General features: G+C 68.3%; 110 protein-coding genes, 1 tRNA gene and 1 pseudogene (2 of these 112 running past the window's edge). 66 read left to right on the forward strand and 46 right to left on the reverse strand.

Translation table 11 applies throughout. The features are described 5' to 3' along the window. From ASG60_RS12790 to ASG60_RS12805, 4 genes are all read right to left on the reverse strand, one after another. A protein-coding gene (locus ASG60_RS12790) for a F0F1 ATP synthase subunit A (RefSeq protein WP_056173877.1) crosses the window boundary here: on the reverse strand, positions 1-262 show its beginning. Its footprint begins 494 nt before the window's first position; the window shows 262 of its 756 coding nt (coding positions 1-262); the start codon lies at positions 260-262; its stop codon lies off the left edge, out of view. 85 nt (positions 263-347) lie between these two features. Continuing rightward, complete coding sequence (locus ASG60_RS12795; RefSeq protein ID WP_056173881.1) at positions 348-722, reverse strand: AtpZ/AtpI family protein; 375 nt, start codon at positions 720-722, stop codon at positions 348-350. Positions 723-894: 172 nt separating this feature from the next. After that, complete coding sequence (locus ASG60_RS12800) at positions 895-1,551, reverse strand: thioredoxin domain-containing protein (protein ID WP_056261939.1); 657 nt, start codon at positions 1,549-1,551, stop codon at positions 895-897. Between the two features lie 93 nt (positions 1,552-1,644). Next, positions 1,645-2,142, reverse strand: coding sequence for a DUF721 domain-containing protein (locus ASG60_RS12805; protein ID WP_056173886.1), 498 nt, complete (start codon positions 2,140-2,142; stop codon positions 1,645-1,647). A gap of 171 nt (positions 2,143-2,313) precedes the next feature. Between ASG60_RS12805 and mutY the strand changes: the two genes are divergently transcribed. Then, complete coding sequence (mutY, locus tag ASG60_RS12810; protein WP_244476661.1) at positions 2,314-3,636, forward strand: A/G-specific adenine glycosylase; 1,323 nt, start codon at positions 2,314-2,316, stop codon at positions 3,634-3,636. 63 nt (positions 3,637-3,699) lie between these two features. Here the strand turns inward: mutY and ASG60_RS12815 are convergent, their stop codons facing one another. Then, positions 3,700-4,893 (reverse strand): site-specific DNA-methyltransferase, encoded by a 1,194-nt coding sequence (locus ASG60_RS12815; RefSeq protein ID WP_274533799.1) that lies wholly within the window; start codon positions 4,891-4,893, stop codon positions 3,700-3,702. A 609-nt stretch (positions 4,894-5,502) separates the two neighbouring features. Between ASG60_RS12815 and ASG60_RS12820 the strand changes: the two genes are divergently transcribed. The 6 genes from ASG60_RS12820 (at position 5,503) to ASG60_RS12845 (ending at position 10,825) form a co-directional block, all read left to right on the forward strand. After that, positions 5,503-5,850, forward strand: a complete 348-nt coding sequence (locus ASG60_RS12820; RefSeq protein ID WP_056173892.1) for a septal ring lytic transglycosylase RlpA family protein — start codon at positions 5,503-5,505, stop codon at positions 5,848-5,850. A gap of 144 nt (positions 5,851-5,994) precedes the next feature. Beyond that, positions 5,995-6,309, forward strand: a complete 315-nt coding sequence (locus ASG60_RS12825) for a polyhydroxyalkanoic acid system family protein (protein ID WP_056092422.1) — start codon at positions 5,995-5,997, stop codon at positions 6,307-6,309. A 75-nt stretch (positions 6,310-6,384) separates the two neighbouring features. Then, positions 6,385-6,594, forward strand: coding sequence for a hypothetical protein (locus ASG60_RS12830; protein WP_056173895.1), 210 nt, complete (start codon positions 6,385-6,387; stop codon positions 6,592-6,594). 64 nt (positions 6,595-6,658) lie between these two features. After that, the gene (locus tag ASG60_RS12835; protein ID WP_056262219.1) at positions 6,659-8,485 is read left to right on the forward strand and encodes an ATP-binding cassette domain-containing protein; all 1,827 of its coding nucleotides are present in this window, start codon (positions 6,659-6,661) and stop codon (positions 8,483-8,485) included. Between the two features lie 104 nt (positions 8,486-8,589). Further along, entirely contained in the window at positions 8,590-10,539 is a 1,950-nt protein-coding gene (locus tag ASG60_RS12840) for a hypothetical protein (RefSeq protein WP_156398890.1), read from the forward strand. A 10-nt stretch (positions 10,540-10,549) separates the two neighbouring features. Further along, complete coding sequence (locus ASG60_RS12845) at positions 10,550-10,825, forward strand: hypothetical protein (protein ID WP_056303267.1); 276 nt, start codon at positions 10,550-10,552, stop codon at positions 10,823-10,825. Between the two features lie 8 nt (positions 10,826-10,833). Here ASG60_RS12845 and ASG60_RS12850 read toward each other — a convergent pair whose 3' ends face one another. Continuing rightward, on the reverse strand, positions 10,834-13,161 hold the full coding sequence (locus ASG60_RS12850; protein WP_056385883.1) for a lytic transglycosylase domain-containing protein: 2,328 nt from the start codon (positions 13,159-13,161) through the stop codon (positions 10,834-10,836). 183 nt (positions 13,162-13,344) lie between these two features. On the opposite strand from ASG60_RS12850, the gene dapA reads away from it, so the two are divergent. The 3 genes from dapA (at position 13,345) to ASG60_RS12865 (ending at position 15,458) form a co-directional block, all read left to right on the forward strand. Further along, complete coding sequence (gene dapA, locus ASG60_RS12855; protein ID WP_056385886.1) at positions 13,345-14,244, forward strand: 4-hydroxy-tetrahydrodipicolinate synthase; 900 nt, start codon at positions 13,345-13,347, stop codon at positions 14,242-14,244. Positions 14,245-14,325: 81 nt separating this feature from the next. Further along, positions 14,326-14,799: an SsrA-binding protein SmpB gene (smpB, locus tag ASG60_RS12860; RefSeq protein ID WP_056092401.1), complete on the forward strand. Its 474-nt coding sequence runs from the start codon at positions 14,326-14,328 to the stop codon at positions 14,797-14,799. Between the two features lie 71 nt (positions 14,800-14,870). Continuing rightward, positions 14,871-15,458: a peroxiredoxin gene (locus tag ASG60_RS12865; RefSeq protein ID WP_056261925.1), complete on the forward strand. Its 588-nt coding sequence runs from the start codon at positions 14,871-14,873 to the stop codon at positions 15,456-15,458. Here ASG60_RS12865 and ASG60_RS12870 read toward each other — a convergent pair. From ASG60_RS12870 to rpoZ, 4 genes are all read right to left on the reverse strand, one after another. Beyond that, entirely contained in the window at positions 15,455-16,132 is a 678-nt protein-coding gene (locus ASG60_RS12870; protein WP_056362220.1) for an NYN domain-containing protein, read from the reverse strand. The two genes, ASG60_RS12865 and ASG60_RS12870, sit on opposite strands and share 4 nt — an antisense overlap. Positions 16,133-16,521: 389 nt before the next feature. Next, the gene (gene pyrE, locus ASG60_RS12875; RefSeq protein ID WP_056303258.1) at positions 16,522-17,112 is read right to left on the reverse strand and encodes an orotate phosphoribosyltransferase; all 591 of its coding nucleotides are present in this window, start codon (positions 17,110-17,112) and stop codon (positions 16,522-16,524) included. A gap of 43 nt (positions 17,113-17,155) precedes the next feature. Then, positions 17,156-19,393 (reverse strand): bifunctional (p)ppGpp synthetase/guanosine-3',5'-bis(diphosphate) 3'-pyrophosphohydrolase, encoded by a 2,238-nt coding sequence (locus ASG60_RS12880; RefSeq protein WP_056385888.1) that lies wholly within the window; start codon positions 19,391-19,393, stop codon positions 17,156-17,158. A gap of 250 nt (positions 19,394-19,643) precedes the next feature. Beyond that, positions 19,644-20,048 carry a DNA-directed RNA polymerase subunit omega gene (gene rpoZ / locus ASG60_RS12885; protein WP_056092390.1) on the reverse strand — a complete coding sequence of 135 codons (405 nt, stop codon included), beginning with the start codon at positions 20,046-20,048 and terminating at the stop codon, positions 19,644-19,646. 486 nt (positions 20,049-20,534) lie between these two features. Between rpoZ and ASG60_RS12890 the strand changes: the two genes are divergently transcribed. The 7 genes from ASG60_RS12890 (at position 20,535) to fabF (ending at position 28,012) form a co-directional block, all read left to right on the forward strand. Then, positions 20,535-22,151: an EAL domain-containing protein gene (locus ASG60_RS12890; RefSeq protein WP_244476652.1), complete on the forward strand. Its 1,617-nt coding sequence runs from the start codon at positions 20,535-20,537 to the stop codon at positions 22,149-22,151. A 36-nt stretch (positions 22,152-22,187) separates the two neighbouring features. Continuing rightward, positions 22,188-23,303 carry a BLUF domain-containing protein gene (locus tag ASG60_RS22070; RefSeq protein ID WP_200947670.1) on the forward strand — a complete coding sequence of 372 codons (1,116 nt, stop codon included), beginning with the start codon at positions 22,188-22,190 and terminating at the stop codon, positions 23,301-23,303. Positions 23,304-23,602: 299 nt separating this feature from the next. Further along, positions 23,603-24,319: a carbonic anhydrase gene (locus ASG60_RS12900; RefSeq protein WP_056173922.1), complete on the forward strand. Its 717-nt coding sequence runs from the start codon at positions 23,603-23,605 to the stop codon at positions 24,317-24,319. A gap of 91 nt (positions 24,320-24,410) precedes the next feature. Then, a complete protein-coding gene (gene fabD / locus ASG60_RS12905; RefSeq protein WP_056173925.1) occupies positions 24,411-25,349 on the forward strand; it encodes an ACP S-malonyltransferase in 939 nt (312 codons plus the stop codon). Positions 25,350-25,363: 14 nt separating this feature from the next. Continuing rightward, positions 25,364-26,104 (forward strand): 3-oxoacyl-[acyl-carrier-protein] reductase, encoded by a 741-nt coding sequence (gene fabG / locus ASG60_RS12910; RefSeq protein WP_056261911.1) that lies wholly within the window; start codon positions 25,364-25,366, stop codon positions 26,102-26,104. Between the two features lie 309 nt (positions 26,105-26,413). Then, on the forward strand, positions 26,414-26,650 hold the full coding sequence (locus ASG60_RS12915) for an acyl carrier protein (RefSeq protein ID WP_018044468.1): 237 nt from the start codon (positions 26,414-26,416) through the stop codon (positions 26,648-26,650). 99 nt (positions 26,651-26,749) lie between these two features. Beyond that, a complete protein-coding gene (fabF, locus tag ASG60_RS12920; protein WP_056385893.1) occupies positions 26,750-28,012 on the forward strand; it encodes a beta-ketoacyl-ACP synthase II in 1,263 nt (420 codons plus the stop codon). Between the two features lie 90 nt (positions 28,013-28,102). On the opposite strand, the gene ASG60_RS22075 is transcribed toward fabF, so the two are convergent. After that, positions 28,103-29,857, reverse strand: coding sequence for a reverse transcriptase family protein (locus tag ASG60_RS22075; protein WP_082531755.1), 1,755 nt, complete (start codon positions 29,855-29,857; stop codon positions 28,103-28,105). Positions 29,858-30,205: 348 nt separating this feature from the next. Here ASG60_RS22075 and mltG point away from each other — a divergent pair, with 348 nt between their 5' ends. From mltG to gmk, 3 genes are all read left to right on the forward strand, one after another. Then, positions 30,206-31,567 carry an endolytic transglycosylase MltG gene (mltG, locus tag ASG60_RS12925; RefSeq protein ID WP_056174169.1) on the forward strand — a complete coding sequence of 454 codons (1,362 nt, stop codon included), beginning with the start codon at positions 30,206-30,208 and terminating at the stop codon, positions 31,565-31,567. A gap of 268 nt (positions 31,568-31,835) precedes the next feature. Continuing rightward, positions 31,836-32,714: a YicC/YloC family endoribonuclease gene (locus ASG60_RS12930; protein WP_056385895.1), complete on the forward strand. Its 879-nt coding sequence runs from the start codon at positions 31,836-31,838 to the stop codon at positions 32,712-32,714. A gap of 11 nt (positions 32,715-32,725) precedes the next feature. Continuing rightward, positions 32,726-33,370 (forward strand): guanylate kinase, encoded by a 645-nt coding sequence (gene gmk, locus ASG60_RS12935; RefSeq protein WP_056173937.1) that lies wholly within the window; start codon positions 32,726-32,728, stop codon positions 33,368-33,370. A 1-nt stretch (position 33,371) separates the two neighbouring features. Here the strand turns inward: gmk and ASG60_RS12940 are convergent, their stop codons facing one another. Together ASG60_RS12940 and ASG60_RS12945 are read right to left on the reverse strand one after the other, a co-directional pair. Continuing rightward, positions 33,372-34,418: a lysylphosphatidylglycerol synthase domain-containing protein gene (locus ASG60_RS12940; RefSeq protein ID WP_056385897.1), complete on the reverse strand. Its 1,047-nt coding sequence runs from the start codon at positions 34,416-34,418 to the stop codon at positions 33,372-33,374. Positions 34,419-34,488: 70 nt separating this feature from the next. Further along, positions 34,489-34,893 carry a hypothetical protein gene (locus tag ASG60_RS12945; RefSeq protein WP_200918879.1) on the reverse strand — a complete coding sequence of 135 codons (405 nt, stop codon included), beginning with the start codon at positions 34,891-34,893 and terminating at the stop codon, positions 34,489-34,491. A gap of 242 nt (positions 34,894-35,135) precedes the next feature. Between ASG60_RS12945 and ASG60_RS12950 the strand changes: the two genes are divergently transcribed. Continuing rightward, on the forward strand, positions 35,136-36,449 hold the full coding sequence (locus ASG60_RS12950) for a hypothetical protein (RefSeq protein WP_056174171.1): 1,314 nt from the start codon (positions 35,136-35,138) through the stop codon (positions 36,447-36,449). Between the two features lie 109 nt (positions 36,450-36,558). Next, positions 36,559-36,834 carry a hypothetical protein gene (locus tag ASG60_RS12955; protein ID WP_056174174.1) on the forward strand — a complete coding sequence of 92 codons (276 nt, stop codon included), beginning with the start codon at positions 36,559-36,561 and terminating at the stop codon, positions 36,832-36,834. Positions 36,835-36,940: 106 nt separating this feature from the next. On the opposite strand, the gene ASG60_RS12960 is transcribed toward ASG60_RS12955, so the two are convergent. The 8 genes from ASG60_RS12960 to ASG60_RS23165 all read right to left on the reverse strand — a co-directional run bounded on the left by ASG60_RS12960 (position 36,941) and on the right by ASG60_RS23165 (position 44,882). After that, entirely contained in the window at positions 36,941-38,308 is a 1,368-nt protein-coding gene (locus tag ASG60_RS12960; RefSeq protein ID WP_056173943.1) for a sigma-54 dependent transcriptional regulator, read from the reverse strand. A 55-nt stretch (positions 38,309-38,363) separates the two neighbouring features. Continuing rightward, positions 38,364-38,708, reverse strand: coding sequence for a flagellar motor switch protein FliN (gene fliN, locus ASG60_RS12965; RefSeq protein ID WP_056173945.1), 345 nt, complete (start codon positions 38,706-38,708; stop codon positions 38,364-38,366). Between the two features lie 18 nt (positions 38,709-38,726). Continuing rightward, positions 38,727-39,314 (reverse strand): FliH/SctL family protein, encoded by a 588-nt coding sequence (locus ASG60_RS12970; RefSeq protein ID WP_056385899.1) that lies wholly within the window; start codon positions 39,312-39,314, stop codon positions 38,727-38,729. Continuing rightward, a complete protein-coding gene (gene fliG, locus ASG60_RS12975; RefSeq protein ID WP_056173951.1) occupies positions 39,311-40,363 on the reverse strand; it encodes a flagellar motor switch protein FliG in 1,053 nt (350 codons plus the stop codon). Before fliG ends, ASG60_RS12970 begins: the two co-directional genes overlap by 4 nt. 44 nt (positions 40,364-40,407) lie before the next feature. Then, on the reverse strand, positions 40,408-42,021 hold the full coding sequence (fliF, locus tag ASG60_RS12980; RefSeq protein ID WP_056386105.1) for a flagellar basal-body MS-ring/collar protein FliF: 1,614 nt from the start codon (positions 42,019-42,021) through the stop codon (positions 40,408-40,410). A gap of 230 nt (positions 42,022-42,251) precedes the next feature. Continuing rightward, positions 42,252-42,527: a DUF1153 domain-containing protein gene (locus tag ASG60_RS12985; protein WP_018044452.1), complete on the reverse strand. Its 276-nt coding sequence runs from the start codon at positions 42,525-42,527 to the stop codon at positions 42,252-42,254. A 101-nt stretch (positions 42,528-42,628) separates the two neighbouring features. Beyond that, on the reverse strand, positions 42,629-43,306 hold the full coding sequence (locus ASG60_RS12990) for a flagellar hook capping FlgD N-terminal domain-containing protein (RefSeq protein WP_056173954.1): 678 nt from the start codon (positions 43,304-43,306) through the stop codon (positions 42,629-42,631). Between the two features lie 13 nt (positions 43,307-43,319). Then, a complete protein-coding gene (locus tag ASG60_RS23165) occupies positions 43,320-44,882 on the reverse strand; it encodes a flagellar hook-length control protein FliK (RefSeq protein WP_244476653.1) in 1,563 nt (520 codons plus the stop codon). 334 nt (positions 44,883-45,216) lie between these two features. Between ASG60_RS23165 and mnmA the strand changes: the two genes are divergently transcribed. From mnmA to ASG60_RS13015, 4 genes are all read left to right on the forward strand, one after another. After that, positions 45,217-46,365: a tRNA 2-thiouridine(34) synthase MnmA gene (mnmA, locus tag ASG60_RS13000; protein WP_056264206.1), complete on the forward strand. Its 1,149-nt coding sequence runs from the start codon at positions 45,217-45,219 to the stop codon at positions 46,363-46,365. A 37-nt stretch (positions 46,366-46,402) separates the two neighbouring features. Beyond that, a complete protein-coding gene (locus tag ASG60_RS13005; RefSeq protein ID WP_056385902.1) occupies positions 46,403-47,056 on the forward strand; it encodes a class I SAM-dependent methyltransferase in 654 nt (217 codons plus the stop codon). A 391-nt stretch (positions 47,057-47,447) separates the two neighbouring features. After that, on the forward strand, positions 47,448-49,178 hold the full coding sequence (ilvD, locus tag ASG60_RS13010) for a dihydroxy-acid dehydratase (RefSeq protein WP_056173966.1): 1,731 nt from the start codon (positions 47,448-47,450) through the stop codon (positions 49,176-49,178). Then, positions 49,165-50,061: a tetratricopeptide repeat protein gene (locus tag ASG60_RS13015; RefSeq protein ID WP_056173969.1), complete on the forward strand. Its 897-nt coding sequence runs from the start codon at positions 49,165-49,167 to the stop codon at positions 50,059-50,061. The genes ilvD and ASG60_RS13015 overlap by 14 nt, the downstream gene beginning before the upstream one ends. A 30-nt stretch (positions 50,062-50,091) precedes the next feature. Here the strand turns inward: ASG60_RS13015 and ASG60_RS13020 are convergent, their stop codons facing one another. Together ASG60_RS13020 and xth are read right to left on the reverse strand one after the other, a co-directional pair. Then, complete coding sequence (locus ASG60_RS13020; RefSeq protein WP_056264214.1) at positions 50,092-50,718, reverse strand: glutathione S-transferase family protein; 627 nt, start codon at positions 50,716-50,718, stop codon at positions 50,092-50,094. Between the two features lie 90 nt (positions 50,719-50,808). Further along, positions 50,809-51,597, reverse strand: coding sequence for an exodeoxyribonuclease III (gene xth, locus ASG60_RS13025; protein WP_056173974.1), 789 nt, complete (start codon positions 51,595-51,597; stop codon positions 50,809-50,811). A gap of 108 nt (positions 51,598-51,705) precedes the next feature. Between xth and ASG60_RS13030 the strand changes: the two genes are divergently transcribed. The 3 genes from ASG60_RS13030 (at position 51,706) to glpX (ending at position 54,990) form a co-directional block, all read left to right on the forward strand. Next, complete coding sequence (locus ASG60_RS13030; protein ID WP_056385904.1) at positions 51,706-52,410, forward strand: ceramidase domain-containing protein; 705 nt, start codon at positions 51,706-51,708, stop codon at positions 52,408-52,410. A 151-nt stretch (positions 52,411-52,561) separates the two neighbouring features. Then, the gene (locus ASG60_RS13035) at positions 52,562-53,884 is read left to right on the forward strand and encodes a homoserine dehydrogenase (protein ID WP_056173980.1); all 1,323 of its coding nucleotides are present in this window, start codon (positions 52,562-52,564) and stop codon (positions 53,882-53,884) included. Positions 53,885-53,997: 113 nt separating this feature from the next. Further along, positions 53,998-54,990 carry a class II fructose-bisphosphatase gene (gene glpX / locus ASG60_RS13040; RefSeq protein ID WP_056173982.1) on the forward strand — a complete coding sequence of 331 codons (993 nt, stop codon included), beginning with the start codon at positions 53,998-54,000 and terminating at the stop codon, positions 54,988-54,990. 18 nt (positions 54,991-55,008) lie between these two features. Here glpX and ASG60_RS13045 read toward each other — a convergent pair whose 3' ends face one another. The 3 genes from ASG60_RS13045 to ASG60_RS13055 all read right to left on the reverse strand — a co-directional run bounded on the left by ASG60_RS13045 (position 55,009) and on the right by ASG60_RS13055 (position 58,474). Then, entirely contained in the window at positions 55,009-55,257 is a 249-nt protein-coding gene (locus ASG60_RS13045; protein ID WP_200947671.1) for a YARHG domain-containing protein, read from the reverse strand. Positions 55,258-55,464: 207 nt separating this feature from the next. Next, the gene (locus tag ASG60_RS13050) at positions 55,465-56,334 is read right to left on the reverse strand and encodes a tetratricopeptide repeat protein (protein WP_056173988.1); all 870 of its coding nucleotides are present in this window, start codon (positions 56,332-56,334) and stop codon (positions 55,465-55,467) included. A 265-nt stretch (positions 56,335-56,599) separates the two neighbouring features. Then, entirely contained in the window at positions 56,600-58,474 is a 1,875-nt protein-coding gene (locus ASG60_RS13055) for an ABC-F family ATP-binding cassette domain-containing protein (RefSeq protein ID WP_056385906.1), read from the reverse strand. 294 nt (positions 58,475-58,768) lie between these two features. On the opposite strand from ASG60_RS13055, the gene ASG60_RS13060 reads away from it, so the two are divergent. Genes ASG60_RS13060 through ASG60_RS13075 form a run of 4 tightly spaced genes read left to right on the forward strand, consistent with a single transcriptional unit; the run spans position 58,769 to position 62,242 of the window. Continuing rightward, a complete protein-coding gene (locus ASG60_RS13060; protein WP_056092281.1) occupies positions 58,769-59,455 on the forward strand; it encodes a Crp/Fnr family transcriptional regulator in 687 nt (228 codons plus the stop codon). A gap of 3 nt (positions 59,456-59,458) precedes the next feature. After that, positions 59,459-60,547 (forward strand): ABC transporter ATP-binding protein, encoded by a 1,089-nt coding sequence (locus ASG60_RS13065; protein ID WP_056385908.1) that lies wholly within the window; start codon positions 59,459-59,461, stop codon positions 60,545-60,547. A gap of 13 nt (positions 60,548-60,560) precedes the next feature. Beyond that, the gene (locus ASG60_RS13070; protein WP_056385910.1) at positions 60,561-61,457 is read left to right on the forward strand and encodes an ABC transporter permease subunit; all 897 of its coding nucleotides are present in this window, start codon (positions 60,561-60,563) and stop codon (positions 61,455-61,457) included. Continuing rightward, positions 61,454-62,242 (forward strand): ABC transporter permease subunit, encoded by a 789-nt coding sequence (locus ASG60_RS13075; RefSeq protein ID WP_056174000.1) that lies wholly within the window; start codon positions 61,454-61,456, stop codon positions 62,240-62,242. Before ASG60_RS13070 ends, ASG60_RS13075 begins: the two co-directional genes overlap by 4 nt. Positions 62,243-62,302: 60 nt before the next feature. On the opposite strand, the gene ASG60_RS13080 is transcribed toward ASG60_RS13075, so the two are convergent. Then, positions 62,303-64,252 (reverse strand): AsmA family protein, encoded by a 1,950-nt coding sequence (locus tag ASG60_RS13080; protein ID WP_244476654.1) that lies wholly within the window; start codon positions 64,250-64,252, stop codon positions 62,303-62,305. A 249-nt stretch (positions 64,253-64,501) separates the two neighbouring features. Between ASG60_RS13080 and ASG60_RS13085 the strand changes: the two genes are divergently transcribed. The 3 genes from ASG60_RS13085 (at position 64,502) to ASG60_RS13095 (ending at position 66,449) form a co-directional block, all read left to right on the forward strand. Further along, complete coding sequence (locus ASG60_RS13085) at positions 64,502-65,230, forward strand: CoA transferase subunit A (protein ID WP_056385912.1); 729 nt, start codon at positions 64,502-64,504, stop codon at positions 65,228-65,230. A gap of 22 nt (positions 65,231-65,252) precedes the next feature. Continuing rightward, positions 65,253-65,912: a 3-oxoacid CoA-transferase subunit B gene (locus tag ASG60_RS13090; protein WP_056174007.1), complete on the forward strand. Its 660-nt coding sequence runs from the start codon at positions 65,253-65,255 to the stop codon at positions 65,910-65,912. A 141-nt stretch (positions 65,913-66,053) separates the two neighbouring features. Further along, positions 66,054-66,449, forward strand: a complete 396-nt coding sequence (locus tag ASG60_RS13095; protein WP_056174012.1) for a hypothetical protein — start codon at positions 66,054-66,056, stop codon at positions 66,447-66,449. A gap of 64 nt (positions 66,450-66,513) precedes the next feature. Here the strand turns inward: ASG60_RS13095 and ASG60_RS13100 are convergent, their stop codons facing one another. Together ASG60_RS13100 and ASG60_RS13105 are read right to left on the reverse strand one after the other, a co-directional pair. Then, the gene (locus ASG60_RS13100; protein WP_056385914.1) at positions 66,514-67,071 is read right to left on the reverse strand and encodes a metallophosphoesterase; all 558 of its coding nucleotides are present in this window, start codon (positions 67,069-67,071) and stop codon (positions 66,514-66,516) included. A 146-nt stretch (positions 67,072-67,217) separates the two neighbouring features. Then, a complete protein-coding gene (locus ASG60_RS13105) occupies positions 67,218-67,586 on the reverse strand; it encodes a hypothetical protein (protein ID WP_056174180.1) in 369 nt (122 codons plus the stop codon). 284 nt (positions 67,587-67,870) lie between these two features. Between ASG60_RS13105 and gntA the strand changes: the two genes are divergently transcribed. From gntA to ASG60_RS13125, 4 genes are all read left to right on the forward strand, one after another. Continuing rightward, positions 67,871-68,572, forward strand: a complete 702-nt coding sequence (gene gntA, locus ASG60_RS13110; protein ID WP_056174018.1) for a guanitoxin biosynthesis heme-dependent pre-guanitoxin N-hydroxylase GntA — start codon at positions 67,871-67,873, stop codon at positions 68,570-68,572. Then, entirely contained in the window at positions 68,565-69,176 is a 612-nt protein-coding gene (locus tag ASG60_RS13115) for an urea carboxylase-associated family protein (protein ID WP_056362117.1), read from the forward strand. Before gntA ends, ASG60_RS13115 begins: the two co-directional genes overlap by 8 nt. A gap of 131 nt (positions 69,177-69,307) precedes the next feature. Next, a complete protein-coding gene (locus tag ASG60_RS13120; protein ID WP_056385916.1) occupies positions 69,308-70,321 on the forward strand; it encodes an SDR family oxidoreductase in 1,014 nt (337 codons plus the stop codon). A 67-nt stretch (positions 70,322-70,388) separates the two neighbouring features. Beyond that, positions 70,389-71,279, forward strand: a complete 891-nt coding sequence (locus ASG60_RS13125; protein WP_244476655.1) for an alpha/beta hydrolase — start codon at positions 70,389-70,391, stop codon at positions 71,277-71,279. Positions 71,280-71,586: 307 nt separating this feature from the next. Here ASG60_RS13125 and ASG60_RS13130 read toward each other — a convergent pair whose 3' ends face one another. Next, positions 71,587-72,096, reverse strand: coding sequence for a ferritin-like domain-containing protein (locus tag ASG60_RS13130; protein ID WP_056385918.1), 510 nt, complete (start codon positions 72,094-72,096; stop codon positions 71,587-71,589). Positions 72,097-72,444: 348 nt separating this feature from the next. On the opposite strand from ASG60_RS13130, the gene ASG60_RS13135 reads away from it, so the two are divergent. From ASG60_RS13135 to ASG60_RS13155, 5 genes are all read left to right on the forward strand, one after another. Further along, positions 72,445-73,206, forward strand: coding sequence for a histidine phosphatase family protein (locus ASG60_RS13135; protein ID WP_056174028.1), 762 nt, complete (start codon positions 72,445-72,447; stop codon positions 73,204-73,206). Between the two features lie 29 nt (positions 73,207-73,235). Beyond that, a complete protein-coding gene (locus ASG60_RS13140) occupies positions 73,236-74,120 on the forward strand; it encodes an NAD(P)H-hydrate dehydratase (protein WP_056385920.1) in 885 nt (294 codons plus the stop codon). 160 nt (positions 74,121-74,280) lie between these two features. Next, positions 74,281-74,356 (forward strand) — tRNA-Ile (locus ASG60_RS13145). A 374-nt stretch (positions 74,357-74,730) separates the two neighbouring features. Continuing rightward, the gene (locus ASG60_RS13150) at positions 74,731-75,195 is read left to right on the forward strand and encodes a hypothetical protein (RefSeq protein WP_056385921.1); all 465 of its coding nucleotides are present in this window, start codon (positions 74,731-74,733) and stop codon (positions 75,193-75,195) included. Positions 75,196-75,258: 63 nt separating this feature from the next. Continuing rightward, on the forward strand, positions 75,259-75,561 hold the full coding sequence (locus tag ASG60_RS13155) for a hypothetical protein (protein ID WP_056385923.1): 303 nt from the start codon (positions 75,259-75,261) through the stop codon (positions 75,559-75,561). Here the strand turns inward: ASG60_RS13155 and ASG60_RS13160 are convergent. The 5 genes from ASG60_RS13160 to ASG60_RS13175 form a co-directional block, all read right to left on the reverse strand. Beyond that, complete coding sequence (locus ASG60_RS13160; protein ID WP_244476656.1) at positions 75,558-75,761, reverse strand: hypothetical protein; 204 nt, start codon at positions 75,759-75,761, stop codon at positions 75,558-75,560. The genes ASG60_RS13155 and ASG60_RS13160 overlap by 4 nt on opposite strands. A gap of 283 nt (positions 75,762-76,044) precedes the next feature. Continuing rightward, the gene (locus tag ASG60_RS13165) at positions 76,045-76,239 is read right to left on the reverse strand and encodes a hypothetical protein (protein WP_056385927.1); all 195 of its coding nucleotides are present in this window, start codon (positions 76,237-76,239) and stop codon (positions 76,045-76,047) included. 1 nt (position 76,240) lies between these two features. Continuing rightward, a complete protein-coding gene (locus tag ASG60_RS13170) occupies positions 76,241-77,308 on the reverse strand; it encodes a hypothetical protein (protein ID WP_056385929.1) in 1,068 nt (355 codons plus the stop codon). 4 nt (positions 77,309-77,312) lie between these two features. Then, positions 77,313-77,471 (reverse strand): hypothetical protein, encoded by a 159-nt coding sequence (locus ASG60_RS22760; protein ID WP_156398891.1) that lies wholly within the window; start codon positions 77,469-77,471, stop codon positions 77,313-77,315. Beyond that, entirely contained in the window at positions 77,471-77,752 is a 282-nt protein-coding gene (locus ASG60_RS13175; RefSeq protein ID WP_056385931.1) for a hypothetical protein, read from the reverse strand. Before ASG60_RS13175 ends, ASG60_RS22760 begins: the two co-directional genes overlap by 1 nt. A 303-nt stretch (positions 77,753-78,055) precedes the next feature. On the opposite strand from ASG60_RS13175, the gene ASG60_RS13180 reads away from it, so the two are divergent. The 5 genes from ASG60_RS13180 to ASG60_RS13205 all read left to right on the forward strand — a co-directional run bounded on the left by ASG60_RS13180 (position 78,056) and on the right by ASG60_RS13205 (position 82,059). Further along, positions 78,056-79,648, forward strand: a complete 1,593-nt coding sequence (locus ASG60_RS13180) for an AAA family ATPase (RefSeq protein ID WP_056385933.1) — start codon at positions 78,056-78,058, stop codon at positions 79,646-79,648. 11 nt (positions 79,649-79,659) lie between these two features. Beyond that, positions 79,660-79,899, forward strand: coding sequence for a hypothetical protein (locus ASG60_RS13185; protein ID WP_056385935.1), 240 nt, complete (start codon positions 79,660-79,662; stop codon positions 79,897-79,899). Beyond that, complete coding sequence (locus ASG60_RS13190) at positions 79,884-80,564, forward strand: hypothetical protein (RefSeq protein ID WP_210168495.1); 681 nt, start codon at positions 79,884-79,886, stop codon at positions 80,562-80,564. Before ASG60_RS13185 ends, ASG60_RS13190 begins: the two co-directional genes overlap by 16 nt. A 347-nt stretch (positions 80,565-80,911) precedes the next feature. After that, positions 80,912-81,688, forward strand: a complete 777-nt coding sequence (locus ASG60_RS13200) for a metallophosphoesterase (RefSeq protein ID WP_056385939.1) — start codon at positions 80,912-80,914, stop codon at positions 81,686-81,688. Continuing rightward, complete coding sequence (locus tag ASG60_RS13205; protein WP_056385941.1) at positions 81,685-82,059, forward strand: hypothetical protein; 375 nt, start codon at positions 81,685-81,687, stop codon at positions 82,057-82,059. Before ASG60_RS13200 ends, ASG60_RS13205 begins: the two co-directional genes overlap by 4 nt. Here the strand turns inward: ASG60_RS13205 and ASG60_RS23170 are convergent. Beyond that, positions 82,056-82,286 (reverse strand): hypothetical protein, encoded by a 231-nt coding sequence (locus ASG60_RS23170; RefSeq protein WP_056385943.1) that lies wholly within the window; start codon positions 82,284-82,286, stop codon positions 82,056-82,058. The genes ASG60_RS13205 and ASG60_RS23170 overlap by 4 nt on opposite strands. Positions 82,287-83,379: 1,093 nt before the next feature. On the opposite strand from ASG60_RS23170, the gene ASG60_RS13215 reads away from it, so the two are divergent. Together ASG60_RS13215 and ASG60_RS13220 are read left to right on the forward strand one after the other, a co-directional pair. Then, positions 83,380-85,659 (forward strand): hypothetical protein, encoded by a 2,280-nt coding sequence (locus tag ASG60_RS13215; RefSeq protein ID WP_162244795.1) that lies wholly within the window; start codon positions 83,380-83,382, stop codon positions 85,657-85,659. 802 nt (positions 85,660-86,461) lie between these two features. Further along, positions 86,462-87,832, forward strand: coding sequence for a hypothetical protein (locus tag ASG60_RS13220; RefSeq protein ID WP_056386113.1), 1,371 nt, complete (start codon positions 86,462-86,464; stop codon positions 87,830-87,832). A gap of 133 nt (positions 87,833-87,965) precedes the next feature. Here the strand turns inward: ASG60_RS13220 and ASG60_RS13225 are convergent, their stop codons facing one another. Next, positions 87,966-88,682, reverse strand: coding sequence for a hypothetical protein (locus tag ASG60_RS13225; RefSeq protein ID WP_056385947.1), 717 nt, complete (start codon positions 88,680-88,682; stop codon positions 87,966-87,968). Beyond that, the gene (locus ASG60_RS13230; RefSeq protein ID WP_056386116.1) at positions 88,682-90,280 is read right to left on the reverse strand and encodes an adenylosuccinate synthetase; all 1,599 of its coding nucleotides are present in this window, start codon (positions 90,278-90,280) and stop codon (positions 88,682-88,684) included. The genes ASG60_RS13225 and ASG60_RS13230 overlap by 1 nt, the downstream gene beginning before the upstream one ends. Before the next feature lie 248 nt (positions 90,281-90,528). On the opposite strand from ASG60_RS13230, the gene ASG60_RS13235 reads away from it, so the two are divergent. The 3 genes from ASG60_RS13235 to ASG60_RS22770 all read left to right on the forward strand — a co-directional run bounded on the left by ASG60_RS13235 (position 90,529) and on the right by ASG60_RS22770 (position 94,228). Continuing rightward, on the forward strand, positions 90,529-91,086 hold the full coding sequence (locus tag ASG60_RS13235; protein WP_244476657.1) for a hypothetical protein: 558 nt from the start codon (positions 90,529-90,531) through the stop codon (positions 91,084-91,086). Between the two features lie 818 nt (positions 91,087-91,904). Further along, complete coding sequence (locus tag ASG60_RS13240) at positions 91,905-93,761, forward strand: hypothetical protein (RefSeq protein ID WP_056385951.1); 1,857 nt, start codon at positions 91,905-91,907, stop codon at positions 93,759-93,761. Positions 93,762-93,922: 161 nt separating this feature from the next. After that, positions 93,923-94,228, forward strand: coding sequence for a hypothetical protein (locus tag ASG60_RS22770; RefSeq protein ID WP_156398893.1), 306 nt, complete (start codon positions 93,923-93,925; stop codon positions 94,226-94,228). On the opposite strand, the gene ASG60_RS22775 is transcribed toward ASG60_RS22770, so the two are convergent. Genes ASG60_RS22775 through ASG60_RS13270 form a run of 5 tightly spaced genes read right to left on the reverse strand, consistent with a single transcriptional unit; the run spans position 94,207 to position 97,500 of the window. Next, entirely contained in the window at positions 94,207-94,800 is a 594-nt protein-coding gene (locus ASG60_RS22775; RefSeq protein WP_056385953.1) for a hypothetical protein, read from the reverse strand. The two genes, ASG60_RS22770 and ASG60_RS22775, sit on opposite strands and share 22 nt — an antisense overlap. Continuing rightward, complete coding sequence (locus tag ASG60_RS13255) at positions 94,787-95,422, reverse strand: hypothetical protein (RefSeq protein WP_056385955.1); 636 nt, start codon at positions 95,420-95,422, stop codon at positions 94,787-94,789. The genes ASG60_RS22775 and ASG60_RS13255 overlap by 14 nt, the downstream gene beginning before the upstream one ends. A 9-nt stretch (positions 95,423-95,431) precedes the next feature. Beyond that, positions 95,432-95,857 carry a hypothetical protein gene (locus ASG60_RS13260; protein WP_056385957.1) on the reverse strand — a complete coding sequence of 142 codons (426 nt, stop codon included), beginning with the start codon at positions 95,855-95,857 and terminating at the stop codon, positions 95,432-95,434. After that, positions 95,854-96,387 (reverse strand): hypothetical protein, encoded by a 534-nt coding sequence (locus tag ASG60_RS13265; protein WP_056385959.1) that lies wholly within the window; start codon positions 96,385-96,387, stop codon positions 95,854-95,856. Before ASG60_RS13265 ends, ASG60_RS13260 begins: the two co-directional genes overlap by 4 nt. Before the next feature lie 9 nt (positions 96,388-96,396). Continuing rightward, entirely contained in the window at positions 96,397-97,500 is a 1,104-nt protein-coding gene (locus ASG60_RS13270; RefSeq protein WP_210168496.1) for an XRE family transcriptional regulator, read from the reverse strand. A 233-nt stretch (positions 97,501-97,733) separates the two neighbouring features. On the opposite strand from ASG60_RS13270, the gene ASG60_RS23175 reads away from it, so the two are divergent. The 4 genes from ASG60_RS23175 to ASG60_RS13285 all read left to right on the forward strand — a co-directional run bounded on the left by ASG60_RS23175 (position 97,734) and on the right by ASG60_RS13285 (position 102,215). After that, positions 97,734-97,907, forward strand: coding sequence for a hypothetical protein (locus tag ASG60_RS23175; protein WP_156398894.1), 174 nt, complete (start codon positions 97,734-97,736; stop codon positions 97,905-97,907). A 69-nt stretch (positions 97,908-97,976) separates the two neighbouring features. Beyond that, on the forward strand, positions 97,977-99,107 hold the full coding sequence (locus ASG60_RS13275; RefSeq protein ID WP_056385963.1) for a hypothetical protein: 1,131 nt from the start codon (positions 97,977-97,979) through the stop codon (positions 99,105-99,107). A 127-nt stretch (positions 99,108-99,234) separates the two neighbouring features. Next, on the forward strand, positions 99,235-101,427 hold the full coding sequence (locus ASG60_RS13280; RefSeq protein WP_244476662.1) for a ThiF family adenylyltransferase: 2,193 nt from the start codon (positions 99,235-99,237) through the stop codon (positions 101,425-101,427). Further along, positions 101,427-102,215, forward strand: coding sequence for a hypothetical protein (locus tag ASG60_RS13285; protein WP_156398895.1), 789 nt, complete (start codon positions 101,427-101,429; stop codon positions 102,213-102,215). Before ASG60_RS13280 ends, ASG60_RS13285 begins: the two co-directional genes overlap by 1 nt. Positions 102,216-102,309: 94 nt before the next feature. Here the strand turns inward: ASG60_RS13285 and ASG60_RS13290 are convergent, their stop codons facing one another. Next, on the reverse strand, positions 102,310-103,224 hold the full coding sequence (locus ASG60_RS13290; protein WP_156398896.1) for a hypothetical protein: 915 nt from the start codon (positions 103,222-103,224) through the stop codon (positions 102,310-102,312). 439 nt (positions 103,225-103,663) lie between these two features. Between ASG60_RS13290 and ASG60_RS13295 the strand changes: the two genes are divergently transcribed. The 7 genes and pseudogenes from ASG60_RS13295 (at position 103,664) to ASG60_RS13325 (ending at position 110,856) form a co-directional block, all read left to right on the forward strand. Further along, complete coding sequence (locus ASG60_RS13295; RefSeq protein ID WP_056385967.1) at positions 103,664-104,320, forward strand: 2,3-bisphosphoglycerate-dependent phosphoglycerate mutase; 657 nt, start codon at positions 103,664-103,666, stop codon at positions 104,318-104,320. 147 nt (positions 104,321-104,467) lie between these two features. Next, positions 104,468-105,565 (forward strand): putative sulfate exporter family transporter, encoded by a 1,098-nt coding sequence (locus ASG60_RS13300; RefSeq protein ID WP_200913232.1) that lies wholly within the window; start codon positions 104,468-104,470, stop codon positions 105,563-105,565. A 101-nt stretch (positions 105,566-105,666) separates the two neighbouring features. Continuing rightward, positions 105,667-106,806 (forward strand): adenylate/guanylate cyclase domain-containing protein, encoded by a 1,140-nt coding sequence (locus ASG60_RS13305; RefSeq protein WP_056217688.1) that lies wholly within the window; start codon positions 105,667-105,669, stop codon positions 106,804-106,806. Between the two features lie 196 nt (positions 106,807-107,002). Further along, complete coding sequence (locus tag ASG60_RS13310; RefSeq protein ID WP_056217685.1) at positions 107,003-108,226, forward strand: molybdopterin-dependent oxidoreductase; 1,224 nt, start codon at positions 107,003-107,005, stop codon at positions 108,224-108,226. Between the two features lie 11 nt (positions 108,227-108,237). Next, positions 108,238-108,524, forward strand: a pseudogene (locus ASG60_RS13315) (cytochrome c). A 184-nt stretch (positions 108,525-108,708) separates the two neighbouring features. Beyond that, positions 108,709-109,692: a beta-propeller fold lactonase family protein gene (locus ASG60_RS13320; RefSeq protein WP_056160267.1), complete on the forward strand. Its 984-nt coding sequence runs from the start codon at positions 108,709-108,711 to the stop codon at positions 109,690-109,692. A gap of 78 nt (positions 109,693-109,770) precedes the next feature. Continuing rightward, positions 109,771-110,856 carry a sulfite oxidase gene (locus ASG60_RS13325; RefSeq protein ID WP_056160270.1) on the forward strand — a complete coding sequence of 362 codons (1,086 nt, stop codon included), beginning with the start codon at positions 109,771-109,773 and terminating at the stop codon, positions 110,854-110,856. 3 nt (positions 110,857-110,859) lie between these two features. On the opposite strand, the gene ASG60_RS13330 is transcribed toward ASG60_RS13325, so the two are convergent. Then, positions 110,860-111,231, reverse strand: a complete 372-nt coding sequence (locus ASG60_RS13330; RefSeq protein ID WP_056160273.1) for a DUF202 domain-containing protein — start codon at positions 111,229-111,231, stop codon at positions 110,860-110,862. Further along, positions 111,228-111,376: the final stretch of a LysR family transcriptional regulator gene (locus ASG60_RS13335; RefSeq protein ID WP_056385969.1), read on the reverse strand. The gene runs 742 nt beyond the window's last position; only the last 149 of its 891 coding nucleotides appear in the window; the start codon falls outside the window, past its right edge; its stop codon occupies positions 111,228-111,230. The genes ASG60_RS13330 and ASG60_RS13335 overlap by 4 nt, the downstream gene beginning before the upstream one ends.

Genomic DNA, 111,376 nt, shown 5'->3' on the forward strand with positions numbered 1-111,376 from the left:
TGAACCGCTCGGAGCCGTGGCCGGCGGACTGGCGCAGGGTCGAGCCGATGAACTCGTAGAACACCTCGGCCATGGACTGCATGCGACCCGGCACCACCGAGCGCTGCGCGGTGGCCACGATGGTGATCAGCGCGATGATCCCCACGGCGGCGAACATGTACAGGGCCGACTGCGTGAACGCGATCTCCTGGTTACCGATATGTCCGAACGAGACGAGCGGCTTGAGCTCGAACTGGTGGATCGGATCCATCTTTACGGCCATTGCCGCTCCCGTCCTTTTCGAAACCGAACGGGCCGGAGGCCCGCCACCACCAATCGCCGCGCGAGCGGCGTTCTCACGAAATCGCCTAGCGATCCCGTTCCTTCGTCGGCGCCTTCGAGAGCGATCCCGAGACACGCATGACGTTATAGACGCCGGTCAGGAAGCCCAGCATCAGCAAGACGATCAGGCCCCAGGGTTTCGTCCCCAGGAAATGATCGCACATCCAGCCGAGTATGCCCCCCGCCAGGACGCCGGCGATGAACTCCGTGGAGAGTCGCATCGCCTGGCCGAGAGGAGAGGGCCCGGTCGAAGAACCGGAACGCGACGAAGGACCGGGAGGGGCGCTGGGCCGCTTCCGCTCGATCTGCGTCTCGAGACGTTTGAGCCTCTGGGAGAGGTCCTCGTCCCGCGCTTGCTCCCGTTCGGCTCCGCGCCCATCCCCAGCGTCGTTGCCGCTCATACGCGAAAACTCACATTGGCGAGAGCGGAGAGAACCGGCCGGGACGCCTCCTTCAAGCGGGCGGCAACATAGTTTCGCCCACCTTGGGTGTCAAGGCGACCTCGACACGACTTAACATATTGCGCCCATTCGGGAATTCGCTGTTTTGCCCGTGCATCGCAAAAGCGATGCGTCAGGCGCCGAGAATCGGCTTGATCACCTTCTCCATGCCCTCGATGGACATCTCGCCGGTGTAACGCTCGCCGTTGATGAAGAAGGTCGGGGTGGAATCCACCTTGAAGGTGTCCATGCCACGCTGCTTGACCGTGTTGATGGCCCCGTAGAGCTTCTGGTCCTTGAGGCAGGCCTCGAACTTGTCCTTCGAGAAACCGGCCTGGCGCAGCATCTGCTCCAGGGCGTCCACGGGCGATTGCGGCTTCTGCACGTAGGCCCAGCCCTGCTGCTGGTCGAACAGCAGGTCGGTGATGGGGTAGTACTTCGCGTCGCCGTCGCAGCGCGCCAGCATGAAGGCCGCGGTGGCGAGCGGATCGAGGGGGAATTCCCGCAGGGTGAAGCGCACCTTGCCGGTGTCGATGTAGCGCTCCTTGAGGACCGGGTACGTCGTCCGGTGGAAGGCGGCGCAATGGGAACAGGTCATCGAGGCGTACTCGATGATCGTCACCTTCGCGTCCTTCGGGCCGAGCCAGACGTCGCCCAAGGGCCCGGGCTCCATCAGGGTCGAGAGATTCGCCCCGCCTTGCGCGAACGCATCCAGGGTGAACCGGGGCAGGAGGGCCGCCGCGCCGATGGCGAGGCCGGTGGCTTTGAGGGCGTCGCGCCGGGTGATCATGGTCGTGACAGGCTCCGCTTGCGGACAAACGCATCGTCTCCCGCCTGCGGTAGAATCTGCCGGCCGTCCTGACAAGGCGCGCGGGCGCCCGACTCAGCGCCGGGGCACGGCTTTCGGGGCCGTCGCGACCACCGCCATGCCGAGGCGGTCGAGGGCATCGCGCAGGGCGTCGTCGTCGATGGTGCGGACCGCGAGTGCCACTTCGCCGCGGCGGACGGGGTCGACGACGGGCGGTGGCACCTTTCGGCCGATACGGTCGACCCGGCCCTGGCGCATGACGATCTTGGCGACGCAGGCCCAGCCGTAATGGGCGTTGACCCGCTGGATCACGATCGGGGCGAGGTGCTGGAGTTCGAGGGCGAACACGCCCTCCACCCGCACCACCAGGGTGCCGGGATCGGGGCGACCCTCCTCCTCGCGCCGGCGCCGGCGCGGCCATTCGAGCTTGGAGGGCTGGCAGTAGCGCGCCAAGCGCTCGCCGACGATCTCGGGCCAGGCGGCGAGGATGTCCGTGGAGGCGAAGCCCTGCGCGGCGAAGGCCGGGCCGATGCAGGCATCGAGGAGTTCGGCGAGTGGCTTGACCCGCGCCATGCGCAACCGCTTCCGTTTCCCGCCGCCGATCCACACCGTATCGCGCCCGAATGGTTAGCACGGCGTTGCGTGCCGCCGAAGGCCCGGTTGGAGGCGTCGAGCGGCCGGGGTAAGGACGGGTGCCCCATGCCAGTGCCGAGCCCCGTGACCGACGCATCTCTGCCAAGCCCCCTGGCGGGCGATCTACCAAGCCCCCTGGCGGCCAATCTACCAAGCCCCCGGGCGGACGATCTGCTGACCTGGTACGACCGGCACCGCCGCGTCCTGCCCTGGCGCGCCCTGCCGGGGCAGGCGCCGGACCCGTACCGGATCTGGCTTTCCGAGGTGATGCTGCAGCAGACCACCATCGCGGCGGTGAAACCCTACTTCCACAAGTTCCTGGAACGCTTCCCCAGCGTGGATGCCCTGGCGGCCGCCCCCGAGGAGGCGGTGATGTCGGCCTGGGCCGGGCTCGGCTACTATTCCCGGGCGCGCAACCTCCACGCCTGCGCCAAGGCTGTGGCAGAGGCCGGCGCGTTTCCCGACACCCTCGCGGGCCTGAGAAAGCTTCCCGGCGTCGGCGCCTACACGGCCGGCGCCATCGCGGCCATCGCCTTCGACCGCCCGGAGGCCGCCGTCGACGGCAACGTCGAACGGGTGATGACCCGCCTCTACGCCATCGAGACGATGATGCCGGCCGCCCGCACGGAGGTTCGCGCCGTGACACAAGCCCTGGTGCCGCACGACCGGCCGGGCGATTTCGCGCAGGCGGTGATGGATCTCGGCGCCACGATCTGCACACCCAAGCGCCCGGCCTGCGCCCTGTGTCCGTGGATGGCGCCGTGCCGCGCCCGGGCCGCCGGCACGCAGGAGACGTTTCCGCGAAAGCTGAAGGCGGTGAAGGGGACCCTGCGCAAGGGCGCGGCCTTCGTGGCGGTCCGGGCCGGCGATGAGGCGATCCTCCTGCGCACCCGCCCGCCGGAGGGCCTGCTCGGCGCCATGGCCGAGCCGCCCATGAGCCCGTGGGAGCCGGATTACGATCCGGCCCAGGCCCTCCTCGACGCGCCGTTCGACGCCCGCTGGAAGCGTCTGCCGGGCCTCGTGCGCCACGGCTTCACGCATTTCCCCCTCGAGCTGACGGTCTTCCTCGCCCGCGTCGCCTTGAGCACCCAGGCCCCCGCCGGCATGCGCTTCACGCCGCGGCGGGATCTCGACGACGAACCGCTGCCCGGCGTGATGAAGAAGGTGCTGGCCCACGCCTTCGATCCGAAGCCCGAGCCGGTGAAGCGCGGGCGCCCGAAGGCCCTGCGGGCGGTCGCCGACACGCCGCTCTTCGCCGAGCCGGAAGAGGAGGCTCCGCCGCCACCGCCGAGTTTTCGCCCGGTGCCGAAGCCGGCGCCGCGTGCTGTGGTGGCACCGCCCGTCGAGGACGGGGAGGGGTTTTTCGGGGAGCCGGAGGAGGCGCCGCCTGCCCCGCCGCGAAAACGCGGCCGGCCGAGGACGCGCGGGCAGTAGGGCGCGACCCTTCCCTACTCTGCGGGAGAGGGCATTCCGCGGAAGGCGGGCTGCATCAGAAACTCAGGCGGCCGAACCCATGGCCGCCCGCATCCGGGCCCGGAACACGTCGATCACCACGGGCTTGCCGTCGCGGGTGGCGTGCCAGAAATCCCAGCCGTTGCAGGCCGGCAGGCCTTGCACGAGGGCGCCGATCTTGTGGATCGAGCCCGAGGCCGGGCCGGCCATCACGGTGCCGTCGGGGCGCACGATGGCCGAATGCCGCCCGCGCGCGTCCGTGAGGGTCTCGCCGGCACGAATGTGACCGGCCTCGAGAACGCTGAGGAAGGCGACGCGGGGCTCGGCGCGCTTCGTCGGCGCCACCATGAGGGCGGCCTGCGACAGGGGCTCGACGGCGTCGATGCGGGCGCGGGCCGCGTCGGCATAGACGGTCTCGCGCTCGATGCCGATGAAGCGGCGGCCGAGGCGCTTGGCCACGGCGCCGGTGGTGCCGGTGCCGAAGAACGGGTCGAGGATCACGTCACCCGGATTCGTGGCCGACAGGATGGTGCGGGCGAGCAGGGCCTCCGGCTTCTGGGTCGGGTGGACCTTCAGGCCGTCGGCGCCCTTCAGGCGCTCGTCGCCGGTGCAGAGGGGGATGAACCAGTCCGAACGCATCTGAACGTCGTCGTTGCCGCCCTTCAGCGCCTCGTAATGGAAGGTGTAGCCCTTCGATTCGGCCGAGCGCGACGCCCAGATCAGGGTCTCGTGGGCGTTGGTGAAGCGCTTGCCGCGGAAGTTCGGCATCGGGTTGGCCTTGCGCCAGACGATGTCGTTGAGGATCCAGAACCCGAGGTCCTGGAGCGCGCCGCCGACGCGAAAAATGTTGTGGTAGGAGCCGATGACCCACAGGGTCGCGTTCGGCTTCATCACCCGGCGGGCGGCGGTGAGCCAGGCGCGGGTGAAGGCGTCGTAGGCGGCAAAGCTCGAGAACTGGTCCCAGGCGTCGTCGACGGCGTCGACGCGGCTCTGATCGGGCCGCAGGAGCGAGCCTTCGCCGAGCTGGAGGTTGTAGGGTGGATCGGCGAACACGCAGTCGACGCTGCCCGCCGGCAGGGCGTTCATGGCGCCGATACAATCCCCAACGAGAATCTCATCGAGGGGAAGGCGCTGAACGGGGGGTACGAGACCCATCCGCGGCGCCGACACGAGTCGCCCGGTACGCGAGACACTTTTCCGGGCGACGGTATCGGCAACCGCGGTACGCAGGGGAGCCATGGCAAACACCGGTTACGCGACTGACAAGGCGGACCATGCGGCCGTTAACGTAAAGGGCGGGTTGCCGGGTTGAGGCGAATGCGTCTCGATTTGGGGCTGCAGTTTTTGCCGGGTGCGTTGCCGGACCGTCCCGCAGGCTAATTGCGAGCACCGATCGGTCCTGCATCAGTGTTGCCCTGGGTGTCGGAGGGCATAACCCGAGATGTCGCCAACATTTTCACCGATCCGGAACACGGGTAGGGCGGGGTCTGCTGAACCCTTGGACGTCAGGCAACCGGCCCCCAAGCCGCGATCTTGAAAATAATCTTTCTCCTTCGGCCCCGGGAGGGCGGCGCATGGCTGGGTTTCGTCGCGCGCAGGGCAGTTTTTTGCTGCTCGGTGCGGGGGCAGGCAGAGCCCGCGGCCGGATCGGCCCACGGCAGCATTCACTTGGAATGAAACGTCTTTTCGGCTTTCACACATCGATCCACACTACATTGTTGTACAACTACAGATGATGCCTCGGATCTAGCCTCATATGTGACCGCAAATGCCTCATTTCACCCGGTCTCATTTTGGCCCCGTTCGAATTCATTTTGCCGGCCATCCGAAACAACCGAGCAAGACCGAATGAACATCAATTCCGTTCGTGTGGCCGCCACCCTCATCGGCACCGTCATGACCTTCGCCAGCCTGCCGGCCGCCGCCCAGAGCGGTGGCGCGTCCTGGTACGGAAGCGGTCGCCAGACGGCCAACGGCGAGCGCTTCAACCCGAACGGCATGACGGCCGCCCATCGCAGCCTGCCCTTCGGCACACGGGTGCTGGTGCAGAACAAGCGCAACGGCCGCTCCGTGGTGGTGCGGATCAACGACCGGGGGCCGTTCGTGCGCGGCCGGATCATCGACCTCGCCAAGGGACCGGCCCGCGCCATCGGCATGGGCGGCGTGACCCATGTGGCGCTGAGCGTGGTTCACTGAGGCGCGCATCGCAGCGCGCCTCGTGAAAACCGAGGCCCGCATCGCGTCGCCTCCCTCGAAAACGTCACCTTCCGCGGCCGCCGGCGTTGTCTCGCCGGCGGCCGTCCCCATGTCGGGGGTCGGAGCCAACCGCGCAGGACCCCCATGGCCAAGCCCCTGATCGTCGAAATCCCGCATGAGCTCGGCCTGGCCGAAGCCCGCCGGCGCATCGCCGACGGGATGGGTCAGGTCCAGGGGCTGCTCGACAAGACCGGCGTCGCCGTCGACAAGTTGGCCTGGACCGACGACCGCCTCGACTTCGCCATGGCGGCCATGGGCCAGAAGGTCGACGGGCAGGTGGATGTCGGCCCCCAGACCGTTCGGGTCGAAGTGCGCCTGCCGCTGCTGCTCGCCCTGTTCGCCGAACGCATCCAGAAGAAGCTCGGCCAGGAGGGCAACCTCCTCCTGACGAAGAAGTAGGCGGGACCGGAAACGAGGCGGAACCGGCACGCCGGGCGCCCGTTCCTCACGCCCGACCTTTTCGCGAGGCCTGCCATGTCGAATCCCGGTGCTCCCGTTCCCGAGACGCCCTACGAGGCTCCGCAGACGCCGCCGCCCGGGCCCGATCTGCCCGCGCCCGAGTTTCCCGGCCATACGCCGACGGAAGCGCCCGACGTGACGCCGGACGAGATTCCCGTGAACGATCCGGGCGTCGGCCCCGATGTCGGCCCTGCGCCCACGGGTCCCGCCAACCCGGTCATGTAGGGTTTCCGCGTCCGGCGCCCCGAACCATTTGTTCACGGGCGCCGGCACTGCCATAAGCCCGGCCATGGCCGCTCCCCCGCTTCTCACCCTCCAAGACGTCGCCCTCACCTTCGGCGGCACGCCCCTCATCGAACGGGCCGAGCTCGCGATCTCGCCGGGCGAGCGTACCTGCCTCGTCGGCCGCAACGGCTCGGGCAAGTCGACCCTGATGAAGATCGCCGCCGGATTGGTGGAGCCCGACAAGGGGTTACGCTTCGTCCAGCCCGGCACCACCATCCGGTATCTGGCCCAGGAGCCGGACTTCTCAGGGTTCACCACCACCCTCGACTTCGTAGAAGCCGGGCTCACCCACGGCGACGAGGCCTACCGCGCCCGCTATCTGCTGGAGAGCCTCGGCATGACCGGGGAGGAGGACCCGTCGCGCCTGTCCGGCGGCGAGGGCCGGCGCGTGGCCCTCGCCCAGGCCCTGGCGCCCGAGCCCGACATTCTGCTCCTCGACGAGCCGACCAACCACCTCGACCTGCCGGCCATCGAGTGGCTGGAAGCCGAACTGAAGAGCGTGCGCGGCGCGCTCATCCTCATCAGCCACGACCGGCGCTTCCTCTCGGCCCTGTCGAAGACCACGGTCTGGCTCGATCGCGGCACCACCCGGCGGATCGAGCAGGGATTCACCACCTTCGAGGCGTGGCGCGACGCGTTCTTCGAGGAGGAGGAGCGCGACCGGCACAAGCTCGAGCGCAAGATCGCCGACGAAGAGCATTGGCTGCGCTACGGCGTCACGGCCCGGCGCAAGCGCAACGTCCGGCGCCTCGGCAACCTCCATCAGCTCCGCAAGGACCGGCGCGAGGACCGCCGCCCCGTCGGCACCGCCACCATGAGCTCGACGGAGGCCGACCCGTCGGGCGCCCTCGTGGTGGAGGCCAAGGGCGCGGCGAAAGCCTACGGGGAGCGCACCATCGTCGCCGACCTGTCGATCCGGGTGATGCGCGGCGACCGCCTCGGCATCGTCGGCCCCAACGGCGCCGGCAAGACCACGCTGATCAACCTGCTCACCGGCCAGCAACCGCCGGATTCCGGTACCATCGCGCTCGGTACCAACCTCAAGATGATGCTCCTCGACCAGACCCGCGCGGTCCTGGAACCGTCGATGACCGTGACCGAGGTGCTCACCGGCGGCAGCGGCGATTCGGTCACCGTCGGCGGGGTCAGCCGCCACGTCATCGGCTACATGAAGGACTTCCTGTTCGCACCCGAGCAGGCCCGCACCCCCGTGAGTGTACTGTCGGGCGGCGAGCGCAACCGCCTCCTCATCGCCCGGGCACTCGCACAGCCCGCCAACCTGCTGGTCCTCGACGAGCCGACCAACGACCTCGATCTCGAGACCCTCGACCTCCTGCAGGAGATGCTCACCGACTATTCCGGCACCCTGATCCTGGTCAGCCACGACCGCGACTTCCTCGACCGGGTCGTGGGCAGCGTCCTCGTCAGCGAGGGCGAGGGCGCCTGGATCGAGTATGCGGGCGGCTACACCGACATGATCGCCCAGCGCGGCGAGGGCGTGCAGGCCCGCACCGTCGCCTCGACCACGCGGGCGGGCCGGGCCGAGCAGCGCGAGCGCGGCAAGGCGCAGGAGGCCGCCAAGGCGGAGGCCGCCCCCCCCAAGGGCAAGCTCAACTTCAAGGACCAGCACGAGCTGAAGACCCTGCCGGAGCGGATTAAGAAGCTCGAATCCGACATCGGCAAGCTGAGGGCGGTGCTGGCCGACCCGCATCTCTACGCCCGCGATCCGGCGCGCTTCGCCAAGGCCTCGGGTCTGCTGAGCGAGGCCGAGACCCAGCTCGGCCAGGCCGAGGACCGCTGGCTCGAACTGGAGATGCTGCGCGACGCGTGACGGCCTTCATGATGCCGTGAAAACCGTGTGATTGGGTTGGCTTCGCCAAGCGCCGCTTCGCCAAGCGCCGCTTCGCGAAACGCCGCCTTCCACCGGGATCGAACGTGTCCGCCTCTCTTTCCGCCCTGATCCGTCGCACGGGCTGGCTCGTCGGCCTGCCCGGCGTCGCCGTGATCCTCGGCGTCGCCGTGCCCCTGGTGACGCCGCCCCTGGAGGCGCGCCTCGACGCGGAGGCCGCCGCGATCGTGCGCGAGACGGCGCAGGCGGGCACCGAGCCGTGGCTGCGTGCCACGGCGCGGGGCCGCGACCTCGTGGTGTTCGGCGAAGCGCCCGACGCGGTGTCCCGCGACACCACCCTGGCCCGCCTCGCCGCCCTGCCGGGCCTGCGCCGGATCGAGGGCAGTCTCGGGCTCGTCGAGACCGCCGCTCCCTTCGTGTGGACGGCCACGCGCACGGGGCCGGACCGCATCGCGCTCACGGGCAACCGCCCGGCCGAGATCGGCCCCCTTGCCCTGGCCGACCGTCTGACCCCGTCCCTCGCGCCGGGCACGCGCCTCGACGACGACGCCCGTGCGGCCTACGGCGCGCCGGCCGAGTTCGCGCAGGCCGCCGCGGAAGCGATCTCGGCACTCAAGGCCCTGCAGCCCGGCGCCCGGGTCGAACTGTCCGACACGCGCCTGTCGGTTCGGGGGGAGGCGATCTCGACGGAGGACGAGGCGCGCCTGCGCGCGTCCCTCGCGACGCCGCCCACGGGGTTTACCCTCGGCACCATCGAGATCCTGCCGGCCAACGTTCCGGACTTCGCCTTCGGCCTCGCCCGCGCGCCGGGCGGCGCCATCACCCTCACGGGCCACGTGGTCTCCGAGGCCGCCCGCCCCAGCCTGCGGGCCCGCGCCACGGAGATCGCCGAGGGCGCCGGCATCCTCGACGAGACCCGCACGGCACGCGGCCTCGATCCCGCCATCGATCCCGCCGGCCTCGCCGCCTTCGCCCTGCGCCTCGTCGCCTTGCTGCAGGAGGGCGGCGTCGCCTTCGCGCGCGGCGCGGTGTCGGTCACGGGCGTCGCCCTCGACGGGCAGGCGGTGGACGAGATCGCGGCCCTGCTGCGCGACGGGCGCCCTTCCGGCGTCGCGGCCGGGCCGGTGCGCCTGGAGACCCGGCCGCTCAAGCCCTACCGCGTCCAGCTCCGGCGCGAGGCCGACAGCGTGACCCTGGGCGGCCACCTGCCGGACGCGGCAACCCGCGAGCGCATCCTCGCGGCCCTGCGTCCAAAGTTCTTCCGCGAGCGGATCGTCGACCGGAGCCGCCTCGCCGACGGCGCCCCCGAGGGCCTGACGGGCGCCCTCGATCAGGGCATCGCCACCCTGGCGGTGCTGGCGCGCGGCGAGATCCGCATCGCCGACCGCGCCCTCACGCTCACGGGCGACAGCCTCTACGCCGAGAGCGCGCGCCGCATCGAATCGGATCTGCCCCGCGCGCTGCCCGCCGGGTGGCAGGGCAGTGCGGCCATCGCGGTGCCGGGCGTGGGTACCGCCCCCGACGCGAAGGCCTGTGCGACGCGGTTCACCGACCTCGATCCGGGCCGGGCCCTGACGTTCGTGCCCGGCAGCGCCATCCTGACGGCGGCGTTCTATCCCCTCCTCGATTCGGTGGCGGCCTGGGCCAAGGCCTGCCCCACGGGCCGCATCGCGGTCACCGGCCACACGGACCCGGCGGGCGCCCCGCCGGCCCCGAAGCCGGCCGTCGAGACCGCCGTGGACAGCACGGCCTCCGTCGAGCCCCCGAAGGACGCCAAGGCGCCCGCGAAGGCCGACACCAAGGCGAAGCCCGCCACCGGCGCGAGCGCCAAGGCCGCCACCAAGACGCCTCCCGAGAAGCCGCCCGCCAAAGCGGACATCCCGTCCGAGCCCGAGCCGGACCTGCCGCGGCAGCGCGCCCTCGCCCTCGTCGAGTATCTGCTCCAGGCCGGCCTCCCGCCGGACCGGGTCGCCGCCGATCCCGCCGCGCAAAGCCGCCCGCCCGCCGAGGGCATCGGCCTGGCCCTGCGTCCATGAGGAGTCTCGCGTGATCCCCCTGCTGACGCTGATCGGCCCGGCCCTGGTGCTCGGCTTCCTCCTCGGCGCGGTGGTGGGCCGCTTCGCCGGCCTGCCACGCACGGGGTCTACCCTGGCGGGGACCCTCGCCCTGGTGCTCGCGGCGGCCGTCGCGGGCGGGCTCAGCCTCGCCGGGCTCGTTCCGGGCCGCGCCGGCCTCTGGGTCGAGGTCGGTGCTCTGATCCTCGCGGCCTACCTCGCGGGTGCGGCCGTGGGCGCCGTCTCGCTCGGGCGACAGGCGGCCTGACCTGTCCCTCAGCGCGCGCCGCGCTGCAGATCCCCGTCGATGAGGAGCGCGCTCTTGGTGTCGAGGCGGGTGCGGTAGATCTGTAGGTTCTCCATCACCCGCTGGACGTAGTTGCGCGTCTCCGTGAAGGGGATGCGCTCGACCCAGTCGATGGGGTCCACGCCCGCCTTGCGCGGATCGCCGTAGGCGTCGATCCACTTCTTCACGTTGCCGCCGCCGGCATTGTAGGAGGCGAAGGCGAGGATGTAGGAGCCGCGCCAATCGTCCATGAGCTCGCCGAGATGGGCGTGGCCGAGGCGGGCGTTGTAGGCCGGATCGCTGGTGAGCCGGTCCTGGTCGAAGGCGGCGCTGACCCGGCGGGCCGTGCGCTGGGCCGTGGCCGGCATCATCTGCATCAGGCCGCGCGCGCCGACGCTCGACTGGGCCAGGGGGTCGAACTGGCTCTCCTGCCGGGCGATGGCGAAGACCATGGCCTTCTCGACCAGGGGCACGGCGGCAGACGCCTCGTAGGCCGGGATGCCGATGGTCGGGTAGGCGTGGGCGTCCAGCGGCAAACCGCGCTGCACGGCGATCTTGCCGATGGCCACGAGCGCCCGGGCGTTGCGGACATCCGCCGCGATGTTGCCGAGGGCATCGAGTTCGGCCGGATCGGAGAGCTTCGTCGCCGCGTCGATGTAGAGCGGCAGGGCCAGATCCTTCAGGGAGGCCGCCTCCAGCATGCGCAGGGCCCGGACGTAGAGCCGGTCCGAGAAGGCCGCCTGCGCGGGTGCGTCGAGCTCGGGAATCGAGCGGAGCGACAGGTTGGCGCGGCCGAGCTTCGCCCGGGCGAGCTGGCCGTAATAGGCGATGGGCTGAAGGGCGGCGCGCTCGTAGGCGGCCTTCGCCATGTCGGTCCGCCCCTCGGCCTCGGCGGCGCGGCCCTGCCAGTAGGCGGCGCGGGCCTGCGAGATCGGCGTCTCGGCGATGGCGGCGGCGGCGTCGAAATGACGGGCGGCGGTTCCCGCGTCGTCGAGGAAGCGCAGGGCGATCCAGCCGGCATGGAACTCGGCCTCGATGCGCTTCTCCACCGTGCGGGCGCTGTGGCGACCGGCGACGATGTAGGCGGTGCGGGCGTCGCCGAGATCGACGAGCTTGCGGGCGACGATCCGGCGCTCCACCCACCACTCGTCGCCGTCGACGAGGACGTCCGGGTTCGTCGGCGCGACGGAGAGCAGGGCGGCTGCCTCGGCATACTTGTCGGTGCGGCGCAGGTGCTGCGCCCGCGACAGGATGTAGGACGAGTCGTTGCGCAGGGACGGCGGCACCGCGTTGAGGGCACCGGGCGCGCCCGAACTCTTGTCCTCCACGGCGCGGCGGGCCCGCACCAGGCTGGCATAGCTCCCGCCCGCGAGCGCGGCGGCGCGGCCGGCGGTCTCGTAATCCTCCTTGAGGAGGGCGCGCTCCATGCGGAAGCGGTGGTCGATGCGGGTGAGCACGCCCGGAAAGGCGTCCATCACCTTGGCTTCGAGGCTGCGCCCGAAGGTGTCCGAGCGCCACAGCTCGCGCACCAGGGCGGCGGCGTCGGCATCGAGGTTCTCGGCCCGGAACGCCAGGGCCAGGGCGAACCGGCCCGGCGCGCTCGCGGGCTTGGAGGCCGCGAAATAGGCACGCACGATGGCCGGTCCCTTGCGCTCGATGAGCAGGGCCTCCTCGGCGCGCCGACGCAGCAGCGGCCCCGCCGGCCAGTCCGGGTTGGCGCGGGTGAACGCGATGGTGCGCTCGAACCCGATCCCGGCGCCGGCCCGGATCGCGACCCATTCGAGGAGCGCGCGGGCGGCCGGGTCCTTGAACCCGTCGCGCAGGCGGTCGCCGTCCCCGACGCGCCCCTTGCGGTAGGCGTCGATGGCCTGGCGCAGGGCCGGCACGTCGATGTCGGGGGCGATGCGGGCGGCGCGGACCGGATCGGGCAGCTCGGGCACCGGAGCCGCGGGCGAGACGGCGGCGTCGGGCAAGGGGAAGGCGATGCCGGCCTCGGGGTCGGCCGAGGCGTAGGCCTTCACCGTGGCGGGCAGACCCGTCCGGGCCCCGGGCGGGGCGGTGTCGGCCGGTGGGGTCTCGGCGGTCCGCGCCTCGACCTTCAGGGCATCGGCCGCCACGGGATCGAGGGTCTTGGTATCGGTCAGGGCGCTCGACGGGGCGGCGGCGTCACTCGCCGGCAGCGCGTCCGATCCCGCCGCGAGCACGCCGGAGCCGAGGGGGCGGGGCAGGGTCGAACCGACGAAGGCCGTCCCGGCCAGGGCGGTGCCGCCCAGGAAGAGGGCCAGGGCGGCGCGATGCGAACACGTCCGGAACACCATGGATCTTACGAATCCCTGCGGGAGCGGGCCTCCTTCAAGCTCATCCAAAGGGCGTTAAGAAGGCATTAACCCCGTCAAAGCAGCGTTTGCGCCCGTGCGGCCGAGGCCTTATGTCTCCCCGCCTGATACGGGGCCGGTCCTGGCCCCGGCGCATGACGAGCCCCAAGGGCCGGGAACGCCAGGATGACCAGCACGACCACCCGGCGCCTGAAGGGCGCGATGACCGCCCTCGTGACGCCGTTCCGGGACGGCGCCTTCGACGAGGCCGCGTTCCGTGACTTCGTGAACTGGCAGATCGCGCAGGGCATCCACGGCCTCGTGCCCGTCGGCACCACGGGGGAGACCCCGACGGTGACTCCGGCCGAACACGACCGCGTGGTCGAGATCTGCATCGCCGAGGCCGCCGGGCGCGTGCCCGTGATCGCGGGCGCCGGCTCGAACTCCACCGCCGAGGCGGTCGAGCGCGCGCGCCATGCCGAGAAGGCCGGCGCCGATGCGGTTCTGGTGGTGACGCCCTACTACAACAAGCCGTCCCAGGCCGGGCTCTACGCCCACTTCAAGGCCGTCAACGACGCCATCGGCATCCCGATCATCCTCTACAACATTCCCGGCCGCTCCATCGTCGACATGAGCGTCGAGACGATGGCACGCCTCGCCGAGCTGACAAACATCGTCGGGGTGAAGGACGCGACGGCCAGGCTCGACCGGGTCAGCCTCCAGCGCCAAGCCATCGGGCCGGACTTCGTCCAGCTCTCCGGCGAGGACGCGACGGCCCTGGGCTTCAACGCCCAGGGCGGCTGCGGCTGCATCTCGGTGGTGTCGAACGTCGCCCCACGCCTGTGTGCCGACCTGCAGGAAGCCACGCTTTCCGGCGACTACGCCAAGGCGCTCCAGCTGCAGGACATCCTGATGCCCCTGCACACGGCCATGTTCATCGAGCCGAACCCGGCGCCGGCGAAGTACGCCCTGTCCCGCCTCGGGCACATGCGCGAGGATCTGCGCCTGCCGCTCCTGCCCGTGAGCGAGGAGAGCAAGGCGGCGATCGATGCCGCCCTGCGCCATGCCGGTCTTCTGGACGGCTGAAACCGCTGGCGAAACCGCACGCGACAGACCATATCCCTCGGCCCGGCCGTATTCCGGCGGCCGGCCTGAACCGACGATGTGATGGCACCCAAACCCGATCCCGACCGCCGCGTCGTCGCCGACAACCGCGCCGCCCGCTATCATTACGAGATCACCGACACCATCGAGGCCGGGCTCGCGCTGACGGGCACCGAGGTCAAATCCCTGCGCAAGGGCAAGGCGACCATCGGCGAGGCCTATGCCGGGCCGTCGGGCTCCGACCTGATGCTGTTCAACGCCTACATCCCGGAATACGTCGAGGCGAACCGCTTCAACCACGAGACCAAGCGCCCGCGCCGGCTGCTGCTGCACCGCAAGCAGATCAACAAGCTCATCGGCGCCACGCAGCGCGACGGCTTCACCGTGGTGCCGCTGAAGATCTACTTCAACGAGCGCGGCCGGGCGAAGATCGAGCTCGGCCTCGGGCGCGGCAAGAAGCTCCACGACAAGCGCGAGGCGACGAAGCAGCGCGATTGGGAGCGCGACCGCGCCCGGATCATGCGCGACCGCGGCTGATTTTTTGAAACCTTGTCCGCCGGGGTGGAGCGGGGATAGCCTGACGCCGCCCCAACCGCCGGATCGCCGTCATGACCCCCGACTACGCGTCCCTGCCCGCCGACCTGCCCGTGCCGGAGGATGACGGCGCCGCGCGCCACCTCGAAGGTACGATCGCGCCCGACGTGTCCCTGGAGGCGACCGACGGCACGCGGGTGTCCCTTGCCCGGCTGACGGGCCGTGCGGTGATCTATGCCTATCCGCGCACGGGGGAGCCCGGCCAACCCAACCTCGTGCCCGAGTGGGACGTGATTCCGGGCGCGCGCGGCTGCACGCCTCAGGCCTGCGACTTTCGCGATCACCACGCCGAGCTGATCCGGCGCGGGGTTTCCCAGGTGCACGGGCTCTCGACGCAGACGAGCGCCTACCAGCGCGAGGTTGCGGCGCGCCTGCACCTGCCGTTCAGCCTGCTCGCCGATCCGCATGGGGCACTCACGCAGGCGATGCGGCTGCCGACCTTCACGGCCGGCGGCCTCACCCTCCTGCGCCGCCTCACCCTGGTGCTCGACGACGGGCGGGTGAGACAGGTGTTCTACCCGGTCTTCCCGCCCGACCGCAGCGCGGCGCAGGTGATCGCCTGGCTCGACGCGGGGGCATCGTCGCCCGAGCGGGCGGACTAACCCTCCGGATTGTCCTCGCCCTGGCGGATGCCGTAGCGGGTCTCGAGACCGAGGCTCGGGCGGGCCGAGCGCTCGGGGGTCTCGCCGCGCGAGCGGGTCGCGGTGTCGGCGGGGCCGCGGGCGTCCGGGGCGGACCGCATGGTGCGCTCGCCCGGATCGCGCCCGACCCGGGGGATGAGCTGGACGAGGTCGAGGAACTCGTCGGCCTGCCGGCGCAGGTCGTCGGCCACCATGGCGGGCTGGGTCTGGATCGTGGAGACGACGGTCACGCGCACGCCCTTGCGCTGCATCGCCTCGACGAGGGAGCGGAAATCGCCGTCGCCGGAGAACAGCACCATGTGGTCGATGCGGGGGGCGAGTTCGAGGGCATCGATGGCGAGCTCGATGTCCATGTTGCCCTTGATCTTGCGCCGCCCGGCGGAATCCGTGAACTCCTTGGCGGGTTTGGTCACGACGCGGTAGCCGTTGTAGTCGAGCCAATCGATCAGCGGGCGGATCGAAGAATACTCCTGATCCTCGACCATGGCGGTGTAGTAGAACGCCCGAATGAGATTGTCGCGCGCCTGGAATTCCTTCAACAGACGCCGGTAATCGATATCGAACCCAAGCGCTTTGGTAGCGGCATAGAGGTTGGCCCCGTCAATGAAGAGGGCGCTGCGCTGCTGTGCGCTCATGTAATGATCCATTTTCTGATAAGCATTTAGGTCGTAGCAGCCTTGAGCGCTCCGATACCTAAAAGATCTGGTAGTTTAATTGTACGCATCGGCCTCGGAAGACCTGACTTCAAATCGGCGAACTCGACAAACGACCGTGCTTCAAAAACGAGCGCCGAAACAATCTAGATCACTAATGCAGGTTAATAAGAATTTTGTCAAGCTCAAGCATAATGGCACTGGCTTTTTATGAAATTACCCGGCCTGGTTTCAATGCGTTTCCAGAAGATGTAATTGTCGATCGCTTGGCGCGCCTGCTTGGGTGATGTCGACGACCCAGATTTGGGGCCGATACGCGGACAAGTGGCCGGCCCCGACGCAAGTTCCGGAGGCGCGGCGCCGCATGCCTCTCACGGTTTCGGTGAGACCCGGCTGCCGGGCTTGACCGCAGGCAGGGCGGCGAGTTCGGGCGGCAGGGCATCCGCCGGATAGGCCGGGATGTCGAGGGTGACGAGGGTGACCAGCGGCAGGCCGATCTCGCCGCGCCCGCCCGAGCGGTCGATGAGGCAGGCCGCGCCCACGATCTCGCCGGCCTCGCCGCCAAGGGAGGCGAGGCACTCGCGCGCCGAGAGCCCGGTGGTGACGATGTCCTCGACGATGACGGCCCGCATCCCCGCCGGGATGCTGAAGCCGCGCCGCAGGGTGAAGGGCCCGCCGGGGTCGCGCTCCACGAAGATCGCGCGGGCGCCGAGGTGCCGGGCGGTCTCGTAGCCCGGCACGATGCCGCCGATGGCGGGCGAGACCACGATGTCGACGGGGCCGAACCGCTCGGTGATCTTCGCCGCCAGTGCCTTGCACAGGCGCGCGGTGCGGACCGGATCGGAGAAGATCGCCATCTTCTGCAGGAACACCCCGGAATGCAGGCCGGAACTGAGGACGAAATGCCCGTCGAGGAGGGCGTTCGCGTCTCGGAATTCGGCGAGCACCTGCTCAGGGGTCATGATCTCGGCTCCGGTCGGTTCGGGATTGCGGGCGTATGTAGGCTCAGCCGTTCACCCGGTCCACCCGTGCCACCGTGCGCTTGCCGCGCAGCTCCGCCACGATGGCGTTGAGGTGCTTCAGGTCCCAAACCGCCAGATCGATGACGATCTCGGTGAAGTCCTGGGTTTTGCGCTTCATCGAGAGGTTGTCGATGTTGCCGTCGTGGTCGGCGATGACCTGGGCAATGGAGGCGAGCACGCCCGGCTCGTTGATGGATTGGAGGGCGAGGCGCGCCGGGAAACGTTCGCTGGCGCCGGCCTCCACGTCCCAGCGCACGTCGAGCCAACGGTCGGGCTCGTTGTCGAAGGCGGCCAGGGCCGCCGACTGGATCGGGTAGATGGTCACCCCGATCCCGGGGGTGAGGATGCCGACGATGCGGTCGCCCGGCACGGCGCCGCCATTGGGCGCGAAGCTCACGGGCAGGTCGGTGTCGAGGCCCCGGATGGGGATCGCGTCGGGGCGCCCGGCCTCGGACGGTCCCTCCGGGAAGGTCAGACGCATGGTCTGGTCCTTCGAGAGGCTGAGGCGTCCGGCCCCGCCGGCGACGGGCTGCTGCAGGGGGGAGGGCGCGGTGCGGCGCTCGTCCTTGTGGTCGGGATAGACCGCCCGCACCACGTCGCCCGAGAACATCTCGCCCCGGCCCACGGCCGCGAACACGTCCTCCGTCGAGAGGCGGGCGAGGCGCGGCAGGGCGCCGCGCAACTTGTCCTCGGAGAAGCTCTTCGCCGCCCGCTCGAAGGCCCGGTCGAGGATCTGGCGGCCGAGGCCGGCATATTGACGCCGCACGGCCGAGCGCGTCGCCCGGCGGATGGCCGCACGAGCCTTGCCGGTCACCACAAGGGATTCCCAGGCGGCCGGGGGCGATTGCCCGTCGGCCCGGGCGATCTCGACCTCGTCGCCGTTGACGAGTTCGTGCAGGAGCGGCGCCATGCGGCCGTTGATCTTGGCGCCCACCGCCGAGTTGCCCACGTCCGTATGCACGGCGTAGGCGAAGTCGATGGGCGTCGCCCCGCGCGGCAGGGCGATGAGCCGGCCCTTCGGGGTGAAGCAGAACACCTGGTCCTGGAACAGCTCGAGCTTGGTGTGCTCCAAAAACTCCTCCGGGCTGTCGCCCTCGGCCAGGAGTTCGATGGTGCGGCGCAGCCACTGGTAGGCGCCGCTCTCGGTGGCGAGCCGCGGATGGACGCCGCCCGCGTCGTCCCGGGCCGCCCCCTCCTTGTAGAGGGCGTGGGCGGCGATGCCGTACTCGGCGATCTCGTCCATGGCGGCGGTGCGGATCTGCAGCTCGACGCGCTGGCTCTTCGGACCGATCACCGTGGTGTGGATCGAGCGGTAATCGTTCTGCTTCGGGGTCGAAATGTAGTCCTTGTAGCGCCCCGGCACCATCGGCCAGGTGGTGTGGACGACGCCGAGGGCCCCGTAGCAATCGGCCAGGGACTCGACGATGACGCGAAATCCGAAGATGTCCGACAATTGCTCGAAGGCGACGGATTTGCGCTCCATCTTGGCCGAGATCGAGTAGGGGCGCTTCTGCCGTCCCGTCACGGCGGCGGTGATGCCCTGGGCGGCCAGCCGCGCGGTGAGGTCCTGCTCGATGCTCTCGACCAGGCGCTCGGACTTCGCCGTGAGGTCGGAGAGGCGCTGCGCGATGGTGGCGTAGATCTCCGGCTTGAGGTTGCGAAGCGCCAGATCCTCCAGTTCCTCGCGCAGCTCCTGCATGCCCATGCGACCCGCGAGGGGCGCGTAGATGTCGAGGGTCTCCTCGGCGATGCGCTCGCGCTTGTCGACGCGCATGTGGTGGAGGGTGCGCATGTTGTGCAGGCGGTCGGCGAGCTTCACCAGCAGTACGCGGACATCGGCCGCCACCGCCAGGAGGAGCTTGCGGAAGTTCTCGCCCTGGGCCGCGCGCTTCGAGACGAGGTCGAGGCGCTTCAGCTTGGTCAGGCCGTCCACGAGGGCGCCGATCTCGGGGCTGAAGATCGCGCGGATCTCTTCCAGGGTGGCGGCGGTGTCCTCCACGGTGTCGTGCAGCACGGCGGCCACGATGGTGGCGTCGTCGAGGCGCAGATCCGTGAGGATCGCGGCGACTTCGAGGGGATGGGCGAAGAACGGGTCGCCGGACGCCCGCTTCTGGGTGCCGTGGGCGCGCATGGCGTAGACGTAGGCGCGGTTGAGCAGGGCTTCGTCCGTGGCGGGGTTGTAGCGCTTGACCCGCTCGACAAGCTCGTATTGGCGCATCATCCGCGAGACAGACCCTTTTCGGCTTCGAAGTCCCGCACCGCGCGGGCGCCCCCCCTGGATTTGTCCCGCATCGCACGCGCCCACGCCAGCCCCCAAGGCGCGCGGGCGGACATTAATGCGGCCCCCCGTTGGTTTTAGAACGTCGCAGGCCGCAGCGAAGGCGCGACGAGCAGGGTTTCGGGCGCGGACATCCAACAAAAAACCCGGCCGCGAGGCCGGGTTGTTCGAAACGTCCCGTCGGGTGGACCGATTACTCGGCCTCTTCGTCCGTCTCGGTCGGGGGCGCCAGGTTCTCGAGGCCGCGCAGAAGATCTTCCTCGCTCATGCGGTCGAACTGCACGTCGTCGCTGGTGGATTGCGGGGCGACGGCGGCGGCGGCGGGCGAGCTCGACAGCAGCGGCACGGTCTCGGCCTCGGGCTCGTCGACCTCGACGTATTTCTGCATCGAGTGAATGAGCTGTTCCTTGAGGTCGTCGGCCGTGATGGTCGCGTCGCCGATCTCGCGCAGGGCGCAGACGGGGTTCTTGTCGCGGTCGCGGTCGATGGTCAGGGGTGCGCCGGCGGCGAGCAGGCGGGCGCGGTGGCTCGCGAGCAGCACGAGCTCGAACCGGTTCTCGACCTTGTCGATGCAGTCTTCAACGGTGACGCGAGCCATGTGGACGGCTCCTTCCTCGAACAGGGTGTGGGGAATTGAACCGGCCTCTTACACCCCTTGACGTTTGGCAACAAGGCAGGGGTGGGGATGGAGCGACGCCCCTGGGCAGGGGCGTGCGGTCTCGCCCATGGCTCGGCCCCGACGCAACGAACGGCCGTCGATCCCGGAAACTTCGGAAACGCGGGATCCCGGACTTGCAAAGCACCGGCGAGGGCGCTCCCCCGAGACGACGCGGTGCGACGTTGTGCGGCCGAGTTCAGACGCGATCATGGTAGCCACGGCTTAGTAGAAATTTAGCTGTTCCCAGGCAGACCGTTCGATAACACGCCCATGGCGATTTCAGCGCCGGCATCGGATTGCTTTGATATGGCCGCTCCACTGCGCAATCAGATCGACACAACCATCCGAGGCATAACAAATATCAATTCCGGCTCCCCGACGGAGGTCCCATCCTTCGTCGCTAGTTTGCTGCCGTACCTGAATGCCATGCGCCACGGCCTCCTGCTGATCGACGAGACCGGACGCATCGTCCTCGCGTCGGGCCAGACCTTGCACCTGCTCGGGAGCGAGGAGGCCTTGATCTCCGTGGGATCGTCCCTTCGACAGGTGCTGTACCTCGTCCGGGACCATGCGGGGGATACCTGGAGCCAGGTTCGAGCCCAGCTTCCGCGCTCTTTCGTGCAGCCGGACTCGTCCCGGTTCGAAGTGACCCTTCGCGGGCATCTGCTGGAGGTGCACCTGCACCCCGTCGCGGGCGGGCGCTGGGCCGTCGCGTTCGAGGATGTCACGGCGCGGCGCGCCGCCGAAGCGCAAGCCGAGGAGATGGCCCGTCACGATCTGCTCACGGGCCTGCCGAACCGCCTGCTCCTGCGCGAGCGCCTGAATGAAGCCCTGGGACGGTTGCAGCGGACCGGGGAGGCCTGCGCAGTCCTGCTGATCGATCTCGACCGGTTCAAGCCCATCAACGATACCCTCGGCCACCCCATGGGAGATGCCCTCCTGAAGAAGGTCGCCGATCGCCTGCGCTCGACCGTGCGGGTCACGGACACCGTGGCACGGATCGGCGGCGACGAGTTCGTGATCCTACAAACCGGGATTCGCGGAGCATCCGATACCCAGATCCTCGCACGGCGCATCGTCGATCTGGTCGGCCGGACCTACATGGTCGAAGGGCAGCTCCTCACCATCGGCGCCAGTGTCGGCGTCGCCCTCGCGCCGAACGACGGCGAGGATGCCGACCGGCTCCTGAAGAACGCCGACCTGGCCCTCTATCGATCCAAGCTCGACGGGCGGGGCACCTATCGCTTCTTCGAACCGGAGATGGATGCGCGCATGCAGGCGCGCCGTCAGCTCGAACTCGACATGCGTCAGGCCCTGGCACGCCGCGAGTTCTACCTGCACTACCAGCCGCAGCTCCAGCTGGAAGGCAACCGTCTCGTGGGGTGCGAGGCCCTGATCCGCTGGCAGCACCCCGTGCGGGGCATGGTCTCGCCCCTCGACTTCATTCCCTTGGCGGAAGAGATCGGCCTCATCGTTCCCATCGGCGAATGGGTCATGCGTCAGGCCTGCCGCGACGCGGCGACCTGGCCCGCCCCGCTCTCCGTCGCGGTGAACGTCTCGCCGGCGCAGTTCAAGAGCGAGCGTCTGGTCGAGATGGTCATGTCGGCCCTGTCGGCCTCGGGCCTCCCTGCGACGCGCCTGGAAGTGGAGATCACCGAAGGCGTCCTCCTGAACGAGAGCGAGAAGACCCTGCAGACCCTGCATCGCCTGCGCGAACTCGGCGTCCGCGTGTCGATGGACGATTTCGGGACCGGGTACTCGTCCCTGAGCTACCTCCGCTCGTTCCCGTTCGACAAGATCAAGATCGATCGGTCCTTCGTCAGCGACCTTTCGGGCAAGCGCGACGGCGAAGCGATCATCCGGGCCATCGCGGGCCTGGGGCGAAGCCTCGGGATGACCACCGTCGCCGAGGGCGTCGAGACCGCCGACCAGTTGGAGCGTATCCGGGCGGAGGGGTGCACCGATGTGCAGGGCTACCTCATCAGCAAGCCCATTTCCGCTTCCGAAGTCTTCAAGTTCCTCACACTCGACAACCCCAGATAAAAGATTGCGGTTATTTTCGATTTCGGAGTTTTCATGATGAGCGACCTTTACCGACTGGTCTATGCCAGCAAGAATCTTCTTCAAGGCACGGACGCCGAGATCGCGCAGGCGGTCTCCCAGATTCTTGCGGCCTCGCAGCGCAACAACACCGGCGTCGACGTCACGGGCGCGCTGATGTTCAATGCCGGGGCGTTCGCGCAGGTGTTGGAAGGCCCGCAGCGCGGCGTCGAAACCACCTTCGAGCGCATCCAGTGCGATCCGCGCCACGGCGACGTGACGGTTCTGCAATGCGGCCCGGCCGAGAATCGCAGCTTCACCAATTGGTCCATGGCCTTCGTCGGGCAATCCGCACTCGGCAAAACCCGTTGGGAGGGAATCGCGTCCGCGAGCGGATTCGATCTGACCCGCCTCGACGGCGACGCGGTGTTCGCCATGCTGCACGAACTGGTGCTGGACGAGGAAGGCCTGCCACCGGCGAGCCTCGCCGCTTCCGGGACGCCCGCGGGGGCCGACAAGCCGGTGGAAGCCGAGAAATCGGCGGCCACCGGCAGATTTCCCACTCCCGGATCCGGGGCGACGCTGGACGTCGCGCGCGTCCGAGCCGAGTTGCCGCAACCCGGCCAAGCCTTGCAGGCCAGGCACGGATCTTCGATCGAGCAAGACGCTTCCGTCGGGGAAGACGCTCCCGTGCGGGAAGACGCTTCCAACAGGGACGGCGCCCGCACCGAGCGAGGTGCTTCCATCGCGCAGGATGCGGGACGCAGACAGGACGGCGGGACGGCGCAAGCCGCTGAAACGAAGGCCGGCGAGGCGAAAGCCGCCCGCGCAGCATCGGACGACGGGGATCGTTTTGCGGCCAAGCCCGATGCCGTCCTCACGGTGCTGCGCACGGCCCTAGCGCAGGAGCGTCAGTTGACGACGGACCTGCGCAACGAACTCGACGGCCTGCGCATCGCAATCGCACTCCAGCAGGAACAGTCGGACCGGCTCTCGCGGGAGCGCGACCTCTGGGCCGAGCGTGCGCAGCTGCTCGCGAGCGCCATGAGCCAAGAAGCGGGTGCGGTCCCGGGGCGTTCCGGAAACGGGGATCGCGGCACCGCGCCTGCGCACCGGGAGGATCGCTCGGGCTCGTCGATCAAGGCCGTCGCCTGAGAGGGCCGGGCCACGTCGATGACCGGACACGCCGTCGGAGTCCCCGGCGGTGGGACGACGAGGGGTCGCGTCCCTCGAGTTCCGCCCCGGAATACACTTGATTCGAGCCGGACGCCGTAGGGAAGGATCCGGCGTCGTGGGGCCAAGCCCCCCGGGCGGCTTCGGCCCGTACGTCCGAACGGGCCGCCTCATCCCGGCACCGCCTTGCGCGAATGGCCCGGGCGACACCGTGCCGAATACTCCTTATCCTCGCGCGTCCGGGGCTCGCCCGAGACCGGAACGAGGGGAGCTCCAAACCGATGACCACCCTGCTCAGCCGCCGCGGCCTGCTCGCCTGCGGCTGCGGCCTTGGCGCCGCGTGCTTTGCCGCCACCAGCCTGCCGGCCCTTGCGGCAAGCCCGTCCGCGAAGAAGACGACGCTCGGCGCCGACGAGGCCCTGGAGACCCTGAAGCAGGGCAACCGCGCCTACCAGACCGACAGCCCCGTGCGCGCCGTGCAGGGCCGCGAGCGCCGCATCGAGATCGCGCTCGGCCAGACCCCGTTCGTGGTGCTGGTGAGCTGCTCGGATTCCCGCGTCTCGCCCGAGATCCTGTTCGGCCGGGGCCTCGGCGAACTCTTCATCGTGCGCAACGCCGGCAATTGCGTCGACACCGCCGCCCTCGGCTCCATCGAGTACGGCGTCTCGCAGCTCGGCGTGCCCCTGGTTCTGGTGATGGGCCACAGCCGCTGCGGCGCCGTCGAGGCCGCCATCGATGTGGTGAAGAACAACACCGTCTATCCCGGCTCCATCGGCCGGATGATCGAGCCCATCGTCCCCGCAATCCTGTCGCAGCGCGACAAGCCCGGCGATTACGTCGAGAACTGCGTCCGGGCCAATGTGAGCCGTGTGGTGAACCGTCTTCGCTCCGCCTCGGAGCCGTCCCTGCTCGATCCCCTGAAGGCCGGCAAGCTACGGATCGTCGGCGCCTCCTACAGCCTCGACACCGGCACGGTGGATTTCTTCGACGAGGCCTGACCGGCGCCGTCCGTCGCGTTCGACGGGAAAAGTTGACACGGGGGGCGGGCGGTGCGACTGCGCCGCCCTCTTCGCGAACGAGGACAGCTCAATGGCGCGCGCACTCATCTTCCCCGGCCAGGGCAGCCAGGCCGTCGGCATGGGACGCGCGCTGGCCGAGGCCTTTCCGCAGGCCCGCGCGGTGTTCGAGGAGGTCGATGCGGCCCTCGGGCAGCACCTCTCCCGCCTCATGTTCGAGGGGCCGGTGGACGAGCTCACCCTCACGGCCAATGCCCAGCCGGCCCTCATGGCGGCGTCGCTCGCCACCCTGCGGGTGCTGGAGGCCGAGCGCGGCCTCGATCTCAAACGCGACGTGGCCTGCGTCGCCGGCCACTCCCTCGGCGAATACACGGCGCTCGCCGCCGCCGGCACCTTCTCCATCGCGGACGCGGCGCGGTTGCTGCGGATTCGCGGAGAGGCCATGCAGGCGGCGGTCGCCCCGGGGGCGGGCGCCATGGCGGCCCTGATCGGTGCCGAGATCGCCGCGGCGCAGGCCATCGCCGAAGAGGCGGCGCAGGGCGGCGTGTGCGACGTCGCCAACGACAACGGCGGCGGCCAGGTGGTGCTGTCGGGCGATCGCGCCGCCGTGGAGCGCGCGGTCGCCCTGGCGCAGGCCCGCGGGATCAAGCGCGCGGTGATGCTCAACGTCTCGGCGCCGTTCCACTGCCGCCTCATGGCCCCGGCCGCCGAGGCCATGCGGGCGGCCCTCGGGCAGGTCGCCATGCACACCCCCGTGGTGCCGATCTACGCCAACGTCCTGGCCGCCCCGATCACCGACCGCGACGCCATCCGGGACGCGCTCGTCGCCCAGGTGACCGGCACCGTGCGCTGGCGCGAGAGCGTCGCCGCCATGGCGGCGGAGGGCATCGACTGCTTCAACGAGATCGGCGCCGGCAAGGTGCTCACCGGCCTCGTCAAGCGCATCGCCGCCGGGGCCGCGGCCAGCGCCGTCGGCACGCCCGACGACGTCGCGGCGTTCCCCACCTTCTGAGCACAGGACGAGCCATGTTCGATCTCTCCGGCCGCAAGGCTCTCGTCACCGGCGCCACGGGCGGCCTCGGCGGCGCCATCGCCAAGACCCTGCACGCGCAGGGCGCCACCGTGACGGTGTCGGGCACCCGGCGCCCGGCCCTCGAAGCCCTGGTGGCGGAACTCGGGGGCGAGCGCCTGCACATCGCCGAGTGCGACCTCTCCGACAAGGCGGCGGTGGAGGCCCTGGTGCCGGCGGCCGAGAGCGCCATGGGCGGCCTCGACGTGCTGGTGAACAACGCCGGCATCACCCGCGACAACCTCCTCCTGCGGATGAAGGACGACGAGTGGGACGCGGTGATCGCCGTCAACCTCAGCGCCGCCTTCCGCCTGTCGCGCGCCGCCGTGCGGGGCATGATGAAGCGCCGTCACGGCCGCATCATCAACATCGGCTCCGTCGTCGGCACCACGGGCAATCCGGGCCAGGTGAACTACGCCGCCGCGAAGGCCGGCTTGGTCGGCATGACCAAGGCCATGGCGGCCGAGGTCGCCACCCGCAACCTCACGGTCAACTGCATCGCGCCGGGCTTCATCGCCTCGCCGATGACGGACGCCCTTAACGAGAAGCAGCGCGAGGGCATCCTCACCCGCGTGCCCATGAACCGCCTCGGCACCGGCGCGGAGATCGCGGCCGCTGCCCTCTACCTCGCCTCCGACGAGGCCGGCTACGTCACGGGCCAGACGCTCCACGTCAACGGCGGCATGGCGATGGTGTGAGCGAAAGCTTTGCTGCACCGCACACCCGGAATAGCCCCGGGCGGCTCGAAAAAGCCACAGCGATGAACGGCTTGTGAACCGGGCCTCGCCAGCACCGGAACCCTGTGTTAACACCCCGCCTGCCGTGCGAGGGGGGTTGACGGTTCGGCGTGTTGCGGAGATTTCCATAACGACGCGGACCTTGTTAAGGACCGCCCGAGACGCGCGCGATCGAGCACACCGGCCGTATCCCAGACCAGTCCATTTCGGTCACGGGCCGGCGGCCACGGCGACACCATCACGACCTTGAAGAGCTAAGGACCAAGAACGATGAGCGATATCGCTGAGCGCGTGAAGAAGATCGTTGTCGAGCACCTCGGTGTCGAGCCGGAGAAGGTGGTCGAGGGCGCGAACTTCATCGATGATCTCGGCGCCGACAGCCTCGACACCGTCGAGCTCGTGATGGCGTTCGAGGAAGAATTCAACGTCGAGATCCCCGACGATGCGGCCGAGACCATCCAGACGGTCGGCGATGCGGTGAAGTTCCTCGAGAAGAACTCCGCCTGAGGCACGACGAGGCGCCGATTGACTCGCGAGTCATGAGCGGGGTCGTGTCCGACCCCGCGCGCCATTCGTTTCATGATGGGACCGGTTCGGGATAGCGCGATGCGTCGGGTTGTGGTGACGGGTTTGGGCATGGTGACGCCGCTGGCCAGCGGGGTCGAGGCCACCTGGAGCCGGTTGATCGCGGGTGAGTCGGCGGCCAAAGTGGTCACGGCTTTCCCCGTCGACGATCTCGCCTGCCGCATCGCCTGTTCCGTGCCGTTCGGCGACGGCTCCGACGACACCTTCGATCCGGATGCCTGGATGGAGGCGAAGGAGCAGCGCAAGGTCGATCCGTTCATCGTCTACGCCATGGCGGCCGCCGGCCAGGCGCTGGACGACGCCGACTGGCATCCGAAGAGCCACGAGGATCAGTGCGCCACGGGCGTGATGATCGGCTCCGGCATCGGCGGCATCGGCGGCATCTACGACGCGTCCGTGACCCTGCACGACAAGGGTCCGCGCCGGATCTCGCCGTTCTTCATCCCCGGGCGGATCATCAACCTGGCTTCCGGTCAGGTCTCCATCGCCCACGGCCTCAAGGGCCCGAATCACTCCGTCGTCACCGCCTGCTCCACCGGCGCCCACGCCATCGGCGACGCGGCCCGGCTGATCCAGTTCGGCGATGCCGACGTCATGGTGGCGGGCGGCGCCGAATCCCCGGTGAACCGCCTCGCGCTCGCGGGCTTCGCCGCCTGCCGCGCCCTCTCCACGGGCTTCAACGACAACCCGACCGCCGCCTCGCGCCCCTACGACAAGGCCCGCGACGGCTTCGTCATGGGCGAGGGCGCCGGGGTGGTCGTGCTGGAGGAGTACGAGCACGCCAAGGCGCGCGGCGCCAAGATCTACGCCGAGGTGGTGGGCTACGGCCTCACGGGCGACGCCTACCACATCACCTCGCCGGCCCCGGACGGCGACGGCGCCTACCGCTGCATGAGCGCCGCCGTGAAGCGCGCCGGCATCCAGGCCTCCGACATCGACTACATCAACGCCCACGGCACCTCGACGCCCATGGGCGACGAGCTGGAGCTGAAGGCCGTGGAGCGTCTGCTCGGCGACGCCGCGCCCCGCGCCGCCATGTCGTCCACCAAATCCGCCATCGGCCACCTGCTCGGCGCGGCCGGCGCCGTGGAAGCCATCTTCTCGGTGCTGACCATTCGCGACGGCATCCTCCCGCCGACCCTCAACCTCGACAACCCCTCCGTCGAAACCGCCATCGACCTCGTACCGCGCGAGGCCAAGCGCAAGCGCGTGGACGTGGTGCTGTCGAATTCTTTTGGATTTGGCGGGACGAATGCGAGCTTGGTGATGCGGCGGGTGGATTGAGCCTCCAGCTTTCAGAGCCTTCGTAAAGATAATCCCTATCTGCATGCTACTGTCGGGCCATTGAGCCCGAAATCGCTAATATCGATTGATCTAGATCCATGGCTGGATCTCACGGCGTCGAGAAAACTCGAACCCTGTATCTGCGTCTAGAATTAACCGGTACTTGTCCCTTAAACGCTCGAACAACAATCTATCGCGCGGGATCGGAGTACCTAGTTTTTGATCCCTGGAACGCAGGTATTTTCCAAGAACACCTAATAAAAAATCTGGAAAACTAATACTTAAGTCAGGCTTTGACCTAAATTGCACAATGATTGCCCTAGGCCTCCGATTATTGCTCGATTTTAGCTCATCGTACGCACGATCAATAGCGGCTCGCACGCTCTGATTAGAAACTTTACTGTTTTCTTCAATAACAAATAGCGCCAACTGACTTTCTGCTGCCATTAAACGCCGCCTGATGATTGATTCAATAAGCCGCAGGTAGGTCTCCTCGTAGTAAGCCGGACTTAGAAGCCGTCCGAATGAAATGTAGCCCTCAAACGGCAAAGCCTGCATTCGGGTAACAAACTGGAGCCTAAGATCTTCGCTGGCATCAACGAAATGCAGGCCCCTTTTTTCTATTACTCGCTGGTTACCCGCGGCCCAAAAATCAGACAGCCATTTATCCAGAACCTCTGCTGCAGCCATATCAAGCTCGTCCTGATGCTGGCTAACCGACATGCCAAGCGCCAAGACTACACCTTGGCTGAATTGAAATTCTGCTTCATCTATGCAAATACAAAATGGAACTCTTTTCTGCCGCCTAGGCTCGTAACTTGGACGAGAGCCCGACGATATAAGAATTTGTGACCACTGAGATTTCAATCGGGCAGAGTGCTTAGGCTCGTGATAAGAAACGAATTTTACTAATCCATCCAGGCGATTGACGTTATGCTGCTGCGCTTTCGCATCGGTCACTTCCTGATGCTTAAAATGATCATTTAGACCAAATTTTTTCGCATAGTATAGTTCTTGCCGCAACCGCCGCTTCTTATCACGGGGAACGTGTGGCCCATTCGGATCGGTGATGCTTAAACCCGTCACATAGTGGGCTTGACCAAGCCTGGAAATTTTCGTTTTCTCTTCTGCAATTTTGAATCCGTTATCTTGAAGAGATTTACCGATTTGCTCTAAAATTAGCAGTTTTCTGTCACTTGAAAAACTTAAATCGTCGGAATAGCGGGTGTATGTTGCCCCCGCTTGACTAGCCAAATACTGCAGCTCAATGTCTACTGGCAGAAAAATGGCGTTGGACAGAATCGGACTAGTCGGCAAGCCGAGCGGAAGTGCTCCACTAATCGTCATAAAACGACTTAGAGCGATTGCCACATCTGGAACTAACTCCAAATCTATAAATAGATTCTTAATTCTTTCACATGTTATAGAAGGGAAGAAATCAACAATATCAGCTGAAATTAGAAACTTATGGCCGCAGTGGGCGGCTGCATTCTGCTTAATATTCCTTCCGCCAAGGTACCCATAGGCCGCAGGATGGGGATAATTGGACAAAAAATTTACAAGAAAATTGTTTAGTCGGCGGCCAAGCGTTTTGTATGTTGTTTTAAAAAGTAGAGGTTCCCAAACAACGCGACAACCGCGATTTTTATTTTTCTTGGGAATTTTATGCCGAAGAAATGGAGGAATGGACAATTCCTCAATACCGCCCGCATAAACCGGAGGCGGTGGTGGATCCGTAGGAACTTCAAAGCTCACGACGAGTTCAAAAAACGCTTCCGTGATTCCTAGAAAATCTAATAGTTGCTGTTTGTCACGCAGGCGCCGAAAGTCATAATGAAATTTCACGGCTAATCCTAAGGGTGGAGAGCAACCAAGTACACGAAAGCAAATGGTGCTGGTGCAGCAGGCGCGACTCGCGCCTTGAACCTTGTACCGCGGCTGCTCTCCGATTCGATTTATAGCAAAGTACGCTTTCTTCTCCAAGCGCTGACGTCGAGCGGGAGACTACCGGCCGAAGGGCTGTTAGGCTCCCCATTCGACAGCCGCTGCCTACGCGATCCCCCATTTCGCCACAAAACCGACTAAGCTCGCACGCCTAACGGTCAGCCCCTCGCGCTCGCCCGGCGTAGCGCGAGCATGCCCCATGCCCTGCAAAGGACGGGGGAGGGGGCCCGAGGCCCGAACAGGATGTCCATGTTCTTCCGCAAGCGCCCGAATCCCGAGCCCGTGCCGGCCGCCTCCGAGGAGCGGGCCTTGCCGCAGCGCCTGTCGCCGCGCAGCCCGAGCGAGGCCATCAAGCCCACCGCCGCACCGCCGCCGCCCGATCTGCCGGAGCGCCGCCGGGGCGGGTTGCTCGCCACCATCTCGGGCCTGCTCACCCTGTCGGTGGTGCTGGCCATCGGGGTGATGATCGGCATGACGCTGTTCGAGCGGCAGGTGAAGGAGCCGGGCCCCCTGCCCGCCGACAAGGTGGTGGTCATCTCGCCCCGCAGCGGCACCTCGGAGATCGCCGAGGCCCTGTCCCGCGAGGGCGTCATCGCCCACACCGCCCTGTTCGAATGGGCCGCCCGCCTGAGCGGCAAGGCGCTCAAGGCCGGCGAGTACACGTTCAAGGCCCATGCCAGCATCAACGAGGCCATCGAGACCCTGTCGTCGGGCCGCCAGGTCCAGCACGCCGTCACCTTCCCGGAGGGACTGACGAGCGAGCAGATCGTGGCGCGGCTCAACGACAACGACATCCTGTCGGGCGACATCAACGAGATCCCGGCCGAGGGCGCGCTCCTGCCCGACACCTACAAGTTCGAGCGCGGCGCCACCCGCCAGCAGATCGTCAACCTCATGCGCGCCAAGCAGCGCGAGGTTCTGGCCGACATCTGGAAGCGCCGCTCCGCCGAGATCCCGGTGAAGACTCCGGCCGAGATGGTGACGCTGGCCTCCATCGTCGAGAAGGAGACCGGCCGGGCCGATGAGCGGCCCCGCGTGGCGGGCGTGTTCGTCAACCGCCTCAACAAGCGCATGAAGCTGCAATCGGACCCGACCATCGTGTACGGGCTGGTGGGCGGGCGCGGCACCCTCGGGCGCGGCATCCAGCGTTCCGAGATCGAGCGCGCGACGCCCTACAACACCTACGTGATCGAGGGCCTGCCGCCCGGCCCCATCGCCAATCCGGGCCGCGCCGCCCTCGAGGCCGTCGCCAACCCGTCACGCACCAAGGACCTGTTCTTCGTGGCCGACGGCACCGGCGGCCACGCCTTCGCCGAGACCCTGGAGGGCCACTCGCGCAACGTCGCCCGCTGGCGCCAGGTCGAGCGCGCCCGCCAGGCCCCGACCCCGGACGCGGCCGTCGACAAGGTCGAGCCCAACCCGACGCCCGATCCGGGCCGCGCCTCGGCCTACGCACCGGCCGACGGCACCAACTTCGCCGGCGGCGCCGACCCCTCGGCCCCGCGTCCGAAGGCCTTCGACGCCTCCGAGGGCACACGCCTCGATCCCCTACGCAACAAGACCTTCGACCTGAATTCGCCCAAAAGCGTCCCGGTGCTGAAGCAGCCGTGAGACGCGGGGTAGCCGCGCGCGTCCCCGCGCCCCGCTTGTGGGGAGAGGGCCGCGACGCCCCCGTCGTCGGCGCGGCGAGGCGGCAGCCGAGGGTGAGGGGGCGGCCCCGAACGAGCCTCCTGCTGATGAGAGGCCCCCTCATCTTCGCTTCGGCTCCGCCTGCGCTCCCCGCCTGCACGCCGAGGTGCAGGCAGGCCTCTCCCCGCCCGGCGGGGAGAGGGGAGCGGCAACCGGTGTGGCTCTCCTTCGAATACGGTCCCGTCCAACAATGATCCTCTCCAGCATGACAGGGTTCGCCCGGGCCGCCGGCACCACCGGGGCGGTGCAATGGGCCTGGGAGGTCCGCGCCGTGAACGGGCGCGGGCTGGAGGTCCGCCTGCGCGTGCCCAACGGCTACGACGCGGCCGGGGAGGTCGCCCGCACCGCCCTGCAGAAGACCCTGGCGCGCGGGCAGTGCCAGCTCTCCCTCAACCTCTCCCGACCCGACGCGGCCCCGCGCATCAAGATCAACGAGGGGCTGCTGGCCGAACTCGCGGCGGCGGTGGCGCGGGTGCCCCGGCCCGAGGGCGTCGCCCCGGCGACCCTCGACGGGCTCCTGGCCCTGCGCGGCGTCATCGAGGCCGAGGACGAGGCGTCGACGGATACGGAGGCCCTCCACCGCGATCTCGCCGAGGGGGTGGTGCGCCTCGTCACCGACCTCGTGGAGGCCCGCCGCGCCGAGGGGCGGCAACTGCGCGCCGTCATCGAGGCGCAGCTCGCCGAGATCGGCCGCCTGACCCGAGCGGCGGAGGACTGCCCGGCGCGCAAGCCCGAGGCCGTGCGCGCCCGCCTCGCCGCCACGGTCTCGACCCTGATCGCGGTCGGCAACCTCGACCCCGACCGCCTGCACCAGGAGGCGGTGCTGCTCGCCGCCAAGGCCGATGTCCGCGAGGAACTCGATCGCCTGGCCGCCCACCTCGCCAGCGCCGCCGACCTGCTGGCGGCCGGTGGTCCCGTCGGCCGCAAGCTGGATTTCCTTGCCCAGGAACTCGGCCGCGAGGCCAATACCCTGTGCGCGAAGGCGAACGACATCGCCCTGTCGCGGATCGGACTCGACTTGAAGGCCGTGGTGGAGCAATTCCGCGAGCAGGTTCAGAACGTCGAGTAGGTTTTTTTGCGATGCAGGCGACGGCGATCGAGCGGCGCGGGTTCATCCTCATCCTGTCCTCGCCCTCGGGCGCGGGCAAGACCACCCTGACGCGGGCCGTGGCCGGCGACCCGAAATGGGGCCTCGACCTCTCCATCTCGGTAACCACCCGCGCGCGCCGCCCCTCGGAGATCGACGGCAAGCACTACAACTTCATCGACCGCGAGGCCTTCGACGCCCTGCGCAGCGCCGACAACCTCCTCGAATGGGCCGAGGTGCACGGCAATTTCTACGGCACCCCGCGCCGCCCCGTGGAGAAGGTACTGGGGGCCGGCCGGGACATGATCTTCGACATCGACTATCAGGGCACCCGGCAGGTGCGGTCCAAGCTCACCCAGGACGTGGTGACGGTGTTCATCCTGCCGCCCTCGCTCGCCGAGCTGCGCCACCGCCTGGAGCGCCGGGCCGAGGATTCGCCCGACACCATCGAGAAGCGCCTCGCCAACGCCCGGATGGAGATCCAGCGCTGGAGCGAGTACGACTACGTCATCGTCAACGACGACCTCGACGACGCCTTCCGCTCGCTCGAAGGCATCCTCATCGCCGAGCGGCTGAAGCGCGACCGTCGCACCGGCCTGACGCCGTTCGTTGAGGGACTGCTCGCCGAGCCGGACTGAGCTACACCCGGGGCGAGACCACCGTGGCGCGGCGCGCCTCCAGCATCTGCCACGCGATGAGGGCCGGCACGCCCAGCACCACGTCGGGCACGCGCTTGGCCAGCGACAGCGCCAGCGCCGTCCCGGGATCGAGGCCGAACAGGCCGCCGAGGAGCACGAACCCGCCCTCCTGCACCCCAAGGCCGCTCGGCACCGGGAACGCCGCGGACTTGATCGCCTGACTCAGCGCCTCGATCACCACGATCTCGGTCCACGGCACCCCCTCGACGCCGATGCAGGCGAGCGCGATCCAGATCTCGACGGCGCCCATGCCCCAGGCGAGGAGGTGGAGGCCGAATCCAGCCGCGAGCGCACCGCGCCGATCCGGGGCCCAGACCGCGTCGAGGGCGTCGTAGACCCCGCCCGGCGCGCCGTTCCGCGGCGTCACGGCCGCGCCAGCCCAGCGGCGCATCCGGTCGGTGGAACGGCGCACGAGGTCACGGGCCGCGCCGCTGCGCTGGACCGCGAAGAAAGCCGCGACGATCACCGCCGTCACGGCGAGCGCCCCCGCCGTCCAGGTCGCCAAGGCCTCGGCGGTGCCGCCGCCCACCTGCGCAAGCAGCACCACGCCGAGGAGCGCGAACAGCCCCTGGGTCGCCACCTGCATCAGCATGTCGACGAGGATCGAGGCCGCCGCCAGGGACCCCGCCACGCCCCAGAACGTCAGCAGCCGCCCGCCGACCACATCGCCGCCGACGGACGCCACCGGCAGCAGCACGTTGATGCCCTCGCGCACGAAGCGCAGGATGAGGAACGCCCCCGCTTCAACCTGAGCGAGCCCCGCAAGGAGCCGCGCCCAGGCGAAACCACAGGTTGCCACGATGGCCGCCCGCACCAAGACGATGCCGATGAGGCCGAGGGCGCCGATCCGCCCGAACGCCTCCCCGACCGCATGCAGATCGTGCGTCACCACGAGCCAGATCCCGAGGCCCAATCCCAGAATCGTCCCGATCAAGGGCAGCCGGCGCAGGAGCGCCCGGCCGATGGCGCCGGTCGAAGACGGCTTCATGATGGGCGATCCTGGCGGATCGAAACGCTTCGGATCTGCATCATCGCGGGGGGCGGATAGCCTCGGAAATTCAGGGCGCACGCGGCCCGGAACACGGATCTTCCGGAGTGCCGGGCGGCGTTAGCTTAGCTTTGGGGCCGAAATCGGGGAGGAGGGCGGCGAGGATCGCCCGGCGGTCCCCCGCCGGGTCGATGAGGACGATGCGCCCCTCGGCGAGGCTCGCGGTCGTCGCCACCGCCACGGTGCGTTTCGGGCATGGTCCGAGGCAGCCGACCTCGACGAGGCGGGGCTTGAGGAGGCCGCCCTTCGACGACCCGCCGCACTCCTTCAGGGCGCGTTTGAGGATCGTGCGCACGGCGCCCTTGGGCAGTCCCTGACGCTTGGCGCATTTGGTGCAAACGAGAACGACATCACCGAATTTGGCCCGGGCGTACCGGATCTTATCGGGCGTCACATCGGTCAGGTCTCGTGTCATCGTGTTCCTTGGCGGGGCGGTCTGCCCGGCGTTCATTCGTTCCTGCGCTCGACCCAGCCGCTCGGGTCTAGCCACCCGGGCTCGACCGCTGAAGCCACGCCTTAAAAAGGGCCGAAAAACACGGGACTTCCCAGGGTAACGGCATGGGGTCGAAAGGGCTCCGCGCCGCCTCCGGTGCCATGGGTGCCGGAAGCGCGGTGTGGGGTCGCGTTCGCGCGCCGAGCCTTCAGGAATCCGATGCGATGAATGTCGACGAGGTCAAGCAGTCGGAGCGCCTGCGCGGGGTCATCGACCTCGCGCTGCGGGCGGTCCCCGATCTGCGGCGCAACGCCGAGACCGTAGAACCGATCCCCACCGGCCGGGCGCCGACCCTTCTGCGCAGGGCGAGCGAACGCCTCGACTGGCGGCGCCTTCCCGGCCTGCGGCCGGCATCCTCCAAGCCGCCGAACCTCACCATCGACCTGATCCGCAACTTCAGCGTCTTCGTGCTGCTACCGACGCTGATGCTGGCGATCTATCTCTACGGTTTCGCCGCCAACCAGTACGTCGCCGAAGCACAATTCACCGTCCGGGGCAATGTCGAGCCCATGGAGGAGGCTTCGGTCGGCCAGTTCGCCGACCTGATCCAGAAGCATAACAGTCAGGACAGTTTCATCGTCAAGGACTATATCCAGAGCCAGACGCTGGTGTCCAAGATGGAAGAAACGTTGAAGGTCTCGGCGATGTTCGCCCGTGACGAGGCCGATTTCTGGACCCGCTATCGGCCGCCCCAGCCCATCGAGGACCTGGCTCGATACTGGCGTAAGCATGTCATCGCCCGTATCGATGTGATCTCGGGCGTGATCACCCTGACGGTTCGCGCCTTCACGCCGCAGGATGCGCTCGCGATCTCCAAGGAGGTGATCGCGCGCACTGAGGTGCTGATCAACCAGATCTCGCGCGCGGCCCAGGCCGATCTCGTCGCCCATGCCGAAGCCGATGCCGTGCGGGCGCAAACACGCCTGCGCGAAGCCCACCTCGCCCTTCAGAAATTCCGCAACCGCTGGGGCATCATCGATCCGATCAAAGCGGCGGAAGCGACGCTGACGACCCTCGGCAGCCTGCGCAAGGATCAGCTCAAGGCCGAAACCGATCTCCAGGTTCTGCGTGGATCGAACCTCGACGAGAAGTCCCGCAGCATCCAGACCCTCGTCGCCAACCTCGCGGCGATCCAGCAGCAGACCAAACGGCTTCAGGATCAGCTGACGACGGAAGGTCTCTCGGGTTCCGACCCGTCGAACAACATGACCCGGGCGCTGCTCGAATACGAAGGGCTGCAGGTCGAGAAGACCATCGCGGGCAAGCTCAACGAATCCGCCAATCTCATGGTCGATCGGGCCCGCGTCGCGGCCACGAAGCAGCAGATCTTTCTGGCGACCTTCGTGCCGCCGGATCTGCCCATCGCCTCGCTTTATCCGCAACGCGGATATGCCCTCGTCGTCGGGTTCTTCTGCTTCCTGGTGGTGTGGAGTTCCATCGCCCTGATTGTCGCCGGTCTGAAGGATCAGCGTCTCTGAGGCTGCGACCGATCCGGCCGGATCGGATCGCGGCTCTCGGTCACCGGTTCGTCGTGGTATTTCGCCGAGCCGGCATTCCCGCCCGCCCATGCGTCACAGCCGGAACGACATGTCCGAATTCTCCGACCTCATCGCTCGCGCCGTAAACCCGTCCATGACGCGCGAGGCACGGGAATCCGTCTACGGCGTGGTCAAGGAAGCGGTGCAGCGTCTCCAGACCCGCGATGGGCTGGCGGCGGACGATCCACGCATCGCGCTGCAGCAGCACCTCGTCGAGGAGACGATCCGCGACGTCGAAGCCGATATCGCCCGCTTCGTGTCCCTGGAGAAGCTCGAGCGGGCGCACGCGGCCCAGGTCGCCGACGAGGCCGCGCGGAACCGCTGAGGGCCATTGGGGGGTGAGCTGAACCCAATCCCCCGTAAAGCGGTCTCCCTGGAGAGCCAGCGGCGAGCCCCGGAATGCTCGTCGGAGCGCCTCCTGCGCCCGGGCGTCAGCCGTAGGCGGCAGCCGCCCGCGCGCTGCCGGGTTCGGCCACGCTCAGACCGGCATCGACATACTCGTTGAGCTTGTTCCGCAGGGTCCGGATCGAGATGCCGAGGATCTTGGCGGCATGCGTCCGGTTGCCGAGGCAATGGTCGAGGGTGTCGAGGATCAGGTCGCACTCCACCTGCGCCACCGTCTGGCCGACGAGGCCGCGGGTGGCGGCTTCGGCGACGCGCGCGGCACGCTCGGCCGGACCGGCGGCGGGACCACCGATGCTTTCGCCCTCGGGCGTCAGGATCGCGTCGGGGCCGATCTCCGGACCGGAAGCCAGCAGAACCGCCCGGTGAAGGGTGTTCTCGAGTTCCCGCACGTTGCCGCGCCAGGGATTGGCACGGACGAGCCCCTGCGCCTCGCGGCTCAGGGGTCGCACGGGCACGCCGTTCACCTCGGCGTATTTCCGGGCGAAGTGGCCGGCGAGTTCGAGAATATCGGCGGGGCGCTCACGCAGAGGCGGCAACTTCAGGTGAACGACGTTGAGGCGGTAGTATAGATCCTCGCGGAACGTGCCCTTTCGAACCTCGTCGAGGAGATTGCGGTTCGAGGTCGCGAGCACCCGGATATCGACCTTGACCGGCGCCGAGCCGCCGACCCGGTCGATCACCCGCTCCTGGAGGGCACGCAGCAGCTTCGATTGCAGCCGTACGTCCATCTCCGAGATCTCGTCGAGGAGGAGGGTGCCGCCACTGGCTTCCTCAAAGCGGCCGATGCGGCGGGCGACCGCGCCGGTGAAGGCACCCTTCTCATGGCCGAACAGCTCGGATTCGAGGAGCGCCTCGGGGATCGCCGCGCAATTGACGCAGACGAAGGGCTTGGCCGTGCGGTTCGACTTGCCGTGGACGTGACGGGCCAGCACCTCCTTGCCGGTGCCGCTCTCGCCGGTGATGAGCACGGACGCCTCCGAGCGGGCGACCTGTTCGGCGAGCTTCACCACCCGCTCCATGGAAGCATCCCGCCAGACGAAGGCACGCCCGTCTTCGGAGACCGCCTGCAGCACCGCGGCGATGAGCTCGGGGTCGGGGGGCAGGGGAATGTATTCGCGTGCGCCCGCCTGGATGGCCGCCACCGCCGCCTTGGCGTCGGTGGCGATGCCGCAGGCGATCACGGGCGTGCGGATGCGTTCGTCGGTGAGCGCGGTGACGAGTTCGCGGATCGGCAGACCGACATCGATCATGATGAGGTCGGCGCCCTTGGCCCGCAGCACAGCCAGTCCCTGCGGCAAGCTCTCGGCGTTGGTGACCGCCGCTCCCCGGTTCATGGCGATCTTGGAGGCGGTGACGAGTTCGCCGTTGAGGCGTCCGATGATGAGAAGCCGCATGGCTCAAGGTCTCCGTGTCGGGGCCTCGCGGGGGCGCGCGGTGGGCCGGGAATGGTCAGTGATCGTTCTTGATGATCTCGGTCATGGTCACGCCGAGGCGCTCCTCCACGAGGACGACCTCGCCACGGGCGACGAGGCGGTTGTTGACGAAGATGTCGATGGCCTCGCCGACCTTGCGGTCGAGTTCGAGCACGGCACCGGGCTGGAGCCGCAGCAAATCACCGATGGGCATGCGCGAGGAGCCGAGCACCGCCGAGACCACCACGGGCACGTCGAAGACCTGTTCGAGGTCGGCTGCACTCTTGGGTGTGGTCGGCGCCTCACGGATGGATTCGGTGCCGAGTCCATCGAAGGACGCATCCATTCCATTGAGCTGCGGCAGGGTGAAATCGTCCGACATGGTCTGGCTTTCAAAGGATCAGGCGTTGAGGCCGAGGGCATCGAGCACGGCGGCTTCGATGCGGGCGCGGTCGCGCACCACACCGCCGTCGGCCCATTCCATCCGGGCATCCCCCGGAGCGAGGTCGGGTTCCCCGAGAACCACGAGGCGGCCCTCGAAGCCACGCTCGCGCGCCAGACGCTTCACCAGGGCTTCGGCTTCGTCGACGAGGCTCTCGTGGACGCGGACCACGAGGTGAGGCACGCCGCGCAGATGCTGCAGGGCGGAACGGGCCGCATCGCCGATGGCGGCCAGGGGCTGCGCATCGAGGGCCTCGCCGGCGATGCGCCGGGCCAGCGCCACGGCGAAATCCATGGTCTGCGCCTCGCGCTCGGCGTCGCGTGCGTCCGCCTGGCCGAGCAATCCGGCCGCGGCGAGCCCGAGGCGCGTAAGGGCATCGGCCATGCGACCCTGCGCCTGCATCTCGGTCTGGGCGCGGCCCTCCTGCACGCCACGGGCGTAGGCGTCGGCCACCGCCTCGGCCAGGGCCGCATCGTCCTTGGGCGAGGCGACGCTGGCGGGGCGGGGCCGGAAGTCGGTGTCGAACAGGAAGGGACGGGCGTTCAATAGACCAGTTCCTCTTCACCGCTCGACTTGGCGATCATGATTTCGCCCTTCTCGGCCAGGTCCTTGGCGAGTTCGGTCATCTTGGCCTGGGCCTCGTCGACCTCCTTGAGGCGGATCGGCCCGAGCGATCCCATCTCGTCGGTGATGTTCTTGGCCGCCCGGGTGGACATGTTCGACAGGAAGAAGCCGCGCACGCGCTCCTCCGCCCCCTTCAGGGCCCGGCACAGGGTATCGTTGTCTATCTTGCGCAGGAGGGTCTGCACGCTGCCCGGATCGAGCTTCAGCAGATCCTCGAAGGTGAACATCAGCTGGCGAATCTTCTTCGCCGACCCGCGGTTGGCCTGATCGAGGGCGGCGAGGAAGCGGCCTTCCGTCTGGCGGTCGAAGGCGTTGAACACATCGGCCATGAGCTCGTGGGCGTCGCGCCGCGTCGTCTGGGCGATGGTCGAGACGAACTCGACGCGCAGGGTCTCCTCGATGTGGCGCAAGGCCTCCTTCTGCACCGTCTCCATGCGCAGCATCCGGTTCAAGACGTCGATGGCGAAATCCTCGGGCAGGATGGTCAGCACCTTGGCGGCGTATTCCGAGCGGACCTTCGAGAGAACCACGGCCACCGTCTGCGGGTACTCGTTGCGCAGGAACGAGGCGAGGATCTCGGGATCGATCTGGGTCAGGCTCGCCCAGACCCGCTTGCCCGAGGCCCCCTTGATCTCGGCCATGATCGAGGAAACCTGATCCTGCGGAAAGATCTTGAGGAGAAGCGATTCGGTCCGCTCGAAGTTCGACGTGATGCCGCCGCCCGACGACAGGCGCGAAACGAAATCGACGATGAGTTTCTCCACGGTCTCGGCCTCGAGGGAGCCGAGCTGGACCATGGCGTGCGAGACCTTCTTGACCTCGTCCTCGTCGAGCATCTGCCAGATCGGCGCACCTTCGGTATCGCCGAGCAGCAGGAGGAGGGCGGCGGCGCGCTGGGTGCCGGGCATGGCGGCGAAGGCCGCTCCGCCGGCATTGGCCAGTTCCGCCGCGATGTTCAAACCCGAGGACATGGCCTCAACTCCTTAGGGACGACGCGCGAAAGGCTAGGCGGATCTCAGTTGTCGTTGATCCAGTTGCGCAGGACCTCGACGGTCTCGCCGGGGCTGGCACGGACCATGTCGACCACTCGTTGCACGGTTTCGGCCTGAACCTGGCCGTTGATCTTGGCGAAATCGACGAGGCGAGCGGTCGGGTTGTCGCGTGGCGCCATCATCGCATCCAGCGCAGGGTCGCCGGTGCTCGCGGACGGGCCGGCCACCAGTGCGATGGCGACGGGCTCGGCGGTGAGCACCCTGCGCAGGAGCGGACGCACCACGGCGAGCAGCACGATGAGGGTCAGCATGGCCAGGACCGTCAGCTCGACGATGCGCATGACGTCCTCCTTGGAGGGAGACATCAGGGACTGGACGAGGCTCGGCTCGATGAACTCGGGCGGGGCCGGAGCCTCCGCGAAGCGAAGGTTGACCACCTCGACCTGATCGCCGCGCGCCTTGTCGAAGCCGATGGCCGTGCGCACCAGGGTCGTGATGCGTTCGACTTCGGCCGCCGGGCGCGGCTGGTAGGTGGGTTTGCCGTCGGCCCCCGGAACGTAGGCTCCGTCGACGAGGACCGCCACGGAGAGCCGCTTGACCCGGCCGCCCTCGACAACTTCGGTCTTGGTCACCCGCGAGATCTCGTAGTTGGTGGTCTCTTCGTTCTTGTTCGTGGAATCCTTCTGGGCCGGGGCGGCGCCCGGCTGATTGGCTCCGGGCAGTTCGTTGCCGACGCTGACGGCCCCCTCGGTCCCACCCGTCAGGGAGGTCTCGCTGCGGGTCTGGGTCGAGCGCACCACGCGGCTCTCGGGATCGAAGCTCTCGGAGCGGCTCTCGATGCGGTTGACGTCGAGTTCGGCGCTGACCTGCACCCGGGCGCGACCGGCACCGACGATGCCGGCGACGATCTCCTCGATCTGCGCGCGCAGGCGCCGTTCGAGGCCGACCTGTTTCTCCTCGAGCCCCAGCCCCTTGTCGGCCTCCGCGTCACGGGCGCCATCGGCGAGAAGTCGGCCGCGCTCGTCGACGATGGAGACCCGCTCGGGCTTGAGCCCCTCCACCGCCGAGGCGGTGAGGTGGCGGATGGCGCGCACCTGGGACGGATCCAGGTCGCCCATGAGCTTGAGCACGATGGCGGCGCTCGGCGTCTCGCGGTCACGGTCGAACAGGCGCCGCTCGGGGATCACGAGGTGGACGCGCGCGGCCTGGACCCGGCCGATGGCGCGGATGGAGCGGGACAGTTCCCCCTCGAGGGCCCGCAGGTGGTTCACGTTCTGGACGAAGTTGGTGGACGAGAACGCATCGCCCTTGTCGAAAATCTCGTACCCCACACCCGCCTGGCCCGGCAGCCCCTTGCCGGCAAGATCCATGCGCAGGCGGGGAAGATCGGCGCGGGGAGCCATGATGGTCTGACCGGCATCGCCCTTGGTCTCGTACTTGATGCCCCGCGCATCGAGGTCGCGGATCACCGCGGAGGAGTCGGATATGGACAGGTCGGCGAACAGCACGCCCATGTCGGGCTTCGAGACGCGAAGGATCACGAAGGCGAAGAAACCGATCAGCGTCATGGTGACGGCGGCCATGGCGGCCAACCGCGCCGGCCCCAACTTCATCACCAGTTCGAGAACCGATTTCACCGCGCGACGCACCCACCCGAACAAGCGTGGCGGACACCCCGCCCCCGCCCGGCAAAATTTGCCCAGGCCGTGGTTAGCGAGCGGTTAACGATGCGGAGACCATCGCGGGAATCCGAACGAGCGCCCCCGAAAACACGAAAAAACCGCGTCCCCTGGGGGGCGCGGTCTTTCGAGAGGATCGGCGGGCGCTTTCCCCGTCGGACGAGGCGGTCCCGGTCAGATCCGATTCGTCAGTGCCGGTAATGCTGGATGCGCGTGGTGCGCAGGCCGGCAAGGCCGTGCTGGTCGATGGAGAACTGCCAGCTGAGGAACTCCTCGGTGGTGAGGGTATAGCGCTGGCAGGCCTCCTCCAGGCTGAGCAGGCCACCCCTCACGGCGGCGACCACCTCGGCCTTGCGACGGATCACCCAACGGCGGGTAGTCGTCGGGGGAAGATCGGCAATGGTTAATGGACTACCATCAGGCCCGATCACATACTTCACTCTCGGGCGGCTTGGTTCGGTCATGATACGCTCTACAACTCGACTGACCTGTCGAGATTGGAAGCTACTTGCCTCCACTTAAAATATGTTGAAGCGGAACGATTGCATCTGATTCGTCTCGACGCTCATGTGGACAACCCTGTTCCGATGCTCCGCACGCTGCCGATCGGAACCCGTGCAGAGTCGATCAGGAGGACCGGTGCGGTGCCGCTGAGATCGATCCCGTCGACCTTGCCGGTGATCTGCGTATCGACGTTCACCTGGGTCCCCGTCGCGTCGCGGGCATCGACCTTGATGGAATAGGTTCCCGACGGCGCGCTCATCCCCGTGGATGCCCGCCCGTCCCATACATAGCTCTGCGCCCCGGCCGGCATGGCCTTGCTCTGCGTCGCCACCACGTTGCCCTGGGCATCCGTGATGGTGATGGTCGCCTGGGTGGCGGCGCGCGAGGGCGTCAGGGTCCAGGTGGCCGAGCCGCCGGCCAGATCGGCGGTCTTGCCGTCGGCGGTCACGGTCTGGCCGATGAAGCCCGTGGCGGAAGCCGAACTCGACGCCTTGGCATTGGTGAGGATCGAGTCGAGGCGATCGTTGGACTTCAATTGCTGCTCGACGCCCGCGTACTGCACCAGCTGCTGGGTGAACTGGTTGGTGTCCATCGGGTCGAGGGGATTCTGATTCTTGAGCTGCGTCGTCAGCAGCGTCAGGAATTGCGTGAAGTTGCCCGCGATCTCCTGGGCGGACGTCCTGGTGGTCGAACTCGCCGACGCGGCGGTGTTCGCCAAGCTGCTGATGCCGGATGACATATCGGATGCCCCTTCAGATTCGGATGTCGAGGCCGGTCAGGCCCCTCAGGGTGCGTACGGGGATGGCTTCGAGGGCGGCGCGGCCCTCGGGCTGGTGGGAAAGGCCGGGTCCACCGGAGCGGCCATCGGGGCGGCGCCCATCGGAGCCCTGGTTCTCCGTGCCCTGGCCGCCGGACTGCGTGTCGCTGCGCAGGGACAGGCTGATGTTGGCCTCAGGGGCGTCGAGGCCGGCCTGCGAAAGGGCCTGCTGCAGGCTGCCGGCATCGCGCTGGAGCAGGGCGAGGGTCTCGATGCGGTCGACGACGAGATGTGCCATCACCGTCCCGCGCTCCTTGTCGATGTCGAGGCTGACGTCGATGCGTCCGAGTTCACCGGGATCGAGCCGGATCTCGAAATGGTTCGAACCCTGAAGTGAGCGTAGGCCGATGGTCATCGGCACGGCTCCCAACGGTACGGCGGGCGCGGCGGCTTGCGGCGCGGGGGCGGCCGTGACCGACGCACCGGACGCCGCCGTTGCGGCGGGCGCGGCCGAGAAGCCCGGCACGAGCGCATCGAAATTCTCCCGGACGGCGGACAACCCTTCGGGCATGGCGAACGCCGCGACGGGCTCGGCGCTGCCGAACGCCTCGTGCACGGCCACCGCCGCATCGGACTTGCCGCCGAGTGCCGGATCGAACGTTCCGGCCGCCGATATGTCCGGCCGGGCAAGGGTATTCTGCCCAGCGGCGGCGGGCGCCTCGCCCCTGGGCGACGGGACGCTCCCGGATGGAAGCTGGAGCTGACCCGTCGAGGACGAGACTTGCCCGGTCACGGCTGAGGCCTGACCCGCCGCATCCTGCCCCCCCGACACCGCGTCCCCAGCGACGGATGTCTGTCCCCCTTGGCCGGGTCCTACTTGGAGCATGGGCTGGGGCGGAGGGGGCGCGGGCAGAACGCCGAAGCCCATGAGGGAGATGGCCGGCTCGTCGGCCGACAGCCCGGCGGGGTCCGTGTCCTCCTCCGTCCCGTCGCCGGCACCCACTTCCGAGGGGCCGGTGATCGCCGCGATATCCGAACTGGCGAGGACCGCCCCGGCCATGCCCGCCTCGGGGGAGCCCGCAGCGCCGGCCGGAACGGGGGCGACGACGCCTGCCCGGTCCTGCGACAGGGCGTTCGTCCCAGCCCCAGCCTCGCCGAATGGGCCGGCATTCGCCTTTGTCGAGACCTTCGCCGGAGGAGCCGGCACGTCACGCACGGCTCGAACGGGCGCCGGTGAGCTTTCAGCCTCGGATGAATCGATCCTCGATGGCCCGGCCTTGGTCCGTTCCGTGGTCCGGGTCTGCCCCGTGTCGATGTCCGGCGTCCGGGCTCGCTCGGATCGGCTGGCGATGTTCGCGCGGGCAAGCTCGGCCCGGGCGGTCTGCGTACGGGCGTCCGGTGTACGGACGTCCTGGGACCGGGTGGCCACAGTCGCACGGGACGGTTCGGGATCACAAACGACGAAAGCGGCCCGTGCCGGGGCTTGCGCCGAAACACGGGGGGCGGTCGGCGTCGCACGGCGCAGGAGAAAATCCGTTTCGAGGAACGTCTGCGCCATGGGTCCAAGGTCTCCTTGTCGGATCCTGGAGCAAGGGACGCGCCAGCCTCCCGAACCAGTCAATATCTTGTAAAGACGAGATTTTTTCGCAGCGGCCCGAAGGCGATCCGGCGAAATCTGCGCGTCGCCCGGCAGAACTTGCCGGGTCTGCAGCGGGATGCCCGACTTCGCGTAAGCCGTTTCGTTCCTAGAGACGCGCGCTCTTCGAAGGCGCGGCCCGAGTCCGTTCCGGTGGCGATCGGCCCTGCCGGCCCTATCCCTGGAACTCGGGCGCAAGGAACGCTATAGACTCGCGACCGGGACCGGACCGGCCCCGTCGGTGAAACCTGGCGCGATGAATTCCCTCGATCTTCCCAAGGCCCCGCACGAGACGCGTGTCGTCGTCGCCATGTCCGGCGGCGTCGATTCCTCCGTCGTGGCCGGCCTCCTGAAGCGCCAGGGCTACGACGTCGTCGGCATCACGCTCCAGCTCTACGATCATGGTGCAGCGACCCATCGCAAGGGCGCCTGCTGCGCCGGCCAGGACATTCACGATGCCCGCCGGGTCGCCGAAGTCCTCGAGATCCCGCATTACGTCCTCGATTACGAGGATCGGTTCCGGGAATCGGTGATCGACAGGTTTGCCGAGAGCTACCTCGCGGGCGAGACGCCGATCCCATGCGTCGAGTGCAACCGGTCCATCAAGTTCCGCGATCTCCTCGCCACGGCGCGCGACCTTGATGCGGACGCCCTGGCGACGGGCCATTACGTCGCGAGCCGGCCCATGCCGCAGGGCGGACGCGGCCTGTACCGCGCCCTCGATCCCGCCCGCGACCAGAGTTATTTCCTCTACGCCACCACGGGCGAGCAGCTCGATTTCCTGCGCTTTCCCTTGGGTGAATTGCCGAAGGACGAGACCCGGCGCCTCGCCCATGAGCTCGGCCTGTCGGTCGCACAGAAAGCGGACAGTCAGGACATCTGCTTCGTGCCGCAAGGGCGCTACGCCGACGTCATCGCCCGCCTGCGCCCGGACGCTGCCCGGGCCGGCGATATCGTCGATCTCGCCGGCCGGATCCTCGGTCGCCACGAGGGCATCGTCCACTACACCGTCGGCCAGCGCCGGGGCCTGCGCCTCGCCGTCGGCGAACCGCTCTACGTGGTGCGTCTGGAGCCCGACACCGCCCGTGTCGTCGTCGGCCCGCGCGAGGCCCTGGCCACCAGTCGCATTCGTCTCACCGACGTGAATTGGCTGTCCGAAAGCGTGCCGGTCGATCTGTCCGTGGCCGTGCGGGTCCGGTCGACCCGGGAGCCGCGCCCGGCCCATCTCACCCTCGACACCGCCGCCGGCACCGCCGAGGTCGTTCTGGCGACGCCCGAAGACGGCGTCTCGCCGGGCCAGGCCTGTGTGATCTACGCGGATGACGGCCCGCGTGCGCGGGTGCTCGGCGGTGGCACCATCCGGCGCATCGACGCGTTGCAGGCTGGAGCCGCGCAGGCGGCCTGACCCACTCTTCCACTTCCCACAGGACTTCGAGATCGACATGCTGAGCGAGCCGCGGGAGGCCGGTCCGAGCACCGCCCTGATGCGCAAGGCCTATGCCCGCTGGGCGCCGGTCTACGACGTCGTCTACGACAAGCTGACCGAACCCGCCGCCCGCGACGCCGTGGAAGCGGCCGTGGCCTGCGGCCCGCGCATCCTCGAAGCCGGCGTCGGCACCGGCCTCTCCCTGGGGTACTACCCGCGCACCAGCTTCGTCTGCGGAGTCGATCTGTCCGAGGACATGCTGAAGCGCGCCCGCGCCAAGGTGCTCCGGCGCGGCCTCACCCACGTGCGCGGTCTCCAGGTGATGGACGTCTGCCGCCTCGGCTACACCGATGCTAGCTTCGACGCCGTGGTGGCCCAGTTCCTCATCACCCTGGTGCCGGATCCGGAAGGCGCCCTATCGGAGTTCCTGCGGGTGGTGCGGCCGGGCGGCGAAATCGTGCTCGCCAACCATTTCGGTCAGACGGACGGGCCTATGGCCAAGGTCGAGGAGATCGTCGCCCCGCTCTGCACCAAGATCGGGTGGTCGTCCGACTTCAAATCCACACGGATCGAGGCCTGGGCCCGCACCAACGGCGTCGAGTTCATCGGCGTCGCCCCGACCTTCCCGGGTGGCTTCTTCAAGATCCTGCGGATGCGCAAACGCCCCTGATACCGAAACCCCGCGAACCTCTGAATCCGGCCCGGCGCGTCCCGCACGCTCCGGGCTTCTTCATGATTGCGGCTTGGAATTTCATCCTCCTCCGAAGGTCCTTCGCGCGGTCGCACCGGACCAAAGCGTGGCTGTGGCGAGGTCGCAACACCCCAAAACCATCCAGACTTTGCCTTGGGAGGCGCCAGCCCCCGCCGCGATCCCGCCATAAACCGGGACCACCTCATGCCGTGCGGTAAACGGTAGTCCCCCCAACGATTTACCGCAGAGTTCCGAGTCATTCGACGAGTGAACCACGTGGGTTCGCACGCCACCCGCGTGGGGTCGTGCGGCACACCGGACGACCGGACCTCATGTCCAAGCGTAGCAGGCCGGGGCGGCGAGATTGACCATGGACGCGCGCACCACCGACAAGTCCAAGCTTCCGAGCCGTCACGTGACGGAGGGACCCGAGCGCGCGCCCCACCGCTCGTACCTCTATGCCATGGGCCTCACCAAGGAGCAGATCCATCAGCCGCTCGTCGGCGTGGCTTCGTGCTGGAATGAGGCGGCGCCCTGCAACATCTCGCTGATGCGTCAGGCCCAGGCCGTGAAGAAGGGGGTTTCGGCCGCCAACGGCACCCCGCGCGAGTTCTGTACCATCACGGTCACCGACGGTATCGCCATGGGGCATGCCGGCATGCGCGCCTCCCTGCCGTCCCGCGAAGTCATCGCCGATTCCGTCGAACTCACCATGCGCGGCCACGCCTACGACGCCCTCGTGGGGCTGGCCGGCTGCGACAAGTCCCTGCCCGGCATGATGATGGCCATGGTGCGCCTCAACGTGCCGTCGATCTTCATCTACGGCGGCTCGATCCTGCCCGGCTCGTTCCGGGGTCGGCCCGTCACGGTGCAGGACCTGTTCGAGGCCGTGGGCAAGGTCGCGGTGGGCGATATGTCCCTCGACGACCTCGACGAGCTGGAACAGGTCGCCTGCCCCTCGGCCGGCGCCTGCGGCGCCCAGTTCACCGCCAACACCATGGCGACCGTCTCCGAGGCCATGGGTCTGGCGCTGCCATACTCGGCCGGTGCCCCGGCTCCCTACGAGATCCGCGACAGATTCTGCATGACGGCGGGCGAGAAGGTGATGGAGCTCATCGCCAAGAACATCCGTCCGCGCGACATCGTCACCCGCAAGAGCCTCGAGAACGCGGCGGCGGCGGTGGCCGCTTCGGGCGGCTCCACCAACGCGGCCCTGCACCTGCCGGCCATCGCGCACGAATGCGGCATCAAGTTCGACCTGTTCGACGTCGCCGAGATCTTCAAGCGCACGCCCTACATCGCCGACCTGAAGCCGGGCGGGCGCTACGTCGCCAAGGACATGTTCGAGGTCGGCGGCATCCCGCTTCTCATGAAGACGCTCCTCGACCACGGCTTCATGCACGGCGACTGCATGACGGTGACCGGCCGCACCATGGCGGAGAACATGGAGCGGGTGCACTGGAACCCGGACCAGGACGTGGTGCGGGCCGCCAACACGCCCCTCACACCCACGGGCGGCGTCGTCGGCCTGCGCGGCAACCTCGCCCCCGAGGGCGCCATCGTGAAGGTCGCGGGCATGCCGGCATCCGCCCAGGTCTTCACCGGCCCGGCCCGGGTGTTCGATGGCGAGGAGGCCTGCTTCGAAGCGGTCCAGAAGCGCACCTACAAGGAAGGCGAGGTTCTGGTCATCCGCTACGAGGGCCCGAAGGGCGGCCCCGGCATGCGCGAGATGCTCTCGACCACCGCGGCTCTGTACGGCCAAGGCATGGGCGACAAGGTCGCCCTCATCACCGATGGCCGGTTCTCGGGCGCGACGCGCGGGTTCTGCGTCGGCCATGTCGGGCCGGAAGCCGCCATCGGCGGCCCCATCGGCCTGATCCGGGACGGCGACGTCATCACCCTGGATGCGATCAACGGCACCCTCGACGTCGCCGTGAGCGACGAGGAGTTCGCCACGCGCCGGGCCGCTTGGACGCCGCGGACCAACTCGGCGACGTCCGGCTACCTGTGGAAGTACATGCAGACCGTCGGTCCTGCCGTGGACGGCGCGGTGACCCATCCGGGCGGCGCCGAGGAGACGCACACCTATGCCGACATCTAGGACCGCCCTCGGCCGCCCCGTGCGGCCGGACCGGGCCGCCCCGGATCGGCCGACGCGCGGACGGCTGCGCGTCGCCATGGCGGCCGGGCTCCTGTTCCTGTGCGGAATGCCCGTGGAGGCGCTCGACGCCACTGCACGCACACCTGTGCCCCCGGCGGGCTATCGCACCGCCCGCGAGGCCCTGCGCTCGGGCGTGCGCGACTACAACGCCGGCGACAAGGAAGGCGCCGCGCGTGCCCTCGAATACGCCGCCGGCCAGGGCCACGCCCTCGCCCTGTGGAAGCTCGGCCGCATGTACGCCGAGGGCGACGGCGTGCCCCACGACGACCTCAAGGCGTTCGAGTTCTTCTCGCGCATCGCCGACGACACCACCGACGACGGGCCCGACGCTCAGAATTCGGGCGTGATGGCCAGCGCCTTCACGGCTTTGGGCGCCTACTTCCTCGACGGGATCAAGGGCACCTACGTGCGCCCCAACCCCGAGCGCGCCTACGACATGTTCAACTACGCGGCGTCGTATTTCGGCGACCCGAACGCCCAGTACAACCTCGCCCGGCTCTACCTCGACGGCACCGGCGTCGAGGCCGATCCGCGCCAGGCCGCGCGGTGGTTCAACCTCGCGGCCGAGAAGGGCCACGCCCCGGCTCAGGCGCTCCTCGGCGAACTCCTCATCAACGGCCAGGGCGTGCCGAAGCAGCGCGCCCGCGGTCTGATGTGGCTCTCCCTGGCGCGCGAGGCCGCGCAGGGCCGTAAGGACGACTGGATCGTCACCCTGTACGACAAGGCCTGGACGGCCGCGAGCGAGGACGACCGCCTGACCGCCCAGGCACAGGCCCTCCAGGCGCAGGCCCAGGTCACCGGATCGGCCCGGCGCCGACGCTGAGGTACAAGCCGCAGCGTCGGGCCGTCCGGCCTACGGGTTCGTGCGCGCCGCGAGCGCCGTGATGAAGGACGGACGCTCCAGGGTCGTGGCGACGTAGCGGGCGAGCTTGGGCCAACGCACGGCATCGACCTTCTCGTCGGCCAGGTGCAGGTTGTGGAAGCCGGTCACCACCGAGATATCCGCGATGCTGAAAGCGTCGCCCACAAGGTACGGCCCGTCGATCTGCGCTTCGAGGTAATCGTAAATCTTCGGCAGATCCTCGTTCAGCGCCTTCGTGACAGCGGCTTCGTCGCCCGGCTGGCCCAGCAATTTGGGCTTCACGACCCGGTTGGCGAAGGGGGCGATGATCACCGGAAACATTTCCGTATCGCCGAACTTGTCGAACCAGACCGCCCGGCCGCGTGCCTTGGCTTCCGTTGGCAACAGCGGCGGAGTCGGATGTTTCGCCTCGATGTAGAACAGGATTGCGGACGAATCCGCGAGGAGGAAACCGTCGTCGTCCATGGCCGGGATCTTGCCGAGCGGGCTGGCGGACTGAAAGTCGGCGTCGGGATCGTGGAAGAACAAGGGAATGTGCTCGGCGCTCTGACCCTTCTCGGCAAGCGCCACGAGGACCTTGCGGACGTAAGGGGAGTAGCCGGTACCGTAGAGTTTCACGTGGGAAGGCTCCTGTTCCAGAGGGACGCGGCGTGGCAACCCGCCACCGGCCCCTTGGTTCAGGAAAAACCGACCCGAGCGGGATGCAGGTCAGGCGAGTTCCACCGTCACCGGTACGTGGTCGGACGGTTTTTCCAGCCCGCGCAGATGCTTTTGTACCGAGGCCGAGACCAAGCGATCGGCGGCCCGGGGCGAGAGCAGGAGGTGATCGATGCGAATGCCGGCATTCCGGTTCCAGGCACCGGCCTGATAATCCCAGAACGTGTAGAGGCCGGGCTTCGGATCGCAGGCCCGTAAAGCCTCGGTGTAGCCCTCGGCCAGGAGCGTGCGGAAAGCCGCACGGGTCTGGGGCAGGAAGAGCGCGTCATTCACCCAGGCCGCCGGATCGGACGCGTCCTCGGGCTCTGGGATGACGTTGTAGTCGCCTGCGAGCACCACGGCCTCCTCGCTGGTCAGAAGATCGCGGGCGTGGTGCCGCAGGCGCTCCAGGAACGCGAGCTTGTAGGGGTATTTCGGGCTGTCGACGGGATTGCCGTTGGGCAGGTAGAGCGAGGCGACCCGCACGGGTGCCGTATCGTCCCCCGTGATCAGGCCTTCGATGTACCGGGCCTGCTCGTCGGTCTCGTCGCCGGGCAAGCCGCGCCGGACCTCGCTCAGCACGAGGGGGGCCCGCACCAGCAGGGCGACGCCGTTATAGGCCTTCTGCCCCAGGGTCTCGACGGCATACCCCGCCCCTTCGATCTCGGCGCGCGGGAATGCCTCGTCCTGGCATTTCAGTTCCTGGAGGCAGACCACATCGGGCTTGGCCTCGTCGAGAAACGCCACGAGGTGGCCGACCCGCTGCTTGATGGAATTGACGTTCCACGTGACGATCCGCATGGGGCTTGATGTCCTGAACCTCGGCGTCGCCCGTCATCGGGGCTTCGCGCAGCGGTGGCAAGCCGTCGGGGCGATCGCGAAGTCGAAGATGGACCGGGGAAAAAGGATATGCCCGACACGTGGTTCGCGCCGCTCCAGGCCTATTGCGAGCGAACCGACGCGACATTCTGGGCCGAGCCCATCAACGCGGTCTCGAACGCGGCCTTCCTGGCGGCCGCGTTCGCGGTGATGCGGCACGAGGGGAGGGGCAGGCGACCCGACGCTCCCGTGCGAATGCTGGCCGGACTCGTCGCCCTGGTCGGCCTCGGCTCGTTCCTATTCCATACCCTGGCGGTACGCTGGTCGCTCTTGGTAGACGTCGTTCCCATCGCGCTGTTCATCCACGCCTACTTCTTCCTGGCCTTGCGGCGCTTCTTCGATCTCGGGGCGGGGCCGGCCCTGGGTCTGACGTTGCTGTTCGCTGGGGTCGGCTTCGGTCTGGAACCGGCGTTGACGGCCTTGAGCGGCAGCGATGTCGATGCCGTCAGCAACGGCTCCATCGGTTACGTCCCGGCGATCCTGGCGCTCTTCGGCGTCGGCGCCGGTCTCGCCCGCTCGCACGGAATCCCTCAAGCACCGGCGCGGCACGGGGCCGGGCGGGCGCTCCTCGGCATCGCCGCCCTGTTTGGCGTCTCCCTGGCTTTCCGGACCCTCGACCGGAGCCTGTGCGCGAGCGTACCTCTGGGCACGCATTTCCTATGGCATGTCCTCAATGCCGGCGTCCTCTACGGGCTCCTCGTGACAGCCCTTCGCCACGGCGCACGGAAGGCTTGAGCACGCCGTCGGCGGGTTTGTTGCACCCCCTGGAAATTCGTTGCAGAAGAGCCCGCCGCTCCCGACCGGGGCGAACGGAATGCCCCGTGGACGGTCGCCCTGTGCCGGGCAAGCCCTGGACGGGCCACTGGAAGATGACGGATCGCGCGCCATGAAACAGCCCCTCCGCCTCGGAGTCGCCGGCCTCGGCACCGTCGGTGCCGCCGTGGTCCGCATGGTCGCCCGCCGGGCCGACGCGCTCGCTGCCGCCAGCGGCCGCGAGGTCCGGGTCGCCGCCGTGTCGTCGCGTGATCGAGGCCGAGACCGCGGTCTCGACTTGACGGGCGTCACCTGGTTCGACGACCCCGTGGCACTTGCCGCGAGCCCGGACATCGATTGCGTGGTCGAGCTCATCGGTGGCGCCGAGGGTCCGGCGAAAGCCACGGTGGAAGCGGCACTCGCGGCCGGCAAGCACGTGGTCACGGCCAACAAGGCGTTGCTGGCGCGGCACGGCGCCGCCCTGGCCCGGGCGGCGGAAGCGAAGGGCGTCAGCCTCGCCTACGAGGCGTCCGTCGCCGGCGGCATCCCGGTGATCAAGGCCCTGCGCGAGGGGCTCACGGGCAACGCCGTGTCGCGCGTCTACGGGATCATGAACGGCACCTGCAACTACATCCTCACGCGGATGGAGCGCGAGGGCCTGACCTTCGAGGCCTGCCTCAAGGATGCGCAGGCCCTCGGCTACGCCGAGGCCGACCCGACCTTCGACGTCGAGGGCTTCGACACCGCCCACAAGCTCGCCATCCTCACGAGCCTCGCCTTCGGCGTGGAGATCGACGCCGAGGGCGTGTCGGTGGAGGGCATCTCGGCGATCCAGCCCCTCGACCTCACCATGGCGGAGGAGCTGGGCTACCGCATCAAGCTGCTTGGGGTCGCTCAGGTCGCAGAGGGCGGGATCGAGCAGCGCGTACACCCGACCATGGTGCCGAAATCCTCGGCCATCGCCCAGGTGATGGGTGTCACCAACGCGGTAACGATCGACGCCGACGCGGTCGGTGAACTCACCCTCATCGGCCCCGGTGCCGGCGGCGAGGCCACGGCCTCGGCGGTCGTCTCCGACATCACCGACATCGCGGCGAACGTAAACCGCCCGACCTTCGGCCGACCCAACGCGGATCTCGGCCCCTCCCAGCGCGTCGCCATGCAGCGGCACGAAGGCGGCTACTACATCCGCCTCACGGTCCACGACCGGCCCGGCGTCGCCGCGGGTGTCGCCACCCGCATGGCCGAGCGCGACATCTCCATCGAGAGCATCCTGCAGCGCCGTTCGGAGAGCGCGGCCTCCAAGGACCCGCACGGCCGCTCGGGCCAGCCCGTACCCCTCGTGCTGATCACCTACGCGGCCACCGAAGGAACCATCCGCGCGGCCCTCGACGCCATCGCGGCCGATGGTCTGCTGGCGGAGGCGCCCCAACTCATCCGGATCGAGCGGGAATAGGCGCCCGGCGCAAGATTTCGCTGGAACACCGGAAGAAAACGCCCGGAACAGTAGTGTTTCTCGAACTTTAGTTCATAGAGAGCGCACGAACGGCGAGAGGCGCGGACAGGTCCATGGCGTACGGCAAGACACCCCCCGGCGGTACGGTCGATCGTACCCTGGCCCTGGAACTGGCACGGGTCACGGAGCGCGCCGCCATCGCCGCCGCCCATCTGCGCGGCCAGGGCAAGGAGCGGGAGGCGGATCAGGCCGCCGTCGATGCCATGCGGGTCGAGTTGAATACGCTTCCCATCGACGGCACCGTGGTGATCGGCGAGGGCGAGCGCGACGAGGCGCCGATGCTCTACATCGGTGAACGCCTCGGCACCGGAGCGGGCCCGAAGGTCGATATCGCCGTCGATCCCCTCGAAGGCACCACCCTGTGCGCCAAGGACATGCCCGGCGCCATCGCGGTGATGGCGCTCGCCGAGGCCGGGTCCTTGCTGGCCGCCCCCGACGTCTACATGCAGAAGATCGCCATCGGCCCCGGTTATCCGGCGGGTCTCGTCGATCTCGATGCCAGCCCGGCCGACAACATCGCCGCCCTGGCGCGCCACAAGGGGATCGACCCCGCCCAGATCACCGCCATCATCCTCGACCGGCCACGGCATATGGCCCTGGTCGCCGCCGTGCGGGCGACGGGCGCCGGTATCCGCCTGATCTCGGACGGCGACATCGCCGCCATCATCCACACCACCAGCCCGGACGAGACCGGCGCCGACATCTACCTCGGCATCGGTGCCGCCCCCGAGGGTGTCATCGCCGCCGGGGTGCTGCGCTGCATCGGCGGCCATATGCAGGGCCGGCTCATCCTCGACAGTCACGAGAAGCGCGAGCGCGCGGCACGGATGGGCATCAGCGACCCGAACCGGAAGTACGAGCTCCACGACATGGCGCGCGGCGACGTCATCGTGGCGGCCACGGGGGTCACGGACGGAGCCCTCCTGAAAGGCGTGCGGTTCAAGCAAGGGCACGTCGAGACCGAGACGGTGGTCTATCGCTCGGCCACCGGCACCGTGCGCCGGATCATCGGCGAGCATCGCCGGACCCGACCCTTCGAAGGCTGACGATGGGACGGCCGGGACTCAGTCCCGGCAGCCGTTCCGTTGCTCTTCACGCACGATATCGGCAATCTTCGCGCGATCGCGGGCGGAAAGCGGGACATCGCGGATTTCGTCGTAGCGGCAATCGGCGTTGCCGAAAGCCTTGATGCCGCGGGCCGTCTTGAAGCAGTAGCCGGCCTCGGCATAGACGGCATTGCGCTCGCCCCAGAACGCGTCGCACGGAAAGGCAGCCCAGGCCCGGTGCGGCAGTCGGGACGAAAAGGCAGACAAGGATCAGACGACGCAGCATCGGAGAGCTCCCATGGATGCGCGATCCTGCCGCGTTTTCACGATGCCGCACATGTCCTCAGCCGTAAATTCCGAGCCGAGATTGCCCGGAGGCAGGCAAGCTTTCCCAGGCGGGGGCTCTCCGAGGCCCAAGAACTCCGCTCGATTGCTCCGGACCAGGCCGAGCCCGCTATCGAGCGGAGGCTGCCGTCAGTTGAAGAGCGAACCCACACCGCCCTGGACGCGCCCGAGGCCCTGCTTGGCGATGGGATTGCCGGGGTCGAGCTGCGCGGCGCGCTGGTAGCTCTCCATCGCCTCCTTGCGGCGGTTGGACTTCTCGTAGGCGACGCCGCGATAGGCCCAGGACGTCGCGTCCTTGTTGTTGACGTTGAGCGCCGCGTTGTAGTCCTCGATGGCCTTGTCGAACTGGTTGGTGGCAATCAGGCTCTGGCCGCGGGCGGCGTAGGGAGCGGCGACGAACGGGTTGCGGTCGATGGCGGCGTCGAAGTCACCGATGGCCTGGGTGTTCTGGTTCTGCTTCTGCCGCACGAGCCCACGCGCGTGATAGGCCTCGGCGGATTCCGGCGTCAGGCGGATCGCCTGGTTGAGGTCGTTGCCGGCGCCTTCGAGGTCGCCCTGGGCGCGCAGCACGTTGGCGCGGCCGATATAGGCCGGGCCGTAGTTCGGGTCCGCCGCGATGGCCTTGGAGAAATCTCCGAGCGCAGCGTCGTTGCGGCCGATCTGGCGGTTGGCGAGCGCGCGGTTGTTGTAGGCCGAGGCCGAGTTCGGATCGATCTGCACCGCCTTGGTGAAATCGCCGATGGCGTCGTTGAACTGGCCCGAGCGCGCATAGGCCGCGCCGCGCGTGACATAGGCGGCGGCATCGTTCGGGTTGCGCTGGATCACTTCGCTGAGCGAGGCGATGTTCACGTTGGTGGCGCCCGTGGTGTCGGTCTCGAGGACGGCGAACTGCTTCGGCGCACCGGCATTGCCATAGGTCTCGCACCCACCGAGCGCGACCGCCACGAGGGCGGCCCCGATCAGCCCCGCCTTCGATGCCCGCAGCGTCAGAACCGTCATGAACCCGCTCCCCCCGGGCGTCCGTGCCCTGCACGGTACCGCCCAACCAACTTGTGCCCGAACCTGAGGCCGCCCCGATCCGCGAGCCCGCGCCGGAACGGTCGCGCATCGCGGTGAACGCACACTTAAGAAAGCGCCGTTCCCGACCCTCAAGCCCGGCGATGTGGCGAACGTATGGCTCGTGACACCGATGGGCTCCGGGGAGCCCCGGCGCCGGTCAAACGCTTCGGCCGTGTGGTGCCGGAGCCGCAGGTCAAGGCCTCCGTCAGGCTTCCGCGGCCTCGATGGCGCCGCTGAGCTCGAGCCACTCCTCCTCGGCCGATTCGAGGGCGCTGGCGGCGTCGGAGCGCATCTTCGCGAGTTCGCCCGCCTTGGCGGCGTTGGCCTGGAACGCGGTACCATCGGCGAGCGCCGCGTCGATCTTGGCCATGGCCTCGGCGAGCTTCTTCATGCGCGCCTCAACCGCCTCGATCTTCTTGCGCAAGGGAGCGAGGGCCACCCGGCGTTCGGCATTGGAGCGCCGCTCCACCGCCTTGACCCCGCCGGCCGCCTCGGACGCCTCCTTCTCCGCCGGCCGCTCGGGACCGGCGAGGACGAAGCGGCGATAATCGTCCATGTCGCCGTCGAAGGCCTTCACGCTGCCATTGGCGACGAGCCAGAGCCGATCGGCACAGGCCTCGACCAGGAAGCGGTCGTGGGACACGAGGATCACGGCCCCTTCGTAATCGTTGATCGCCTCGACCAGGGCCTGCCGACTCTCGATATCGAGGTGGTTCGTCGGCTCGTCGAGGATGAGCAGGTGCGGCCCCTTGAAGGCCGCGAGGCCCATGAGGAGACGTGCCTTCTCGCCACCCGAGAGCTGGGAGACGGGCGTTTCGGATTTCGTGCCCGAGAAGCCGAGCCGCGCAGCGGCGGCGCGGGCCTTGGATTCCAGCACGTCCGGCATCAGGTCTCGGACATGGGCGTAGGCGCTCTCGGCGGGGCGCAACTCGTCGAGTTGGTGCTGGGCGAAGTAGGCGACCTCCATCTTGCCCGAGCGGCGCATCTCCCCGCTCAACGGCGGCAGGCGTCCGCCGATGAGCTTGCAGAAGGTCGACTTGCCGTTGCCGTTCGCCCCGAGCAGGGCCACGCGGTCGTCGGGGGCGAGGGACAGGTTGAGCCCCGACAGCACGATGCGGTCGGGGTAGCCGGCCTGGACCCGCTCCATGGCGACGATGGGCGGCGAGAGCGGCCGCTCCGGACTCGGCAGGCGGAAGGCCGGCACGTCGTCCTCGATCACCGATGCGATGATTTCCATCTTGGCCAGCCGCTTGACGCGGGACTGCGCCTGCCGCGCCTTCGTCGCCTTGGCCTTGAACCGATCGACGAAGCTCTGGAGATGCGCCCGCTCGGCGTCCTGCTTCACCTTCGCCTTGGCCTGGAGCGTGCGCTTCTCGGCGACCTGGCGGGCGAACGAGGTGTAGCCGCCCCGGTAGATCGCGAGCTTGCCCCGGTCGAGGTGCAGGATGTGGTCGACGCACTCGTCCAGCAGGTCCCGGTCGTGGGAGATGATCACCGCCGTGCGCGGATAGCGTTCGAGGTAGTCGTACAGCCAGATGGTGCCTTCGATGTCGAGGTAGTTGGTCGGCTCGTCGAGCAGAAGCAGGTCGGGCTCGGAGAACAGCACCGCGGCGAGGGCCACGCGCATGCGCCAGCCACCCGAGAAGTCGGAGCACGGGCGGCCCTGCGCCTCGGCATCGAACCCAAGGCCGTGCAGGATCGCCGCCGCGCGGGCGGGTGCCGAATGCGCTTCGATGTCCACGAGCCGGGTCTCGATCTCGGCCCGGCGCAGGCCGTCGGCGTGTTCGGCATCCGCCATCAGGCGCGCGCGCTCGGTGTCGGCCGCGAGCACGACGGCGTGCAGGGTCTCGGGGCCGGCCGGGGCCTCCTGGGCGACGGCGCCGATGCGCATGCCCTTGGGCATCGACACGGTTCCGCCCTCCGTCGGCAACTCACCGAGGATCGCCCGGAACAGGGTGGTCTTGCCGGCCCCGTTGCGGCCGACGAGCCCGACCCGGGCCCGGTCCGGAATGACGAAGGTGGCGCCGTCGAGGATCAGGCGCTCGCCGATGCGATAGGTAAGGTCGTTGACGCGCAGCATGGACGGCGTTCTGGCGCCGTGCCCCGGCCGTGGCAAGCGTCGCACCGCGGTTTCGAACCCTCCCGGACGGTTTCCCCGCCGGCGCGCCGGATCGGACGCGTTCCGAGGCGGCGGGATCGGCGCGGGGCGGGCCTATCCACGCCGATCTGGGAGGCGGCGGCTTGACCGCTCCAGACCCGGCGGTCACCATCGCGGCGCGGTAAGGACCTGTCAGGTGCCGGGCTAGAATGCCGGATCGGCGGCGATCCCCTTGAGGTCAGGATCGGGCGCAGGGCGCCACCAGGAGTTTTTTCGATGAGTCGGCTGGCGACAATCCCGTTCTTCAAGGAACCGGGAATCGAGTTGTCGTCCTATGAGACGCGCTGTCATTGGCGCCGGTTCGACGAGAACGAGGTCCTGGTCGACTACGACGACGTCTCAACCGACGTGTACTTTCTCGCCTCCGGCGAGGTTCGCATCCTCAACCGGTCGCAATCCGGCAAGGAGGTGATCCTCGGCGAGATGCGCGGCGGCGCGTTCTTCGGCGAACTCGCAGCACTCGATGGCATCGGCCGTTCGGCCAACGTCACCGCGCTGACGCGGGGCGAGGTCTGCGTGGTGCCGGCGCCGATCTTCCGCCAGATGATCTTCGCCTCGGAGGCCATCGCCGACCGGCTGTTCCGCCTCCTCGCCAAACGCGTGCGCGAACTCAACACCCGCATCATGGAGCACGCGCTCCTCGATCTGCGTCATCGCCTCTACGCCGAACTGCTCCGCCTCTCGGTGCCGCGCACGGGCGGGGACGGCGCGCGCGTCGTGACCCCACCGCCCTATCACCACGTGCTCGCCGCCCGCATCGGCTGCCGGCGCGAGCAGGTGACCCGCGAATTCACCGTCATGGCGGCCGACGGTCTCATCGACCGCACCCGCGGTGCCCTCGTGATCCGCCGGCCGGACCTGCTGGAGGCCCGCGTTGCCGAGGCTCTGCGGGAGGACAGTTGAACCTTGGGCGATACCGGTTCGGTGCCCCGCCTCGGTCTGGAGGGAGTCACGAAGCGTTTCGGCGACGGGGTCGCCGTAGCGGATGTGTCGCTGGCCCTGGCGGCGGGGGAATTCTTCTGCCTGCTTGGGCCATCGGGCTGCGGCAAGAGCACGTTGCTGCGTCTGATCGCGGGTTTCGAGACGCCGAGCACCGGGCTCATCCGGGTCGATGGTCTGGATCTGGCAGGCCTGCCGCCGCATCGGCGGCCGGTGAACATGATGTTCCAGTCCTATGCCCTGTTCCCGCACAAGACCGTCGCGGGCAACATCGCCTACGGCCTCGATGGTCTGAGCCGGACGGACAGGAGCGCCCGGGTAAAGACCCTGCTGGCCCGCGTGCGCCTGGAGAACTTCGAAGACCGCAGGATCGAGACCCTGTCCGGCGGCCAGCGTCAGCGCGTGGCCTTGGCCCGCGCTCTGGCCCGCGAGCCGGGCGTCCTTCTCCTCGACGAGCCCCTCGGCGCCCTCGATCGGGGCCTTCGCGAGGAGACGCAAGGGGAGTTGCGCGCCCTTCAGCGCCGGCTCGGCACCACCTTCGTCATGGTCACGCATGATCCCGGCGAGGCGATGGCGCTGGCCGACCGCATCGGGGTGATGGATCGGGGCCGCCTCGTGCAGGTGGGCGACGCCGCCACCCTGTACGAACGTCCCGCGACCCGCTTCGTCGCCGGCCTGCTCGGCGACGTGAACCTGATTCCCGGCCGGATCACCGGGCGCGACGGCGAGTGGATCGTGGTCGAGACCGGGTTCGGCCCGCTGCGCGCCCGTGCCTCCGAATCCGCCCCGGGGGAGGGGGAAGCGGCCACCCTCGCCCTTCGCCCGGAACGGATCGGCATGGATGCCTCGGAGGGACCCGCCGGCACGATCACGGAGGTGACCTACCTCGGCGAGCGCGTGCGCAGCCAGGTCCGCATGAACGACGGTACGCTCCTGCGGGTGAGTACGCCGGCGGCGAGCCATGCATTCGGCCTCCAGGCCCGGGACCTCCATGGCCCAGGCGACACGATCCGCCTCGACCTCGCCCCCGAGGCCTGCCGGATCCTACCGCCATGATCCGGTTGCCGGCATGATCAGACCCGCCCGCCTCCTGGCCCTGGTACCGGCCCTGTGGCTCGGAGCCTTCGTGCTCCTGCCGGCCCTGATCATCCTCAAGATCAGCCTCTCCTCCGCGGCCACGGCCCAGCCGCCCTACCTGCCCGTGCTCGATTGGAGTGCGGGCCTGGAGGGGTGGAGCAGCTTCCTCGAAGCCCTCGATTTCACCAATTTCGAAACCCTCCTGAGCGATACCCTCTACCGGGACGCCGCCCTGTCGTCCCTGGCGCTGGCAGGGCTCGCGACACTGATCCTGGCGCTGATCGGCACGCCCATCGCCCATGCCATGGCGCGCGCGCCGGAGCGGGCGCAACCCCTGCTGGTCGCCCTCGTCATCGTGCCGTTCTGGACGAGCTTCCTCATCCGCATCTACGCCTGGATCGCGATCCTCAAGCCGGAAGGCCTCCTGAGCGGCGCCCTCCTGCGCCTCGGACTGGTCGACCGCCCCCTGGAGATCCTCGGCACGCAAGGGGCGATCCTCATCGGGCTGACCTACGCCTATCTGCCGTTCATGGTGCTGCCGCTCTACGCCGTCATGGCGCGCCTCGACCCGCATCTGCGCGAGGCCGCGGCGGACCTCGGCGCCTCGCCGGCGCGGGTCTTCTGGAGCGTGACCTTGCCCTTGGCGCGGCCGGGCCTCATGGCCGGAGCGCTCCTGTGCTTCGTGCCGATGGTCGGCGAATTCATCATCCCGGATCTGCTCGGCGGCTCCGACACCCTGATGCTCGGTCGCGTTCTGTGGAGCGAGTTCTTCTCCAATCGCGACTGGCCGCTGGCGTCCGCGGTGGCGATCCTCATGCTCGCCCTCCTGGTCGTCCCCATGGTTCTCCTGCGCGACTCCGGCGCGCGTCCAGGGGAGGCGGGGCGGTGAGCGTCTTCGGCCGCCTTTCCTTAAGCCTCGGCCTCGCCTTCCTGTACGGGCCGATCTTCGTTCTCGTGGCGTACTCGTTCAACGCCTCGGCGCTGGTCACGGTCTGGGGTGGATTCTCGACCCGCTGGTACGGCGTGCTGTTCGCCGATGGGCCGTTGCTCGCCGCCGCAACCGTGTCCCTGCACGTCGGCGTCGCGGCGGCGGCGCTCGCCACCCTGTTCGGCACCTTCGCGGCGCTCGCCCTCGATCGCGGCGGACGTTTCCCCGGTCGGCCCGTCTTCGGCGGCCTTCTCTACGTTCCCATGGTCATGCCTGAGGTCGTCACCGGGCTGGCCCTGCTGCTGCTGTTCGTCGGAACCGGCTTCGAGCGCGGCCTCGTCACCCTCGTGGTGGCGCACGCCACCCTCGGCCTCGGCTTCGTCGCGGTGATCGTCGGTGCCCGGTTGAAAGGCATCGACCGCGCCCTGGAGGAAGCGGCCGCAGATCTCGGCGCCGGGCCGCTGCGTGTGTTCGCCACGGTCACCCTGCCGCTCATCGCTCCGGCAGTGGCGGCGGGCTTCCTGCTGGCCTTCACCCTGTCCCTCGACGATCTCGTGATTGCGAGCTTCGTCACCGGACCGGGCGCCACCACTCTGCCGATGCGCCTCTACAGCCAGGTCCGCCTCGGGGTGAACCCGGAAATCAACGCCGCCTCGACACTGCTGGTCGGTGGCGTCACCACCATCGTCCTCACCGCCTCATGGCTGTCGGCACGTCCCGCACGATCTTCGGTGAAATCCGTCTGATCGCCGCGCGATGCGGGCGACCATCGGCTGACGCTAGGGCGATGGGGCGACGGAGCAGGATCAGGGAGCGTAGGCACGGGCGGCCGGCGGTAGATCCGGCTTCCCGCCTGCCGCAGGGTGGCGCAGGGCACCGGTCGCCGTGAAGCCGGTGTCGCCATCCTCCGGGGCGGCCTTGCGGACCACGACGGCGTTCCACGGGCCGGTGATGGCATAGCTCGGCCCCGGTCGGGTGGTTCCATCGGGGGCCGCGCGCGGCAGGATCTGCGCCCGCGTCTCGATGCGACGCTCGGGGAGGACGACGGCGCCGCTCAAGGCTCCGGTCAGCGCCGATGTCCGCAGGGTGGCGTCGACGATTTCTCCGATGCCATCGACGACCCGCAGGCTCAGGCCGGCATGCTCGAAGGCGGTCCGGCCGTTGCGGCGAGCCAGCGCGCCGGCCGCGACGGCACCGTTGCGGTGGACGACATCGGCGAGATCGATCCCCGCCAGGGCACCACCGTCGATGGCGACGCTCGCGCGTCCATCGATATGGCGCACGAGGGCGTCCGGCGTCGTTCCAGCGCCCTCGAAGGTGAACTGACCGCGTGCGCCTCCGAACACCCAGCGATCCTGGCCGAGATCGACCAGGAGGGCGCCGAAGTCGAGACGGTCGAACGCGCCCTGGAGCCTGACCTCGGTCTTGTCCGGATCGTCCACCCCGGGCGTGAGGCCGAGGCGGCCCTTCACCAGCCCCCCCTGCAGGGTCGCGCGATTCAGGGATGCCTCGATACCGCCCTGGCGCACCAGGACGCTCGCGGCCACGTCCTCGAACGCGAGCGGTCCCATGCGGGCCTGGCCGGCCGAGATCCGCAAATCGAGGTCTCCCCCCGTGAGGGGCCGCAGGGCGAGACTGCGTCCGGTCCGACCCGGCGGGTCGTCCGCATCGAGGCCGAAGAGGCGCAGGGTTTCGGCGAGGAGGGGCGCGAGGTTGAGGGTGTCGGCCGCCAGGGTCGCCTGGATCGACGGACGCGCACCTGCCAGGGAAACGGAGCCGGCGCCCTCGAAACGGTCCTCGCCGATATTCAGGCGCACGCTCGGCAACAGAAGGGTCCGCTCGCGTACCTCGAAGCGGCCCGAGAGGGCGAGGGCTTCGATCACCGGGGAGAGAGCCATATCGCCCCCCATCCACCCCAGGGTCTCGGGCACGGATCGAGTCCGCAGACTGGCGCTGCCGGTGAGCGCCGGTTGAGCCGTGAAAGACCCATCTCCCTCGATGGAAAGGCTGCCCGCCGGCCAATCGGCCGTCGCCGCGAACGGGCTGCGTGCGCCGGCGGCGAGATCGGCCGCCCGTAATCCCGAAACGGTGAAGCGGGCCGGAACCGCGTTCCAGCGGAACGCGCCCGCGATGTCGATCTCCGCGCTCCAGGCCGGCCAGGAGACGTTGAGATCGACATCCTGCGCGGTCTGGGTCTGTCCGTCACGCAAGTCGCGCCCGGTCACGGTGACACGGCTCAGGGTCAGGCGACGGGGATGGGCCGCGCCCGGCTCCAACAGACGCGCGGCCCGTGCCCTCGGTTCGGCCCACCGCATATCGTCGTCGCGGGTCGGCAGGTTCACCATCCCGCCATCGAGGGAGGCGGTGGTGACCTCGATGCGGCCAGTCAGGAGGGCGAAGAGATTGAACTGGAGCTTGAGGGCTCCGCCTTCGACAAGGGGGATCTCGCCGCCCATCGAAGTGAGGCGCACGCCACCGAGGCTGAGGCGGGGCAGGGGAAGGAGAGCCGATTCCGCCGGGCCGGAGGCGCTCAGGACGATCCCGTAGGTACGCGCGAGCGAGCCGCCGAGAAAGGCGACCGCGCGCTCGGTCGGTACCGCCCACGGGAGACAGCCCGCCGCGAGGCCGGCGGCCAGGACACCCAGGCCGAGGAGGGAAGCGAGACGTCGCAGCGACAGGGCACTCCGTGCGGAGGAACGCGAGCCGGACCCTTCCGGCGCGTCCAGCCGATGATCGTCACGGGCGCCCCCACCCATCGACGAACACTGATGCGATTCAAATCCCTACGCCCTCCGGAGCGGTTTGTCTCCCAGGGCCCGGGGCCGTGCACCGGCCAATGCCGGCGCGGGAGGGGACGTCCGAATCGGATGACACCCGTGGGGACCTGTCGGGGCGCATGGTAAACCCCCGCTGGTCATCACGAATTGCTTGGCGTAACCGCAGCGAGGCGCGATGCTGACGGCGGGCGGAAAACCTGTTGCCGGAGACCTTTGGGGAGGGCGTTGATGAAGAAGGTACGCAAGGATGCGACGGAGGCCCTGGCCGGTCTCCTGACCGACGGGATGACGGTGATGGCCGGGGGCTTCGGCCTGTGCGGGATCCCCGACGAACTCATCGACGCGATCCGCGCGTCGGGGGTCAAGAACCTCACCGTGATCTCGAACAACGCCGGCATCGACGGCGTCGGCCTCGGCAAGCTGCTCGAGACCCGGCAGGTCGCCAAGATGATTTCGTCCTACGTCGGCGAGAACAAGGAATTCGCCCGGCAGTATCTCGGCGGCGAACTCGCCATCGAGTTCAATCCGCAGGGGACCCTCGCCGAGCGCATCCGCGCGGGCGGTGCCGGCATTCCGGCCTTCTTCACCAAGACGGGCGTCGGCACCCTCATCGCCGAGGGCAAGGAGGTGCGTGAGTTCGAGGGTGAGAACTACGTGATGGAGCGCGGTCTGTTCGCCGATCTGTCCATCGTCCACGCCTGGAAGGGCGATACGGAGGGCAACCTCGTCTACCGGAAGACGGCGCGCAACTTCAATCCGATGATGGCCACGGCCGCCAAGGTCACCGTCGCCCAAGTCGAGCACCTCGTGCAGCCGGGCGAGATCGACGGTGACGCGGTCCACACGCCGGGCATCTTCATCAAGCGGATGATCCACGTGGCGACCCGCGAGAAACGCATCGAGCAGCGCACGACGCGCAAGCGCGGCGAGCCCGCCATCCCCCCCGCCACCGTCTGACGAGAACGCAGGAGACACCCCCATGGCCTGGACCCGCGAACAGATGGCGGAGCGCGCCGCCAAGGAGCTGCGCGACGGCTTCTACGTGAACCTCGGCATCGGCATTCCGACGCTGGTGTCGAACTACATTCCCGACGGCATGTCGGTACAGCTGCAATCGGAGAACGGCATGCTCGGCATGGGCCCGTTCCCGTTCGAGGGCGAGGAGGACCCCGACCTCATCAACGCCGGCAAGCAGACCATCACCGAGCTGCCGACCACGAGCTACTTCTCGTCCTCCGACTCGTTCGGAATGGTGCGGGGCGGGCACATCAACCTGTCGATCCTCGGCGCCATGCAGGTCGCTCAGAACGGCGATCTCGCCAACTGGATGATCCCCGGCAAGATGGTGAAGGGCATGGGCGGCGCCATGGACCTCGTGGCCGGCGTCAAGCGCGTCGTGGTGGTGATGGAGCATGTCGCCCGCAACAAGGACGGCTCCGAATCCCCCAAGCTGCTCTCGGCCTGCGACCTGCCGCTGACGGGAACGCAGGTGGTCGATCTCGTGATCACGGATCTCGGGGTCTTCACCATCGACAAGAAGGGGAACGGTGGCATGACCCTGATCGAGCTCGCCGACGGCGTGACCGAGGACGACATCCGGGCGAAGACCGAAGGGGCCTTCACGACGCGTCTCGCCTGAGCCGCCTCGTTTCGGGACGCCGAAGCCGGGCACGGCGCCCGCATGGCTAAGCGCCCGTTAAGCCGACTCGTCGAAATGTCGGCGCAGGCCGGGGACCGGGCGTTCCCGGCCTGCGTTGCGTAAGACGAGGATGATCGGCTGATGGATCACGTTCCGGCAAGGATGGACAATGTCGTGCCGTTCCGGCGGGCGGCCCCCACGACCCCACCCCCGGCCGGAAGCGTTCCGCGCAAGGCCACCAACGCGACCCGGCGCGGCGACCAGCGCGCGGTGATGGATGCGGTCTACGCCACCGGCACCCTGGCGGTAGCGGCCGGGGACCGGGAGACCAAGCTCATCGCTGCCCGTCTCCAGGTCTACGGCTTCCTGACCATCGAAGAGATCGACACCGACGGTGCGCTCCGGCGCCTGCGGCCCTCCGAGTCGATCCGCGCCCGGCCCGAACGCCCCTGGCGTGTCACCAAGGCGAGCTACGGCGCCGGGCTCGCCGTCTCGATCCCGGCCGTCGACGGCTTCCTGTTCGAACAGCCGGCCTGAGCGGGGGCATCATGCGGTTCCCAGCGGAGCCGTGCGCTCGGGGCTAAGATCCTCGCGTTCGAGCTCAGCGCAGGCCGCGCAGCGCCATTTCCTCCGGCGCCTGTTCGGCGGCGTCCTGGCGCGCCAGCGCGGTCGCGAGATCGACGGGGCGGTAATCCCATGCGTCCATGCCGACATCGCAGGCACGGCTCGTGTCGGGCAGGCACGCATGCGTGTGTCCGTAGAGATGCCGCGTCCCACGCCAGAAGCCCGGCCAGGACCGGTGCGGGTAGTGCGACAGGAACAGGCGCCACGCCGCGCCGTCGGATGCCGCCACGGTGATCCGGGCGCTCGCCTCCGGCGGATCCGCCCATGGCAGGTCCAGCACCCGGTTGGTGTCGTGATTGCCACGGATGAGCCGTTTGGTGCCGTTGAGGCGCGCGAAAACCCACGCGCAATGCGCGCGACTGGCCCCTGCGGCGAAGTCCCCGAGGTGCCAGACGTCGTCGTGGGGGCCGACGACGGCGTTCCAGCGGTCGATCAGGGCTTCGTCATGGCCCTCGACGGAGCCGAAGGCGGACCGGCGCCGCTCGACGAGGGACGCGTCTCCGAAGTGGGTGTCGGCCGTGAAGAAGGTTGCCATGCATCCTGCCGGGAGGGGCGCCCCCGGGACTCGAGAACGGCGAAAGGGCTCGCGGTTCCCGACATGGCGCGGCCCGAGCGGCCAGCAAGGCGACGTGCTGACTCAGGCGAGCCGACACCGTCGTCTTCCTGGCCGAACCGGCGCCGTCAGTCGTTGACCGCCGGAATGGCGAGCGGGGGTGTCTGCTGGTGCTGCACGACACGCCACTCCTCGTGGGAGAGACGTCGATACGTCGAGGTGCAATTGGCTTCGTAGGTCTCATCGTCCCGCGAGGCTTTCGCATTGTAGGCGATGACGATGAGGCCTTCCTGCGGACGGGAGATCTGGCCGTTGGAGATGTCGATGTGCGACCAGCGCGGCGTATTGGCGACGGCCTCGATCGCCTGATTGCCACTCATCACGAAGGGTGGGTGCGGCAGGACCATCAGGCATTCGCCGTCGACCAGTTCGCGATAATGATCGGCATCGCCGACCCAGAGACTCTTCTCGAAAGACCAGACCCGATTGTCGTCCACGGTGATATTCTCCCTCGTCTAAGGCTCGAGATCCAAGGCTGGTAGGAGAAGCCCAGCGCCGAAGGTTCGTTCCGCCGTCGTTCCGAGCCCTCGAATACGCTGCCCGTCGAGGATCGGGCCGACGGCCTGAACGCGGGGGTCGTACCGACGAGCGAATCCCCTGTTGGCAAGTCCCGCGACTTCTCGTCCACCTCGGAACACCCTGCACCTGCCCCCTGTTGCCCAGATCCACGCCACCGGCTGCCGCACTCCTGCGCAACCGGGTGGCTGAGTGACGAGTGCGTATGCAGTTTCCGAGAGACGACCGCGATCACGCTTTGGCCCACGCGTTCCGCGACTTCATCCGCGACCCGCCGTTCCCCTGTGTCGGCGCGAAATCGGCCTTGTCCAAGGGGCAGATGAAGATCGTGGTGGCCCGCGACATCACCTCCGGCTGGGACGACATGCGGATCTATCCCGCCCTCCTGGCCTTCGCGGCGCGCTACAAGCGGGCACCAGATCTGTTTCAGAGCTTCGCAGTGGTGTTCGAGGGGCCGGGCGACCTCGGGGAAGAGCAGTTCGAGCGCCATCTCTGGGCCCGCGCCCAATCCCTCGCCGACAAGGATTGCTGGCTTGGCCAGCCATGGGACCAGCGTGTAGCCGACGATCCCGAGAGTCCGCACTTTTCCCTGAGTTTCGGCGGCGAGGCCTTCTTCATCGTCGGCCTGCATCCACGCGCGAGCCGACCCGCCCGGCGCTTCTCCTCTCCGGCGCTCGTGTTCAATCTTCACGCCCAGTTCGAGGCCCTGCGGGCGGCCAACCGTTACGAGAAGCTGCGGACCTCGATCCTCGAACGCGATGCGGCGTTGGCCGGGTCCGTGAACCCGATGCTGGCCCGCCACGGGGAAATGTCGGAGGCGCGCCAGTACAGTGGGCGGGCGGTGTCCGAGGCTTGGCGCTGCCCCTTCCAGGGCCGGACCGGAGCAGGCGGAACACACGATGTGTGAGGCGCACGCATTCAAAGAGATCGCGCCGCGCTCAGGCGTCGCCTTCACCCTCGACAGGGGGCAGCGCCTCACGGTCATCGACCCGAAGGGCGAGCAGGTCGCGGATCTGTTGGCCTACAACCGGCGCGATACCGGTGAAGTCCTTTCTTCCGGGCGCACCCTCGACTACGCGAGCCGGATCTACCTCACCACGGGCGACCCACTGTATTCCAACCGCTCCAACGTGATGCTCACCATCGTGGCCGACACGGTCGGGCGCCACGACTTCCTGCTGACCCCGTGCTCGAAGGATACCTTCCGGATCATCTATGGCGACACCGACCCGCATCGCGGCTGCTTCGGCAATCTGGCAGCGGCGCTCGCCCCCTACGGCATCGAGCCGGATCAGATCCCCATCGCGTTCAACTGCTTCATGAATGTGCCCATCGATGCGACGACCGGTGTCATCCGCGTGGAGGCGCCCCTGAGCCGAGCGGGAGATCACATCACCTTCGAAGCTCAGACCGACCTCGTCATCGGCCTGACGGCGTGTTCGGCCCTGCAATCCAACAACGGGAGCTTCAAGCCGATCCATTACCGAATCGATCCTCCAGCAGGTGCATGAGCGGAAGGGGGACATTCCGGCGCGCGTGAAATCCGCGCAAGCCCGTCGTTGTCCGCAACGCCTCCGACTCCCGCGCGTAGGCCTTCCGATAGGGGCCCTCGCTGGCACCCACCGAAGCGGAGGAACGGTAGATGAAGCATAAGGCCCTGCGCGATCAGGTGATCGTCATCACCGGCGCCTCGTCCGGTATCGGCCTCGCCACGGCCCGCATGGCCGTGAAGAGCGGCGCGCGCGTCGTGCTCGCGGCCCGCAGCGGCACGGCCCTCGCCGCAATCGTGTCGGAGATCGAGGCAAGCGGCGGACGTGCGGTCTCCGTCGTGGCGGATGTCGGTGTGCGGTCCGATGTCGAGACGATCGCAGAAATGGCGGTCGCGACGTTCGGAGGCTTCGACACCTGGGTCAACGTCGCCGGCGTCACCATCTACGGTCCGCTGACGGAGGTGTCCGACGCAGATCATGCCCGACTGGTGCAGACCAACCTCTGGGGCACCGTCTATGGCTCCCTCGTCGCCGTCGCGCATCTCGGGCGGCGGGGTGGAGCGCTCATCAATGTCGGCAGCGTCGCCTCCGATCTCGCCTTCCCGTTCCAAGGAATGTACTCGGCGACAAAGCATGCAGTGAAAGGCTTTACCGATGCGTTGCGCATGGAATTGCGACACGTCGGCACTCCGGTCTCGGTAAGCTTGATCAAGCCCACGTCCATCGACACGCCCCTGCCACGGCGTGCCCGCAACTACATGAACCGCGAACCGTTGCTGCCCCCGCCGGTCTACCCGCCGGAAGAGGTCGCAAACGCAATCCTGCACTGTGCCGTGCATCCGCAGCGCGACGTCTTCGTCGGTGGCGCCGGCAAGGTGTTCGCGGCCAGCAAGGAATTCGCGCCCGGCGCGTTCGATCTCCTCGCCCCGGCCATCGTCGCCTTTCAGCAGCGGCCCGGCCGCCCGAGACGTCCGGCGGGCACGCTCCACGGACCGGAGCAGGACGACACCGGTCATGCGAGGGGCGATCAGCCCGGCTACGTCATGCGAACGAGCGCCTATACCCGTGCCAGCCTTCACCCGGTCGCGCTGATCGCCGGCGCAGTCGGTCTCGGCCTTGCCGCGACGGCTCTGGTGGCGCCGCGTTCCACCGGCCGACGGTCCTGAGATGAGGGCGACCGCACAACGCCTGCCATCCCCGCCACCCGTTCAACCTTCGACGGCCGACCGGGCTGTGGCGCGCCGGGTCGTCGACCTGGGCCAGGGTCGCACCCTCGCCTATGCGGAGGCGGGGGAGGGCCCCGCCATCGTCCTCATCCACGGGACATTGATGGCCCTGGAGGATTCCTGGCTCGCCCTCGTGCCGACCTTGGCCCAGCACTATCGCGTCATCGCGGTGGATCGACCAGGCCATGGGATGAGTGCGCGGCGGCGGCTCGTCGATGCCTCACCCTGGCGCCAAGCGGAGATGATCCGGGATGCGATGGCGGCCATCGGCGTCGACCGCCCGTTGCTGATCGGTCACTCCTTCGGGGGCACCGTCGCGTTGTGCCACGCCCTGCGATTTCCGGAACAGACGGCCGGAATCCTCGCCCTCGCGCCGCTGTGCTTCCCGGAGATGCGTCTGGAACAGGTGCTCTTCGGGCCGCGGTTCACGCCCGGCCTCGGAGAGGTTCTGGGGCCATTGCTCGCGGGATCGGCCGACCCTGCCCTGCTGCCGCTCCTATGGCGCGCGATCTTCCTGCCTCAGGCCATGCCGTCCTCGGTTGCCGAACGCTTTCCGTTCGCGCTGGCGAGCGGGTCGGAGCGGATGATCGCCGAAGGGGAGGATGCCGTCAGTGTCTGGACGGCGCTGACCCGCGCCGCGGCCGCTTACGGAACCTGCAAGGTGCCGGTTCATATCCTCGGGGGCACCGCCGACCTAGTTGTCAACAACGCCCTCCACGGCGCTCTGGCGGCGCAAGCGATCCCGCGCGCGCACTTCGACTGGGTGCCGGGCGCCGGCCATATGCTTCATCATTTTCACCAGAACACCGTGCTGGCGTCCGTGAGAGATCTGATCGAGCGTGACCACGTCGGACAAACAGGTCGGACAGGCGCAGCGCCCAAACTCGGCACACGGTGATCTCGGCCGACGAAGCTCGGTTCGAGACGCAACGGCACCGTCGAATCACGCGACAGCCCCGCCGCCCGATCGGATCACGGGTCGACGGGGCGTGCTTACGCAACAGGAGCCGGTACGCAACTTGGCTCGCAGCGAGAATGCCGGGGCTCGGTTATCATCACGTATCGTCATGGCACCCGGATTTCCCGAAACGGGAAAGGCCTCGAAGGCTCGGGGCCGATCCCACGTCGGTAGACACCGCTCCGAGACGTCCGGACCCTTGCCGGGTCGACCCGGGCCGCCAGGCTGTCTTCCCCACGCGCGAGCGCTACCGGCTCGCAGTCGCACCGCTCAGGGTCAGTTCGAGGTAGCGCTGGGTCGTCGGCGCCACGAGGGCGGCGACGGCCTTGGCCATGCCTTCCTCCTGCTGGAGGGACAACGTGAAAGCCGACCTGTGCGCGCTCTGGCCGGCAGCCTCGCCGATGGTGAGAAGCGACGTATAGGCGGCGATCTCGAAATTCTCGAAGGCTTGGTTCGCAAAGGTGTTCTTGAGGATTTCGTCCTGGGCCGGCACGTGAGCGATGGCCATCATGTTGCCGACGAATCCAAGGAATCCCTCCTTCAGGGCAGACGGCGTTTCCGACAGGGACGAGAGAGCTTCCTCCAACCGGTCGCGTTGGCCATGGGTTTCCTCGATGTGGCGGCGGAGAGCGACCTCCATTTCCGGATAGTTCTCGAGGCGCTCGACCTGCCGCTCCATGATCTGGAGCGCCTGCAACTCCAGGGCGTGGGTATTCTTGAGGGCCGTGACGTAGATCGCTCGTGCATCGATGGTCATCGGACGCTTTCCTTACGACGATGGCGGCTATGGCCAAGTTACTGCGGTGAACTGCGCCTTGATGGCACGTGGTTCTTCGACAACTCTGCTCATGCCAACCCGTTGCGTATGCGCGATCAGAACCACGATGACGCTGAGCCGCACCTTCCATCCCGTTGGTGATCTTGCCCGTTGGTGATCTTGTGACACTTTGCCCTCGCCGCCACGCGAGCATCGCGCATCAAGCCATGGGCAACCCTGCGGGGCGAAGAGGCCGGCGGCCCGGGAACCAGGGCGGCACCCGGCCGGAACGTGGCCACTGGCGGGGCGTTGCGCTCGGTCTAACCGATCGGCGCTCCGGAGATTTCCGTGCCACAGGGACACCCGCTTCGGCTCTGGATCGTCCGCCACGGCGAAAGCTCCGGCAACGTCGCCCGGGATGCCGCACAGGCGACGGGCGCAGCCCGGATCGACATCCCCGAGCGCGATGTCGACGTCCCCTTGAGCGCCCTCGGACATCGGCAGGCCGGTGCCGTCGGCCGCTGGTTCGCGGCCTTGCCCGAGGACGAGCGCCCGAATCTGCTCCTCGCCTCGCCCTATCGTCGTGCGGTCGAGACCGCCGAAGCGATCAGGGGGGCGGGCGGCCTCGCGGCGGCGGCACCACCGCTTCTCGTCGACGAGCGCCTGCGGGAGAAGGAATTCGGTATCCTCGATCGCCTGACACGCGCCGGCATCGAGCGATACCATCCCGAGCAGGCCGCACTCCGGAGCGACCTCGGAAAGTTCTACCACCGCCCCCCAGGCGGCGAGAGCTGGTGCGACGTGATCCTGCGCCTGCGCAGCGCCCTCGATACGATCTCGCTCCATCACGATGGCCGCCGGGTGCTTCTCGTCGCACATCAGGTCGTGGTGCTGTGCTTGCGGTATCTTCTCGAGGAGATGACCGAGGATGGGATCCTCAGCATCGACGCGGACGGCGACGTAGCGAATTGTGGGGTGACCGAGTACGCCTTCTCGGCGTCGGCAGCGCCCGGCAGCGGTCTCGCGCTGGTGCGCTACAACTTCGTCGCACCCCTTGAGGCGGACGGCGCCCCCGTTACCTCCGAACCGGACACCGACGCCGTGCAATAGTTTTCGCGGCGACGATGGAGGATCGATCCATGCAGGCCGTCACGCCAGTCACCGAGCACCTGCTCCGGAGCATGGCCCCGCCCGAGCCGGACGGCGACAGCAAGGACAGTCGCGGTCGTGTGCTGATCACGGCGGGCTGCACCGGCCTTCCCGGCGCGGTACTTCTCGCCGCCAATGCGGCCCTGCGCGCCGGTGCCGGAAAGCTGCAACTCGCGGTCTGCCGCGATCTCGCGATCCCGATGGGACTCGTCGTCCCGGAAGCCTTGGTGGTCGGCCTGCCACAGACCGAGGATGGCGGCATCGGCCGGGCCTGCGCCGACGGCCTCGCATCGCGTGCGGCATCCAGCGATGCGGTTCTGATCGGACCCGGCATGGCCGAGGACGCGGATACCGAGGCCGTGACCACCGCACTCGTTCACAAGGCGAGGGACGTCGCCATCGTCCTCGATGCCGGTGCCCTGATCGCGCTCCGTGCCGACACCGACCTGACCCGCACGCGTAGGGAACCTGCGATCATCACCCCGCATGCCGGCGAGATGGCCCAGCTCCTCGGCCTGGAGCGCGAGGCGATCGAGGCCGATCCCCTCGCCGCGGCACGCCAAGCGACGGAGCGCTTCGGAACGGTGACGATCATGAAGGGCGGCCGGACTCACATCGTCGCCCCCGACGGCCGCGCATGGTGCTACGAGACGGGACATGTCGGATTGGCGACCTCCGGATCGGGGGACACGCTCGCCGGCATCATCGTCGGGCTCCTTGCCCGCGGCGCCGGACCGGAAACGGCCGCCCTGTGGAGCGTGTACGTTCACGGCGAAGCCGGTCGCCGCCTCGGACGCCGCTATGGCGGGATCGGCTACCTCGCCCGGGAAATCCCGAACGAGATCCCATCCATTCTGGCCGAGGTGCTCGTTTAGGTAGGAGATCGGCGGAGCTGAAGCCTGCCGAACGGAGCGCAATCGAGTCTCGGCGGTCCGACGCAATCCAGCCTTGCCGAGCGGCCGACTTCGCGATAGCCAGAAGCATCGGCCCCCGTTCCCCGCGCGGATGGGAAGGCATAGGCTGAACCGATAAGTCGGGCCTGTAGCTCAATGGTTAGAGCCGACCGCTCATAACGGTCTGGTTGCAGGTTCGAGTCCTGCCGGGCCCACCACTTTTTCCCTAGGGAGACGACCCCACCGCGCACCCGCCCCCGGATTAGGGGGACAGTTATGGGGACAGATACGCACGTTTCGACCCCACTCGGACGGTGTCCGGCGGGGTGGTCGGCGACGCGGGTTTCGGGGCTCGGGGCCCCGTCCGTGCTGGTCGCAGGAAGAGCGTCCTCCCCCGCGACGACAGCTCCAACCAGGATCCCGACGCGGGCACCCGCAAAATTCCTGCAAAAAATACCCGGCGTCTTCCGCCGTCCCGGCACCCGGCGTCCATGTCCGGTTAACCGAACCTTCCCGGGTCCCAGCGCCCGTTAGGGTTTGGGCAATGCGGCTCGCCGAATTTGCCTCCGACGCAACCGCACGGAGCCCGGCCATGGACTACCTCGACCACATCAACGCCACCTACCACACCCACGAATTCCCGCCTGACTCCTTCTACGAGGAGACCGGCACCCGGGTCTTCGCCGCCCTGACGATGGCCGACCGCGCCCAACTGCGAAGGACGATGCGGGACGCCATCCGGTCCTGGGCGGACGATCAGGATGACCCCTGGCTGCGCAACATGTGCAACGTCGGCGTTTGGGGCCAATGGGGCGGGCGGGTGACGAACGCCATGCTGCTGAGCGCATGCATCGAGATGGCCCGGGCGAAGTCTCAGCCGATGTGCTCGGCGATGGCGTGGGGTTTCATCCTGACCTTCGCCTTCGGGGACGAGCACGAGGACCGGTTCCAGGCGCTCTACGCCGAGATCCCCATCGGAAGCCTGATGGGCCCCCGGCGTCCCGCGTCCGCCGTCCCGCCCTCCGCCCGATCAGTCGAATGCGAGCGATCGGCTTAGCGCCCCCTCAACCTGGACATGGGATCATACATCGATGTGCAGACGCCCGTATCCGCCCGAGACATGGAGCTCTCCCGCGAGGTCCACGACCTCCTGTACCTGGCGCTCCGGAAGGACCCGACCCCTCCGGAGCGGCGCGCGAGGCTGCACGAGATCTCGCAGCGCGGCGGCATCCTCACGACCCCGGCCGGACCGGAGAGGCGGGCCCTCGTCGAGCAGATGAAACTCGACCGCGCCTACATCCTTGAGGATCGCCGGGTCGACCGTCGCGTGGTCTGGGGCACCACGGACTTCACGCGGCCCTACCAGTGCTTCGCGGACTTGAGGAAGCTCCCCGCCCAGGTCGATCCCGACCACCACGCCTAGCCCCTGGCTGCCTCGCGTGCCCGCCGGTCCGGGCCGAGCTTCCGCGCCAGGTCGGCCAGCCGCTGGGCCCGCACGAAGCCCCGGCCGACCTGTCCCGACAGGGAGGCCATCTCCGTCAGGGCGTCCCCCAGCGCCCGCCGCAGGGCGTCCCGGGCGTCTCCGTCGGAGGCCTCCAGGTAGGTCTGTTCCAGCTCGTCCAAGATCGCCTCCGCTGATTCTCTCATGAGAACAGAATGAGAACATTTCGGAGCGGGAGTCGATCCCTGGACGCGGCGATTTGCACGCCCGGGACCCGCCCCGGGCATGGGCCGCAGGCGCACGTGCGCCCGACGTGCGCCTGAAAAAGGCTACCGTATACCCTAGGCTATACTTCCCGAATTATTCAGTACGAGCCTTAGCTTAGATCTTATTTATAGCTTCGGGTATATTACAAGAAGCGCGTTACAGGTGTCCTGCTGCAGCATTCAACCCACGCATTCTTGCTCATCCCCGCCTTCTCCCCACCCGGCGCCGGTCATTGATGACCTCCCGCTTCACGGCGTGCGCGATCCACTGGGCGAGCTCCCGCTGGAGCCGGGCCGTCCGCTCCGCCGGGGTGTCCCCGGGGTTCTCGGCGATGACCTTCTCGACCGTCCAAGCGGCCCCGCCGGCGATGTCGTCGATCGTGGACTGCTTCATGTCAGGTCCTGCCGAAGCCGAGGACGTTCGTTTCCCCGAGGATCTCGATACGGCCGCCCCCACCTCCGGCCCCGTGCCCGGGAGCGTCAGGGTGCGGATCGATCCGGATGAATGGATCGGTTAGGCAGTCCTCTGACCATGGGAGGGCGCGCGGGGCGGGGCCGAGGATCCGGCCCTGCAGGTCCTGAACCTGAACCCATTCCGCCGTGAACGTTGCGCGCTCATAAGCGACGTAGCCTCCACCGCCGCCGCCGCCAGGGTGACCTCCGGATCCGGACGGCGACCTAGCCATGACCTCCCCAAGGCGGGACCCGGACGGCGGGGCGGCCGACGGGGCGCCGACGGCGGCGCGGTACCGCTGTAGGAAGGCTTCGCGGCGGGTTTCCGCCGAGACAATCCCAAAGGCATTGAAGGGGGCGGTGAACCGGATCCCCGATCGAGTCACGTAGGTATGGCCACCGCTCTCGAACGTGGCCCACACGCGGACAACTGGGTCTGACTCCCTGGCGGTTGTGGCGAAGGGATCGAACCCTGATGCAGGTCCCGCTCCGTCATCCATGAGCCACGTGATCTCGGCTTGGTAGGGGGACAGCCTCATCGGTCCACGTTGCTGCAGCGCTGCATCCCGCTCGGCCTGGACCTCGGGCGGCAGTCGGTCATGCCGGAACGTCCGCCCGTCTTCGAGCAGGACGATCTCGGTTTCGCAGGTGGAGACATCCAGACACCTACCAACGGCCTTGAACGCGGCCACGAGGTGCCGGACTTGCATCGAGGCACCGCGGCCGGGAGCATGGTTGAACGGGCCCTTGGCGTAGTTCAGCTCCCGGTGCCGGATCCGGACGGTGAGGATCGAGAGCCCATCCCGATCGCGCAGGGACCAGATGGCGTCGTCGTGCAGGTCCTCGCCGCCGACCAGGTCGTCGTAGCCACCGTCGCCGACGCAGTGCTGCATGCAGGTACCCTCGCGATCGAGGGCCTGCCATGTGACGAGGCGGACCCAGTATCCGCCGTCGTCGGCCTCGATGCGGTCGGCGGTGCCCTTGTCCGTGGCGGGGATGCGCGCGGTCATGGTCTCAAGTCCTTGTCTTGCGCTGACGGCCGAGGGCCTCGCGGAGTTGGGCCATCTCGCCGGTGCGGGGGTTCTCCCAGGAGGCGACGACGGCCACGATCAGCACCATCCCAACGAGGACGACTGAGGCGAGGGAGCAGACCCAGACGGTGAGCTCGCCCATCAGGCCGGGCCTCCGGACAGCGCCTGACCGAACAGGTCCACCTCGGCCCCGGGGCGGGCATCCTCAGGGACTGAGGCGAGCGCGGCCGCGACGGTGTCGAAGAGCTCGACGGTGGCGACCATCAGTCCGGTGATGCCGACCGCCGCAAATGCGGACACGGCCGCAGGCTCCCCGCAGCGGGCGTCCGTGGCGCGCCGACGGAACGCGGCCCGGGCCGGCGCCGGGATCCGATAGAATGCCCAGCGCGCCTGGTGCGCGGCCGCGGCCTGCTCGATCCCCATGACGTGTCTCCCTCGATCCGGCGGGAGGATACCAGCTCAAACGATTCGGCACTGGCCGGGACCACGATTTCGCTTGCACGAGGCTGACTCGCCACGGGACGCCCGGGCGCCGCGAAGCCCAGGGATATCTTCACCATTGGGGCGGCTTCCTGTTGCACGGGGCGGGCCCGTCGGGCAGGTTGAGGACTCACCGGAAGGACTGCCCCCGTGACCGCTGCTCGCACCTTGAAACGGATAGCCGCCGCCGCCTGAGCCCCTAGCTCGGCGCCCGCCTGCCATCCTGTTTCAGAGCGAGCTTCCCCAATGTCCGACGACCAGTCGCGCGCCGATCGCCGCCGCGTCCGCATCGCCACGTACTCTGCCAGCGAAGCCCGTCACCGTCGGGCCATGGCCATCCCGTCCGACCGCGTCCCCACCGTCGAGGAGCTCATCGGAGGCGCCGCCCCGTGGCAGGACTCCCCGACCGCCGACGCGACCCGTTGGGCCTCCGACCTCGTGGCGTCACCCGAGCGCGAGCGGCTGCCGCAAGCCGTCCTCGCCGCCCTTGTCACGTTCGGCGAGGTCCCGCGGGTCGAGACGGCCCACGCCGTGGAGCGCGCATGCCTGGCGCACATCGCGGCGTTCGAGCCCTCGATCACCACGGAGGACCTCGTCGGCGAGATCGCCGATCGCGCGACGATCTACGGCGCCCTGTTCGGGAATCCGGCGGCCGCCGGTCGGGCCGTGGCTATCCTCCACGACGCTGTCCACAGCTACCTCTACGTCGCCCACTCCGACCCAGTCCCCCTGCGCGAGGTCGTCGTCACGCTCCTGCACATGGCGTCCCTCTGCAGCCGGGACCTCCCGGAGCGTGATGTCGGCAACGATCTTCAGGTCGGCTGGTCGTTCGGGCGCGCCAACGCCAGGGATCTCCTCCGCACCCTCGCCGACGTCGCCCGGCCTCCGTCGGACCTCGCAGCGCTGGAGGACCTGCCCCCGGCCGGGGAAGACGAGCGCGAGCCCGTGCCAGCGGCGGACATCCTGGCGCTCGCCGCCGCGGCGCAGCGGGCGGCGCCTGGCGTCGTCGTGATCCCCGAGGCCGGGTCCGGGAAGAAGCACACCGGGCAGGCCAAGGAGCTCGCCGGCAAGAGGCTGCCGCTGCGGCTCATGCCGAATCTGGAGGAGCTCGGCCGCAGCCTCACGGCCCGGCGGCCGTGGCTGGTCCAGCCCATCTCGCGGGTCCTGTCGGTCCTCGCCGGCCGAGAGACGGTGAGCCTGCCCAACCTGCTCCTCGTCGGCCTGCCCGGCGGTGGGAAGACGGCACTGGCACAGGACCTCGCGGACGGCCTGGGCGTGCCCAGCATCGTCTATGGATGCGCCGGAATTTCCGACGCCAGCGCCCTGGGGACATCCAAGCAGTGGTCGTCGGCCCGGCCGTCGATCTTCACGCAGCTCCTCATGGACCATGGCTGCGGGAACGGGATCGTGACCCTCGACGAGCTCGACAAGGCGGGGGCGACTGGGGGGCACAACGGGTCGCTCAGGGAGGGCCTGATTTCCGTCGGCGAAATCGCTGCGAGGCGCAGGTTCTTCGACCTGGGCATCGATGGTGTCGTGGACATCAGCGGCGTCAGCCTGATCGCCACGGCCAACGACGTGGCCTCGCTACGCGGTCCGCTCCTCGATCGCTTCACAGTCATCGAGCTTCCGCCGCCGCGGCGCCAGGACCTGCCCGTGATCGCCCGCGCCATCGTCGACGGCATGCGCGCTGAGATGGCCGACGGCCGGTGGCTGGCGGACCTGGACGATGCCGAGATGGCCAGCCTCGGGGCATGGCGGGGCGGGTCGATCCGGCCGCTGAAGAGGGCCGTCGAGCGTATCGTTGCCCTGCGATCCGACAGGCGGTTCGCGCACTGAGGGGGTCGGCCGTGGCTCTTCCTGCACTCCGGTCCCTCCGGGAGTCCGTCGAGACATCGGTCCTGGACGAGGCGGTCGATGGCACCCTCGCCGTCGGCGTCTACGCCTACATCTCGGCTCTGGTCCGCCTCGTCGAGGACGGCGATCGCGCCCCCGACATCGCCCTCGCCGAGGGCTCCGCCGCGGTGGCCTTCCTCCGCGCCGTCCCACGCCTGCCCCCCGCCCGCCCTCGCCCATGGAGACCATCATGAACCCGCGTTCCCGTCGCGCCGCCCGTGAGCTCTCCGGGTACCTGATCAGGCTCTACGGCGCCCAGCCCGGCCTCCGGATCAGCGAGGCCGACCCGCTGGACGGCAGCCCCCGCGTGCAGGTCTACGCCGAGGGGATCGAGGCGACGCGCCCCCCGCCCGACGATGGCCGGACGTACGGCGCCGACTCCGTCGACCGGTGGGCCCCCGCGTTCGTCAGCTCCGTCGCCCGCCTGGCTGCCCGGCTCGTGGCGATCCGCTCCGAGCGGTACAGCCCGTCGGGCGGCCTGGTGCCGGCGGACATGCACGAGGGCGTCGAAGACCTCGAAGCCGCCTTCGGCCGCCTGTTCGAGGGAGCGGTCGAGGTCGACGTCCCATGGCAGGCGCTGGCCCGCGCGGTGGCGGAAACCCTCCAGGTCGAGGACCTCCTCGATGGAGTCGAGAGCTCGCAGATCAAGTCAAAGTTTGCCGAGCTCAGATGGTATTTTAAATCTATACCCAAGCCTATCCGGGGCCAGATCAATGTATTCGTTGAAGCTGCCACGGTCCTGTCGACAGTCGTCTGCGAGAGGTGCGGGGCGCCGGGCGGGCATCGTCCAGGACCGTGGCACCAGATCCGCTGCGATGCTTGCCAGGATGACTGGGAGCGGAGCCGTCGTGCTGGCTGACGTCTACCGCCACCGCCGCCGACGGGCCTGGAGCGTCCGGGTCGGCGGCCGGGTCGTGGGGCATCGGGCGAGCGTCTGCCTAGTGGGCGTTGTCCTTCGAGCGAGCGAGGCGGGACGGGTCCGGTGCCTCGACCGGGGCTCGCGGGAAGTCGTGGCCTGGGCCCGGGGCGAGCTCGCCGACCTGGCGCGGCCGGTCGGGTCGGATAGGCTGCGGTACCGGCTGGACACGCCGGGATTCCGGGCGGGAGACGAGGGGCGGCGCGTCTCGGGAGGGGCGGCCGCATGGTTCGAGGCGGACGGCACGGCGTGGATCGAAGGGGGACGGGGCGATGACGACGATCTGGATCATGTCTGATCTGCACGTTGACGCGGCGCCGTGGACGCCGCCGCCGGGGCCTCGGGTCGACCTCGCAATCGTGGCCGGCGACATCGCCAACGGCCTGACGCGGCGGTCCATTCCCTGGCTCGTTGAGCACGTCGTCCCCCGCGCCCGGCACGTCGCGTACATCCCCGGGAATCACGATTTCTACGGCACCCGGCACCCGCGCGAGCTCGCCCACGCCCACGAGGTCGCCATCGCCGTCGGGATCAGGCTGCTCGAAGCGGGGCAGTGGTTCCACGTCGACGGCATCCAGGTTGTCGGCGCCACGATGTGGACCGACTACGCCATCGGGGAGCCGAGGTGGCCCCGGGCGTACGCAATGTCCGAGTGCGGCGACCGGGAACGCGGGATGCGGGATCACAGGAGGATCCAGACCTTGGACCGGGCGGGCATGCCCTCGGCGTTCCGCACGCCGCAAGCCGCGGCGCTCCATGCCGAGCACCGCGACCGCCTGGAACGAGTCCTGTCCGAGCCCACCGTCGGCCTGCGCATCGTCGTCACACACCATGCGCCTTCCGCCCGCAGCCTCCTCGGGGGTCGGGTCGAGGAGCCGACGGACGCGGCCTACGCTTCGGACATGGAGAGCCTGATGCAGAGTCCGCATGCGCCCGACCTGTGGATCCACGGTCACGTCCATCGGTCGCGGGACTACGTCCTTGGCCGGACGCGCGTGCTCTCGAACCCCCGCGGCCACGCGGGCGAGAACCCCTCCTTCGACCCCTTCCTGACGGTGACCCTATGACCGTGACCCTAGTCCTCCTCGCCGCGCTGGCAGCCGCCCCGGCGCCGGAGCCGGCCCCGTTCCCGGTCGAGCGGTTTCGGGTGGAGGTGTCCGAGCGGACCCGGGCCGGCGGGACCGTCGCGGCCGTCCTCGTCGCGACGCGGTCCCGATGGACGACGCGGTGGGTCCTGCGCTGCACGGCCGACGGCGACGCGTCGACGACGGGGGAGTACCGCGGCGTCGACCTCGCCGAGCAGGGCTGGATCGAAGGCACCGTGAAGGACGTCGACGCCATCGGGAAGTTCACGCTGGCTCTCGGATCGCCCCTCTGGATGGCGTCCCTGCCGGGTTGCCCGCGGTCGGGGATCCCCGTGATCCGGAAGCTGCCTTAGGTCCCGCCGGCGGCCGCGATCGTCGCCTCGAAGGCTGCCCGGATGGCATTGGGATCGCGCTTGGGCCCCGGGCCGGCATCGAGGCCGTCGCCGACAAGGCGGAGGATTGCCTGCGCCCGCTTCCGAGCGCGTCCGCGCATGAAGGCGACGTCGCTGGGCTTCACGGAAGCCTGCCCCGACTTCATGCGCCGGACTTCGCGGGCGTCGACCCCGAGATCTCGGGCCACGTCCGTCGTCCATCAGTCGCCGTAGAGGAGCTCCCCGATCGCGGACAGCTCGGCGAGCGGGGTGAGGTCCGGGGGACCGCCGTTGCCGGATCCGGACCCGGCGGCGACCGTCATGGCCGGCGCGGGACGGGCACGCCCGAGGGCAATCCGGCGGTCCCGCTCGGCGGCTCGGCGGGCTGCCGCATCGGGGGCGGCCCCGGGGATGGGGGGAGCTAAGGAAGTCAAAATGTCCTAAGTACTAATTTGATGCACAGACGATCGGGGGGGGGCGGGAATGGGTCCCAACCCCTACGCAGAAAAGCGGAGGCCTCAGCCTGTACTTTGTTTGATGTCGACGAAGTCCTACCGATAGCGGCCCTCGCCGACGTCGAGGTGTCTTCGAGATCGGGGGTCCGACCGCATCCGTCGCAGCCGCCGGTGTCCTGTTGGCAGTTCCCGGCATAATCGTGCTGGCCAGCATTGGTTCTCGCTGTACCGGCCATGCCGCGTCCAACGCTTCAGGACCAAGGGTTGCGGAAAACCACGTCATGTTGGAGGCATCCACAAAACGAGGTCGCTGACGTCAGCCGCTCCCGCCCCTTCGGTAGCATGCCGGGTCGATGGCGAAGTTGATCGACCGGATCGAGGACACCATCCTAGCATTCGTCGACCGCAGCCCTCTTTGACCTACACGAGGTCAGCTCGGGCTGCTCTTCGAAATGGATGCATCGGAAGTGGGCACATCCGCTTCGGCAATGGCGCACGCCGGAGCGGACTGCCCTCTTCCGTCTGTCCCTCGCCGCCGCCGACCTTCGGCCGGCGATTTCCGGCTTGGTCGCACCCTCTCACAAGGGCATCCCGCCTAGGCGCCGGAATTGTTTGGGCGCCGACGGGACGACGTCGGCGCACCGCCTGAAAAATGCCTCGGTCAGCCAGTCTTCGGACGTCTCCCGAGATGCGCGGGACAGTTGGAGGCGCGGCCGGCCGAGCAATGTTGCGAAACCTTATCAATGCTGTCCGCGGAAAGGCGGCGCCCGAGGCGCCCACGGCGCACGGCGAGGAAGATCCTGCGGATACCTTACCGATGCCGGTGGGACCAGAACCGGCGACGGTCTTGACCTCGGTCTTGATGAGCCCGGCCGTCAGCGCCGCCGTGGCTACAGGATCGACTCCCGAGCGCGCGGAGGTAGTCCGGCTGGTCAAGGCGGGCGTCCTCGTATTCCTGACGGCGTGCGAGGCGCGGTCCGCCGATGCCGTGGTCGCGTGGATGCGGGCGCCCGAGGGGGTCGCCGAGGGGGATGGGGTCCTACTTCGTGTCGTGACGCCCGGTGCTTATCTCTGGCCGCGGGACACCGTCCCGATGCCGCTCGGCGCAGCACTCGACGACCAAGGCTTGGCGACGGTGCGCGGGATCGTAGAGGCGCTAGTTGAGGAAGTGAACGTGGCGGGGATGGTGCCCGAGGTTGGTGCCGGGTTCGTCTGCATCGGCGCTGGAGGCGCCCTCCCGTCCGAGCTCGTCGGTCAGATCTGGCATCGTTGTGCTAGGGCCGACATCGCCCTGGGACTGGAGGGCCGTACGCTGGAAGCCAATCCTTCGCTTGATGGGCAGGGCCGAGTGACAGTCGTCGCGCCGGAAACACCATCGGAGGCTTGGTTCACAGCCGTGACGCGAGCTGAACGCATCGACCCCCGTTCGCTCCTGATCGTCAGGCGCATGGGCGAGGCGGAACATGCTTCGCTGGACGCCTTTCGGTCCCTCCTGTCCACCGCACGTAAGGCGCTCGACGTCCCGGGCGCACCGCCGGAATGCGTGGCGGACGCGTCTGGGTCGGAATGCGCTGTCTTGGTCCCGGCCGACCACGTTCTCGCGCCGCGCATTGCCGTACCCAGCGACGTCCACTTCATCGAGCGCTGGACCGAGGCGAACCGCAGCTACGTCCGGGAGCACTATTGGCGGGCGACAGAGACCGGGAGGTCGAACCGTCGCGCCGCGGAGGGCATCCTGGTGAAGCTCGAACCCAAGCGTCATGCGAGGGCGGCCGACTTGGTCAGGCTGGCAGGCCTCGACGACGGCCGGCGGATGTTCGACGACTACTCGGGAGCGGTGTGCTTCGATCCGGGTTACTACGAGTTCGAGATCCCCCGGCCCACGGACGACCGCGCCGTCGACATGCTGGTCAGGGAGTTGAGGGAATATTTCGACGATAAGCTCGGCGCGATGCCGTTCGACCGCCCGCTCCTCAGGCGCCGACTCTACACCAACTCCCTGGTCCTACTGCGGGGGGATGCGTATTACGCTAACCTGAAGCAGATCCCTCCTTGGGAAAAAGCCGACGACTACATCCACGAGGCCGAGGTCCTTGAGGCACTGTTCCGGCGGCTCCTGGGCGAAGTTTGGTTCGACGGCGCGGTACGGGCCTGTGCCGAGGGCGGGTCGAAGACCGAAAAATGCTGGAAGCTGCTGGTCGGGACCATGGATCAGGCTCGCAACCTGGGGCTGGTTCTCTACAGCGTGGCTGCGCACAGGTGGCGGGACAACCGGCGGCAGACCGAGCAACGTGACTTGCTATCGGCGGCGACGGGCCTGGTGAAGGCGTACTACAGGGTCTTGTTGGGGGATGCCGAACTCACGGCCACCGACCTCGCGCAGGAGATCATCTCGGGGGCGATTCGGGCCGCCTCCGAGCTTCGGGCCTTGAGGTCCGACGAGGAGAACCGCGCGCGTTCAGCGGATTGGTATGACCCGGATAAGCCCATCCGGAATTGGAGGGAGGCCGACGACCCATACGAGAACCTCCTTCTCGGTCTCCTGGCCGTCGAGGGGATCGGGGAGCGAGACGACACGGTCGCCCTGGGGCTGTTCTGGGGCGGTGTCGAGTTGCCCGTCGTCGCCGCCGTGGCGGCCGAGGTTACTGGGAAGCGCTTGGCGACGTGGGGCTTCCTCTCGCACGGTCGATACAGCTCGGCGGCGTCGCAGGATGGCGACCATTTCTGCGACCTTTCTAACTCGTGCTGGAGCGATATCGCGGGACTGGGTCGCGCGGACACTGGTAAGGTGCTGCTCATGGACGATAATGCCTTGAGTGGCGGGACGCTCGAATCGGCACGCGATCTGCTCTTCCGCCGTGGGGTCACGGAGGTTGAAACGTGGGTGGTGCGCTTCAGCGGGGAGCGTCGCGAGGGGCAGATGCGAATGGACAAGGGCGGCACGGTGGAGCCGGCGTACATGGACCGACGCCTCAAGGGCTTCCTCGGTGAGACACCGTACGCCCGCAGCTACTCCCGGAAGCGCTATGAAAGTCCCGTCGGAGTGTTCAACACCGCGCGAAGCCGCATCCTGCGTTATCTTCACAACAACAGCTTCGCGTCTAAATTCGAGCGTGAAGGCTTCTGAGAGGTCGTAATGGGAATGGACCCCCGCGTTTCCGCGATGTTCGCCGGCCCGGCGCCAACCGCTCGACGTATCGACGGCATGCGTGACGCCCGTTCGGGCAAGCCGCGGCTGTCGGGCGACAGGGATTACCTGGCTGGCTACGAGGCTGGGAATAGGTATGGGTCGACCGGCGCCCCCGAAGGTCGGGAGCCTCCGAGGCGCGGCGGTCCGGAACGACGCTAAGGAGCTAAGCGCGGTATCGGGTGTCCCTGGGCCCCGGGAGAGCGTCGGGGTTCTCGGCCGTGTGGCCCGGCGTCGCCGGCTTCCCTCCCAGGCACATCGAGAACCCTGCATCATGGCATCTCCTCGGGCGGCCTCGCCGCCCAGGAATGATCCAACGCCCCCGACCGGGCGATGACGTCGGCCCGTGTGCAAGGTTGCACGATGACAGTGGCCAGCGAGCATCGTTGCCGGAGGGTCAGGATCTGACGTTTAGGCCCCCCAAAGTGGCGGCGCGCTGGGTCGGCGAGGCGTCGAAGACGGAAGGCGCACCACCGGTCCGAGCTCGTCGACGACTGTAAGCAAACTATCAGGGACCGTGATCCAACACGCCTTCGCACTACTGGGTGAGTTCCTTAGGTCGGCGGCGACCCGCAAGTTTATTAAGCGTCATGCCGCATTGTCGACTGCGAGGCCGCGTACGCTTGGCCGAGTTTCGGAAGCCTCAATGGACGCCGCGTCATCCCACAGGAACGATCAGCCGGCCTCGGATTCCGCTGCGGGTGATGGGCTGAGTCTGCAGCACGGCGGAGCGTTTCAGACAATGGGCCTGCATAAGGACGAGTCCCTAGCGGCCTTGGCCGATCGCGGGTTCAACGTCGCGCAGTTCGTGAGCTTTACCCCAACTGCTGAGGGCAGCCTGCGGGTTCGCCTCTCGCGCACCGACGGACTGACTCCCGACTTCCCGTTTCCGGACGCCGCCACGGCGCTGCGCGAACTCCTCGCGCGGAGTCCATCCGGTTCGATTAACCTCAGGAGCTACACGCCGGACAGCCCCCGGAGCCGGACGTTCATCTATGGACTAAGGGACGCAGAGGTCGCGCTCGCCGCGGCGGAAGGCCTCGCCAAGGAGGGGCTGCACGTCATCGCCAACGAAACTGTCGATATCCATGACGGGGGCGTTTCCGGAGTGGTCCTTGGGGACATTATCGAGTTCGCACCCGACGACACACCCCGCTGCGTCGAGAAGCCCGGCGTCGCCTCTCTGCCTATTGGCTGGGGAAGGTCTATCCTGAGAACCGTCTACGGCTTCGAGCCGGCACTCGATGCTGGCGGCGGCCGGCTAGAGTTCAGCGTCCACCCTGGCCGGCGCGGATGGCAGCGCGGGCATACCTTGGCCTGGGAATACGAGACCGGTGCCGCCGATGCGGGAGAGCCCCCGCCCTACTGGCCGAACAGGTTCAGCCGGATGATCGGCGACAAAGCCTTCGGTCTCCTCGTCGCGAACGAGGCCGGGCTGCCGGTTCCCTGGACAACGGTCATCGGCCGCCGCGTCGCCCCGTTCTCGTTCGGCTTGCGCACCGGGGAGGCCGAGGTGTGGATCCGGACCTGCCCGATTGAGCCCGAGCCGGGACGGTACTCCACGTTCAAGGGGTGGCGAGACCCGTACCGGCTCCTATCCGAAGAGGATCCGGACGGGGACCGCATCGCCTCGGTCCTGAGGCAGGATGCGGTCCCAGCGCGCCACTCAGGCGCGGCGATCGTCGGCGGGGACGGTGAGCTCATAATCGAGGGGCGCTCGGGCGAGGGAGATCGCCTGATGCTCGGCGAGCTGCTGCCGGAAGCGCTGCCCACGTCAGTCCGCGAAGCGGTCCAGGCGGCTTTCCGGACCGCTGCTGAGAGGCTTGGCCCGGTTCGCTTCGAGTGGGTGCACGACGGCGCACGCCTCTGGATCGTCCAACTGCATGTCGGGGCCACGACGACCTTGCCGAGTGCGCTTGTGCCGGGCGATGCCTCAACCTGGATCGACCTCGACGCATCAACGCCCCTAGCCAACTTGCGCGAGCTGCTCGACCGCCTTCCTCCAGATACGGGGCTGCGCCTGACCGGGATCGTAAATCCCACGAGCCACGTCGCGGACCTGCTGCGGAAAGCGAGGGTGCCGACCCGGGTCCTTGGATCACGGGAAGGATGACGAGTGCCAGACCCGGCATCCTCGTGGGATCGATTTACATCCCAGCCACGGGTTCTCGATCATGCTACGGCGCCAGAGGAAACGAGGATAGTGGTGCTGCCAAGCCCGCTAGAACTTGGGGAGTGGACGCGTCCTAGCGCGCCTTCTTCCGGAACTGATCCGGCGTCCCATCGCTGGGCCCAGCACGCGGGCTCCGCCATAGCTCTTCCACGATCGCGCCATCCTTCACGCGGTGCACGGTGAGGACATGATCGAGGATCGGCGCGACCCGGTCGGGCACGGCAATTTCGGCGACGTTGCGCTCCCCGGGCTTTCCGCGACGCTTTGGCTCGCCCGGATAATCGACGATCCGGCTGAACGTCAGCGGGCCGCGGCGGGCCGCGGCCATGATCGTCGAGCCGCTGTTGATTGGGCTGAGCTCGATCACCGCGCCGTAGACGTCGACCACGCTTCGCGTGTCAAGCGTCAGCACGGTCTGAGCGGCATCGCGGTAGGGACCCGCATTGAGCAAGCCGTGAAGGCGATACAGCTCCGGCCAGAAGAAGACGCGGGAGTTAAGCGACGCATACCATTGCGTCGGCGTCATCTCGTCGAGGCGGCGCAGCAGCACGGCCTCGGACATCGGCTTCTGGTCACGCACGACGGCCCCCGGCAAGCCGGGCCGCGAGATCTCAACGGATTCAGGCCTGTGACGCCTTTCGATCGCCTCTCGCTCCTCTCCGGAGACTTGGTAGAGGTCGAGAAGGGAGGACGTGCTGAGCAGGCCATGATCAACGATGGACTGCCAGCTGCCGTCCTCAGCCATGTGCCACAACCGGGGATATTTGCGGACAAGATCGTCGGGAGTCATCAGTCGAATCCTGTGTCGATGATCGGCGTGCCGAACCCGACCGAAATCAGGGTCACCGGGGCATTTGCGACCAAGGCGACCTCGCCGGCGAACTCTTTCGTCGCGTCCGAAAGCTGCTCGAAACCAGTCGCAGTCGCATTGGCCGCGTCCAAGTAATCCGCGAAGGTGAGGGCGATGTCGGTCGCCCCGTTAAGGACCGCGGCACGGCGAAGCTGCTCCCAATCGAACTCGCCGATCCGCCTCGCCTTGCCCGACACGGTCCCAACCTCGGTCTTGCGTATGTCCTTCAACGGCACGCCCGACCGCGTGGCGATCGTCTCGGCGTCGATTTCCCGCATCATAGGGCCGGAGGTGCCTCCCACACGGATCGGATAGGTCCGCGTCACCATGATGACCCTCCGGACGCGGTGCGGCGCTATCCCGGCGTCGGCGAGGCAGCCGGAGGCGGTCGTATCGCGCGAGGTCACATGGGGGTGAGGCCCGTGGTGTAGGCTGAGGTCGGTCCCTTGCGTGCCTTCCAGCATGATCAGGCTCTCTGCGGCATAGGCCTTCTCAAGCTCAAGCTTGGTGCAGCGAACGAAATCCTTGAGTTCTGCCACGTCGCGCGCGAGGCGCACGGGCGCGCCGAATTGCGGGGTGACGCCCCGGTTCAGGATCTTTCGCGCCGTGGCGACGCCGACTCCCTGCTTCGTGGAGCCGATGACCTCCAACCCCTGCTCCTCAATCTCACGGTCGTTGGGCTCGATGATCATGGATTGAGGATCGATCGAGAGACGATCTGGCCCCAGGCGGCAATCGGCGATCTCCTTTAGGAGCTGCGGCAGCCACAGCGTCGCCCCGGCGCCGACCAAGATCTGGGCAGTCTCGTTCGACTGGGTCCCTGAGGGCAGCTGGACGTACTTGTAGCGGGGATCGGCCACCATGTGCCCCGCGTTCGGGCCCCCGACCCGCATTAGCACTCGGTACCGCCCGGCAAGGTAGGCGCAGATGTTGCCCTTGCCCTCGCTGCCGTACTGCGCCCCCACGACTACGTCCACCAGTTGCTTGGGTCGGCCGGGCAGCAGGCCGAGCCCAGCGACGGCGCGCGCGAGGATGCCCGGTCCGTCCAGCGTGTCGGTGGCGATCACCACGTCCGCCACCTTCGCGAGTTCGGAAACCGCCCGCTCTGTCTCATCTTCCGATGCCCGATCGAACGACGTATCCTCGAAGGTCATCTCTCGGCGGGCATCGTATCGCCTCGCGCGCACGAACCATGCAGCCTTCAGGTGAACGTGCCGCACCCGCTCGCCGTAGGCTTCCCTGAGACACTCTATTTGGTCGCGCGTCCGAGCGCTGTCGAGCACGACAACGGCATCAGCGGGAAACCCGTCCTCCCGCTCGCGCAACGCGTCGACAACCCATCGGCCCTTCGTTTCAGCATCCAAGTTGGCACCGACCGACTGCAGATCTGATCGCTCGGCGGATGCATTTTTTTGAAGAACATGTTTCAATAAAACACGCGTTGACAGTACATGCGCCTTAAGTCGATGGCGTAGCTGGGAGCAAAGCGTTGATTTGCCGGATGCAATCTGACCGCTCAGAACGATAATATGACGCATGTAGATGGGGTATACGTGTGCACCGCCGGATGCAACGGCCACCTGAGAAATTTTGCAGTGCAACCTAGGTCGATCCGTAAGCTGGGCGCCCAAGCGTGGCGGGTAACTGCACGGTTACCGGCTGGCGCCTTTTTTCAGGACATCACCGATCCTCACAGGGACAGCGGCGGCGTTTGGGCGCTTCGTCGGCCAGGAGTACTATCTGCCGTATTCGGGCGGGGGACATCGGAATGATTTGGACAGCGGTCGTGGCGGCTGACAAGCCACGGATCATGCTGCGTAGCGGCGTCGAGCTTGACTTTCTTGACCCCGCATCTTGCGACTTCACGATCGAGGACATCGCGCACGGTTTGTCGATGCTGTGCCGGTATGCCGGGCAGTGCCGCGACTTCTACTCCGTGGCAGAGCATTGCCTTTACGTGAGCGACGCCGTGCCGGAACATGCGTTCGCCGCCCTGATGCACGACGCCGCCGAAGCCTTCGTCGGCGACATCACCAGGCCGCTCAAGCAGATGCTACCGCAGTACAAGGCGATCGAGCTGGCCGTGGAGGAGGCCATCTTCATCCGCTACGGTGTGCCACGCCCCATGCCGCGCGCCGTCAAGCAGGCGGATCTTGCCGTCCTCGCAGCCGAGCAAGCTCAGCTCATGCCCGCCGGTACGGATCGGTGGGTGCGAGCCGCCGGGATCCGGCCTGCCAGGATTCGAGTTGCCTGCATGCCCCCGGCGGAAGCGAAAGCGGCGTTCCTCGAAAGGTTCGAGGCCTTGCACGGCCGAACCGTCGATCGGCTTACGGAAGTCGCTTAAGGACGGATTAAACCCGCTAAAGGCATTCCTTGCGGGCGGGGGTAGAGGGGGGCGCACCTCCTTTTCGCGATGCCCGGCCATGGCCCGAAGATGCCCAGTCATTGATCTGGCGCTCGACGACACGATCGAGCGGCGCTGGGGCCGGCGCATCCGGGCCCGCGGGATCTATCGTGATCCGGTGCGCTCGTCGGCAGCCCACTTCGTCAAGAAGTGCGGCCTGCGCTGGATGAGTTTGATGCTGCTCGCTGTTGCTGACGCTCGGGCCGGACTGGGACCGCATGACGTCCACGGTGTCCTGGTCTTCCAGGCCGTCGCACAGGTCCTCGAACCCAAGAATGCGATCGCTGTACCTTCGGATCGCATGAAGGGTCACGTGCGCGCGCACGCCCCCGGAGTGATCTGTGACGACGTCGGGCGGCGTCGGGGACGGGGCGGCTCGGAGGACGGGGGCAGCGCGCATGGGGGGCTCTCTGGTGAAGGTGGAGAGAGCCTCCGTTGGGCGGCCGGATCCGGCGAGGGGACCGAATCGACATCGTTCCCCTCGCGGTCGGGAACCTCTTCGATTCGCGCCCGATCGGGGGTCCGGGGCATCCCAATCCCGGGGTCCGGGGCGGCCCGCCCTAGGCGAGCCGCCCGATGAGTGTCGGTTGAAACGACCCCGTTTGCGGAATGCCGGCGACGCGGGTAGCCTGTCTTCAGTCGCGCGGAGTGGTGCCCGTGCTTCTCCCTCCAGCGCATTGGTCATGGCAGCTCGCTCCTCCATCATCCCAGCCTACCTCCGAACCGGTACCCCTTGGCCGGCCGATGACACGTGGGAGATGCAGGATCATGTCCGGCTCCTCCATGGCCGGAGCGCCGACGGCTGCTACGTGCTGGCGTCGAAGCGGGGCCCCTACGCGGAGACTATGCACCGCGCCCGCGAGCCCCTCGCGCTGTCCGACCTGCGCCCGGCACAGTTCGTCTCGATGAACAGGTTCATGCGGCGTCGGCTGGGCTCCATGCTCGCCGCCGTCGGGCACGCCTGGTTAGAATTCGACCCCTACGCCGAGGACGCCCAGGGCCGCCCGCTGCCGTTCCGTGGCATGGACCCCGCGGCCCTCATGGCGATCCTCGCCGCGGCGATCGCCGAGGCCGGCCTGCCCGCACCATCCTATTGGACAGACTCCGGCCGGGGCCTGCATGCGGTCTGGCTCTGCGAGGCCCTCCCGGGTCGGGCCGCCCCGAAGATGGCGCGGATCATGGCCGCCCTGTACGGCCCGGTCCTGAACGAGGACGGCACCGTGCCTGCCCGCGCGCACGAGGATCCGGACCGGGACGCCCAGGAGGCCCGCCTCGCCCCCATGTGGCGCCTGTTCCGCGACGCCGGGCTTGACCAGGGCACCCAGGACGCCGCACGCGTCCTGCGCATCTGGGGCAGCGTGAACCCGAGGAGCGGCACGCGCTGCCGCCGCCTGTGGCCCGCCGACATCGAGGACGTCCGGCGCTGCACGGTCGACGCCCTTGCCGATGCGGTGCTGCCCCTCTCGGGCGTCGCGTTCCGGCAGCGCATGGCGGAGCGGGCCGCGATGCCCGCCACGGCCCGTCTGGAGCGCCCGGCCCACACCCGCAAGGGCAACCCCCACGCGGGCAGGATGGGCGTCTGGGAGCGCAAGGTCGCGGACCTCATGCGGCTCCGCGAGCACCGCGGTCGCATCGCCGTCGGGCAGCGCCACATGTGGACGTTCCTCACGGCCAACGCCTATGCGCAAGCCAAGGGCGGCACACCGGCCATGTGGGCCGAGCTCCTGGCCCCGCTCGCCGGACTGAGCCTGGCCGAGGCACTCGACTGCCTGCAGAGCCTGGGACGGCGCCAGAAGCGCCGCGAGGCCGGGGAGACGATTGAGCACGGCGGCACGGTCTGGACCCCGCTGTTCCACTACTCCGGGGCCAAGATGGCCGACCGCCTCGGCGTGACTGAGGCCGAGGCCAACGCCGCCGGGCTCAACCTCGTCCGGCCCGGCAAGGGCAAGGCCGTCCCCGCGGCCGAGCGCAAGGCCGCCGCACGCGTTCGGGACGGCGCCGTCCCCCATGCCGCCCGGGCCGACGCGAAGCTCAAGGCGGGCCGCCAGGGGCTCGCGCTGCGGGCCGAGGGCAAGACCGTGACCGAGGCCGTCGAGGCGATCCGCGCCTCGTGCGGGCGCGGGCGCACGTGGGCTATGGAAGCCATGACCCTCGCGGCCTCCGCCCCGGTCGAGATCGTGGCCGTCCCCGAGCCCTCCAAGCCGTTGGAGTTCGCAAAGGAGGCAGTTCGGTTTTCGGGACGCTATATCGGGGGCAAAGCCCCGGGCCCGGCCCCATCCCCCCTCTCCACCCCGGCCCCGGCCCGAATCCGGCTCGCGACGGGGCTGTTCAAGGTCGGGGACCTGCGCCTGTCACGTCACTCGCTCCAGCGGATCTCGGCGGACGGCACGGGCATCGTCGTCATCGAGGACCGGTTCTTGGGGCTGATCGCATTCGATGGCCAAGGCAACCAGGTCGACGTCCCCGCCGACCTCGCCGATGGCCTACCGAGGCGTCGTAGGGCCCCCAGCGTCGCCCGCTCCGGGTCCCGCCGCATCTTCCGGTCGTCCCGTCCCACGGTCCCTGCACCGGCCCTGTCGGCCGACGAGTACCGCCGACTGTCGAAGGGCTTCTGAGCCCCCCGCCCTTGTGGGAGGCCGGGGGGTGTCCTATCCTGGCACTATCGATGCGCTGGAAGCTTCGGAACGTGCACCACACGTGGCAGGCCTCCAACTGGCAACGGTTGGGGGCCTCCGTGTTTCAGATCGCATGACGGCCTCGGTCCTACGCTTGGGCCATGACCCTCTCCCTCGACGTCGTCTCCGACATCTGCGACCAGGTCGCCGCCTGGGAAGCCGCCTTCCTCTCGGAGACATCGCTCAACCGCTTCCGGCGGGCGAGCGCCTGCGCCATGTCCGAGACCTCGAAGGCGGCCAAGATCGGGGCCACGGACGCCCTCGACGATGCCTTCCAGAACCCCACCCCGTGGATGCGCCGCGCGTTCACGTACAAGCGCGCACTGTCCCGCACAGGGGACAGTGAAGGAGCGCACCGACTTCGTGCCCGACCTCGTCGTCGAGCCTACCTTCGCTTAGCAGGGTGACGTGGCGACGTTGCGACATCAGACCTTCGGCCTGAGGGGATTTCCCTGAGTGGCCGAAGTTTCGGCCCGACACTACGTCGGAGGCGTCCATCCCTCCGCCGCGAACGCCTTGCCCTGGAGCAACAGCCACCGATAGACCCAGGGACGGCATCGGGGTCGATCCCCTCAGCGCGGGCCGCCGTAGTCGGCGCCCCCCGGGCCTCCTCGACGGCATCCGGGCCGAAGCACTTTCGAACCTTCCAGAGGTGCAGGGCGACGTCGCGGTGCACCGTGAACTCCCACTTGGCCCGTTCCAGGTCGTAATTCGCCTCGGCCCTCTCGGCTGCCAGCACGAGGTCGATCTCCGCCTTCTCGTTGTCGCGGACCTCGCCCAGGCAATCCCGCACGTCCTCCAAGGTGAGCATGGTGCCGTCGAGGTCCGGCCGCGCCCGGCGAAGCTCGGAAACCACGTCCCGGCAATCGGCGCAGACGTAGCGCTCGCGCATGCCTGCGACGACCGGGCCTTCGAGGTGGTCCGGGTACAGTTCGCGCCGGAAGGCCAAGTTGTCCGCGTCCGTCTCAAGGTCGACCACCGCGAGCGTTCGAATCTGGGTGAACCATCGCCCGGACCCGCTCCGGCGTAGGATCGCGCGCTTGCCCCGGTCGCAGCAGGGGCACGTCCAGTCCGCGGGCGTCCGCTTCCACCCCTTGCCGGGCTTGCGCTCGAAGACCTCGAACTCGGCGTCCGTAGGCGGGCGGACACGGGCTGGTCGACGACGTTTTCTGGGACTTGCCGACCCCGTCCCGGCTCACCGAGCGTTGGCTCAGGTCCCCCCAGAGGCGATAGGCCCAGGCTTTCAGTACGGCCGCCGGCTGCCGCGACTTGGCTTCCCGGGCGATGAAGTCGTCGAGCGTCGATGGATTGAACAGGGGCGTCGACGTGATGCCGCGTTCCATCGCGAACAGGCCGGAGGCGAGACGCTCCACGAGCACCTCCGCGAAGGCGATGCGGCTCTCGAACTCCTCCCTCACGCCGAGCCAGACCTGGCGCACCTCCTCGACGTCGATCTCGTTCATCGCGTTGGGCCGCGGCCGCACGAAGCGCGCGATCTCGGATGGCGTGAACGAGAAGTGCCGCGGCAGGCCGAGCGCCTTCTTTGCATCGCCCTCGGCGGTGTTGCAGCCGTCGCAGACCAAGGAGGCGCGGAAGCGCATGACGAGGGCTCACATGGGGTCCTCCGCGTGGCGGGAGGAGGCGGACAGTTCCTTGGCCCACGGGGTGCCCAGCCGCTCCCGGAGGAACGCGTTGAAATGCTCGCGCATGTGGTCGTGGTGGAGATGCAGGTGCGCCAGAAGGACGCCGCCCTCGTTCGGGCGCGCGATCTCGGGCTTGCTGCGCCCACAGCATGGACAGGTCCAGCAGGTCGACGTCTCGAACCAATTCCAGTTGAGGTCCAGCCGGTCGGTGCCGAAGCGGGCGAGGAGCGCCTTCGTCTGCTCGGACCACTTGCCGTCGAGGTGCGGGAACCAATGCGCGAGGCCGGCCTCGTCGAGGAACCGCACGTCTGGCAGCGTGATCTCCACGGTCAGCGTGTCGCCGACGGGGATGTTGTCGTCGAGGCCTTGCGCGGGTGCGTGCGCGTCCGTCATGCCGGCCTTCCCTGCCCGGGTCCCGGCCGGAGGCCCTCCATCGCGAGGCGGTGGATCAGGTCGTCGAGCCACGGCTTGCCCAAGTTGCAGCGTAGCGGAAGCGCGGGCCGGAAGCCGATGTCGTTCAGCAGGCCGCCGAGGCTGACGAGCCGCGCACGGTGCCCCTGATCGAAGCCGAAGCGCATGCTGGCGGCGTCGGTCCCGCAGATCAGCCAGTCGTCCTCCCGCGTCAGGGCATGCGTCCAAAGCGAGAGCTCTCCGGCGTCGAGGTGCGCGCCGGGACCGTCGAGCTGCAGCCTCATGATCGCGAGGGCGTCATCCGGCTCGACCGAATGGAAGCTCGGGCGCAGGATCGTCGGGTCGATGTTCTCCTCGGGCCGCCGACGCTGGAAGCCCGTCTGCGTCTCCTCAAGGCACTTGGCCACCGTCACCAGGCGGTAGCGGCTGGACAAAGCCCGCCACACGCCGACGCGATGCGCCTCGATGACCGTGTTGGTGTCGGTGAGGACCGAGCCGCGATGGACAGCCATCGTGCGGGCTCACATGTCGAACGGGCGTTCGACCCCATGCGCGTCCAAAAGGTCCCCAAGCTCGTCGATGGTGACGTCGAGCAGCGCCGCGGCCCGCCGCACCGAGACGAGTCCCTGCCCGATGGCGTCGGCCACCACCGTCAGGAAGTGCTTGCCGAACTTCAGGGGCACGTCCTGCTCCCTGTGGACCAGCCCGCCGTTGTTCACGAGCCGGTGGTCCTCGTAGCCCTGGGCGGCGGAACGGGAGAGGCGTTCGAGGTCGACCAGGCGCCACTTGAGCGCCTTCGCCGAGACGCCGAGCTCGGTCGCCCTGCCGTTGATCCAGTCCGGGTTGCGCCCCTCGTCCGTCACGCCCTCGAAGAGCCGCCTCGGCATGAGGACCGCGGAGGCGAACTTTTCGGCCATCGTCTCGACGCGCTTCTGCAGGTTGCCGGTGCCCTGCCCGTCGTCGAGGCGCTCCGGGGGCATCGCGTCCCAGGTGAGGATGTGGAAGAGCTCGTGCGCCAGGTCGAAGTTCCGCCTGCCGGGCGCCTCCAGCCGGTTTACCAGCACGGCGCCCAGGTTCCTCACGAGGCAGGCGGCCCCCGAGATGCCCCTCTCTGCGTCGACCATCAGAACGAGCGTCGACAGCTTGTCCTGCATGGCTTCCGTGAGGCGCTCGGACGGCACCGGGCCCAGGTCAAGGAAACCGGCCACCGCCTCGCCGGCCTCAAGCGCGTCCTCGTAGCTGTTCGTGCGCGTCAGGTTGAGCCGGTGTGCGATGGGCGAGAGCGTCCTGCCCGTCGCCGCCGCCAGCTCGCGGTACGCGCCGATCCACTCGCCCGCCTTGCGCTCGAACGCGTCGAGCTCCGCGACCGAGGTCTCCGAATGGCGCCGCCAGGAGAACCTCGCCTCGCCGACGATGAGGAACGGGTTGGTGAAATAGTCGAGCGGGACGTCGAACGCTTGCACGGCGGCGACGAGTTCCTCGGCCGACAGCTTCCGGCCGCCGGTCTCGATCTGCTGCAGCGACTGCCGATGGTCGAGGCCGAGGACGCGCGAGAGCTCCTCCTGCGACATGCCACGCTGCTCGCGGAGCGCCTTCAGCCGGATGCCGGTCGGTGCGGATGCCATCATGTCCCTCCATTGCGGCTGTATCTTGCACATCGGCATTTTGCAAGATATTAAAGCAATCCACGAGGTTGCGTGCGTACTCCTACACTGGCACGCCGCGCCATCCTCGGACCGGGGGCTTGAGCATCAGGGCTTTCCGGCCGTCCCGGCGCCATCGGCTCCGGACCGCGGGCAGGCTCTGAGGCATCCCGGGCCGCGCATTTGTCGCGCGGGCCCCCGACACGGACATCGACATGGCAACGAACCCCCCGGCCGGCGACGGCCACCGCAACGGCATGGTCCGCGACCGCTCACAGGTCCACAACCCCAAGACGGACACCTGGACGAAGCGGGACACGGACACTGGCCGCTTCATGGACGGCAAGAAGGACGGCACCCCCTTCAAGGGCGTGCGCAAGGAGCACTGAGGCGCGGCGAATCCTGGCGGAAGCGTACTTTGTGGCGCGCTATCCCGGTAGCGGCGCCGGAGACCTGACATGACGGCGAACACAGTTCATTTCCGCGTCGGCAACGGCGACATGCACCTCGTCGAGATGGAGGGCGGACGCAAGCTCCTGATCGACATCAACGTCCGGCAGCCCGGACCCGACGTTCCGGACGTGATCGCCCAACTGCGCAAACGGCTGCAGCGGGACATCTACGGCCGGCTCTGCATCGACGGGTTCCTCCTTACCCATCCCGACCAAGACCATTGCCGCGGTCTGCGGGAACACTTTCACCTCGGGCCGCCGGAGACATGGTCGAAGGCGCTGGACAAGATCGTCATCCGTGAGATGTGGTCGAGCCCCATCGTCTTCAGGCGCGCGGGGCGCGATCACGCGCTCTGCGATGACGCCAATGCATGGGCCTGCGAGGCGCGCCGACGGGTGCGCCGGTACCGCGAGCGGGGGATAGGCACGGACGGCGAGCGCATCGTCATCTTGGGGGAGGACGTCGACGGCAAGACCGACGACCTCCGTCAGATCCTCGTTAAAGCCGACGAGGAGTTCTCGACGATCTGCGGCGTGCCCGGCCAGTTCAAGGGGCGGCTCATCGCCCCCATGCCGGCCTCCGACGACGACGAGGACGAGTTCCTCAGCAAGAACAACTCCAGCGTCATCCTTGGCCTGGCCCTCCAGGCGGACGGCTATGCGGAGGCGTCTCGGTTCCTGTTCGGCGGGGACGCCGAGGTCGGCATCTGGGAGAAGGTCTGGGACCGGAACAAAGCCCGGAAGCACGTCCTGGAATACGACGTCCTCGTAGCGCCCCACCATTGCAGTTGGCACTCGCTCTCCTGGGACAGCTGGTCCGATTACGGCGAGGACGCCAAGGTCAGCGCGGATGCCCGCGACGCCCTCGGACAAGTGCGGTCCGGGGCGGAGGTCCTGGCGAGCAGCAAGCCGATCAAGGACGACAACATCGACCCGCCCTGCATCCGCGCCAAGCGGGAATACAGGGCCATCGTCGCCCCGCACCGCGGCACCTTCACCTGCATCGCCGACCGTTCCGGTGCCGACCCTTACGAGATCGAGGTGACCTATGCGGGGCACAAGCCGAAACGCCCGACGGTCCCTGCGGCGGTCGCGGTGGCGACCGGAATCGGGGCCGCCCCCCTCCCGCACGGCTGAGACGGGCCCGGCGGAGCCGTCGCCCCCTGAAATGCCCAGGGCTGTCGCCCGGGCCCTTCGCCTGATCGGGTTGCACCCGTCCGTCCGCGGCGTTGAGAGCCATGTCGACGCCGGCACCGGCGCGACCATGGCCACCGTACGGATCGACACCAACCTGCCTTCGCGGTGGCGGGTGAGGGGCCATTCCGACAACGGCGTCCAGGCCGTCGAGCCGGTCACGATGGCGTTCTGGCCGGAGTATCCGCTGCGTGAGCCGTACATCGTCCTTCGCGAGGATTTCGACCGAAGCCACCCCCACCTGCAGCCCCGGGGGCCAAGCTTCCGGCCCGAACCCTGCCTCGTGTTCGGCTCGGTACGCGAACTCCTGCAATCGCGCGGCGTCATCGGGCTCGTCGACCAGCTCGCGGAATGGGTCGAGCGGGCCGCCCTCGTGCGCCTCAATGACCCCGCCGGGGGCTGGGAGGTCACGAGGCGCGATGGCGTGCACGACGTGGTCGTGCTCGGCGCCGACTGGCTTCGCTCGCTCCCGAACCGGGATGGGGGATGCGACGGCTACGGCATCGGCTACGCGGCCGTCCGCGAGGACGGTGGCCCCGAAACCTATCGCGCGCTTCTGTCCGAGAGCCGGCACGGCTTGTCGGAGGACGACTGCCGCTGGCAGGTTGAGGTGGTTTCGAACGAGGAGCGGTACGGGTTCGGCCTCGCGCTTGTGGCGTGGTCCGGCCGGACGCCGTCCGGCGAGCCGTTCATCGCCGGACGCTACCTGCCGGAAACCGTCGTCGACATCGCATCCCTGCATGCCCGGGCCGAGGAACTGGGCTGCGGCGAGCACCTCCGGGCCAAGCTCGGCCTGCTGGAAAGACGCCTGCGACGCAGGCGCCTCAAGCACCCGCAGCCCTGCGTCGTCATCCTGCTGGCGCGCCGGCCCTACGACCTCGTCGGGAGCAACTCGCCCTTCGAGATCTGCCCTTACCTCATCGAACTGCAGGGCAACGACGAACTCGGGTTTGGAAGCGCAAAACCCGTCCGGCTCGCGGGGCCGCACGAGCAAGTCACGCCGGGCCTGATGCGAACCGCCTCGGGCGGGGACGCGACCGGATTGGCCCGGTGGACCCTGCTCGGCTGCGGCAGCGTGGGGTCGAAGATCGCGACGCACATGATGCGCTGTGGCCGAGGTCCGACCCGGTTCGTCGACGTATCGCCGATGCGGCCGCACAACTTCGCACGGCACGCCCTCTTTCCGGCGAGCAAGTGGGAGCAGCACCAGGGCGGCGGGAAGGCATCGCTCCTCGCCGAGAGCTTGGTGGGCTTCTCCGACGGGCTGTCCGCTCTCACCGCGGATGTCGCCATTGCCGCGAACGACCCCGTCATGGCCGCGAAAGCGTTCGGGGCCGACGCGGACTTCATCGTGAACGCGACCGGCTCCCTAACGGTGCGGGAGTCCCTCTCGCTCCCGCACGTCGCCTCGTGGAGGCCGAGATGCGTCGAAACCTGCCTGCTGGGCGCGGGGCGAGTGGCGTACATGGCCGTCGAGGGCCCCTCCGCCAACCCGTCGTCGGCGGACCTAGCCGCCGAGGCGTACAGGCTGCTCGGCACCGACGACGCGGTTGCCGCGGCGGTGTTCGGGCCCGAGGCCGCCGCTGCCAGCATCGCCATCGGGCAGGGTTGCTCGTCGTTCACCTTCCCGATGACCGACGCGCACCTGTCGGCGATGACAGCGCCGATGGCTGTGGCACTCGGGAAGCTGCACGCCGGCGGCTTGCCCGAGGACCGCGGCGAGGTCCTGATCGGTATCGGGGCTGACGACGGCCTCGGCCAGAGCTGGACCCGGCACGAGATCCTACCTTGGCACGTGGTGCCGGCCGCCTCCGAGGATGGACCCCGCATCCGCGTCAGTCCGCGGGTCGATGCGCTGATCGCCCGGGAGGTGGCCTCCCGCCCAGGCAGCGAGACCGGGGGAATCGTCGTCGGCCGCTACTCAGGCGTGACCGACACCTTCCATGTCGTTGACGTGCTGCCCGCGCCGCCAGACAGCCGGTTCTCGGCCGAGGAGTTCGTGCTCGGGGTCGAGGGGTTGGCGGACCTCATCGACGGACTGATCGGACGTAACGGCGGCGCCCTCTATCCGCTCGGCACCTGGCACAACCACCTCGTCACGAGCGGCCCGTCGCCAAAGGACGTCGCCACTGCCCTCAAACTCGCGACCGAGCAGGCGTTCCCGCTGCTGATGCTGATCCACACGCCCGGCGGGTACCGCTCCCTGACCGCGGAAGTCATCGCTCGCCCAAGGACGGGCGACCCACTCGGAGAAGCTGCATGATGGTCCACCTCGACCGTTACATCCTGAACGCGCGCGTCCTTCCGATGCTCGTGGTCACCTTCCCCCTCGTCCTCGCCGCCTATCCGTGGCTTCCGGCCGATGCGTTCGTCAAGGACGGATTGTGGGCCACGGCCATCAAGTGGGCGACGACCGGGGCGAGCTCCGCCTTTCTCGCGACCGTCCTGTCGTTCGTGCCGCGCGCGTTCGGCACCCGGTTGGAGGAGCGGCTCTGGCGGGAGTGGGGCGGCGCCCCCGCCGCGGCCTACCTGCGCTACGCGCACCCGGAGCTCGACGAGCGGCAGACGGCGGCGCTGCACGCCAAGATCGCGAAGCTCGACCCCGGTCTCCACGTCCCCTCGAAGGCGGAGGAGAAGGCCGACCCGGCCGCGGCGGACCAATGCTACGAGAGCATGGTGCGGATGTTGCGCGCCCGGACCTGGGGGCCGAAGAACTATCCCATGCTGTTCGACGAGAACCTGAGCTACGGTTTCCGACGCAACCTGTTGGGCATCAGGCCCGTCGGCATCCTCGCCTGCCTGATCGGCCTGGCCTCGGGCACCGCCGCCATCTGGATGGGGCACGACGCGTGGCCCGTGGCCGCCCTTTCAGCCGCCGTCGGTGCTTTCATCCTCGCGAACACGCCCGGCGACGTGAAGCGGCAAGCCGAGCGTTATGCCCGGCGCTTATTCATGACTGTCGATCTGCTAAAGCCCGTTCCAAAGGCTAAGCCCGCTGGAACGGCAATCCGCAAGAAAGGCGTGGCGCCTGTCCCGCCGACACCGGCCTGACGGGGCCGATGGGACAGGCGGTGACAGGGGCGCATCCTAGAATAGAGTTCGGCGTCTGAGGGCGCATTCGCGACCCGGTTACGCTGTTTAAACGTCACTCAAACTCGAACTCGTGTATGTCGCCGAACTCCCCGCTGTAGGTCAGTTGCACGGCCATAACCGGCGGCGCCACGACGAGCTCCAACTGGCTCAGGTTCATTTCCTTGATGAAGGGCGCGAACGCGACGGTCCTCGTCTGCACCGCAGGAAGGCGCGCGGAGAAGATTATCGGCACCCCGCTGCCCCGGTTCGCCGAGTTCCAGGTCTGGGCAAACTGTTCAACGGGCCCGAGCGCCAGCGAGTATGAGCACAGATAGTGCAGCTCGCGGCGGAGCCCATCCGCGGGCAGCGTCATAAATACGCCTCGCCGGACTGATTGGTGGTTCAGTCCCGAGGAATTCGGATCGCCGAACAAGTCCAGGTAATCCGCCATGCGCTGCTGGATGAGGTTGCTGTTCGCATCGAACAGCGCCTGGGTCTGTTCGGGCGCCAACAGAGCCTCTACCGTATCCGGAATTTGCTTCAGGACGTATTTTCCCGCACCGCTGGGGTACTGATGACGGTCGAGGTCCCTGATGGAGGCCTTGATCCCCATCATGGTGTGCGTGTTCTGGCGCCGCGCGAAGCCGTCGACCCAGTCTTCACGAAACGCTGCCTCGATCAGGTCGAACTTGTCGGATGGGACGCCGTTCGCCAGGACTAGGTCCCGGAAATGGGCGGACCACTTCGGCTGCATCTCCGCGAAGTATTCGACCCGCCGGGTGGCTTCCTCATTAACTTCCATCGTCTTGGGCCCGGAAAACCAGGCATCCCGAGTGACGGCGTTCGGGTCATAGTTGTGGAGAAGGCGGTGCTGCATGAGCGGATCGCCTACGTAGGTATCGAGCGTCGCGTGCTCAAGCTGCGGCGATGGCACCCAGCTGTTGAGGTAGACGTCATACTCGTCGCGCTCATCGGGTTCGTTCGGCATCGTCACAGTTCCGGTTAGCAGCGCAGTCGCGCAGTTGGTGTTCAGCCGGTGGCGCATCACTCTACGTTCGACAGGATCTGAACAGGACGCCTTCCAATACGGCAACGCCCTGTGCCGCATGTTCGTCACTCTGGATCTCGTTCCTGCGCCCCTCGTCACCTTTGCTGTCCTCCTCGACCACGGCGAGGCGCCGCTTCGAAAACAACCGCCACCGGGAACGTCCGCGTCGGAGCGATCCCCAGAACTCTCGCAACGACGAAGTTGGGTCGGGACCCGTACGTCCGTTCTACGACCGGGTCGGGTGGGAAGCAGCTTGGCTGCTTTCAGTCGCAAGACGTTCATAAGCGGACCTAGGATGACCCGCCGTCTCCGGATGGACGGTCCAACCCATCGCAGGGTCGAAGTTCGTTAAAGTCGGATGCCGACATCATCAGAGGCGATGCGACCAGCACGAAAGTGCATTCACGATTGCAAAGCCCCGGTCACGCGACATCTCGTGCTGGTCCGGCATGGCCAGAGCGTAGCCAACCGATCCGGCCTGTTCACGGGATTGCTGGACTCGCCCTTGACCGAGCAGGGCCGGAGGGAAGCCGAGGCAGCCGGCCGGCGTTTGGCAGAGTGCAACTGGCGCTTTTCCGCTGCCTTCACCTCGACGCTAACGCGGGCCGTCGTGAGCGGCCGGCTTATCCTCGATGCGCTCGGGCAACCCGGATTGGTCCCCCAAAGCTTCGCCGCGCTCGACGAGCGAGACTACGGGGACCTCAGCGGGCTCGACAAGATCGCCGCCGATGCGCGCTGGGGGGCGGAGCGGATCGAGACCTGGCGCCGCTCCTACGCAGAGGCGCCGCCGAACGGTGAGAGCCTGCGCGATACCGTCTCCCGTATCGTGCCATGCTACCTCCGAACCATCCAGCCGGCGGTCATGGGCGGAGACGTGCTCGTCGTCGCCCACGGCAATTGCCTGCGGGCGCTTGTGATGGCGCTCGAAGACCTCAGCCCGGCGGAGGTCGAGCACCTCGAACTCGCGACGGGCTCCGTCAGGATCTATGAGCTTGCCGCGGACACGACGATCAAGGCCCACTGGATCGACGGGTGAATCCGCCTGTCGGCCTCTCACAATGGGTCTCCGTGATCTGCGAAGGGGCACTTATTTCATCTATTTCAGTGATGGGAAGCATCTAATCATTCCGTTGGAGTGAATGAAAAGAACATGGGATTCTCCGGCATCACATCGGAGCCACCCATGTCCGCGCCCAGACTTTTCTCCCACGCTCGGTCAATGCGTGCCTTGGCCGGCACGAGAGCCATCCTTCCGGGACTGGGTCTCTGTATGGCGGTCACCGCCGCAGCGGTCGGCTTCGAGGCCGTCGAGGCGCATCTGTTCGGTCGCGCCTGGCTCGAAGCCCTGGTGCTGGCGATCCTGCTCGGGAGCGCGATCCGCACCGCCTGGACCCCGTCGCAACGTTTCTTTCCCGGCATCGCCTTCGGGGCCAAGACCGTACTGGAGATCGCGGTCGTTCTACTCGGGGCCTCGCTCAGCCTCACGACGATCCTCGCCGCCGGTCCGGGTCTGCTTTTCGGCATCGCGGGCGTCGTCGTGGTCGCGATCCTGTCGAGTTACGGCATCGGCCGAGCGCTCGGGCTGCATCCGCGCATGGCGATCCTCGTGGCCTGCGGGAACTCGATCTGCGGCAACTCGGCGATCGCCGCCACGGCACCGGTGATCGGCGCAGACGGCGAGGACGTCGCCGCCTCCATTGCCTTCACTGCGGTGCTAGGCGTGCTGGTGGTGCTCGGCCTGCCGCTGCTGGTGCCGCTGCTCGGCCTGTCGCCGATGCAGTACGGCGTGCTCGCCGGCCTTACCGTCTACGCCGTGCCGCAGGTGCTCGCCGCCACCGCGCCGGTCGCGGCGCTCAGCGTCCAGGTCGGAACCCTGGTGAAGCTCGTCCGGGTGCTGATGCTAGGCCCGATCGTCCTGGTGCTCTCGCTCGGCGCGAGCCGGCTGCGCGAGGAGACCGACGAGGCCGCCCCCGGCGTCACCGCGGGCGACCGCCCGGCCCGCGGCGGCCTCGCGATCCACCGCCTGGTGCCGTGGTTCATCCTCGCCTTCCTTGCGCTCGCGGGCCTTCGCTCGACGGGCCTGATCCCGCCGGTTGCGCTCGCGCCGATGTCGGAGACCGCCAACGTGCTGACCGTGGTCTCGATGGCGGCGCTCGGCCTCGGGGTCGACGTGCGCAGCGTCGCCAAGGCCGGGGCGCGGGTGACCCTCGCGGTGGTCGCCTCGCTCCTCGCCCTCGGCGCCGTCAGCCTCGGCCTGATCCGCGTGCTCGGCCTCGTCTGATCCGCGCTATGGCATCGATCCAACTCCTTGATGAAAGAACTGCCGTGACACGTTCGTCCCAATCTTCGTCCGAGGCGGTCGCGCAGGGGACGGGATGGTTGATGGGGCCGGGTCGCGAAGCGGCGGACGCGGCAGCCCTTCTCGACGGGTTCAGTGCGTGCCTCTCGGGGCTTGGCCTGCCACTGGCCCGCGCCACCACCCACGCGCCGACCCTGCATCCGTCGTTCCGCTGGGTAATGCGCGTCTGGCATCCAGGAGCGTCGAGCCTAGCCTTGCGTCGCCGCCACGGCATCGAGAGTACGCCGACGTTCCACGGCAACACCGTCGAGCGCGTAGTCGAGACCCGTACCCCGTTCCGATGCCGTCTCGACGGGGATGGGCCGCTGCCGTTTCCCGTGCTCGGCGAGCTTCGCACCGAGGGTCTAACCGACTACCTCATCGTGCCGCTGCGCGCCGCGCGTGGACGCATGGGCGCCGCCTCCTGGGCCACGGCGAGACCGGGCGGCTTCACGCCGATCGAGATCTGCACGTTGCTGGCGCTGGTCGAGCCGTTCTCGCTGCTGTTCGAGATCAAGGCGCTCGACGACATGCTAGGCGCGGTGCTGAGCGCCTATGTCGGACGCGACCCGGCGCGGCAAATCCTGACCGGCACGGTGCGGCGCGGCGACGTACGCTTGATGCGGGCCGCGATGATGCTGACCGACCTGCGCGGGTTCGGCGAACTGTCCGACCGGCAAAGCCCCGACCGTGTCGTGGCCGCCCTCAACCGGATGTTCGATGCCATCGTGCCGGCCGTCGAGGCGGAAGGCGGCGAGGTGCTGAAGTACATCGGCGACGGGCTACTGGCCGTGTTCGATGCCGATCGCGACGAGGCCGAGGCGCGCAGTGCCGCCTTGCGTGCCGCCGAGGCCGCGCTTGATGCGCTTGCGACCCTGCGCAACGGTGACAGGGCTGCCTTCGAGGTCGGCGTCGCACTTCATGTCGGGGAGGTCGCCTACGGCAATATCGGCGGCGGCGACCGGGTCGATTTCACGGCGATCGGCCGCGATCTCAACGTGCTCGCCCGCGTCGAGCGCCTGTGCAAGACCTACAACACGCCGCTGATCGCCACCGACACCTTCATCGACGGGTTGGCACATGCCCTTGAACCGCTCGGCACCGTCGCCTTGCGCGGTTTTTCCGAGCGTCACGCCCTGTTCGGGTGTCGCAGGACCGCGCCCGTCGGCGCGCCGGCGGCGTGACGCCGAGACGGCGTCCTTGATCGTCCCATTGGAGATCGAAACTTCTCAAATCATCGCGTTTGGAGATCATTCGTATCGCGAAAGACCGTTGGTGGGAATAAATCGTATCCCGTAGCATCTCCCTGGTCGCGAGGAATCGCCACGGGTCCGATGCCTTCGAACGCATCGACGCCGACATCCTTCAAGGGGAGAGACCATGCACGGACTGGACAGACCGATGAACCGCCGCCTCGTCCTGGGTGGCCTAGGGCTCGGAAGCCTCGGCGCCGCCATACCGGCCTGGGCGGCGGGCTCGGTGAAGCTTCCGCTGCCCGGCGGCCCGGACGAGCGGGCGCTGACCACGGCCTTTCCGGGCAAGGCCGAGATGATCCTCCAGCGCACTCATCCGCCGCTACTGGAGACGCCGTTCTCGGTGTTCGACGAGGGTGTATTCACCCCCAACGACCGCTTCTACGTCCGCTGGCACTGGGCCTCGATCCCGACCGAAGTCGATGCCGGCACCTTCCGGCTCAAGGTCCACGGCCATGTCGAGAAGGAGCTCTCGCTCTCGCTCGACGCCATCGCCGGCCTGCCGCGCTTCGAGATCGCCGCAGTGAACCAGTGCTCGGGCAATTCGCGCGGGTTGTTCGAGCCGCGGGTGACCGGCGCGCAATGGGCAAACGGTTCGATGGGCAACGCCCGCTGGACCGGCGTGCGCCTCAGGGACGTGCTCGAAAAGGCCGGGGTGAAGGCCGGTGCCGTGCAGGTGCGCTTCAACGGCCTCGACGAGCCGGTGGTCGACGACGCGCCCGACTTCAAGAAGTCGCTCGATCTCAAGCACGCCAACAATGGTGAGGTGATGATCGCCTACGCGATGAACGGCGAGCAATTGCCGCTGCTCAATGGTTTCCCGCTCCGGCTCGTGGTGCCGGGCTGGTACTCGACCTACTGGGTCAAGATGCTGTCCGACATCGAAGTGCTGGACAAGCCCGACGACGGGTACTGGATGAAGACCGCTTACCGCATTCCTGACGTGCCGGGCGCTAACATCAAGCCCGGTCAGACCGGCTTCAAGACGGTGCCGATCAACAGGATGGTGCCGCGCTCGTTCGTCACCAACCTGACCGATGGCGCCAAGGTGGCGGCCGGAACGCCGGTGGCGTTGCGCGGCATCGCCTTCGGCGGCGATTGCGGGGTGAAGGCGGTGGACTTCTCAGGCGACGGCGGCGCGACGTGGTTCCCGGCGCAGCTCGGCGCGGACGAAGGCCCCTACAGCTTCCGCCGCTTCGACGGCAGCTTGCCGGCATTGGCTGCCGGCAGCCACACGGTCAGGGTCCGCTGCACCAACACCAACGGCGTCGCGCAGCCCCTGGACCGGGTCTGGAACGGGGCCGGCTTCATGCAGAACGGCATCGAGGCCGTGTCCTTCCAGGCCGCTTGAGGAGAACAGCCATGAACCCGATCCGCCCTGCGGCCCTCATCGCCGCCCTCATACTGTCTCCCCTGGTGGCGTTCGCCGCTTCGGCTCCCGAGCCGATGCGCTTCACCTCGCAATCGATGTCAACAACAACTGCCTCGCCTGCCACTCGGCCGGGATGGTGCTGACCCAGCCCAAGCTCACGAAGGCGCAGTGGACCGAGACCGTGAACAAGATGGTTCACGTCTACAAGGCGCCGGTCGATCCGGCCGACGTGCAGACCATCGTCGACTACCTCACGGCGTTGAAGCCGACGCCCTGAACCCCCGAATCCCGAGGCCGCCGCGTTTTTTTCGCCGGCCTCGGGGAATAGACCGCGCCCTCCGGCATCTCCCCAGGGCGATGCACGGCCAAACCGGTCTCGCATCACGCAATCCGAATTAGAACCAGCCCTCACGGCAGGCCCCGGCCGCCGAACGAGCGCGCATGCCAGAGAGACACGCTTCATGACCCACGTCCGCACCAGCCTCCGCGCCCTCCTCGCCGGAGCCGCCTTGCTCCTCGCCCAGGGCCAGCCCGGGTCCGCCGCTGGCTTCGACGGCGCGATCAAGAACAACGCCCTGGCGCTGAACGCCGCTGGGACCGTCGCCGCTGTGTCGAACAGCGAGGAGAGCGCCGTCATCGTCTACGACGTCGCCAAGGGCACGGTGCTGCGCCGCCTCGACGGCTTCGTCACGCCGCGCAACATCGTTTTCGCGCCGGACGGCGCCCGCTTCTACGTCTCCGACAGTGGCACCGGCCGGATCACGGTCTATGAGACCGCCACCGGCAAGGAAGCCGGCGTTCTCGCCGCCGGCCCCGGCGCGTTCGGCACGGTGCTCTCGGCCGACGGGGCCAAGCTCTACGTCAACAACGAGGCCGCGAGCACGCTGACCGTGTTCGACACCAGGACCATGCTCGCCGAGGCCGTGATCCCCGGCTTCGCGCAGCCGCGCCAGGGCGTGAAGCTGTCGCCTGACGGCAAGACCGTGTTCGTCACGAACTTCCTTGGCGACAAGATCACGTTGGTCGATACCGCCACCAACAAGATCACCGGTGAGATCGCCGGGTTCGACAAGCTGCGCGCCATCTCGATCACCAAGGACGGCAAGACGCTTTTTGCCGCCAACAGCGGCCGTAATACCATCGGCGTGGTCGATGTCGCCGCCCATAAGGTCACCTCCGAAGTGGAAGTGGGCAAGGACCCCTACGGCGCCGCACTGACCCCGGACGGGCGCTTCGTCTATTCGGGCAACCTGAAGGACAACTCGCTCTCGGTGATCGACACCGGCACCCTCAAGGTCGTCGCCACGGTGACCGGCCTGAACGAGCCGCGCCAGGCGATCGCGTTCTCGGCCGACAACGCCCATGCCTACGTCCTCAACCGCGACCTCAGCGTCGCCGTAGTGGACCGGGCGAAGAACGCGGTGGTCTCGACGATGAAGCCCTGAGGCGACGCGCGCCGGGGGCCTTATCGCCCCCGGCGCGTTCTCGTCGTCGATACGTCACGAACGCAGGACAAAAACCCCATGCTCGGCCTGTTCCAGCGCAAGGACCGCCTCATCGTGCACGGCGAGGCGCCCTACAATGCCGAGCCGCCGCTCGATCGCCTGCGGGCGGCCTTCCTCACCGACCAGGCCGACTTCTACGTCCGCAGCCACGGCGACATCCCGGACCTCGACGCCGACGGCTACCGCCTGACTGTCGACGGGATGATCGCGACGCCCCTCGAATTGTCCGTCGCCGATCTGAAGGCACGCTTCGCGCACGTCACCGTCACGGCGGTGATGCAATGCGCCGGCAACCGCCGGGCCGACATGCTGGCGGTGGCCCCGGTCGCCGGCGACCCGTGGGCGGCCGGCGCCATCGGCAACGCGGAATGGACTGGGGTGCGGCTCGCCGACGTCCTGCACGCCGCCGGGATCGATGCGGGCAGTCCGCGCCACGTCGCCTTCGAGAGCCACGACCGTATCGCGGGGTCGGACATACGCTTCGGCGCCTCGATCCCGCTCGCCAAGGCGCTGGCGCCCGAGACGCTGCTCGCCTTCGCGATGAACGGCGAGCCTCTCGCCCCCGAGCACGGCTATCCGTTGCGCGTGGTGGTGCCGGGATTTGCCGGCATCCGCAGCCCGAAATGGCTCGCCCGCATCACGGTGCAGGACCACCCCTCCGACAACCCGATGCAGGCCGACGACTACAAGCTGTTTCCGCCCGACGTGACCGCCGAGACCGCGGACCCCGCCCACGGCATCACCATCGAGGCGATGCCGCTCAACAGCGCGATCTGCGAGCCCGCCCGCGGCGCAGCGTTGAAGCCCGGCCGGCACGCGATCCGCGGCTACGCCATCGCCAGCGATCGCGCGGTCGCCCGCGTCGACGTCTCGACGGATGGCGGCCGCAGCTGGGCGCAGGCCCGGATCGACCGCGATGCCGACGCGCCCTACGCCTGGACGTTCTGGGAGATCGACCGCGAGCTGACCGCGGGCGAGCACGAACTCGCGGTGCGGGCCTGGGACTCCGCCGGCCAGACCCAGCCGGCCGCGCCCGACGACACCTGGAACTACAAGGGCTACCTCAGCGCCGCCTGGCACCGGGTACGGGTCACTGTGGCCTGACCGTCACGCCCAGAGCAGGGCGGTGGCCGCAAGGCCCGAGATCGCGATCAGCAAGGCCACGATCCCGACGGTGAGGATGCGCGGCATCATCGGGATCTCGGCATCGGCGAGACGCGCCCGGATCGCCCGGTCCCGCCATGCGGCGCCGGCGAACGAGGCAAGCGCGCAGGCGATCAACGTGAGCGACAGCACCTTCAGCGGCCAGACCGCCAGCACCTCCCGCAGGAAGCGCTGCGCGGCCAGGCCGACGCCGAGGAAGGCGAGCCCGGTGCGAAGCCACGCCACGAACGTACGCTCGGCTGCCAGAACCGTCCGGTCCTCGGCGAGCCTCACCCGGGGATCGTCGGGGTGCACGGGTTTCGCAGGATCGCTCATCCGGCATCCGCCGTCGCGATCAGGTCGAGCAACGCGTCGGCGGCCCGGCTGCGGTAGCGCTCCTTGTGGCGCAGCACCCGGAACGGCCGGCTCTGCAGGGCGAACGCCGCCCGCACCAGGGTTCCGGTCCGAAGCGCGGCGGCGA

Source organism: Methylobacterium sp. Leaf469 (assembly GCF_001424745.1).
Taxonomy (GTDB): Bacteria; Pseudomonadota; Alphaproteobacteria; order Rhizobiales; family Beijerinckiaceae; genus Methylobacterium.

Excerpts from the sequence above, each read along its gene's own strand:
- ASG60_RS12915 (WP_018044468.1), top strand. The coding sequence starts at position 26,414 with ATGAGCGATATCGCTGAGCGCGTGAAGAAGATCGTTGTCGAGCACCTC.
- ASG60_RS13285 (WP_156398895.1), top strand. The coding sequence starts at position 101,427 with ATGGTCCACCTCGACCGTTACATCCTGAACGCGCGCGTCCTTCCGATG.
- ASG60_RS13070 (WP_056385910.1), top strand. The coding sequence starts at position 60,561 with ATGATCAGACCCGCCCGCCTCCTGGCCCTGGTACCGGCCCTGTGGCTC.
- ASG60_RS13035 (WP_056173980.1), top strand. The coding sequence starts at position 52,562 with ATGAAACAGCCCCTCCGCCTCGGAGTCGCCGGCCTCGGCACCGTCGGT.
- xth (WP_056173974.1), bottom strand. The coding sequence starts at position 51,597 with ATGCGGATCGTCACGTGGAACGTCAATTCCATCAAGCAGCGGGTCGGC.
- ASG60_RS13130 (WP_056385918.1), bottom strand. The coding sequence starts at position 72,096 with ATGACCATCGATGCACGAGCGATCTACGTCACGGCCCTCAAGAATACC.
- ASG60_RS12835 (WP_056262219.1), top strand. The coding sequence starts at position 6,659 with ATGGCCGCTCCCCCGCTTCTCACCCTCCAAGACGTCGCCCTCACCTTC.
- ASG60_RS13120 (WP_056385916.1), top strand. The coding sequence starts at position 69,308 with ATGAAGCATAAGGCCCTGCGCGATCAGGTGATCGTCATCACCGGCGCC.
- ASG60_RS13175 (WP_056385931.1), bottom strand. The coding sequence starts at position 77,752 with ATGGGGATCGAGCAGGCCGCGGCCGCGCACCAGGCGCGCTGGGCATTC.
- ASG60_RS13220 (WP_056386113.1), top strand. The coding sequence starts at position 86,462 with ATGGGCCTGCATAAGGACGAGTCCCTAGCGGCCTTGGCCGATCGCGGG.
- smpB (WP_056092401.1), top strand. The coding sequence starts at position 14,326 with ATGGCACCCAAACCCGATCCCGACCGCCGCGTCGTCGCCGACAACCGC.
- gmk (WP_056173937.1), top strand. The coding sequence starts at position 32,726 with ATGCAGGCGACGGCGATCGAGCGGCGCGGGTTCATCCTCATCCTGTCC.
- rpoZ (WP_056092390.1), bottom strand. The coding sequence starts at position 20,048 with ATGGCTCGCGTCACCGTTGAAGACTGCATCGACAAGGTCGAGAACCGG.
- ASG60_RS12870 (WP_056362220.1), bottom strand. The coding sequence starts at position 16,132 with ATGAGCGCACAGCAGCGCAGCGCCCTCTTCATTGACGGGGCCAACCTC.
- ASG60_RS12865 (WP_056261925.1), top strand. The coding sequence starts at position 14,871 with ATGACCCCCGACTACGCGTCCCTGCCCGCCGACCTGCCCGTGCCGGAG.
- ASG60_RS23175 (WP_156398894.1), top strand. The coding sequence starts at position 97,734 with ATGGCAACGAACCCCCCGGCCGGCGACGGCCACCGCAACGGCATGGTC.
- ASG60_RS13240 (WP_056385951.1), top strand. The coding sequence starts at position 91,905 with ATGCAGGATCATGTCCGGCTCCTCCATGGCCGGAGCGCCGACGGCTGC.
- ASG60_RS13255 (WP_056385955.1), bottom strand. The coding sequence starts at position 95,422 with ATGCGCTTCCGCGCCTCCTTGGTCTGCGACGGCTGCAACACCGCCGAG.
- ASG60_RS12940 (WP_056385897.1), bottom strand. The coding sequence starts at position 34,418 with ATGAAGCCGTCTTCGACCGGCGCCATCGGCCGGGCGCTCCTGCGCCGG.
- ASG60_RS13205 (WP_056385941.1), top strand. The coding sequence starts at position 81,685 with ATGACCGTGACCCTAGTCCTCCTCGCCGCGCTGGCAGCCGCCCCGGCG.
- mltG (WP_056174169.1), top strand. The coding sequence starts at position 30,206 with ATGTTCTTCCGCAAGCGCCCGAATCCCGAGCCCGTGCCGGCCGCCTCC.
- ASG60_RS12900 (WP_056173922.1), top strand. The coding sequence starts at position 23,603 with ATGACCACCCTGCTCAGCCGCCGCGGCCTGCTCGCCTGCGGCTGCGGC.
- ASG60_RS13310 (WP_056217685.1), top strand. The coding sequence starts at position 107,003 with ATGCACGGACTGGACAGACCGATGAACCGCCGCCTCGTCCTGGGTGGC.
- ASG60_RS22070 (WP_200947670.1), top strand. The coding sequence starts at position 22,188 with ATGAGCGACCTTTACCGACTGGTCTATGCCAGCAAGAATCTTCTTCAA.
- ASG60_RS12820 (WP_056173892.1), top strand. The coding sequence starts at position 5,503 with ATGAACATCAATTCCGTTCGTGTGGCCGCCACCCTCATCGGCACCGTC.
- ASG60_RS13085 (WP_056385912.1), top strand. The coding sequence starts at position 64,502 with ATGAAGAAGGTACGCAAGGATGCGACGGAGGCCCTGGCCGGTCTCCTG.
- ASG60_RS13095 (WP_056174012.1), top strand. The coding sequence starts at position 66,054 with ATGGATCACGTTCCGGCAAGGATGGACAATGTCGTGCCGTTCCGGCGG.
- ASG60_RS13200 (WP_056385939.1), top strand. The coding sequence starts at position 80,912 with ATGTCTGATCTGCACGTTGACGCGGCGCCGTGGACGCCGCCGCCGGGG.
- ASG60_RS13260 (WP_056385957.1), bottom strand. The coding sequence starts at position 95,857 with ATGACGGACGCGCACGCACCCGCGCAAGGCCTCGACGACAACATCCCC.
- ASG60_RS13005 (WP_056385902.1), top strand. The coding sequence starts at position 46,403 with ATGCTGAGCGAGCCGCGGGAGGCCGGTCCGAGCACCGCCCTGATGCGC.
- ASG60_RS13320 (WP_056160267.1), top strand. The coding sequence starts at position 108,709 with ATGACCCACGTCCGCACCAGCCTCCGCGCCCTCCTCGCCGGAGCCGCC.
- fabD (WP_056173925.1), top strand. The coding sequence starts at position 24,411 with ATGGCGCGCGCACTCATCTTCCCCGGCCAGGGCAGCCAGGCCGTCGGC.
- ASG60_RS13330 (WP_056160273.1), bottom strand. The coding sequence starts at position 111,231 with ATGAGCGATCCTGCGAAACCCGTGCACCCCGACGATCCCCGGGTGAGG.
- ASG60_RS13170 (WP_056385929.1), bottom strand. The coding sequence starts at position 77,308 with ATGACCGCGCGCATCCCCGCCACGGACAAGGGCACCGCCGACCGCATC.
- ASG60_RS12830 (WP_056173895.1), top strand. The coding sequence starts at position 6,385 with ATGTCGAATCCCGGTGCTCCCGTTCCCGAGACGCCCTACGAGGCTCCG.
- ASG60_RS12985 (WP_018044452.1), bottom strand. The coding sequence starts at position 42,527 with ATGACCGAACCAAGCCGCCCGAGAGTGAAGTATGTGATCGGGCCTGAT.
- ASG60_RS13100 (WP_056385914.1), bottom strand. The coding sequence starts at position 67,071 with ATGGCAACCTTCTTCACGGCCGACACCCACTTCGGAGACGCGTCCCTC.
- ASG60_RS13265 (WP_056385959.1), bottom strand. The coding sequence starts at position 96,387 with ATGGCTGTCCATCGCGGCTCGGTCCTCACCGACACCAACACGGTCATC.
- ASG60_RS13050 (WP_056173988.1), bottom strand. The coding sequence starts at position 56,334 with ATGACGGTTCTGACGCTGCGGGCATCGAAGGCGGGGCTGATCGGGGCC.
- ASG60_RS12955 (WP_056174174.1), top strand. The coding sequence starts at position 36,559 with ATGTCCGAATTCTCCGACCTCATCGCTCGCGCCGTAAACCCGTCCATG.
- fliN (WP_056173945.1), bottom strand. The coding sequence starts at position 38,708 with ATGTCGGACGATTTCACCCTGCCGCAGCTCAATGGAATGGATGCGTCC.
- ASG60_RS13300 (WP_200913232.1), top strand. The coding sequence starts at position 104,468 with ATGTCCGCGCCCAGACTTTTCTCCCACGCTCGGTCAATGCGTGCCTTG.
- ASG60_RS13305 (WP_056217688.1), top strand. The coding sequence starts at position 105,667 with ATGGGGCCGGGTCGCGAAGCGGCGGACGCGGCAGCCCTTCTCGACGGG.
- mnmA (WP_056264206.1), top strand. The coding sequence starts at position 45,217 with ATGAATTCCCTCGATCTTCCCAAGGCCCCGCACGAGACGCGTGTCGTC.
- glpX (WP_056173982.1), top strand. The coding sequence starts at position 53,998 with ATGGCGTACGGCAAGACACCCCCCGGCGGTACGGTCGATCGTACCCTG.
- ASG60_RS13015 (WP_056173969.1), top strand. The coding sequence starts at position 49,165 with ATGCCGACATCTAGGACCGCCCTCGGCCGCCCCGTGCGGCCGGACCGG.
- ASG60_RS13090 (WP_056174007.1), top strand. The coding sequence starts at position 65,253 with ATGGCCTGGACCCGCGAACAGATGGCGGAGCGCGCCGCCAAGGAGCTG.
- ASG60_RS12825 (WP_056092422.1), top strand. The coding sequence starts at position 5,995 with ATGGCCAAGCCCCTGATCGTCGAAATCCCGCATGAGCTCGGCCTGGCC.
- ASG60_RS22770 (WP_156398893.1), top strand. The coding sequence starts at position 93,923 with ATGACCCTCTCCCTCGACGTCGTCTCCGACATCTGCGACCAGGTCGCC.
- ASG60_RS13280 (WP_244476662.1), top strand. The coding sequence starts at position 99,235 with ATGGCCACCGTACGGATCGACACCAACCTGCCTTCGCGGTGGCGGGTG.
- ASG60_RS12815 (WP_274533799.1), bottom strand. The coding sequence starts at position 4,893 with ATGGCTCCCCTGCGTACCGCGGTTGCCGATACCGTCGCCCGGAAAAGT.
- ASG60_RS23165 (WP_244476653.1), bottom strand. The coding sequence starts at position 44,882 with ATGGCGCAGACGTTCCTCGAAACGGATTTTCTCCTGCGCCGTGCGACG.
- ASG60_RS12945 (WP_200918879.1), bottom strand. The coding sequence starts at position 34,893 with ATGACACGAGACCTGACCGATGTGACGCCCGATAAGATCCGGTACGCC.
- ASG60_RS13055 (WP_056385906.1), bottom strand. The coding sequence starts at position 58,474 with ATGCTGCGCGTCAACGACCTTACCTATCGCATCGGCGAGCGCCTGATC.
- ASG60_RS13230 (WP_056386116.1), bottom strand. The coding sequence starts at position 90,280 with ATGCGTCATATTATCGTTCTGAGCGGTCAGATTGCATCCGGCAAATCA.
- fabF (WP_056385893.1), top strand. The coding sequence starts at position 26,750 with ATGCGTCGGGTTGTGGTGACGGGTTTGGGCATGGTGACGCCGCTGGCC.
- ASG60_RS12990 (WP_056173954.1), bottom strand. The coding sequence starts at position 43,306 with ATGTCATCCGGCATCAGCAGCTTGGCGAACACCGCCGCGTCGGCGAGT.
- dapA (WP_056385886.1), top strand. The coding sequence starts at position 13,345 with ATGACCAGCACGACCACCCGGCGCCTGAAGGGCGCGATGACCGCCCTC.
- ASG60_RS13140 (WP_056385920.1), top strand. The coding sequence starts at position 73,236 with ATGCAGGCCGTCACGCCAGTCACCGAGCACCTGCTCCGGAGCATGGCC.
- gntA (WP_056174018.1), top strand. The coding sequence starts at position 67,871 with ATGCAGTTTCCGAGAGACGACCGCGATCACGCTTTGGCCCACGCGTTC.
- ASG60_RS13155 (WP_056385923.1), top strand. The coding sequence starts at position 75,259 with ATGGAGCTCTCCCGCGAGGTCCACGACCTCCTGTACCTGGCGCTCCGG.
- ASG60_RS12890 (WP_244476652.1), top strand. The coding sequence starts at position 20,535 with ATGCGCCACGGCCTCCTGCTGATCGACGAGACCGGACGCATCGTCCTC.
- ASG60_RS12950 (WP_056174171.1), top strand. The coding sequence starts at position 35,136 with ATGAATGTCGACGAGGTCAAGCAGTCGGAGCGCCTGCGCGGGGTCATC.
- ASG60_RS13290 (WP_156398896.1), bottom strand. The coding sequence starts at position 103,224 with ATGCCGAACGAACCCGATGAGCGCGACGAGTATGACGTCTACCTCAAC.
- ASG60_RS13270 (WP_210168496.1), bottom strand. The coding sequence starts at position 97,500 with ATGGCATCCGCACCGACCGGCATCCGGCTGAAGGCGCTCCGCGAGCAG.
- ASG60_RS13030 (WP_056385904.1), top strand. The coding sequence starts at position 51,706 with ATGCCCGACACGTGGTTCGCGCCGCTCCAGGCCTATTGCGAGCGAACC.
- ASG60_RS13060 (WP_056092281.1), top strand. The coding sequence starts at position 58,769 with ATGAGTCGGCTGGCGACAATCCCGTTCTTCAAGGAACCGGGAATCGAG.
- pyrE (WP_056303258.1), bottom strand. The coding sequence starts at position 17,112 with ATGACCCCTGAGCAGGTGCTCGCCGAATTCCGAGACGCGAACGCCCTC.
- ASG60_RS12795 (WP_056173881.1), bottom strand. The coding sequence starts at position 722 with ATGAGCGGCAACGACGCTGGGGATGGGCGCGGAGCCGAACGGGAGCAA.
- ASG60_RS12880 (WP_056385888.1), bottom strand. The coding sequence starts at position 19,393 with ATGATGCGCCAATACGAGCTTGTCGAGCGGGTCAAGCGCTACAACCCC.
- ASG60_RS13165 (WP_056385927.1), bottom strand. The coding sequence starts at position 76,239 with ATGAAGCAGTCCACGATCGACGACATCGCCGGCGGGGCCGCTTGGACG.
- ASG60_RS12960 (WP_056173943.1), bottom strand. The coding sequence starts at position 38,308 with ATGCGGCTTCTCATCATCGGACGCCTCAACGGCGAACTCGTCACCGCC.
- ASG60_RS13180 (WP_056385933.1), top strand. The coding sequence starts at position 78,056 with ATGTCCGACGACCAGTCGCGCGCCGATCGCCGCCGCGTCCGCATCGCC.
- ASG60_RS13295 (WP_056385967.1), top strand. The coding sequence starts at position 103,664 with ATGCGACCAGCACGAAAGTGCATTCACGATTGCAAAGCCCCGGTCACG.
- ASG60_RS13275 (WP_056385963.1), top strand. The coding sequence starts at position 97,977 with ATGACGGCGAACACAGTTCATTTCCGCGTCGGCAACGGCGACATGCAC.
- ASG60_RS13190 (WP_210168495.1), top strand. The coding sequence starts at position 79,884 with ATGGAGACCATCATGAACCCGCGTTCCCGTCGCGCCGCCCGTGAGCTC.
- ASG60_RS12850 (WP_056385883.1), bottom strand. The coding sequence starts at position 13,161 with ATGGTGTTCCGGACGTGTTCGCATCGCGCCGCCCTGGCCCTCTTCCTG.
- ASG60_RS12805 (WP_056173886.1), bottom strand. The coding sequence starts at position 2,142 with ATGGCGCGGGTCAAGCCACTCGCCGAACTCCTCGATGCCTGCATCGGC.
- ASG60_RS12800 (WP_056261939.1), bottom strand. The coding sequence starts at position 1,551 with ATGATCACCCGGCGCGACGCCCTCAAAGCCACCGGCCTCGCCATCGGC.
- ilvD (WP_056173966.1), top strand. The coding sequence starts at position 47,448 with ATGGACGCGCGCACCACCGACAAGTCCAAGCTTCCGAGCCGTCACGTG.
- ASG60_RS13115 (WP_056362117.1), top strand. The coding sequence starts at position 68,565 with ATGTGTGAGGCGCACGCATTCAAAGAGATCGCGCCGCGCTCAGGCGTC.
- ASG60_RS22760 (WP_156398891.1), bottom strand. The coding sequence starts at position 77,471 with ATGGGCGAGCTCACCGTCTGGGTCTGCTCCCTCGCCTCAGTCGTCCTC.
- ASG60_RS13325 (WP_056160270.1), top strand. The coding sequence starts at position 109,771 with ATGCTCGGCCTGTTCCAGCGCAAGGACCGCCTCATCGTGCACGGCGAG.
- ASG60_RS13150 (WP_056385921.1), top strand. The coding sequence starts at position 74,731 with ATGGACTACCTCGACCACATCAACGCCACCTACCACACCCACGAATTC.
- fabG (WP_056261911.1), top strand. The coding sequence starts at position 25,364 with ATGTTCGATCTCTCCGGCCGCAAGGCTCTCGTCACCGGCGCCACGGGC.
- ASG60_RS13080 (WP_244476654.1), bottom strand. The coding sequence starts at position 64,252 with ATGGGTGGGGGCGCCCGTGACGATCATCGGCTGGACGCGCCGGAAGGG.
- fliG (WP_056173951.1), bottom strand. The coding sequence starts at position 40,363 with ATGTCCTCGGGTTTGAACATCGCGGCGGAACTGGCCAATGCCGGCGGA.
- ASG60_RS12930 (WP_056385895.1), top strand. The coding sequence starts at position 31,836 with ATGATCCTCTCCAGCATGACAGGGTTCGCCCGGGCCGCCGGCACCACC.
- ASG60_RS13225 (WP_056385947.1), bottom strand. The coding sequence starts at position 88,682 with ATGACTCCCGACGATCTTGTCCGCAAATATCCCCGGTTGTGGCACATG.